This window comes from Acidovorax radicis N35 (assembly GCF_000204195.1).
GTDB classification, from domain to species: domain Bacteria; phylum Pseudomonadota; class Gammaproteobacteria; order Burkholderiales; family Burkholderiaceae_C; genus Acidovorax; species Acidovorax radicis.
Map to the genome: position 1 here is coordinate 338,948 of NZ_AFBG01000021.1, position 111,837 is coordinate 450,784.

Sequence of the window (111,837 nt, forward strand, 5' to 3'; positions counted from 1 at the left end):
GCCCGCCAACGCGGTGCTGGAGTCCTTCGACACGATGTACTGGAACTTTCGGTACGTGCAGGGGCGAGAAGCCTGGATGACCGACGGGCCACTGATCGAGCGCTACGCGCCCCCCCTGGGGCCGGGTGTGGCCGAGCGTTTTGCCTGGTCCCGCGACGTGACTGATGGGCAGGTGGCCAGCGCACGCGCCTTTCGGGATCGCTATCGCGCCCATCTTGCGGCGCTGCTGGGCCGGGATGGCGTCCTGCTTCTGCCCACGATGCCCGACATCGCACCGCTGCGCACGGCCCCCGAAAGCAGCCTGGAGGACTACCGCAACCGGGCCATCCAGATGTTGTGTATCGCCGGGCTGTCCGGGTTTCCACAACTGTCCATGCCGCTGGCGCGGCGCGACGGTGCGCCCTTGGGGCTGTCGCTTCTGGGCCCAGCAGGCAGCGACCGCTCATTGACTGCGCTGGCCGAGCGCATTGCGACGAAGGAGTGAGCGGGCTCCCCCGCAGCGCGCTATCGCCGCTCCAGCCGCAAGGGCAGGTCCAGCCGGTGGAGTTCGCAGTCCACCACAGCGGCTGCGCGCTCGATCACCAGAAAATCGCCCGCATCGACTGCCAGCAAGGCGTGGTGCCAGGTGCCCGGGGCCAGCACAACGCCCTGCCGGCCGTCGGTGACAAAGGCCCGGATCTCTCCGCCACTGGGCATTTCGCCTGCCGGGGCCACCACCACCACAAAGCGCACCACGCCCCAGGGCACAAAGGTCTGGCTGCCCCACCGATGGCATTCCATCTCGTGCACTTGCAGCGGAAATTGGCGTGCCTGCGCGCGAAAAAGCGCCAGTTGCGCCCGACCACCCTCTGCCCCCAATTGCAGGTCGTCTACCAGATCAAATCGTTCTGAGCTGCCCGCATTGATGGGGCGGCCCGGGCCCGCAGGCGCCTGCAGCACCGCCCCAAAAGGGAGAAACGCCGTGGGGGTCAGGGGGACCGGCACCAGTGTTGCAAAGTCGGCAGGGCACGCAGGAGCATTCATGCCTTCCACCCCAGCAAGAACTGAACCCGGCCATCGGCGATGTAGGGATCGCCAGGGATCATTGGCTGCATCGGGATCACAATTGACCCACCCATATAAGCAGATTCGCTTACTAGGGTTTTTACCGTCTCCGCCCTACAATCGCAGACCCTTACAAAGCTGACAACCGCTGCGGAGCCCCTGCGGCATGTTTTTTTGCACCCATCCTGACTGAGTTGGAGACACTGAATGCCCGAGAACACCACGGCCCAGAACAACAACAACGATTCCGACAAGCGCGCCCAATTGCGCCGTGCCGCCCTCGAGTACCACGAGTTTCCCAAGCCCGGCAAGATCGCGATTGCCGCCACCAAGCAGATGGTGAACCAGCATGACCTGGCGCTGGCCTACTCGCCTGGCGTGGCAGCACCTTGCGAAGAAATCGTGAAGGACCCGGCCAATGCCTTCCGCTACACCTCGCGGGGCAACCTGGTCGCCGTCATCACCAACGGCACCGCCGTGCTGGGCCTGGGTGACATTGGCGCCCTGGCCTCCAAGCCCGTGATGGAGGGCAAAGCCGTACTGTTCAAGAAGTTTGCCGGCGTGGACGTGTTCGACATCGAGATCGACGAGAAGGACCCACAAAAGCTGGTGGAAGTGATTGCCGCGCTGGAGCCGACGTTCGGCGCCATCAACCTCGAAGACATCAAGGCACCCGACTGCTTCTATGTGGAGCGCGAGCTGCGCAAGCGCATGAAGATCCCGGTTTTCCACGACGACCAGCATGGCACGGCCATCACGGTGGCCGCAGCGATCGTGAACGCGCTGAAGGTGGCGGGCAAGAAGATCGAAGACGTGAAGCTCGTGACCAGCGGCGCAGGCGCAGCAGCGCTGGCTTGCCTGAACCTGCTGCTCAAGGTGGGCGTGCAGCGCAAGAACGTGTTCGTCACCGACCTGGCCGGCGTGGTCTACGAAGGCCGCGAAGAGCTGATGGACGACGACAAGCGCCAGTTCATGCAGAAGACCGATGCCCGCAAGCTGGCCGAGGTGATGGTGGGCGCGGATGTGTTCCTGGGCCTGTCGGCAGGCAATGTACTCAAGCCCGAAATGGTCGCCTCGATGGCCGAGCGCCCGGTGATCTTCGCGCTGGCCAACCCCAACCCCGAGATCCTGCCCGAACTGGCCCACAGCGTGCGCAGCGACATCATCATGGCCACGGGCCGCTCGGACTACCCGAACCAGGTCAACAACGTCCTGTGCTTCCCCTACATCTTCCGCGGCGCACTGGACTGCGGCGCCACCACCATCACCGATGAGATGGAGATTGCCGCTGTTCACGCCATCGCAGAATTGGCCCAGGCCGAGCAGAGCGAAGTGGTGGCCGCAGCCTACGTGGGCGAAAAACTGTCGTTCGGCCCCGAATACCTGATCCCCAAGCCGTTCGACCCGCGCCTGATGATGAAGATCGCGCCGGCCGTGGCCCAGGCCGCTGCCGACAGCGGTGTGGCGCAGCGCCCCATCGCCGATATGGACGCCTACCGCGACCGGCTGCAGACCTTTGTCTACGCCTCGGGCACGACGATGAAGCCCATCTTCGACGCCGCGCGCACCGCCGCCAAGAAGCGCGTGGCCTACGCCGAGGGTGAAGAAGAACGCGTGCTGCGCGCCGCGCAGATCGTGGTGGACGAGAAGGTCGCCCGCCCCACACTGATTGGCCGCCCGGCCATCATCGCCCAGCGCATCGAGCAATTCGGCCTGCGCCTGAAGGAAGGCGTGGACTACGACGTGGTCAACACCGATTTTGACCACCGCTACCGCGACTTCTGGCAAACCTACCACCGCATGACCGAGCGCAAAGGCATCACCCAGCAGGTCGCCAAGATCGAGATGCGCCGGCGCCTGACCCTCATCGGCTGCATGATGCTGCACAAGGGCGAGGTGGACGGCCTGATCTGCGGTACCTGGGGCACCACCGCCAATCACCTGCTCTACATCGACCAGGTGATCGGCAAACACGCAGGCGGCGCCGACAGCACGGCGCAGGATGTACCGGTGTATGCCTGCATGAACGGCCTAATGTTGCCGGGGCGCCAGGTGTTCCTGGTGGACACGCACGTCAACTACGACCCCACGCCGACCGAACTGGCGGAAATCACCGCCCTCGCTGCCGAAGAAATGATGCGCTTCGGCATCAAGCCTAAGGCCGCGCTGCTGTCGCACTCCAATTTCGGCACCAGCAACCACCCCAGCGCCGTGAAGATGCGCCAAACGCTGGAACTGCTGCGCCAACAGGCCCCCTGGCTGGAGGTGGACGGCGAAATGCACGGTGATGTGGCGCTGGATGGCAAGGCCCGAGCAGCCCTCATGCCCAGCAGCGAGCTGACGGGTGACGCCAACCTGCTGGTGTTCCCCAACATCGACGCGGCCAACATCGCCTACAACCTGCTCAAGACCGCCGCAGGCGGCGGCATCGCCATCGGCCCGGTGCTGCTGGGCGCTGCCAAGCCGGTTCACATCCTGACGCCCAGCGCCACCGTGCGCCGCATCGTGAACATGACAGCCTTGACTGTGGCCGATGCCAACGTGTCAAGATAAGCCAAAAATTGATAGCAAGCGCTAACTTAAAGCGCTTGCTTCTCCCTTCAGCGTCTGCCCAATCTTTGTGCAGACGCTTGCTTTTTGGGGGCCGTTGAGCGACACTAGCGGCTCGAAATTTCGGGTTAACCCGTAGTTTCTGAAAGGTTCGTTGATGCTGAAGGCTGTAGCCACCCGGGCGCGCAAAGCAGGGTTTTTGTGTGTTTTGGGTGTTGCGTTCGTGTTGTCCCCGGTTGCGGGGCATGCCCGGAACTCCCCGTCCACCGACGGCTCCATATCCCCTATCGCATTGGCCGAGTTGCCGCCCCAAGGGCGGGCGACGTATGCGCTGATCCGTGAAGGAGGGCCCTTTCCGTATGACAAGGACGGAACGGTTTTTGGTAATCGCGAGCGGCTGTTGCCCGCCCACCAGCGGGGTTACTACCGTGAGTACACCGTCAGAACACCAGGATCGCGTAACCGGGGAGCCCGGCGCATCGTGTGTGGCGGCAAGCCCCGGGTTCCGGACGCCTGCTACTACACCAGCGATCACTACGCCAGTTTTCGCGAGATCGTTGAGTGACCCCCGTTGCGCTGCACGCAGGCCAGAGATACGCTGGCGGCGGTCAGTGCGCCCCCTTGAATCCCCCACCCGCAGGCTGCATCCCGCAGCCTTGCGAAATGCCAGAAGTTTGTGGACTTTAAAAAGAAAGAGTAGCGGAGATGCAGACGCCACTTCGTAAGGACCTGGAAACGCCACTGCGTGGCGTGCGCACCAACATCGTGCAGTCCATTCGCGCTTTCCGCGTGCAGGACTTGCAGGATGCAGCCACTTCCATGGGTCACCATTTCTTGTACGCCAACCTGGCCCACGCGCAGTCCAAGCAGGATGTGCTGGACCTGATTGCCGGGCAATTCACCTTCCCGTCGCACTTCGGCAAGAATTTTGATGCGTTGTACGACTGCATGACGGACCCCTTGCACAAATCGGGCCCACAGCCCGGCTTTATCGTGGTGCTGGAGCAGATCCCCGCCACGGGCAAGTTCGACAAGGAAGCGCGTGAACAGCTGCTCGATATCTTCCGCGACGCCGCCGACTACTGGGGCGACCGCAAGATACCGTTCCGGTGTTTCTATTCTTTTCTGTAGCCCGTTCTGCATCCACCAGCCAAGCAGAACGGGCGAACGAGGCTACCGGCACCCCAGGTGTCGAGGGCATTGAGATCGGCACGGACTCCGGCGAAAAAATGCCGACCGACAAGCTGGTCGATGTCTCACCCATGGCGCTGCGCATGAGCAGCCCCTTCAACGCGGGCTACTGGCTCAGCGCCGCCTGAATTCGGCAAATCCCCCTGAGCGGCTGCGCCGCTTCCCCCCTTCTCTCGGCTTCACCGGGAAGGGGGACACCACCAGCGCAGCGGGGCGGGGTGGTCTTGTGCGGCGGTTGCTGGTCGGGGCCGCGTCAGTTGCTGCGCGTTTTTAGTCAAATCAGGCGCTAGCGCTTATCCATAAAGCGCTAACAGCTATTATTTTAAGAGCACTCCTGTGCCAGAGCCACAAACTCGCTCACCGGCACCTCCTCGGCACGGCGCTGGGTGTCGAAGTGGCCGGCAAACTGGCGTGACTCCAACCAGCGGCCCAGCGTGTGGCGCAGCAGCTTGCGGCGCTGGCTGAAGGCGACCTGCACGAGTTCTTCCAGCAAGGGCACAGACAAAGGCGCCGGCTCCGCGCGCGGCACCATGCGCACCACGGCGCTGTCCACGCGCGGGGGCGGGTCAAAGCTCTCGGGCGGTACGAACAACACGTTTTCCATCGCGTAGCGCCATTGCAGCATGACTGACAGGCGCCCATAGTCACTGGTGGCAGGCTTGGCCACCATGCGGTCGATCACTTCCTTTTGCAGCATGAAGTGCTGGTCTTCGATGACCTGCACATGGTCCAGCAAATGGAACAGGATGGGCGTGGAGATGTTGTAGGGCAGGTTGCCCACCACGCGCAGCCGCAGGTCAGGCTGTTCTGCTTTTTCGCGCATCGCGAGCGCCAGCGCAGTGAAATCCACCTTGAGCACATCGGACTCGATCACCTCCAGCTGGCCGTGCAGCCGCAGGCGCAAGGCCAGGTCGCGGTCCAGCTCGATGACCGTGAGGCGCCCCAGGCGCTCCACCAAGGGCTGCGTCAGCGCTGCAAGCCCCGGCCCGATCTCGACCATGGGCTGGCCCGGCTGGGGCGCAATGGCCTGCACGATGTCTTCGATGATGCCCTTGTCGGACAGAAAATGCTGCCCGAAGCGCTTGCGGGGAATGTGTTTCAACGCGTGCTTACCTGTCTGTTCATCGGTCGGTCATTGCGGCGGGTCGCGGTATTCCACGTACGCGCGCCCGCGCAGCTCCTGCGCCCAGGTGGCGTAGGCCTCGTCCAGCTTCTTCTCGCGCACGGTATCGCGCGCCATGTCGCGCTGCTCGCGCTGGGTGAGCTTGGCCTCGCGGCGCTCCAGCAGCTGAATCAGGTGCACACCAAAACGCGACACCACGGGTTCGCTGATGTCGCCGGGCTTGAGGGCGTTCAGGGCCTGCTCGAACTCGGGCACATAACGGCCCGGGGTGGCCCAGCCCAGATCGCCACCTTCCTTGGAGCTGCCATCCTGCGAATGCTCGCGGGCCAGCGCGGCAAAATCGGCCTGCCCCATCTGCACGCGGCGGCGGTAATCGGCCAGGCGCGTGGCGGCTGCGCTTTCGGAAAGCTGTGGCCCCGTGCGCAGCAGGATGTGGCGGGCGTGGCTTTGCACCACCGTGGTGGGCACGCCCGCCGTGACACGCTCAATCACCTTGAGCACGTGGAAACCCGCTGGCGAGCGCACGGGCCCGACGATGCCGCCCACGGGCAGGCCCAGCGTGGAGTTCACAAACAGCTCGGGATAACGGTCGGCCGGGCGCAGGCCCAGCTGGCCGTTGGCGCGCTGCCCCTCGGGCGCGTCGGAAAACTCCCGGGCCACGGCCGCAAAGTCTTCCCCCGCGCGCACCTTGTCGGCCGCGCGCTGGGCGCGTGCCTGGCGCTCGGCCACCTGCACGGGGCTCGCGTTCTCGGGCACCAGGACCAGCACGTGGCCCAGGTTGATCTCCATCGCGGCGACATCGTTGCCCTTTTGCTGTTCGCGCAGGTACTGGTCGATGTCCAGGTCCGAGACTTTCACACGCGCTTCCACCTCCCGCTCTCGCAGGCGCTGCAGCAGCAGCTGGTTGCGCAGCTCCTCGCGGAAGCGCTCCTTGCCCATGCCGTCCCGGGCCAGGCGGCGGTAGAGGTCATCGACCGACATGTTGTTCTGGCGGGCCACGCCTTGTTCGGCCTGCGACACGGCGAAGTCATCCACCTTGATGCCGGATTCGCGCGCCTGCTGCAGCTGCGCACGCTCCAGAATGATCCGCTCGAGCACCTCGCGGGCCAACAGATCGCGGGCCGGCATGGCCCCCCCCTGCTGGGCCAGCTGGACCTCGGCACGTGCAAGCCGCGAACGCACTTCGTTGTTGGTCACGGGCTCGGAATTGACCACGGCGACGATGAAGTCCGCCTGCCGGGGCGCAGAGCTGCTGCTGCCGCTCGTCTCGGGAGGCAGCGTGATCGACGGTGCGGCCGCCGGTCGCGCCGTCAGCCCCTTGCCCGACGGCGTGCCGGAAGGGCGCAGGCCCTGGGCCAGGGCACCCTGAGACATCAGGGAAGCCAGGGTGGCAATGGCCAGTGCGATGACACGGTGATTCATGGCGTTAAGCGTTAGTCATAGTTGCTGAAGCGGCTGGGCGTCGTGACCTGCTCGCGCAGGTTCTGGTAACGCGGCACATTTTGCTTGAAGGTGTCCAGCGGACTGGAGCCCAGGCTCAGGCGCGAGAAGCCGACGAACTCGATCTGGAACAACAGGCGGGTGTTGGACGTAGTCACGCTGCTTTGCAGGCGCTCCAGCACCACGCGGCCGATCCAGCAGCAGCTGTCGTATTCAAGGCCCACCACGGTATCCACCAGCTTGCGATCCTGCAGGCTGTAGTTCAGGCGGCCCACGCTGTACCAGCGCCCGCCGCCCTGGCCCCGGCCCGCACCCAGGTCCTTGCCCTTGTCGCCCCACAGGTCGTTCAAGGGCCATTGCCAGCCGATATCGATCTGCTCGCTCGTGCCGCGCTGCAGGCGGTAGGCCGCGCTCACGGTGCGGTAGTTGCCGGGGCTGTAGCGCGCGCCAATGGTCGAGCGAATGGAGCGGCCCGTCTTGGGGTTGTACTGCACGGTGGAGTCAAAGCCCCACTGCGGCGTCCAGGTGACGCCCGCACCCAGCAGCAAGTCCGACAGGCGCTCGCTCACGGGGGTGCCGCCCGGCAGGGTGACCTTCTGGTCCGAGAACCGCAGCCGCTGGGCAATGCCGAAGCGCGCGGCCTCGGCGCCCGTGTTCGGGTCCAGCAGCCGCGTCGTCACGCCCAGGGTGAGCAGGTTGTTGTCGGCCAGCCGGTCGTTGCCTCCGAAGGCGTTCTCGGTATAGATCGTGGCGAAGTTGAAATCGTTGGCCGCCGTGTCGTACACCGGCAGCATGCTCTGGTCGCGGTAGGGCGTGTAGGTGTAGAACGCGCGCGGCTCCAGCGTCTGCAAAAAGGCGCGCCCAAAGTAGGCGGCATCGCGTTCGAACACCAGGCCGCTGTCCAGGCTGAAGGTGGGCAGGGTGCGATTGGCCGAGCGCTGCCCGTTGGACAGCGCCGAGTCAAACTGGTACTGCGTGGCATGCAGCTGCAGGCGCGGGGTGATGAAGCCCCCGGGCGACAGGAACGGCCGGCTGATCTGCGCCATCGCATAGCTGCGGTTGGCATTGGGCTGGCCTGTCAGGTCGCGGGCCGCCTGGAACCGCGTGGTGTCCAGTTCCACACTGGCATCCAGCCCACCGCCCAGCTGCGACGGTGTATAGCGCCATTGCAGCTGAGGCAGACGGTCGTAAGGCGGCACGATGGGCGAGGTCACATCCTGCAGCGTCTGCCACTTGAGGGTGCGCACCCGGGCCGACATGTCCGTGCCCGCCCACGACAGCATGGCGTCGCCGGGCAGCAGGCGCTGGCGCAGCAGGTCCGAGGCCCGGCCAAAGTCGCGCCAGTAGTTGTCGTCGCTGACGCGGTTGACATTGAGGTTGAGCCCCAGCCCGCCCATCGGCGTATCAAAAGCGCCCTGGTGCTGGCCTGAAAAGCTCCAGCGCATGCGGTCGCGCAGGCGGTCGGAGGGCATGACATCGGCGCTGATCTGGCCAACGTAGCTGGGCTCCAGGTAGCGGAACTCGCCCCCCAGGTTGGCGCCGCGCTTGGTCATGAGGGCGGCACGCAGCGTGGCATCCCGGTTGGGAGCAATGTTCCAGTAGTAGGGCTGCATGTACGCCACCCCGTCGCGGCTGTCCAGCCCGATGGTGGGCGGCAGCAGGCCGGACTTGCGCTTGTCCGACAGCGGGAAGGTGATGTACGGAATGGGCAGCAGGGACACGCCCTTGAACTCCAGCACCGCATCTTCGGCCGTGCCGACCTCTTCCTCGTTGTCAATGCGGATGGTGGCGGCGCGCAGCACCCAGTCGGGCCGCCAGCTTTCTTCATTGCCGCGCTCGCAGGTGGTGTACGTGGCGTTGTGCACCACGGCCCGGTCGCGGTCGATGAAATCCACGCGCGTGGCATCGCCATGGGCCTGGGTGGCCAGAAACTTGTAGCGCGCGTCGCTGAAGAAGCCCTCGAAGGCATCCACCCGCAGCTCCAGCGCCGTGCCTTCGTACACGTTGCCCGCGCGGTTGATGCGCACCTTGCCATTGGCCTTGGCGAGGTCTTCGGGCACGTTGTAGTCCAGCCGGTCGGCACGGATCACGGTATCGCCACGGCGCAATTCGGCATTGCCTTCGATGACGGCGTTCAGGTCGGTCTGGCCGCTGATGTGGTCACCGGTCACGAACACCGGCAGCTGGGGGCGCACAGCATCCGGGATCTTTTCCTGCAGCAGCGGGGAGCTGCGCAACGCAGTGGGGGCATCCCAGGCGCTGGCAGGCGGGGCGTCAGGCGCCTGCGCCCACACGGAGAGCGGCAGACCGCACCAGGCCAGCGCCACGCCATAGGCCAGGGCCCGGGGCACGGGGGCGCGCAACCGCTCGGGCTTCGCCTTGACGGACCGGGAACGGGGGGAGGAGGTCTGCACGGTGGGGGGCTTGCAGCGTGGCACGTGGGGCGGTGGGCAGGGGCAGATAAAAAGGAGGAACCCGCCCACCTCAGAGTCTGGGGGAGCGGGTTTGTAAAATCGGATTATCCATGAGCCACCCATCTTCCCCTTCTCCCGCCTGCCCGCCCCCGGGCACAGCCGTGGCAACCCCCGCAACTTCCACCGTGGCCTGGCCCGACGCGGCCCGCCAGGCGGCCTTCGAGGCCTGGCTTGCGCCGCTCGTGGGGTCCCACCAGTTGTTGCCCGCCACACTGCGTCCGGCCTCGGCCGACGCAAGCTTTCGGCGCTACCTGCGCATCGACAGCGCCACGGGCAGCAGCCGCATCGTGATGGACGCACCGCCGGACAAGGAAAACTGCCGCCCCTTCGTGCAGGTGCAGGGCCTCATGGCCGCTGCGGGCCTGAACGTGCCGCAGATCCTGGCCTGGGATGAAGCTGGCGGCTTCATGCTGTTGTCCGACCTGGGCCACCAGACGCTGATCGAGCTGCTGAACCCCGAGAAGCCCCAGGCCGCCTACGCCTGGTACCAGCAAGCCACGGACGTGCTGCTGGACTGGCAAAAGGCCTCCCAGCCCGGCGTGCTGCCGGCCTATGACGAAGCGCTGCTGCGCCGCGAACTGGCCCTGTATCCCGACTGGTACCTGGGCCAGCACCGGGGCGTCACGCTGGACGACCAGCAGCAGGCCACCCTGGGCAGCGCCTTCGACGCCATCGTGGCGCACAACCTGGCCGCGCCCAGCGTGTACGTCCACCGCGACTTCATGACACGCAATCTGATGGCGCCCATCGAAGACGGCGCGCCGCTCGGGGTCCTGGACTTCCAGGACGCAGTCTATGGCCCCATCACCTATGACATTGCCAGCCTGCTGCGCGACGCGTTCATCAGCTGGGAAGAGGAATTTGTCATCGACATTACCGTGCGTTACTGGGAGAAGGCCCGCAAGGCAGGGCTGCTGGGTGCCACCAGTGCCAGCGGCTGGGGCAACGACTTTGGCGAGTTCTACCGCAGCGTCGAGTGGATGGGCCTGCAGCGCCACCTCAAGGTCGCCGGCATCTTTGCACGCCTGACCTTGCGCGACGGCAAGCCCAAGTACCTGGCCGACGCGCCCCGCTTCATGGCCTACATCCGCGCCACGGCCAACCGCTACCGGCAGCTGGGGCCCCTGCTCAAGATGCTCGACCAGATCGAAGGCACCGAGCCGGTCACGGGCTTTGCCTACGGCCGGATGTAGTGGCGCGACTGGGCGTACGCAGTAAAAATCGAATCAAATCAGGCTCTAGCGCTTATCCATCAAGCGCAAACAGCTATAAATTAAGTAGCAAATGCCCCGTTTCCATTGCCCGGCCCTTCTGGCCACCGGCGCCGAGCTGGATTTGCCCCCCGGCGCTGCGCGCCACGTGCAGGTGCTGCGCCTGCAGCCGGGCGACACCATCACGCTGTTCCATGGCGGCCAGGGCGAGGGCGACCCGGGCGGGGAGTTTGACGCCACCGTGCTGCGCATGGGCCGCAGCGACGTGCGCGTGGTGGTGGGTGCCCACCATGCCACCGAACGCGAAGCCCCGCGCGCCGTGCACCTGCTGGCCGGCATCACCGCCAACGAACGCATGGACTGGCTTGTCGAAAAAGCCACCGAGCTGGGCGTCGCCAGCATCACACCCCTGGTGGCCGAGCGCAGCGTCCTCAAGCTCAAGGGCGAGCGCGCCGAGAAAAAAATCGCCCACTGGCAGGCCGTGGCCGTGGCCGCCTGCGAACAATGCGGCCGCAACCGCGTGCCCGTGGTCCACGGCGCCGTGGACCTGGCAGCCTGGGTGCGCGCCCAGACTGCGGCTTCACAACGCCTGCTGCTGTCGCTGCGCGCGGGCACGGCACCGCTGCGCACGGCGGCGGCCCCATCCGGACCCGTGGTGTTCCTCTCTGGCCCCGAGGGCGGCCTCTCCAGTGCCGAGGAAGACCTGGCGCTGCAACACGGCTTCACCCCGATCACGCTGGGGCCCCGCGTGCTGCGCGCCGAGACGGCGCCACTCGCGGCCCTGGCGGCACTCACCCTCGTTTAGATCGCCGTCTACGCTCTGCGGGGCCGCGCATGGGCCTTGTCAACCCCAGACCCAGCCTGGGCAGGGCTGTACGCAGGACGGCCACCCCCCTAGAATGAAACGGCGCACGGGGTACCCCCGACCGCACGCCGTCGTCCCCCTCCGTTCCACTCGACCCCACCGTCCTGGCAGGAGCCCCCACCTTGCGCACACTTTCCCGCTGGCAACGCATCCGGGATGTGATCCTCTCCACCGACCGACGGCGACGCACGCTTGTGGGCATGGCCTTGCTCGCCCTGTTGCTCATGGCCAGCAGCGCGGGCGTCATGCTGATGGTGGCGACGGCGAGCAGCGCGGTGAACGCCGTCGCCGTGCAGTGGTGGGCAGCCATCTCGGTCGGCGGGCTGGTGGTGATGACCGCGTTCATCCGCTCGGGCGAAACCGCCCGGCTCAGCGACCCCTCGCTCACCGTGCCCCAGATGGTCTGGACCATCACCAGCGGCGCCGTGGCCTATGTGCTGGCGGGCGATGCGCGGGGCGTGGTGCCCAGCGTACTGGCCATGATCCTGTTCTTCGGCACTTTTGGCCTCACCGTGGCCGAGGTGATCGGCATCGGTGTGTATGCGCTGCTGGCCTTTGCCTGCGCCGTGGTGGCCACCACACGCTTCAATGCCAGCCCGCTGGGCTACCTGGATACCGCCTACGCGCTCATGGTGCTCATCGTGCTGGGCGGCAGCATCGCGCTCAACCTGCGCATTCAGCGCATCCGTGCACGGCTGCAGGAACAGCGTGAGGCACTGGCCCAGGCACTCGCGGTCAACCGCGATCTGGCCACCCGGGACGAGCTCACGGGCCTGCCCAACCGCCGCGCCATGCAGGATCTGATGGACCTGGAGCGCCGCCGCAGCCTGCGCAGTGGCCGCCTCATGCTGCTGGCGGAACTGGACATCGACCACTTCAAGCGCGTGAACGACACCCACGGCCACGCCACGGGGGACCGCGCTCTGCAGGCCTTTGCAGGCGTCGTGCGGGCCAGCGTGCGCGACACCGATGTGCTGGCACGCTGGGGCGGCGAGGAGTTTGTGCTGCTGCTGTCCGACACCCAGGTGGACGATGCCCGTGAACTGCTGGAGCGCGTGCGCCAGGCCGTGGCGGCGATGGAGATTCCGCATGCCTCGGGTGTGCTGCGCATGACCGTCTCGGCCGGCCTGGCACTGCACCTGCCCGGCGATACGGTGGAGCTGACGCTGGAGCGCGCCGACCAAGCGCTGTACACCGCCAAGTCGCTGGGGCGCAACCGCGTGGTGGTGGCGCCCTCCGGCCCGCGCGCCGCCCGGACCTCGGCCTGATCTCCTCTCGCACCCAGGCCGGTTCAGGCGCTCAAGCACTCAGGCGTGGCGGCGCGCACATCTGCTCCGGGGTGGTGAAGTAGGCCGCCAAGTCACCGAGCTGCTCGCGCGCCTGGCGCAGCTCCTGGCGCGCCACGGTGCGCAGGTGCACCTCGTCCGGGCCGTCCATCAGCCGCAGCGCGCGGCCCCAGGTCCAGAACGCCGCCAGCGGCGTGTCGGGCGAAAGGCCCATGGCGCCAAAGATCTGCATGGCCCGGTCCACCACCCTCTGCTGCAAGCGCGCGGCCACCACCTTGATGGCGGCGACCTGGGCACGCACAGTGCGCGCATCCGCAGCGTCGCCCCGGTCCAGCAACCAGGCCGCGTGCAGCACCAGCAACCGTGCCTGGTCGAGCTCGATGCGCGATTCCGCCAGCCATTCCTGCACATTGGCCTGCTCTGCCAGCGGCTTGCCAAACGCCGTGCGCTCCAGCGCACGCTCAGCGGCCAGGCGCAAGGCCAGCTCGCACTGGCCGATGGTGCGCATGCAGTGGTGCACCCGCCCCGGCCCCAGGCGCGCCTGCGCCATGGCAAAACCCGCCCCCCAGTCGCCCAGCAGGTGCTCGACCGGCACGCGCACGCCCTGCAGCAGGATCTCGCAATGCCCCTCGGGCGCATGGTGGTGCAACACACTGATGTTGCGCACGATCTGCACGCCCGGCGCGTCGGCAGGCACCAGCACCATGCTGTGGCGGGCGTGGCTGCTGATCGCCGCATCACCATCGGCATTGCGGCACAGCACGATGAGCAGCCTGCAGTGCGGGTGTGCCGCGCCGGTGATAAACCACTTGCGGCCGCTGAGCACCAGATCATCGCCTTCGCGCCGCACCGTGGTCTGCAGGTTGGTGGGGTCGGACGACGCCACATCGGGCTCGCTCATCGCGAAGGCCGAGCGCATGCGCCCCAGTAGCAGCGGTTGCAGCCACTGTGTGCGCTGCGCGGGTGTGGCAAAGCGGTGCAGCAGCTCGATGTTGCCGGTGTCCGGCGCGTGGCAGTTGAACACCTCGGCCGCCCAGGGCAGGCGGCCCATGGCCTCGGCCAGCGGCGCGTAGTCGAGGTTGGACAGGCGCGTGCCCGGCTCGTCGCTCCGCAGCGTGGGCAGGAACAGGTTCCACAGGCCTTCCTCGCGGGCCAGGGCCTTGAGGTCTTCCAGAAACGGGGGCGGGTAGTCGCCCGCCCACACCGCCGCATGCCAGGCGGCGTTGTACGGCAGCAGATAGCGGTCGATGAACGCGGTGAGGCGTTCGTGCATTTCACGGGCCAGGGGCGAGGGTGCGAAGTCCATGGGGGCATTGTGAAAACACCGCCAAGGCGCGTCACAACGCAGGCGACAACCGGCTTGATGCATGTCAGGGTCGCACTGGGCGGGCAATGCATGGACCTGTAGTTGCTTCTATTTTTATAGCTGATAGCGCTTATAAAACAAGCGCCAGAGCCATATTTCATCCCAAAAACTCGGGCACCAAGCGCTACCATCGCCCCATGAGCACCCACTACGAAACCCTGCCCCACGCTGAGACCTACCGCGAGGCGTTTGCGGTCGAACCCCCCGAGGCCCTGGGTGAACGCCACCTGTGGCCCCGAAAGCCGGGCTTTTTCATCGTGCACGCAACCACGGCTGCGGCCATCTCCCAGCCGGCAGTGGCCAAGGCGACAACCGATGTCGAGACCCATGCCCTGGCAGATGCCACCACAGAAGCGCCCGAATCCAACACCGAGCGCGTGCTCATACCCGCGCAGTGGGGCCTGGTGCCGCACTGGGTCAAGTCGGCGTCGGACGCCAAGCTCCGTGCGCCCAAACTCGTCAACGCCAAGTCCGATACCGCCTCCACCGGCACGGCGTTCCGCGACGCGTGGCTGGGCGGCCAGCGCTGCATCGTGCCCATGGCGGCGTTCTATGAAGACGACCTGCGCAGCGGCAAGGCCGTGCCCACCCGCATCGCCCGCGTGGACGGCAAACCCATGGGCGTGGCGGGCCTGTGGGCACGCTGGCAAGGCAGCGACGGCGAGGTAATCGTCAGCTACTGCCTGCTCACGGTGAACGCCAACAACCACGCGCTGCTGCACCGCTACGGCCAGCCAGGCAGCGAGAAAAGCATGCCCGCCATCCTGAACGAAGGCGCCTACGACGCGTGGCTGACAGCCCGCCCCGAAAAGGCCAAGGAGTTCATGCGCCAGTACGCGGCCAACTGGCTGCTGGCCAACCCCGTCGAAAAGAAGTCGGACAAGGTGCCCAAAGGATTGTTGGGCTGAGCTGAACAAAGTTGCGCAGGCCGCCGCCGCAAGGACGCGAGGCGCCCACTGGGCCATTGGCTTGTGAGGCCGAGCCCTCTGATATTTCGTTGTACTGAGGGATACAAATCAATACACTCGTTTCTGCGCGGGTTTGCCAACCCCCGCGCAGGAACGTGGTGCCAGTCAATCAGCACGATCTATCAGCGGTTGGTTCATGTTCAGACTAAACGAAAGAGATCAACATGAAAAAGTCTTTCTCAAAATGGGGAGCATTGCTGTCGGTCGCGCTCTTGATGGGACTGAGTTCCTCGGTGTACGCGCAAGCAACACGAACCTGGGTGTCAGGCGTCGGCGACGACGCCAACCCCTGCAGCCGAACCGCACCCTGCAAAACATTTGCTGGGGCCATCAGTAAAACAGCGGCGGGCGGCGAAATCGACGTGTTGGATGATGGCGGGTTTGGGGGAGTCACCATCACAAAATCCATCACCATCAATGGCGGAGGCCATATTGCGGGTATCTTGGTAGCTGGCACGAATGGTGTTGTAATTAATGCTGCCACCACCGATGTGGTTATATTACGGGGGCTTACGTTCACGGGCACATCAGGTGCTCTTAACGCAGTCAGATACATGGCTGCCCGGTATGTCGTTGTAGAAGACAGCTCGATTTCAGGCTTCACCAACGGTATCAACATGCTCACTACGGTTGTGAATGGCCGAATGGATATCCGTAATGTGCAAATGACCAACGGAACCACCCTCGTTGGCACCACCGGTATCCACGTTGGGGCAGCCAACTCCATTGCCACCATCAGCGATGTATCCGTTCGAGGCTACACAGACGGTATCACCACCCGCGGTGGCGTAACCTACTTGCGCGGCTCCACGATAGTTGCCAACAACACTGGCTATAACAATATGGGTGGTAGTCTTTTATCTTTTGGTGACAATATGGTAAGTGGCAATGTGGTGAACGGCACGCCCACAGGAAGCATCCCGCATTTCTAAAAAAATTGCATTTGTCTAGGGCATTTCCCATCTTCACTCCGGATGGGGAATCCCTGCTCAATCTTTTTGCCAAAAAATGGCTATAACCGCGCCCTCTTCTCGATCAACGCGGTGCGCAGTTTGCGGGCAAGGCACATTGGTCGCATAAAGCTGGGTAGGTGAGATATCTATCCAGAATCACCGCGCCGTGCGCATTGAGACCGTGGGGCGCCCCGCTGCACTGTGAATGCTCGCAGCAACTGTGGTCAAGCTTGTGGAGCATGTTGATCCTTCCATTCTCGCGCTGCACAAGAGTTTCTCGACTTGGCAAGGTCCCCACTGGTTGTCCCGTGGTCTGATCCGATCCAAACCTCTCGAGGTCACTTCATCTAAATTCCCCATGCTTGGATCGCTGCGTTTTTTGCTTGCTCTGTTTGTTGTCATAGCCCATTTAACCGGTGGCATGCCATTTTTCTCGCATTGGGGTGGCTTCGCGGTCTTTGGCTTTTACATGATATCGGGTTATCTCATTACTTTGATTTTAAATGAGACATACCATTTCCGCCTCTCAGCCTTCGCACTCAACAGATTTTTACGCCTCTTCCCCATCTACTATATTGTGGCGATAGTCACTGCGTTCATCATTGCTTTCTCGAATAACGCAAGCGAATTTCACCCCGCATGGAAGCTTCAAACAAGATGGGTAGATATTCTCGGAAATAGTCTGATAATCCCGTTTGAATTCTATAACTCATCTTTCCGCCTGGTACCTCCCACTTGGTCCGTTGCGGTCGAATTAATTAATTATTTTATACTCTGGGCGATTGGGGCCAGAAGCAGAGCGCTGGCAATATTATTATTTTTGGTCGCTTTCACGTACCATCTTGCAAGCTTTCTGAGTGGGGCAGGCTGGGGACAACGCTACTCACCCTTTTATGCTGCTCTTTTGCCATTTTCCGTGGGGGCAATCATCTATTTTTCCCAGAATTCTATAATTATCCTACGCCGACAGCAAATAATCTATTTGAGAAGATTTTCATGCACTATCTGGCTAGGCAATCTGGTACTCTGTGGTTTCATGGGAGGCTTGAACAGTCGATTTTTTGAGTTATTTTCCTATATCAACCTCTGCTCGCTCGCCATTTTTCTCTGCACCAATATTCGCCTACCATCAAGCGACGCTCCAATCAGCCTATGGGATAAACGGCTCGGCGATCTCGCGTATCCGGTATTTCTTACACATTGGGTCGTTGGCTTCGTAGTGGGCCAAGTGTTCCTGGATGGACAGCACCGAGGATTACTCTTGTTCACAGTTTCCCTACTTCCAATCATTGCAATTTCTTATGCATTGTCCGAAATTGCAGACCGAATGATTGAGCCGTTGCGAACCAAGGTAAGAAGCGGACTCAAGTCCTGAAAGAGCCTTCCCGGCAGCAGGCGTTTCATCACAGTCACTGACGTAAAGGTCGAGCGTTAACGACCAGGGATTGCTTCTCTCCTCGGAAAGCAAACATTGGTCATTGGCTAGAGACGCCTCCAGCCAATGACCGCACGGTGCGAACTGGCTGCTACGGCCTTGGGATCTTCTGCACGAACGGAGAAGTCCGTGCGCGCCGCGGATCGGGAAAGGCGGCAGGGCGCAAAGCAGGGCAACAGCTGTGACTATTGCAATCTCGATGCCCTTGGAGCTGGTGACAAGGACAAACCTCTATGCCCTCCGAGAATGGACGACGAGGTTCCGAGGGCTTGCGGGGCCGGCCCAGCAAGCACCTTGGCATCCGACCGCCAGGACTTCATTGCAGACAGTGCCCTGCGCAATGAGTCCGCCTAGCCGCCCACCTGCAACTGCGGCTCCCCCAGCGACAGCATCAGACGGTTCGCCCAGTTGAAGAACGCCGCGCCGTGCAGCGCGTCGGAGATCGCAAAGTCATCAAGCCCTGCGGCGCGCAGGTTGTCGATGTGCGTGCCGTCCAGCGCCGCGGGCGTGGCGGTGAGCGCCACCGACGCCCCGACGATGGCGTTCCAGCGCGGGTCCAGATCCGCCCCGACACCCTCGTCCAGCAGGCGCTGCACATCGGCCTGGCGGTGCGAGAAGTGCGAGGCAAAACGCGCATGGACCGACGCGCAGTAGACGCAGCCGTTGGCGCGCGACGTGGCCGTGGCCGACAGCTCGCGCTCCGCCCGGGGCAGGCCGGCATCCGGGTTGTAGAAGATGTCCTTGTCGGTGCGGGTGCGTGCGCCCAGCGTGTCCGGGTCGCGCGCCAGCAGGCGAAAGTACGGCGACTTGGCACGTGCCGCGTCCACCAGGCCGGCATAGTGGCGCTCGGTCAACTCGTCCTCGGGCAGCGGTGGAAGCCAGGGCAGCCATTCGAGCTGCGCCTGTGTGAAGGCCGTGGGCTCATGGTTGTCGGGGTGGGTGATGACGGCGGTATCGCTCATGGCTGGGCCTCTGCGGTGTGGGGGGTGGACGACGACGCGGCAGGTGCCGGATGCGCTGCAAGCAGGCGCAGGCCCACCACCACGCGGATCTGGAACGACAGGAACGCCACGAGCTGCGACAGGACCACGATGTCGGTGGCCGACCAGCCTGCGTGCAGCAGCGCCTGCAAAGCCTCGGGGCTGGCGTCGCGCGGGTGGAAGGTGAGCAGGTGCGCATGCGCCAGGCCCGCCGACAGACGCGTGCCCAGCACGGCGCGCTGCGCCTCGCCCACGGCGTAGGCGGGACCGTCGGTGTTCTCGCGGCTCAGCGGGCCGGCGGGGTAGTGGCCGTACGGGCCCTGCGCTGCGCCCCGGCTGACCTCGGCTGCGATGGCGGAGGCCAGCCCCGCACCTGCGTCCTGCGCGACCAGTGCGGCGGCATAGAACGCCGCTGCGTCCGGCTGCTGGTGCAGGCCTGCGACGAAGGCCGCGACCGCCAGGCGCTCCGCCAGCGTGACGGTGCCCGGCGCCGGCGCGGTGGGCGCGAACAACGCACGGTAGCTCGCTTGCGCATGGGTACGCGCCTCCAGGCGGTGGCGGCGGATGGTGTCCAGGGGGTCGCCGGGCTCAATGCCGGCGAGCAGGTCGATCACATCGGGCAATGTGTGGCTCGGCGGGGGGGATGGGTTGGCTTGGCTCATGCAAAGGCCTCGGTACGGGTTGCGGAAGAAGGAAGGGCCACGGATGCGGCAGTGGCGTTGCCGGGCTGTTTGCGCACCCAGCCCAGCGCCGGTGCGACGTGGGTGGCCGTGAGTTCGATGGAGCGCAGGATGTGCGCATGTGGCGGGTCCACCGAATGCACCTGGAACACGATGTCGGTGGTGCGCGCCAGCGCCGTGTCGGCCTGCAGCGAGGCGATCACGTCGTCGGGCGTGCCCACGTGCACGTCGTAGGCGGCGATCAGGGTCTCCAGCGGCGCATCGGGCCCCGGGCGATTGGCCTGCCCAGGCTGCGTAGCTGCCGCAAAACGTGCCACCGAGCGACGCAGGCCCACGTCGGCCAGCCTCAAGGCCTCCTTGCGGTCGTCGGCCACGAACAGGCTGCGCGAGCCGACGATGCGCGGCGTGGCGCCCCCAGGCAGCGCGGCCAGGTAGGCGTCGATGATGGGGTGCTGCAGGTCGTGCAGCGCGGCGCTCGGTGCCTCGGCCGTGCGCGGCTGGGTGCGCGACAGCATCAGCCCGTCGCCCGCCTGCCCCGCGCGCTCGCCGCCCGCCACCGAGAACGTGGCCTGCCAGATGCGGCCCAGCAGCTGCTCCGCCGCCGGGTACAGCCGGTCGCCGCCCGGCAGGGGCCGACCAGCCCAGGCCTCGCGCACCAGGGCCAGGTGGCGCGCATAGACCGCACTGCGGTCGTTGCTGGTGATGCCGAAGGCCGCGAACGACTCGGGCGTGCCGCCCGTGCCCACGCCTAGCTCCAGCCGCCCGCCCGAGAGCAGGTCGAGCACGATGGCGTCCTCGGCCACGCGCACCGCGTTCTCCATGGGCAGGGTCACGATGCCGGTGCCCAGGCGGATGCGCTGCGTGCGCGCCGCCACGTGGGCCAGAAAAACGAAGGGCGAGGGCAGGCCGCCTTCGTGCTCGTGAAAGTGGTGCTGCGCCACCCAGGCAGAGTCGAAGCCGAAGGCCTCGGCATGGGCGATCTGCTCGGTCACCAGCCGGTAGCGTTCGCCCGCAGGCGCGTCGTCAAGCAGCCTGCTGAAGAAGCCCAGGCGCTTGGGTGGTGTGGGTTGCGTAGGTGTCGAGAGGGTCATGGTGAGGGTGGTGGTTCTTCTTGCCGGGGATGGCGTCGATGAGTTCGCGCGTGTAGTCGCTGCCGGGGCGCAGGAACACGTCTTCCACGCGCCCCGCATCCACCTGGCGGCCGCCCTGCAGCACCGAGACGGTGTCCGCGATCTGGCGCACCACGGCCAGGTCGTGCGAGATGAAGAGGTAGGTCAGGCCCAGGTCGCGCTGCAGCGTCTCCAGCAGCGCCAGGATCTGCGCCTGCACGGTCACGTCCAGGGCCGACACCGCCTCGTCGAGCACCAGCACGCGCGGCTGCAGCACCAAGGCGCGCGCAATGGCCACGCGCTGGCGCTGCCCGCCCGACAGGGCGCGCGGGCGGCGCTCCAGCACGGCCGGCGGCAGGCCCACGCGGGCCAGGATGTCGTGCACGCGGCGCGCGCGCTCGGCGGCGGGCAGCGGCTCGAAATTGAGCAGGGGCTCTTCGATGATCTGAAAGATGGTCTGCCGCGGGTCCAGCGAGCTGAACGGGTTCTGGTAGACCAGTTGCACCGTGCGGCGGAACTGCCGCAAGGCCTCGCCACGCAGGGTGGTGAGGTCCGTGCCCTCGATGACGATGCGGCCCGCCGTGGGCTGGCGAAAGCCCACCACGTCGCGGATGGTGGTGGTCTTGCCCGAGCCCGACTCGCCCACGATGGCGTGCGTGGTGCCACGCCGCACGCGGAACGACACGCCGTCCACCGCGCGGAACGGTTTCTTGCGTCCCGCCACCGCAAAGTCGTGCACCAGGCCGTCCACCACGATGGCGAAGTCTTCGGGCCGCTCGGGCGCGTCGTTGGCCGCGGCGCCACGGGCCGGGCGAAACGCCCCCTGCGCAAGCGACGGCGCATCGGCCAGCAGCTTGCGCGTGTAGGCGCTGTGCGGGTTGCGCAGCACGCTGGCCGTGTCGCCCTGCTCCTGGATGCGCCCGCCCTGCAGCACCACCAGCCGGTTGGCCCGGTCGGCCGCCACGCCCAGGTCGTGCGTGACCAGCAGCACGGCGGTGCCGAACTCGCTGCGCAGCTCGTCGATGAGGTCAAGGATGCGCCGCTGCACCGTCACGTCGAGCGCGCTGGTGGGCTCGTCGGCAATGATGAGCGCGGGCTGCAGCGCAATGGCAATGGCAATCAGCACGCGCTGCTTCATGCCGCCCGACAGCTCGTGCGGGTACTGCCGCGCACGCAGCTCGGGCTGCGACAGGCCCACCTTGGCCAGCAGCTCGACCACACGCCGCGCGATGGCCTGGCGGTCGCCGTAGCGGTGGATCTTCAAGATCTCGCCCACCTGCTCGCCCACCGTGCGCACGGGGTTGAGCGAGCTGGTCGGGTCCTGCGGGATGAGGCTCACCACGCGGCCGCGCACCGTGTCGAAGCGGTCGGGCGACCAGCCGGCGATGTCCGTGCCGTTGAGCCGGATCGCCCCGTGCTCCACCCGGCCGTTGTCGGCCAGCAGGCCGATGATGGACTGCGCCGTGGTGGTCTTGCCGGAGCCCGACTCGCCCACCAGCGCCACGACCTCGCCAGGCGCGATCGCGAACGACACGCCGTGCACGACGCGCTGCTCGTGGTCCTTGTCGCGGTAGGTGATGGAGAGGTTCTCCACCTCCAGCACAGGCGGCGGCGCAACGGCCTGGGCGATGGCGGTCATGCGCGCCCCTTCGTCAACGCCACGCTGATGCGGTTGGCCGCCAGCACCACGGCCACTACCACCAGCCCGGGTACGGTGGTGAGCCACCAGGCCGTCGAGATGTAGTTGCGCCCTTCGGCGATGAGCAGGCCCCACTCGGGTGTGGGCGGCGGTGCGCCGTAGCCCAAAAACCCCAGCGTCGAGATCGACAGGATGGCCGAGCCGAACTGCAGCGCCGCCATGGCGATCACCGAGGTGAGCGAGTTGGGCAGCACGTGGCGCCACAGCACGGCACCAAAGCGCCCGCCGCTGCCAAAGGCCGCCTCCACATAGTCGGAACAGCGCACGCGCACCACCTCGGACCGTGTAAGCCGCGCAAAGCTGGCCACCGACGCCACGCCCACGGCCACCGCGGCATTCAGCGTGCCAAAGCCCAGGATGATGATGATGGACAGCGACAGCAGCAGCGAGGGCACCGACAGCAGCACGTCGACGGTGCGCATGATCACGTCCTCCACCCACCCGCCAATGGAGCCGGCCAGCACGCCGAGCAGCGTGCCCAGCACCAGCCCCACGGCCACCGCCAGGAACGCGCCCGACAGCGAATGCACCGCACCGAACACCAGCCGCGCATAGCCGTCGCGCCCCAGCGCATCCGTGCCCAGCCAGTGCGCAGCCGACGGCGCCTGTAGTTGCTGGCCGGCCACGCCCACCGTGGCGCTGTAGCTGGTGAAGACACCGGGCGCGACGGCCCACAGCGCCACCAACGCAAGAACGCCCCAGGCCAGCCACAGGCTGATGGGTGCGCTGCGCGCGCGCTGCACCAAGCGGCGGCCCCATGTGCCGCTGTGCGCGCGCGGCGGCGGGGCGGCAGGGATGGGCACCGTGGGCACCACTACAGCAGCAGGCGCCGCCACAGCGCGCTCGAAGCGATGCGGGGCAGGCTGTGCGGCGCCCGTGAAAGCGCCCAGGTGGGCGGTCGAAGACGTGGTGGTCATACGGTATCTCCTCAGGTGCCCAGGCGCGAACGCAGGCGGGGGTCGAACACGGGGTAGAGCAGGTCCACCACCAGGTTGATGAACACGAAGGCCGTGGCCGAGACCACCACCACCGCCTGCAGCACGGCGGTGTCCTGGTTTCCCACCGCCTGCTGCGTGAGGCTGCCCAGGCCGTTGAGGCCGAATACCGCTTCGGTCACCACGGCCCCCGCCAGTAGCTCGCCAAACAGCACGCCCGCAATCGTCAGCGTGGGCAGCACCGCGTTGCGCGCCACGTGTTTCCACAGCACCCACTGGCGCGTGGCACCCTTGGCGCGCGCCACGGCCACGAAGGGCTGCGTGAGCACCTCGTCGATGTTGCGGGTCAGGATCTGCGCCAGCGGCGCGGCGATGGGGATGGCGAGCGTGAGCGTGGGCAGCACCAGGCCCTGCCACTTGCCGGGGTTGATCACCGGAATCCACCCCAGGCGGAACGACACCACCTGGATCAGCATGATCCCCAGCCAGAACACCGGCACCGAGATGAACAGCGAGGGCAGCGACTGCAACGCCGAGCGCAGCCAGCCCCAGCGCGTGAGCTGCGAGGCAAACGCCAGCACCACCGCCAGCAGCAGCGCCGCCGCAAAACCCAGCCCCGCCAGGCGCAGCGTGGGAGGCAGGTTGGTGGCCAAGCCCTGGCTCACCGGCACACCCGCCTGCACCGAGTACCCGAAGTTGCCGCTGAGGAAGCCCAGCAGCGTGTGCAGATACTGCTGCCACACCGACGTGTCCGCGCCGTAGGCCGCACGGATGTCCGCGATCTCCTGCGGGCCCAGGCCAAACTCAGGGTTCAGGAACTTGATCAGGATCGCATCGCCCGGCAGCAGCTGCAGCAGCACGAACGATGCCGTGAAGGCGGCCCACAGCACCAGCAGGGCCTGGCCCGTGCGGTTGGCAAGGTACTTGAACATGTCGAACTTTCCTTCCACGGCCGAGGGCATCAGGCCTGACAGGCGGGTGCCCTCCAAAGATCAGTGCTTTGCCGCAATCCACGTGCCGTAGAAGCTGGGGCGGCCCACGGCCTCAAACTCCACACCCTTCACCGAAGGCGCACCCGCAAAGGCCTGCGGCTCTTCGAACACCGGGATCACATAGGCCTGTTCGATCAGGTAGTTCTGCACATCGGCCGTGAGCGCCAGGCGCTTGGCCGGATCGGTCTCGGCGGCAATGGCTTCGAGCAAACCGTTGAGCTTCGTGTCTTCGAACGACTTGACCTTGCTGCTCACCCCACCCTTTTGCAGCAGCACGTTGCGGTTGGTGGGGTAGTAGTTGCTCTTGATCACGTCGGGGTCGGCGCGGCCCACCATGCCGGGGGCGACAGGGGTCTTTTCGGGATCGAGGCTGTCCACGGTGCGGCTGCCAGAGTCGCCCGCCAGCACATTGAGCTTGACGCCCACCTTGGCCCACTGCTGGGCCACGAGCTGCAGGGTTTCCTTGTTCTGTGGCTGCGGCAGCGACTCGTACGCGGCCAGCACCAGCTCCTTGCCGTCCTTCTCGCGCAGGCCGTTGGCATTGAGTTTCCAGCCGGCGTCATCCAGCAATTGTTTGGCCTTGGCCTCGTCGTAACCCAGCTTGGCCGACAGGTTCACATAGCCCAGGGCCGTGGACGCGATGACCGATGTGGCCTGCGGGTAGTTGGCCGAGAACAGGGTCTGCACGATCTCCTTGGTGTTGGTGGCATGCAGCAGCGCCTGGCGCACCTTCACATCGGCCACCAGCGCGTTGTCGGGGCGAAAGACCACGCTGTTGTTCACGCCGCGCGTGGAGGGCGCGTAGATGGCGAACTTCTGGTCGAGCACGCGCTTTTCGTCATAGGCCTGCACCTGGCGGATGAAGCCCGCCTGGCCCGACAGCAGCGCACCGATGCGCACGCTGTCCTCGGGCGTGACGATGAGCTTGATCTCGTCGAGGCGCGCACGGCCCTGGTGGGCGTGCTTGGCGGGGCCCCATGTGTAGTCCTTGCGGGCGGTGAGCGTGAGCTCCTTGCCCAGCGTCTCGGCCGTCACCACGAAGGGCCCGGAGCCGATGATCTTGGTCGCATCGCCCAGCTCTTCAAACGGCCGTGCCAGGGTAGCCAGCGACACCAGGCCCGAGCCGATGACGGACGTGCCCTGCAGGAAGCCGGGCGATGGCTTCTTGAAGTAGAACTTGACGGTGAGCGGGTCCACCACCTCACTGCGTTCGTAGTTGTTGATGACTTCGGACACGGGCAGCTTGAGTTCCTTGTTGCCCAGACCGTAGGTGTCGTAGTTCCTGGCCACGGCGGCGGCATCGAGCGGGGTGCCGTCCGAGAAGGTCACGCCTTTCTTCAGCTTGAAGGTGTACTCGGTGGCGGTAGGGTTCACCTCCCACGACTCGGCGATCCAGGGCTGGATCTCCAGGGTCTTGGGGTCTTGGTAGGTGAGCTTGTCGGTGATCTGGTTGAGGATGCCGCCGTTCGGATAGAAGCCCCCTGCAGGCGGGTACAGGTTGGTGTGGGCCTGCTGCTCCAGATACACCAGCGTGCCGCCCTGCACGGGTTGGTCGGTGGCGGCACCGGTGGAGGCGGCTGGCTCGCTGGCCTGCTTGGAGCAGCCCGCCACCAGCACGCCCAGCGCCAGCGCAGACGCACCCCACACCCTCCATCCCATTGATTTCTTCAGAGAAAACACGTTCGTACCTCGTCGCCGGACCGGCATTGACAGACCATGAAACACCGGCCCCACAGTGGGCCGATTCATGTGTATGCATGCTATCGACGCACCATCCAAACGTGCACCTATTACGTAGCATGCATATTCGGAAAACGACGAAGCAGGCCGCAGCACACAGCCCCGCCCGGCATATCTGAAACCCGCATATGCGAGCGCAGTTTTGTTTGTTTCCAGCGCGGGTGTGGCCCCGAACAATGCATGTGCGACGCCGCTTTACCCACGCCCGATGTCCGAGCGCGGAAGGCGTTGGAAAGAACATCCATGCCCCATTCGAATAGCCACCTCAACGACTACCTGGCTGAAAAGCGTGCCGCCGTGCTCGCGCGCAATGCCGCCATCGACGCAGGCACTGCACAACCGGCCGCCCTGCAGGCGCGCGTGAGCGCCGAGGGCCGCAGCGGCGTGCGCCGCATCCGCATCCGCGACCACCAGGTCATCAGCGACAGCCCGCCCGACTTCGCGGGCTACAACCTGGGCCCGAGTTCGCCCGAGTTGCAGCTGGGTGTTCTGGGCAGCTGCGTGACACACATCTTCCTGATCCAGGCGGCCTTGCGCCAGGTGCCTTTGACGAGCCTGGAGGTGGAGGTCAGCGGTGTGATCGACCCGCGCGGCGGCAAGCCTGGGCACGAGGCCACGCCCATCTGGCCGCACCACATTGCCTACACGGTGCACATCGACTCACCCGCCAGCCGGGCCGACATCGACGCGCTTTTTCAGGCGGTCGAGCAGACCTGCCCCATCCTCAACCTGCTGCGCAACCCGCAGCACATCCACGCCGAAGTGAAGCTGGTGAACTCCGTTGCCTCCGCACCCCTACGCGCCACCACAGAGGCCGTGGCGGCCTGAACTCGACGAAAGCAACAAGGAACCCCATGGCATTGACACTCGACCACATCGTGATCGCGGTGAAGGATCTGGAGCAGACCATCACCGACTACCGCGCCCTTGGCTTTAACGTGCTGCAGGGTGGCGAGCACCCGGGCCGGCCCACCTATAACGCGCTGGTCGTGTTGGCCGATGGCGCCTACTTTGAACTCATCGCCTGGCGTTCCCCTTCGCCCGGCGACCGCTGGTGGGAACTGCTGAACCAGCATGGGGACGGCATCGTGGACTTTGCGCTGCTGCCGCCTGGGACTGCGGCCACCGTGAGCAACGCACAGGACCGGGGCCTGGCCTACAGCGGGCCGCACGACGGAGGCCGCCTGCGGCCCGATGGCGAGCGCCTGCAATGGCAAACAGCCCGCCCGCCGTCGGCCGATCTGCCGTTTCTGTGCGGAGACCTCACGCCCCGCGCGCTGCGTGTGCCAGAGGGCGACGCCCGCGTGCACCCCAACGGCGCACGCGGCGTGCTCAGCCTGTCGATTGCGGTGGACGACCTCGATGCCAGCCTGGCCCGCTACCGCGCCTTGCTGGGTGAGACACAGGCGGCACACATTGGCACACCGTTTGTGCTGCCTGGCGCCGGCGCGCGGGTAGCCACCATAGCCCTGGGCACCACCACGCTGGTACTGACGCAGCCAACCCAAAGTGCTGCGCCGCACGCAGCCGGAGCGCAGCAGCTTGCCACGCGTGGCCCCGGGCCGTTTGCCGTGGTACTGGGCACCAGCTCGCCTGCAGCACAGACTTCCCCGGCATGGGGACTGGATCAGACCCACGGAGCAGCCATTGAGTTGGCGGTGGCCTGATAGCGGCTAATCCACACACTGCCGCACCATGAAAAAGGGGAAGTGGGCACAACACCCACTTCCCCCTCTTTTTTGATCGCCACCCGGCTGGCACTGCAGCCGGTGTGGGCTCAGGCTATCGCCGTTGCGCCGCCAGCCTGCGTACCACGGTCGTAAGGCAATCGATTTCGTCAAACGTGTTGTAGAACGCCAGCGACGGCCGCACCGTGGTCTCCACGCCAAAGCGGCGCAGGATGGGCTGCGCGCAGTGATGGCCCGTGCGCACCGCAATGCCCTCCTGGTTGAGCGCCTTGCCGACTTCTTCCGTGGTGTAGCCCGCGAGAACGAAGGACATCACGCTGGCCTTGTGCGCCGCCGTGCCGATCAGGCGCACGCCCGGAATGGCGCCCAGCTGCTGCATGCCATACACCAGCAGGTCATGTTCGTACTGCGCAATGTTCTCGATGCCCACGCGGTTCACATAGTCGATGGCAGCGCCCAGGCCCACGGCGTCGGCGATGTTGCCGGTGCCGGCCTCGAACTTGTTCGGGATGGGCTGGAACACCGTCTTCTCGAAGGTCACGTCGGCGATCATGTTGCCGCCGCCCTGCCAGGGTGGCATGTCTTCCAGCACCTCGCGCTTGCCCCAGACCACGCCGATGCCGGTGGGCCCGAATACCTTGTGGCCCGAGAACACAAAGAAGTCGGCACCGATGTCCTGCACGTCCACCCGCATGTGCGAGATGGACTGCGCGCCATCGACCAGCGCCTTGGCCCCTGCGCGGTGCGCCAGGGCCACGATCTCCTTCACAGGCACCACCGTACCGAGCGCGTTCGACACCTGCGTGACGGACACGATCTTGGTGCGGTCGCTCAGGAGCTTCTGGTATTCATCCAGCAGCACCTGGCCCGAGTCGTCCACCGGGATCACACGCAGCCTGGCGCCCTTGGCCGCCGCAAGCTGCTGCCAGGGCACGATGTTGGCGTGGTGCTCCAGGTGGCTGACGATGATCTCGTCGCCCTCGCCAATGTGTTGCGCTCCCCAGCTTTTGGCCACGAGGTTGATGGCCTCGGTGGTGCCGCGCACAAAAATCACCTCGTTCACATCCGGCGCGTTGATGAAGTTCTTCACGCGCTGGCGGGCGCCTTCGTAGGCGTCCGTGGCACGTGCAGCCAGCTCATGGGCGGCGCGGTGGATGTTCGAGTTTTCGTGCTCGTAAAAGTAGCTGATGCGGTCTATGACCGCCCGGGGCTTGTGCGTGGTGGCCGCGTTGTCGAACCACACCAGCTGCCGGCCATTCACGCGCTCGGAGAGCACGGGAAAGTCGCGGCGGATAGCATGCACGTCAAACGGCGGATGCTGCCCCTGCCCCGCCAGCGGCACCGTGGCGTGCGGCGCGGGCTTGGCCGGGGTGACATAGCCGCTGGGCAGCACCACCGCATCGGCAAAGTAGAACTGCGGGGCAGTGCCAGGAGACGCCTGCGCCAAAGGTGCGGACGAGGGCGCTGGTGTGCCGCGCAGGTCTACCCCTTGCAGGTTGGCAAACGGCTGGCGGGCCAGTTCGTCGCTGACGCGGGTGGGGCCCAACGCATTGCCTGGCGTGCCGCTGTGGCCACCGGGCGACGGCTGCCCGTGCTGGGGCGATAGGAAGTAGAACGGTGACGCGCTGGCCGCAGGGTGGCTGCCAGCAGATGCACCGCTGGCACCCGCCGCCTCGGGCACCCCCAGCACGCCACTGCCGAAGCGGGGCTCGTAGCCCGGCACGGCAGTGACCACGGTGTCGGGCACGCCATTGGCGGCGGTGGCGTGGGGCAGCAGGGCAGGCACCCTGTGCGCCAGCGACAACACGGGCGTGGGCGAGCCCGGCACCACGTTGGCGCCCGGCACCTGCCCTTGGGGGAACGGCGTGCCCGGCACGCTGGGCCCCAAGCCCGCCGGGCTGGCCAGCGGCGAGCCCGCAGGCGCGATGTTGACCGGCGCCTGCACACCGGCCGGGCCGGGCCATGCCTGGGCAAAGCTCGGGACTGTGGCCGGTGGTGTGGAGGGGGTGCTGGAGGGCAGCTGCGGCGTCTCGCCCGGCCGGGCCGAGAAAAACGCCGTGGCCATCTGTGCCAGCAGTGCCGGGCTGATCGGTGCCTCGGGCGCGTCGGGCACGCCCGCTGAGGTGGAAGGGATGTTGCTCACCGCAGATTACTTGTAGGTGTCAGGGTAGTCGTGGTACTTGTTGACCTCGACGTCATCCAGCACCGCCAGTGCGTCGCTGGTCAGCACCGCCAGCGAGCAGTACAACGAGATCAGGTACGACGCGATCGCGTGGTTGTTGATGCCCATGAAACGCACCGACAGGCCCGGGCCCTGCTCGCCCGGCAGGCCCGGCTGGAACAGGCCCACCACGCCTTGCCGCTTGTCGCCCACGCGCAGCAGCAGGATCTTGCTCTTGCCGTCGGCCACGGGCACCTTGTCCGAAGGGATCAGCGGAATGCCGCGCCAGGTGATGAACTGCGAGCCGAACAGGCTCACGGTGGGCGGTGGCGTGCCACGGCGGGTGGCTTCGCGCCCGAACGCTGCAATGGCCAGCGGGTGCGCCAGGAAGAACGCTGGCTCCTTCCAGACCTTGGTCAGCAGTTCGTCCAGGTCGTCCGGCGTGGGGGCACCGGTGAGCGGGAAGATGCGCTGCTCTTCCGTCACCTGCGCCAGCAGGCCGTAGTCGGGGTTGTTGATGAGCTCGCTTTCCTGGTTTTCCTTGATCGTCTCGATCGTGAGGCGCAGCTGCTCCTTGATCTGGTCGTGCGGGCTGCTGTACAGGTCCGACACGCGGGTGTGCACGTCGAGCACGGTGCTCACGGCGTTGAGGAAATACTCGCGCGGGTTCTCTTCGTAGTCCACGAAGGTGCGCGGGAGCTGGTTCTCCGACTCCTTGGCGGTGCAGGCCACCTTGATGGCTTCGGGGTTCTTGACCTTGTTGAGGCGGTAGATGCCCGCTTCCACCGGCGTCCACTGCAGCAGGTGGGTCAGCCAGCGGGGGCTGATGGTCTCCAGCTGGGGGACGGTCTTGGTTGCATTGGCTAGTTGCCGTGCGGCGCTATCGCCGAGTGCGGTCGTGCCGCCCACTGTTGCCGACATAGTGAAACTCCCTGGGGTAAAAAAACAGTGATGAAGAATGGAACGCGCGGAGTGTCCCGTGGCGAGGCTGTGGGCTCAACAGGCTATAGCCGCCAATTGGATGCCGCGCACCCGATTGGCCTGCTGAACGGTCTCGCCCCGCACCACCAGGCCCGAAGCCGCAACACCCAGCGCACCGGCCAGCTTCTCGACGGTGGCCAGCGAGGCAATCACGCTGCCGCGCTCGATCTCGCCCACATAGGAGCGGTTGAGGTCAGAGTGTTCGGCCAGGCGCTCCTGCGACCAGCCCCGGGCCTCGCGCGACTGGCGTACAGCAATGCCGAAACCTTGGACCAACGTGCTCATAGCGCAGCCCCCGCCAGCACGGAGGCAAAACGACCCGACTCCAGCGAGCTGGCCTGGGTGACATTGCCGCCAGCCGGCACGTCGTGCGTGAGCCAGACGTTGCCGCCAATCACGGCACCCCGGCCCAGCGTGACGCGGCCCAGGATGGTGGCGCCCGCATAGATGACCACATCATCCTGCACCACCGGATGGCGCGGCAGACCCTTTTGCAGGTGACCTTCGGCATCGGTGGGGAAACGCTTGGCGCCCAGCGTGACCGCCTGGTAGACCCGCACGCGCTGGCCGATGACGGCGGTCTCGCCAATCACCACGCCCGTGCCGTGGTCGATGAAAAAGCCCGCGCCAATCTGCGCACCGGGGTGGATGTCAATGCCGGTTTCGCTGTGCGCCAGCTCGGCCACGATGCGCGCCAGCAACGGCAAGCCCAGCTGGTACAGCCGGTGCGCCAGGCGGTGGTGGATCATGGCCAGGATGCCGGGGTAGCACAGCAGCACCTCGTCCACGCTGCGCGCCGCCGGGTCACCCTGGTAGGCGGCCAGCACATCGCTGTCGAGCAGGCGGCGGATGGCGGGCAGCGACTGCGCAAACGCCTGGGCCGACCGGCGCGCCTGCGCTTCCACATCCGATCCGTCCAGCGCCTGGCGGCGGGCGCTGTAGCGCAGCTCCAGCCCGATCTGCACATGCAGCGCATGCAAGGCGCTGTCCAGCGTGTGGGCCACGTAGAAGTCCTCGCTCTCCTGGCGCAGGTCGTAAGGGCCCAGCCGCATGGGGAAGAGTGCGCCCTTGAGCTGGTGCACCACCTGGGCCAGCGCGTCGCGCGAGGGGAACTCGCGTTCGCCCGCATCCTGCAGGCGGTTGTGCGCATCGCGCCACTCGCGCCGGGCCGCGCTCAAGGATTGCGCGATCTGTTCAATGTCAAAAAGGGCCATGGGGTTTCATGCCGGTTGTGCCGGTCTTTCCAATCTGCAAAGTTCAGGGGGCCAGCGCGCTGTTCAGTCCTGCACCCAGGGCAACTGGTGAAAGCGCCAGCCATCGCCGCCCCCCCGGTGCTGCTGGGCATCGATCTCGCCCTCAAAGCCTTCAAGCACGTTGAACACATGGTGAAACCCTGCCGCCGCTGCCGCCTCTGCCGCCAGCACCGAGCGCTTGCCGCTGCGGCACAGCAGCAGCACCACGGCGTCCTTGCCACCGTCCTTGGCCAGTCGAGCCTCCAGCTCGCGCACAAAACGCGGGTTGCGTGTGAGCGCCGTGCCCGTGGCCCAGGCCACATGCTGGCTGCCAGGCACATGGCCCACAAACTTGCGCTCTTCGGCCGAACGCACGTCCACGAGCACCGCCTGACCTGACCGCACCAGTTCCCACGCCACGGGCGGGCGCACGCCACCGGCGTAGTTCAGCCCCTGGGCAGCGGCATCTGCGCGGGCAGCCTCCAGGGCTTCGGGCAAGGTGATCTCAAGGGCTTCGGCGGACATGGACAGGGTCTCCTGGAACGTGGGGGAAAGCGGTTTTGGGTGGGGATAGCCACCAATCTATGCCGTGGTCAGCCAAAACCAAACGAATAAAAATCGTTTTCTTTACAACCAAATCATCTGACGGCAGGTGCAAAGACCGAAAGAAGGAGACCTGGCGTGCCGCGCGCTCTGCGGAGCAAGGGCTCGCCTGCATGGGGCTTGCGCCTCCCGCACGGAGCCAGGGGAGCCAACGCGCCGAGGCGGCGCACGCCCCACCAGGGCGTGCAGGGCAAGGGGTGTTGGAGGTGTGGGGTACCCGTCAATGAGGGCTGCGGACTGGGGGCCTGGGCTGGCGCGTGGATGCGATCACGCACAGAAAGAACCCGCGCGCGTGGGTCGTGTGCACGCCCCGCTCACAAGCGAGAAAGAGCGGGGCCGATGCCGGCCACGCCAGTCAAAGAATCACCGGCTTGCGCCAGCAGTTAAAGGTGGCTTATCCCGATGCACGGCCGTTTGCGCTGCGGACCGATGCCGCGCCGATGGCAAGGCTCCGCAACGAGCGTGCCCTTGAGGAAAGCGTTTGCGCCTGCAGCAGCTACGCACAGTGCGTGGCGTGCAGGCGCAGAGATGGCAGGGCGCTCAGGACGGCCGCTTCATCTGGCAGGACGTCGGCTGGGCGCTGATGTAGTTGTCCCACGCCACTTCGGAGCGGAAGCCGTAGCCGGTTTTCTCCGCGTCGTACTTCACGCCCTTGCTGCCCTGCTTGGCCCAGATGCCCAGGTACAGCGGCGCTTCGAGCTGGTGGTCGGTCTTGCGCATGCGCACCTCGCCCATGGGGCTCTTGTAGGTCATGCCTTCCAGGGCCAGGGCCACCTTCTTCGCGTCGGTGGACTGGGCCTTGCGCATGGCTTCACGCAGCATGTGCATGCTGTTCCAGTGCGCGGCAAACACAAAGTCGTCGCCGGTCTTCTTCTTGTAGTCCACGTAGATCTTTTCCAGCTCGGGCGTGGGGGCGTTGTGCACCCAGTTCCAGATCACCCCGACCTTGCCCTCGCCCCAGGGCCCGATCTGCGCGGGCGTGCCGGGGTTGTTGGCATTGAGCGTGAAGTAGTTGATGTTGAGCCCATAGTCGCGGGACGACTTGAACAGCAGCGTCAGGTCGCTGCCCCAGTTGGAAGTGATGACCGTATCGGCCTTGGCGGCGGCCATCTTGGCGACGTAGGGGGCAAAGTCGCGCGTCTGCGCGATGGGGATGAAGTCGTCGCCCACGATTTCGATGTCGGGCCGCTTGCGCGCCAGGTATTCCTTGGCGGCCTTGGAGACCTGGCGGCCGTGGGTGTAGTCCTGGTTGAGCAGGTACACGCGCTTCACATCCTTGCGGCCTTGCAGGTAGGTGGTCAGCGCCTCCATTTTCATCTCGCTCGATGGATAGAAACGGAAATGCCAAAAGCTGCAGCGCTCGTTGGTGAGCTGCGGGTCCATGGCGGCGTAGTTCAGGTACACCGTCGCGCGCTCTGGGTCGCGCTCGGCGAGCTTGTTGAGCCCGTCCACCAGCGCCAGGGCCACCCCCGATCCGCCCCCCTGGGTGATGTAGCGCACGCCCCGGTCGGTGGCGGCCTTGAGCGCGTTCAGGCTCTCTTGCGGCGTGCCCTTGTTGTCGAAGTCCATCACCTCGAACTTGGGCTCGTTGGGCCCGGCCTTGGCATTGACCTGCGCCACCACCTCGCGCAGCTGATTGAGCGAGCTTTGGCCGGTGAGCGCGAACGGGCCGGACAGCAGGTCGATGAAGCCGATCTTCACCGTCTCGGCCGCGCCGGCGTGCGCGGCCATCACCAGCGCTGTGGCGCATGCGCCGACCTGAAGCCATTTCCTGGGAACCAAATTCATGTCTGTCTCCGTGGGGTGGGTGAGTGGGAAAGAAAGGAAAGCCGAAAGCCGTCAACGCGTGGTTGCGTCACTCGCCGGCGAACACCGCGCCATGGCGCTGCCGCAGCTCGTTTTTCTGGACCTTGCCGGTGCCGCCCAGCGGCAGGCTGTCCACAAACAGCACGTCGTCGGGCAGCCACCACTTGGCCACGCGCTCTGCGAGGAAGTCCAGGATCTGCGTCTTGTCGAGCGACTGGCCGGGCTTGCGCACGATGAAGAGCAGCGGGCGTTCGTCCCACTTGGGGTGCTTGACGCCAATGACAGCGGCCATGGCCACCGCCGGATGCGCCACAGCCGCGTTCTCCAGGTCGATGGAGCTGATCCACTCGCCACCCGACTTGATCACGTCCTTGGTGCGGTCCCGGATCTGCACCACGCCCTGCGGGTTGATGGTGGCGATGTCGCCGGTGGGGAACCAGCCATCGACCAGCGCCGAACGCTCGGCCTTGTGGTACCGGTCCACGATCCACTGGCCGCGCACCATCAGCTCGCCCTGCGCCACGCCGTCGCGCGGCAGGTTCGCCCCCTGCTCATCCACCAGCTTGAGTTCGATGCCGAACACCGACTTGCCCTGCTTGGCGACCAGCACGTGGCGGTCCTCGGGCGGCAGTTCGGCATCGGCAGCGCCCAGCACGCTCATGGTGGCAATGGCCGTGGTCTCGGTCATGCCCCAGCCGTGGCGCACCTCCACGTCGTACTCGTCGCTGAACTTGGCGATCAGCGCCTTGGGCATGGCCGAGCCGCCCACGCCCGTGCGCCGCATGGTGGTAAACCGCAGCTGGTGCTGCTCCACGTACTGGATCAGACCCATCCAGATGGTTGGCACGCCCGCACTGACGGTGACGCGCTCGGTCTCCATCAGCTCGTACAGGCTGGCGGCGTCCAGGCGCGGGCCGGGCAGCACCAGCTTGGCGCCGCCAATCAGCGCCGCATAGGGCAGGCACCAGGCGTTGATGTGGAACATGGGCACCACGGGCAGGATGGTCTCCCGCGCGCTGATGCTGAGCACGCCTGGCATGCAGGCCGACAGAGCACTGAGTGCCAGCGCCCGGTGCGAATACAGCACGCCCTTGGGGTTGCCGGTGGTGCCCGAGGTGTAGCACAGCGCAGCGCCGGTCTTTTCATCGCACACGGGCCAGATGAAGCTGTCGTCCTGACGGGTCACCAGCGTCTCGTACGCCTCGACCCCGGGCACCCCTTGCAGGTCGATCGTGCCCAGCATTTCGGCATCACACAGCGCCACCCAGTGCCGCACGCGGGGGCACGACGCAGCGATGGCGCGCACCAGCGGCGCAAAGGTGGTGTCAAACAGCACCACCTCGTCGTCGGCGTGGTTGACGATGTAGGCCAGCTGCTCGGGGTGCAGGCGTGGGTTGCAGGTGTGCATGACCATGCCGCTGCCGGACACGGCGTAGTACGCCTCCAGGTGGCGGTGGTTGTTCCAGGCCAGCGAGCCCACCACGCAGCCAGGGCGCAGGCCCAGCGTCTGCAATGCGTTGGCCAGCTGCCGGGCGCGCTGGGCCATGTCCGAAAAGCGGTAGCGGTGCAGGCTGCCATTGGTATCGCGCGAGACGATCTGCTGGTCGCCGTACTGGTTCTCGCCGTGTTCGAGGATGGCCGAAACCAGTAATGGCCGGTCCATCATGCTGCCGGGCTGGTGCTGCTGCATTGCCGTTGTCTCCTTGGGATGTGCACCTTGCTGCATCGCGGCATCCGCGGGTGCCGGTGCAGAGCCCTCTTTGTCGGGGCTGGCACATCGTCGCAAACAACGCGGGGCGTGCTTGTCTTCTACGTGACTGGAGCGCACAGCACCGCCGTGGTGCACGGACGGGTCACAGGCCCAGCGCTGCGAAAAGCCCGTCCACGCGCACCTGCACGGCGGCGTCCATGGCCATGGGGCGGCCCCATTCGCGCTGGGTCTCCCCCGGCCACTTGTTCGTGGCATCCATCCCCATCTTGCTGCCCAAGCCGCTGACAGGTGAGGCAAAGTCCAGGTAGTCGATGGGGGTGTGCTCCACCAGCAGCGTGTCGCGCACTGGGTCCATGCGGGTGGTGATGGCCCAGATCACTTCCTTCCAATCGCGCACGTCCACATCCGCATCCACCACCACGATGAACTTGGTGTACATGAACTGGCGCAGGTGGCTCCACACGCCCATCATCACGCGCCGTGCGTGGCCGGCGTAGGCCTTGCGGATGCTGACCACCGCTAGCCGATAGCTGCAGCCTTCGGGCGGCAGGTAGAAGTCCACGATCTCGGGGAACTGCTTTTGCAAGAGCGGGATGAACAGCTCGTTCATCGCCAGGCCCAGCACGGCGGGCTCGTCGGGTGGCTTGCCGGTGTAGGTGCTGTGGTAGATCGCGTCCTTGCGCAGGGTGATGCGGTCCACGGTGAGGACGGGGAACTCGGCGCATTCGTTGTAGTAGCCGGTGTGGTCGCCGTAAGGGCCTTCCAGCGCGTGCTGCCAGCCGCTCGGGTGGCTCGCGTCGGGCTGGATATGGCCTTCGAGCACGATCTCGGCGGTGGCGGGCACCTGCAGCGGCACGCCCAGCGCGGGCGTGACTTCGGTGCGCGCGCCGCGCAGCAGGCCGGCGAACTGGTATTCGCTCAACGAATCGGGCACGGGCGTGACGGCGCCCAGCAACGTGGCCGGGTCGGCCCCCAGCGCCACGGCCACGGGGTAGGGCTGGCCGGGGTGGGCGGCGCAGTGGTCGGCAAAGTCCAGCGCGCCGCCCCGGTGCGCCAGCCAGCGCACGACGACCTGGTTGCGCGAGAGCACCTGCTGGCGGTAGATGCCCAGGTTCTGCCGGGCCTTGCGCGGACCGCGCGTGATGGTCAGGCCCCAGGTGATGAGCGGGGCCACGTCGCCGGGCCAGCAGTGCTGCACGGGCAGGCGGGCCAGGTCGACATCGGGCCCTTCCCACACCTCTTGCTGGCAGGGCGCGCCGCGCGCCATGGTGTGGGGTGCCATGTTCCACAGGGTCTTGAGCAGTTGGCCCATGCCCAGCATGTCCTTGAAGCCTTTGGGGGCCTCGGGCTCCTTGAGGGTGGCCAGCAATTCGCCCAGCGCGCGCACACCGCGCAGGTCGGCCACACCCATGGCGCGGGCCACGCGGGCCGTCGTGCCAAACAGGTTGGTGAGCACGGGCATGCGGTGGCCCGTGGGCTGGGTGAAGAGCAGCGCCGGGCCACCTGCGCGCAGCACGCGGTCGCTGAGCGCGGTCATCTCCAGGTGGGGCGAGACGCTGCCCTCCACGCGGCGCAGGTCGCCCGTGGCTTCGAGCTGGGCCATGAAGTCGCGCAGGTCGCGGTAGGCCATATCAGTACCAATATTCGAAAAAAATAGGCCGGCAGCGCTTATTCATCATGCGCTGACAGCTATCAATTAGAGAGCATTCAATTCCAAGCCCACCCAGCGCGGCGCCAGGTCGTGCGGCACATCGATGAGGTCGAGCACGCGGGCCACGCTGTAATCCACCACCTCGCCCACGGTCTGCGGGCGCAGGTAGAACGCGGGCAGCGGCGGACAGATGATGCCGCCCATCTCGGTCACGGCCACCATGTTGCGCAGGTGCGTGAGGTGCAGGGGCGACTCGCGCACCATCAGTACCAGGCGGCGGCGCTCCTTGAGGGCCACATCGGCCGCGCGCGTGAGCAGGTTGTCGGCCAGCCCGTGCGCAATGGCGGCGAGTGTGCGCATGGAACACGGCGCGACCACCATGGCATGGCACTGGAACGAGCCGCTCGCAATGGCCGCGCCCACGTTGGCCACGTCGTGCACGCGGTGCGCCAGCGCTTCCACCGCAGGGCGGTCCATGTCCAGCTCGTGCTGCAAGTTGCGCCAGCCTGCATGGGAGACGACCAGGTGGGTCTCGATGCCGGGCAGGCCCTGCAGCACCTGCAGCAGGCGCGCGCCATACACGGCGCCGCTGGCGCCCGAAATGGCGACGATGATGCGGCGGGTGTGGGCAGAATCAGCCATGCGAGGGCTCCACCACAGAAGGGCGCCGCAGGGGCTGCGCCTGCTGGTCGGCCTCCACCTGCTCCAACACCAGCGCGGCCTGCACGGGGTCGAAGTCTTCGTGCGCGCGCTTCTTCACGCCGTACTGTTGCAGCTGGTAGTGCCGGTCGGCCGCAATGCCGTGGCGCGCCAGCGTGCTTTTCACGCAGACCAGCGGGCAGCCGTCGAGCGCGATGATGGGCCGACCCGAGCGCACGATCTTCATCAGGTGCGGCACATCGCCCCCCACGCCCGCAATGCACGACATCTCGGCCACGCCGTGCCGGTCGAGCTGCAGCGCCACGTGGTTGGCCAGCTGCGCGGCGCTGGAGCAGCCGGAGCAGGAATAGACCAAGGGGTGGTTCTGGGGATGGGTGTCGGTGGTCATGCTCACCCTCCGTTGCGTGGTGTCGGGTCCAGGCGGCGGCGCAGGTGGCCCAGCACCTGGCGCGGCGCCAACTTCTGCGCCCACTGGCGCGGGTCCAGCACCGGCAGCTCAATCGCGTCGAGTGCGTTCTTCACCACCAGGCCCAGCTCGGTGTCGCCCTCCATCGACAGGCGGCGACTGAAGAACAGCGTGTCCGGGTCCTGCTGGCGCTGGGCCAGCAGCAGGAAGTCGTGGGCCGTGGCGCTCAAAGTCACGTCGGCCACCGCAGGGGCCACCAGCGGGGCGTGGGGTGCAAAACGCTGGCCCGTCCAGGCAAAGTCGAAGGCCACGCGCGCATCGCGCACCTGCACCCGCATCTTCTTGTGGAGCAGCAAGCGGCCCACGTCATCGGGCAGGTGCCGCGCGAGCGCCAGGTTGAGCGCCGTCACCAGCAGCATCGAGCCGGGGTAGGCAGGCAGGCGCGACAGCAAAGCCCCCACGGGAGGCGGCACCAGCCGTGGGTTCGCGGCAGGCGTGGGCGAAGAAGGGAAAGCAGCCATAGGTAGAAGACGGGCCCTCAGGCCACGTAGAAAAACACGGTGAAAAAATGGCAGACACTGCCGCCCAGCACAAACAGGTGCCACAGCCCGTGGCCATGGCGCACGCGGTGGTCCAGCGCATAGAAGATGATGCCCAGCGTGTAGCAGGCCCCACCTGCGAGCAGCCCGCCAAAACCCACGGGCGTGAGCGCGTGCCACAGCGGCACCACAGCCACCAGCGCCAGCCAGCCCATGAGCACGTAGATGACCAGCGACAACACGCGTGCGCCCCGTGCCCACCAGATCTCCTGCGCGATGCCCAGCAGGGCCAGGCCCCACACCACACCCAGCAACGACCAGCCCCAGGGCCCGCGCAGCGACACCAGCGCAAACGGCGTGTAGCTGCCGGCGATCAGCAGGTAGATACTGCAGTGGTCCAGCTTTTGCAGCACGGCCTTGATGGCGCGCCGGCGCACGCTGTGGTACGCGGTGGAGGCCGTGTACAGCGCCACCAGCATGGCGCCATAGATGCTGAACGCGACCACCTTCCACGGGTCACCCAGGCGCGCCGCCAGCGTGATGAGCACGGCCGCGCCCGCCGTGGCCAGCAGGGCGCCGACCAGGTGGCTGATGCTGTTGAAGCGTTCTCCGGGGTACATGCGGTGATTCGCTTCGCGTCATGGATTCATCGCAGGCCGCGCGGCACCACCACCCACGGCCCCTTGCAGCCCCTGCTCCAGGCCTGGGCGCCCGAACCAGTAGCCGTTGCAGGGCAGATCGGGCATGAAGGGCTGCATGCGCTCCACAAAGTCGGGGGTCTTTTCAGCAGTCTCTTTCGCAACCACTGCGCGGCGGGCTTCGTCAAACGCGGTGATCACCTGCGGCATGTGGTGCGCCTGCGGGCTCAGCCGCACCACGTCCACACCCTGGGCGCGCATCGCGGCCAATTCGTTGGCCAGGTTGTAGACGCGGGCCGATTGCGTTTGTGTGCCATTGAGCACCAGAAAACCCTCGCTCTCGCGCGTGCGCAGCGGCAGTCCGTCAGCATGGTCGAGGCAGCTGAACTGGCAGTCGTCCTTGGGCAGGTTGCGGTGGCGCGCGGTGAAGCAGCGTGCCGAATAGGCCAGTGGCATGCGCCCGTAGGCAAACACCTCGGTCTCGATGTCTGCGGGCCGCTGCGCCAGCACGGCGGAGAGGGCGTCCTGCGACATTTCAAGCGGCATCACCCAGCGGGTGGCACCCAGCTGCGCCATCCATTGCAGCGAGTGCGCGTTGTACAGGTTCAGGTGCGGTCCGGCCACAAAGGCCTGCGGCCCGGCGGGTGCACGCGCAAGGCAGCTCACCGCCCCCATGTCATTGGCCTCGACCAGAAATTCGCCGTTGCCTGTGATCTTGTGCATCACGCCCACGTCGGCGCTGGACTCGATGAGCACCTGGCTGGACAAGACCGCCTCCTTGCCCGCTTCCCGCAGCATGCGCGCCAGCGCCAGCCAGTCGGCCAGGCGCAGCTCATGGCGGCGTGAGCACACCGTCTCGCCCAGGTACACCACATCCACGGGCGTGGCGGCCATGGCCTCGTAGAACGCGAACACAGTGTCGCGGGGCCAGTAGTACAGCAGCGGGCCGAGAGAGAGTTTCATGGGGCGATCTCAAAGGTTTTCATCGTGGTAACCAGGCGCCAAAGCGGCTCACTGAGTTCGAATCTGGCGCGGCCCAGGCCAGCGACCGCCGCGCAAGGGCCGCCCCGCCGCGCTGGCGGTGTCCCCCTTCCCGCATCGCGCAAGCGAGGCGAGAGAAGGGGGAAGGCGCGCAGCGCCTCAGGGGGTTGTTCGTCATTTCCAGGGGCGGTGGTAGGCGCCTAGCGTGTGCTGCTGGCCTTCTGCCACCTGGTCCAGGCTGGCCATCCAGCGCGTCTTGGGCGCGTAGCGGTGGGGAAAAGCCAGGCACTGGTCCATGGCCTCGCGCCAGACCTGGGTGACCTGCGCCACATACGCGGGGCTGCGCTGGCGGCCTTCGATCTTGATGGCGCGCACGCCCATCTTGAGCAGCTGGGGCAGCAGCTCCAGCGTGTTGAGGCTGGTGGGCTCTTCGATGGCGTAGTAGTTCTCGTCATCCCCCACGTCGAAGCGGCCCTTGCACAACGTGGGGTAGCCCGCGTTTTCGCCGGGTGCATAGCGGTCGATGAGCACGCCGTTCAGGCGCGACTCGCGGCCCTGCGGCGTCTCCACCCAGCGCACGGCCTTCGGGGGTGAACACACGCCGTGCGTGTTGGGAGATTCACCGGTCACATACGACGACAGCGCGCAGCGCCCCTCGACCATCACGCACAGACTGCCAAAACCGAACACCTCGATCTCGACTGGCGTGCGGTCGATGACCTGGCGCACCTGCTCCATCGACAGCACGCGCGGCAGCACGGCGCGCACGATGCCGAACTGCTCGCGGTAGAAATTGATGGCCTCGTAGTTGGTGGCCGAGCCCTGCACCGACAGGTGCAGCCGCAGCCGGGGGTGGCGCTGCACCGCGTATTGCATGAGGCCCGGGTCGGCCAGGATGACCGCGTCCACGCCCAGGTCGACCGCCTTGTCCAGCGCGCTGCGCCAGGGCCCCGGATTGGCCGCCTGCGGGTAGGTGTTGAGCGCCATGAAGACCTTACAGCCACGCGCGTGGGCATAGCCAATGCCCTGGGCGATGGCCGCTTCGTCAAAGTTGAGGCCCGCAAAGTTGCGCGCGTTGGTGGCGTCGCGCAGGCCCAGGTAGACGCAGTTGGCGCCGTGGTCCACGGCCGCTTTCAGGGCGGGCAGGCTGCCCGCGGGGCAAACCAGTTCCAGGGCGGGCGAGGCGGGCTCCGGGGCCTCAGGCAGCGCAGCCTCCATCGATTTCAGGGGTTCCATCACAAGCATTCAAACGCTGGCCCCGGTGGGGAGCCACAGCACTGGGCGCCACCATACGGGGGCCGCCCAACGCATCCGCTGATCTTCATCAACGGCGGTGCACAATGCTGGAGCAAAGCAGTCGGGTTTTGATATGCCCCACCTTCCCGGCGCATCCCACTGCCGTCCGGCCTTGACTTGCATCTATGCTGCCGTCCCTTAACGCCCTTCTGCCCGCTCCAAGCGCTGCCCTGCCGTGAACAAGAACCTGTGGTTGCTGGCCCTGTGCCAAGGCCTTTTCCTGACCAACAACGTCGTCTTCATCGCCATCAACGGGCTGGTGGGCCTGCAGCTGGCGCCCTTTGGCTGGATGGCCACGCTGCCGGTGATGGGCTACGTGGTGGGCGGCGCGCTGTCCACGCCCCTGGTGGCCAGGACGCAGATGCGCTGGGGCCGCAAGGTGTCGTTCCAGATCGGGCTGGCCGTGGCCGTGGCATCGGCCGCCCTGTGTGCCTGGGCGGCGTTCAGCGCCAGCTTCTGGCTGCTGTGCACCGCTACGCTGGTGGCGGGCTACTACAGCGCCAACGGCGGCCTGTACCGCTTTGCCGCCGCCGAACTGGCCAAGCCGGACTACCGCGAAAAGGCCGTCTCGCTGGTGCTTGCGGGCGGCCTGCTGGGCGCCGTGGCAGGTCCCAACCTGGCCAGCGCCACGCGCACGCTGTTCCCGGTGCCGTTTGCGGGCGCCTATATCGCGCTCATCGGTGTGGCACTGTTGTCCATGCTGTGCATGACAGCCATCCGGTTCGAGGCGCAGCCCGTGGTGCTCAACGCTGCGGGGCAACGCGAGCAAGGGCGCCCCCTTTCTGTGCTGATGCGCCAACCCGCCTTCATCGTGGCCATTGTGGGCGCCGCGCTGGGCTATGGCGTGATGAACCTGCTGATGGCGGCCACGCCGCTGGCCATGCAGGTGTGTGGCTTTGACTTTGATGCCTCGGCGCTGGTGCTGGAGTGGCATGTGATCGGCATGTTCGCTCCCGGCTTTGTCACTGGCCACCTCATCAAGCGGTTTGGTGTGCTGCCCATCATGGGCACGGGGGTGTTGCTCAACCTGGCGTGTGTGGCGGTGGCGCTGATGGGCGTGGAGCTGCACCACTTTGGGATTGCGCTGTTCTTCCTGGGCGTGGGCTGGAACTTCCTGTTCACCGGCTCCACCACGCTGGCCATGACGGCCTACCGCCCCGAGGAGAAGGACCGCGCCCAGGCGGCCATCAACTTCTGCGTGTACGCCACGCTGGCGCTGAGTGCGTTCTCGTCGGGCGTGCTGGTCACCACGCAGGGCTGGACGCTGCTCAACGCCGGCTCGCTGGTGCCGATTGTGGTGACGGGGCTGGCACTGGCCTGGCTGGGTGTGCAGCGCAAGCGCGTTTCAACCGGCGCCTGAGGACGCGGCAGCCGTGGTGCCTTCCGCCGCCACGGTGGTGCGCAGCCACTGTGCAAAGGCCGCCACCGCAGGGTCTTCCAGACGCCCCGGCGCCACGAAGAGGCTGTAGCCGCGCACGCCGCTGTCGTGGTGCGGATGGGCCAGCACCAGCTCGCCCGACTGCAGTTCGCGCTCGACAAAGTACCGGGGCACCACGCCTAGCCCCAAGTCGGCGCGCACCGCCTCCACCAGCATCGAGAACAGGTCGAATCGGTGGCCTCCCAAAGTGTGGCCGGGGATGCGCGTGATGCCGGCACGGCCAAACCATTCGTCCCACGCGCCCAGGCGCGAGCTGAGCTGCAGCAACGGCACGGCGCGGAAGTCGCCGCGCTCCATCGCGCGGCGGTGGCGCGATTGCGGTGCACACACGGCCACGCAGACCTCGGGCATCAGGGACGCGGGCACCACCCCGGGCCAGGCCGCGTCGTCGTACTGCACGGCCACATCAAACGGAACCTCCGCCATGTAGATCTGCGTGGGGTACACCTGCAGGTGCAGGCTGCATCCCTTCTGCTGCGCGAGGAAGGTGGGCAAACGGGGCAACAGCCAGCGCTCGGCAAACACTGGCACGCAGCCCACCAGCAGGCGCGCGCCATCGGGCCGCTGGGCCATGGCTTCGAGCGTGTGGTTCTGCAGCCGCAGCAGGTCGCCCACGACCTGCGCGTGGTAGCGGCGGCCCACGTCGGTGAGCGTGGAGCCGCGTGCGCCGCGCTGCACCAGTTGCAGGCCCAGCTGGCCTTCGAGCAGGCGCAGCTGCTGGCTCACGGCGCTGTGGGTGAGGCAGAGTTCTTCGGCGGCCTTGCTCACACCGTGGTGGCGCGCCACGGCATCAAAAACGAGCAGGGCGCGGGTGCTGGGGATGTGTCGGCGCATGTAAGAAAAACTGTCGGCTGGACAGATTAAAGCAGAGCCCGCGGGCTGGGTTCGGTCCAACAATTGCATGGCCCTGCGTGCCGGCCCACGGCTCCATCCACAACGCCGGATGGGCCGGCCACCCCTTCCGTTTGTGTTTCGCTGGATCACCATGACTCACCCTCTCCGTACCTTCCGTGCCACAGCCCTCGCCGGTGCCGTGGCCCTTGCCACCGCCACCCTGCTGCCCTCTGCAGCGTATGCACAGTTCGGCGCCGTGGCGCCCACGCCCACCGCGCTGCGTCCCGCCGTGGACAAGGCCTATGGCCAGCTCATGGCCGCGCCGCAGATCCTGCAGCTGCTGGACGCCGTGAAGGCTGACCACGACCGCGCCACCGAAGACCTGCGCATGCTCACCGAGATCGAGGCCCCGCCGTTCAAGGAGCAAAAACGCGCCGAGGCGTTCCTCGCGCGCCTGAAGACCCTGGGCTTGGCCAGCGCCGCCATCGACGCCGAAGGCAACGTGGTGGGCGTGCGCAAGGGCACGGGCAACGGCCCCAAGCTCGTGATCTCGGCCCACCTGGACACGGTGTTCCCGGCCGGCACCGACGTGAAGGTGAAGGAGCGCGAAGGCAAGCTGCACGCGCCCGGCATCTCGGACAACACGCGCGGCCTGGCCGTGCTGCTGTCGTGGCTCAAGGTGCTGAACGACCAGAAGATCGCCACCGTGGGCGACCTGGTGTTTGTGGGCAATGTGGGCGAGGAAGAGCTGGGCAACCTGCGCGGCATGAAGCACCTGTTCAAGGAACACCTCGACATCGACGGTTTGGTGGCACTGGAGCCCGCGCCGGACGGCACGGTGCTGGTGCTGGGCACGGGCAGCCACCGCCATGAGGTCACGTTCAAGGGCCCGGGCGGCCACAGCTACGCCGCGTTCGGCGAGGTGCCCAGCGCCATCCACGGCATGGGCCGCGCCATTGCCAAGATCGCCGAGATCCGCACCCCCAAGAGTCCCAAAACCACCTTCACCGTGGGCACGGTGGGCGGCGGCACATCCGTCAACACCATCGCGCCCGATGCGCGCATGGCGGTGGACATCCGCTCCGACGAAACAGCCCCGATGCTGGCCACGGAAAAGCAGGTACTGGCCGCCGTGGACAGCGCGGTGACCGAAGAAAACGCGCGCTGGGGTGTGAACACCCTGAGCGCATCGACCAAACTTATCGGCGACCGGCCCGGTGGCCGTACGGCGGCGGATTCGGTCATTGTCGAAGCGGCCGTGCGCGCCAACACGGCGTTTGGCCGCAAGACTGTGCTGGGCGGCGCGAGCACCGATGCCAACGTGCCCATGTCGCTGGGCATCCCCGCCATCGTGATCGGGGGCGGTGGCAAGACGGGCGGGTTCCACGCGCTGTCCGAATGGATCGACCTGACGGACGCCTGGAAGGGCGCGCAGACCTCGCTGGTCACGGTGCTGGGGCTGGTGGGGGTGCAAGGCGTGAGCGCGCCGCTGCTGGACAAGCGCCCACCCCGCGCGCCCTAACGCAGTCGCCCTGCCACGCACCTGAACCAGGTGTCTCGTGGCATTCGGCACCCGCTTGCCTATCGCCAAGGGGCCTGCGGTAGAAGAATTCACGATTGTTGACACAGCCGCCGGCCCCTGCCTGCGTACCATCGGCAGTTAGCAGACCGTGGTCACGGTCCGGCCGCTCTGCGGTTGTCTTTTATTCCTTCTGCAGGAGAACACCATGGGTTTGCTCGATTCCGTTCTGGGTGCCGTCATCAACAATGCATCGCAAGGCGGCAGCGGCGCCGCTGCGTCCGGTGGGGCCGGAGGTGGCTTGGGGGGACTGATCAGCATGGCCGCGCAAAACCCGCAGCTGGTGCAGGCCGTGATGTCCCTGATCAGCAACGACGGCCCGGTGGGTGGCCTGCCGGGCCTGATGGCCAAGTTTCAGCAGGCGGGGCTGGGCAATGTGATTGCGTCCTGGCTCAGCGCGGGGCCCAACCAGGCGATCTCGGGCGAGCAGCTGTCCGATGTGCTGGGCAGCGGCCCGCTGTCGCAGATCGCGTCGCAACTGGGCGTGGGCCCCGGAGCCGCCGCAGGCCAGCTGGCCCAGGTGCTGCCGGGACTGATCGACCAGCTCAGCCCACGCGGTGAGGCACCGCAGGGCGGGTTTGGCACATCGAACGACCTGTTCGGAATGCTGGGCGGTTTGCTACAAAAATGATATCTGCTAGCGCTTGATGGGTAAGCGCTGGCGACCATTTTTATTTGAAATTCTGGGTGGCAGCGCTTAGAACGTGTTCACGATCTCGCAGGGGTCGCGTTGGAGCGCAATCGGGATGAGTGGATGCTTCGGATGCGCCGCATGGGCTCATGCCCATGCAAGCAGCCGGGGCGGCCAATCGCCCGATTTCGCTCCAACCCTTCGGGCAGTGGTCTTGGCCGGCGGTCTGCGGCGTTGCGGCGCTTGCCAATAGCCGAGCTATTGGCTGCGCGACTCCTGGGAGATCGTGAACACGTTCTTAGGAGGCCACCGGGCAGCGCTGTACCAGCCATTGCTGCAGCAGGTCGAACACCGGATCGGCCAGCTCCGGGCTTTCGTTGAACAGCTCGTGGAACAGGGGCTCGAAACAATGCGCGTGCACCAGCGCCTTGGGTGCGGCCGCTGCAAAGGCGCGGCTGCCCGCCGGGTTGACCAGCTTGTCGCCGCCCGCCCACATCAACAGCGTGGGCACGCTCCAGTGCGCGGCGCGGGCCACGGTGGCGGGGCCGCCGTTGGCGATGAAACGCGCCAGGCGTGCGCTGATGCGGTCGTGGCACAGCGGATCGGCCAGGTAGGCGGCCACTACAGCGGGGTCGTGCGAAAGGTACTGTGCATCCAGCCCGTTGCCCACGCGCAGGTTGGGCGCGATGCGCGGCAGCGTGGCCAGCAGCAGTTTTTGCACGGCGCCCAGGCCCGCATCGAGTGCGGGGGATGACAGCACCAGCGCGTCCACAGGCCGCAGGTTCATCGCCACAAAACGCGATGCCACCAGCCCGCCCATGCTGTGGCCCAGCAACACCAGCGGCTGGCCGGCGGGCAAACGGGCGCGCGTGGCATCGACCATGTCGGCCAGATCGTCCAGCAGGCGCAGGTCCGAGGTGAGCCCGCCGCGCGGCCCGCTCGATTCGCCGTGGCCGTATTGGTCGTAGCCGCGCGCTGCGAACCCCCAGGCGTTCAGCCGCCGCGCCACCGCGTCGTAGCGGCCCACATGTTCGCCCAGGCCATGCACCAGCAGCACGGTGCCGCGCTGGGGCTCGCCTTCCGGCAGGGGCCAGTCCTGCACGGCCAGGTTCTCTCCATCGCTGGCGGTGAAGGTGGTGAGTGTGGAGGGAAGGGTTTCTTCAGAGGTCATGGCAGAAGGAGAGATCCGTCAGGAACAGCACACCCCGTGCAGCCCGGGGCACAGGCCCCGGGGCTGCCAGAGGGGGCCGCGAAGGGCCGGGCAAAGGGTAGGAAGAGACAGCTTTAGCCCGCAACAGCCGCCGGTGCCACCACCTGCTGCGCCATCGAGGCAATCACCTGCGCCACCGAGGCCGTGAGGCGCTTGGCATAGGGCACATGCAAAAACTCGTTGGGACCGTGTGCGTTGCTCTTGGGGCCCAGCACGCCGCAGACCATCATCTGCGCGGCAGGAAAACCTTCGCTGAGCATGTTCATGAGCGGGATGGTGCCGCCCTGGCCGATGTAGCCACAGGGCGCGCCGAAGTGCGCCTGCGAGGCCTCGTTGAGCGCCTGCTCGAACCAGGACGTGGTGGCGGGGGCATTCCAGCCCGTGGCGCCACTGGTGCCCTGGAAGGTGACCTTGGCCTGGTAGGGCGCGTTGTCTTCGAGCAGTGCCTTGAGCTCCTGCACGGCCTGGCCAGCATCGACCAGGGGTGGCAGGCGCAGGCTGAGCTTGAAGGCGGTGTAGGGGCGCAGCACATTGCCCGCGTCCTGCAGTGCCGGGAAGCCTTCGGCCCCGGTCACGCTGAGCGTGGGCTCCCAGGTGCGCTTGAGCAAGGCCTGCAGCGGGTCGGTGGTGGTGGGCAGCGCAAAGGTGGTGGAACCGCCGCAGTCGTAATGCGCCCAGGGGAAACGCTTGTACACCTCTTCGCCCAGAATGGCCGCCGTGGCGCGGGCCTGGGCCACGCGGTCGGCAGGCACTTCGCAATGGAAACTCTGGGGCAGCAGGCGGCCGGTGGCGCTGTCTTCCAGGCGATCAAGCACCTGCCGCATGATGCGGAACGACGAGGGCACGAGGCCCGAAGCGTCGCCGGAGTGGATGCCTTCGGTCAGGATCTCGACCTTGAGCGTGCCGGTGGCCATGCCGCGCAGGCTGGTGGTGAGCCACAGCTGGTCGTAGTTGCCCGCACCCGAATCGAGGCACACCACCAGTGCCACGTTGCCCATGCGGGGCTTCAAGGCATCGATGTAGGGCAGCAGGTCGCGCGAGCCGCTTTCCTCGCAGGTCTCGATCAGGCCCACGATGCGCGGGTGCGGCACGTTCTGGCGCTTCAATTCCTGCACCGCGGCGATGCTGGCGTACACCGCGTAGCCGTCGTCCGCGCCGCCGCGGCCGTAGAGCTTGCCGTCTTCGTACTTGGGGGTCCAGGGGCCCAGGTCGTTGCGCCAGCCGCTGAACTCGGGTTGTTTGTCGAGGTGGCCATACATCAGAACCGTGTCGGTGGCGCCGGGCTGCGTGGATTCGATTTCAAAAAACAGCACGGGGGTGCGGCCGGGGAGGCGCACGATCTCGAGCGTGAGGCCTGCGACCTTTTGTGATTCGACCCACGCGGCAGCATTGCGCACCACCGTGTCGAGCAGGCCCTGCTCGGCCCAGTCGGGCGAGAACATGGGCGACTTGGCAGGGATGGCGATGTAGTCGGTGAGCTGACGAACGATGTCGTTGTCCCACGCCTGGCTGACCCTTTCAAGGGCCAGGGCGGGTTGAAGGGCGTGGGCGGGGACTCGGGCGTTCATGGGCGGCTCTCCTGAATACGGGTGATCTTGTGGACCGAAACCAGCATTCCAACACAACGCCTGTACGCGCGCCATCGCAGATCTCCAAACACCCTGACAGCGCTCCCGCCGCGCTGCAGCATGGGGTTCCGCCCTTCTTCAGGGGCGTGCCCAGCGTGCCCGTCCCGCGTCCCTCTTGGGGGTCAATACCGGGAAACAGGATGCGTGTCGGGATTGGCCTGTGCCGCCGCCAGGGAGGCGGGGCGCCGCAGTCCGGTGGCCACCTCCACGCGGTTGCGGCCATTGTTCTTGGCCTGGTAGAGCGCACGGTCGGCAGCGGCGATGAGCATGTCCCAGCTGTCGCCGGGCTCCAGTCGGCCGCCGAAGACGCCGATGCTCACCGTGACGGCAATCCCCAGGGCAGCGTCGGTGCCGGCGTCTGGCGCGGCCCCGCCGGCTGCGCGGATGCGGCAGCGTGATTCTTCCACCGCCTTGCACAGTTCCCGCGCCAGCTGCTCGGCCCCCAGCAGTGTGGTGTCGGGCAGCACCACCATGAATTCCTCGCCCCCGTAGCGGCCCACAAGGTCCTGTGCCCGCACGCGCTCGCTCAGCACGTTGACCACGCTGCACAGCACCTGGTCTCCTGCGGGGTGACCATAGCGGTCATTGACCCGCTTGAAGTGGTCGATGTCCACCATCATGAGCGCAATGGACTCGCGCGAGCGCACGGCGCGAGAGACGTCGCGGTCCAGCGCCGCGATCAGCGAGCGGCGGTTGGCCACACCGGTGAGCGGGTCCAGCGCCGCCATGATGCGGTTGTTTTCGTCGGCACGGTCGCGCGACATGAACACAAAACCCATGGAGCTGATGAGCACCACCGAAAACGTGCCCATGAACGTGAGCGTCTGCAGCAGGCTGCTCTGCAGGATGCTGGTCGCCGCTTGGCTGCCGCCGAAGGCCAGCAGCGCCCGGCCACCCAGCACGACCGCCTCCAGCCCCAGCCCCGCCACCAGCAGCCACTGCGCGCGCCCCACCGTGGCGTGGCGGCGCTCCAGGGCCGCCGCCAGGGCCCACACGGCCTGCAGCCCGATGACCAGGCCCACAAAACTCGCGCGCGCCGGAAAGTTGTCTATGAAAACCACCACAAAAGCCGTGACCAGCGCAGGCGGCGTGAACAGCAGCAGCCACCGTGGGGCACGCCCCTGGAACTGATAGATCGCCGCGATCATCCCCACGAACACGCACGACAGCAGCAGGTTGCCCAGCACGATGGACAGCACATCGGGCACCTGGCCCCGCAGCATGATCAGCAGGTGCCCAATGGCATTGACCAGCAGGGCGGCGGCCCACCGCCCCAGGCCATCGCGCCGTCGGCCCCACCCCACCACGGCCATGGACGCGGCCATCATGAGCGAGCTCACAATGATCATGACCAGCATGGTGGGAACGTGGGCGGCCATGGCAGGCTAGGTGGCGTGGTCGGGACAAAGGAAGTTCAGGCCAGCATAAACCAAGGGCCCCGCAGAACAAACCAGAGGATGACCACCGCGCCCTGGAGCGCGCTGCGCGCGCGCCCCCTTTCCCGTCATTGCAACTGCGCTGGCGCCCACGCGCCGCTGCCCGGGGCCTGCAGGGCCGGGCCCGCCGAAGGCGCGGCCACCGCAGGGTACCCACCGCTGCCGTCGCCGGGCGAGAGCTTGAACACCTGCACCGCCCCGGCCAGGCGCATGGCCTGCTCGCGCAGGCTTTGAGCCGCTGCGGCGGATTCCTCCACCAGCGCCGCGTTCTGCTGCGTCATCTGGTCGAGCTGGTTGACGGCGGTGTTGACCTGGCCGATGCCGTCCGACTGCTCGCTCGACGCCGCCGTGATCTCGCCAATGATGTCGCCCACGCGCTGGACCGAGCCCACGATCTCATCCATGGTGGTGCCCGCGTTCTGCACCAGGCGCGCGCCGGATTCCACGCGCTCCACCGAGGCGCCGATGAGCGCCTTGATCTCGCGCGCGGCGGAGGCAGAGCGCCCGGCCAGGCTGCGCACCTCGCTGGCCACGACGGCAAAGCCCCGGCCCTGCTCACCGGCGCGGGCCGCCTCCACCGCCGCGTTCAGGGCCAGGATGTTGGTCTGGAACGCAATCGAGTCGATCACGCCCACGATGTCGGCAATCTTGCGCGAACTCTGGTTGATGTCGCCCATGGTGGTCACTACCTGACCCACCACCTTGCCGCCACGCGCGGCCACTTCGGCGGCGGTGCTGGCCAGCTGGTTGGCCTGGCGCGCCGCATCGGCCGACTGGCGCACGGTGGAGGTGAGGTGCTCCATGCTCTGCGCCGTCTGGGCCAGGCTGCTGGCCGTGGCCTCGGTGCGGGCCGACAGATCCTGGTTGCCGCTGGCAATCTCGGCGCTGGCGGTGGTGATGCTGTCGACCGCCGTGCGTACCTGCTGCAGCATCTGCGTATAGCGCTGGCGCATTCCTTCCACCTCTTGCACCAGCGCGCCGATCTCGTCGCGCCGCGTGGTGCGGAAGGCCTCTGTCAGATCGCCCTGCGCCACCAGCGTGATGGCCTGGGTCAGGTCCTGCAGCGGGCGGCTCACGCCCCGGCGCAGCATGAGGAAAAGGCCCACGGCCAGCAGCACCACAGCCACGGCCATCAGGCCCCACACGGCCAGCGTCACGCGGCGCTGGCTGGCCATGGCCTCGCCGTCGGGCACCTCGGCCACCACCCACCAGCCGCCGCCGGTCTTGCGCACCAGGGCCCAGGGGTCTCCGGCGCCCGCGCCCAGCACCGGGGCGGCTTCGCGCACAAAGCCGTCCTGCGACGCGGCCAGCGCCTCAAAAAACGGACGGGCCTGCGGGTAGGCCTCCAGCACACGCTTGCCCCGCGCCGTGGGGTGGTACACAAACACGGCCTGGTCGAGCGAGGTGCCGGGGTTGATCACATAGGTGCCGCCGTGCTCGAAGAACTTCGTCTGCGCCACCTGCTTTTGCAGCATGGTGTGGAACACGCTGATGTCATTGCCGATGAACAGCAGCGCAATCACCTTGCCCGACGCATCCTTGGCCGGCAGGTAGTGGCCCATGTAGGGCTTGCCGCCCACCACGGTGACGCCTGTATAAGGCTCGCCCTTGGTGACGGTGGCATAGGCCGGGTCGTCTTTGCCCAGCGGCGTGCCCTGCTGGCGCTCACCCTTGTCGTTCTTGACCGAAGTGGTCACCCGCATGAAGTTGTCGCCTTTTTTGGCGAACACCGTGGCAATGCCACCCGTCTCGCTGGCGAACTTGTCGACCGAGCCGTAATCCTCGTTGACCAGCGCGCCATAGCTGCGCAGCTCGCCCGTGGCTTCGTCGAGCTGCATCGTGGCCTCGAAGTAGCGTTGAAAACCGCGCATGGTGAGTTGGACCAGTTCGCGGTTGGTGTTGTCGGCCGCGTCCAGCGACTGGGCCACGCTTTGCGCGGTGTCGCCCACGCTGGCCACCACCTGCGCCCGCGTGCTGCGCTCGGTCAGCACGGCAATGGCCAACCCCACCAGCACCAGCACCAGGGCCACCAGCGCGATGGCGGTCAGCGTGACCTGGCGCGCGACGGAACGGTTGTTGGCAAGGGAAGCGGCCATGCAGTGTGTCTCCTCTAGATTGAAAGCCCCAAGCCAGCTGAGCCGGTCTCAGAAAGGGTTCTCAAACGCCTGAGAACACGCTTCTTCACTCTAAGTCCGGAGACTTGTTACATTTATTCACGCATTCCCTTACGCAAAGCTGCGTACCCCATCGCGGCCGGCACATGGGCCGTAGCCTGCGAAACCGGCGCTGCCCGCGCCGAGGAAGCCGAGCAAGGACCGCCCCGCAGCGAAGGCGCGCCCTCTAGGGGGAAGGCGCGAAGCGACTCAGGGGGTCTTCCTGTTCATCCAGCCCAGGCCTTGCGAAGTGCCCGCCGCCGGCCGGTACTCGCAGCCGACCCAGCCGCCGTAGCCCAGCGCGTCGATGGTGTCGAAGAGGAAGGGGTAGTTCAACTCGCCCTGGTCCGGTTCGTGGCGCCCAGGCACTCCGGCAATCTGGATATGCGCCACCCGGCCCGTGGGCAGGTACTGGCGCAGCTTGGTGGCCACGTCACCTTCCACGATCTGGCAGTGGTACAGGTCCATCTGCACCTTGAGATTGTTGGCCTGCGCGGCGTCGAGCAGCTCGTGGGCGTGGTCCTGCCGGTTCAGAAAGTAGCGCGGCACGTCGCGCAGGTTGAGGGGCTCGATAAGGATGTCGCGCCCCGCGCGCGCAGCCTCGGCCGCCGCCCAGCGCAGGTTGCTGACACACAGGTCCTTGAGCGATTCGCGCTCCACACCGGGCGGCACGATGCCCGAGAGCACGTGGATGCGCGGGCAGCCCAGCACCTCGGCATAGCGCAGGGCTTCTTGCACGCCCGCGCGGAACTCGGCCTCACGCCCGGGCAGCGCTGCGGTGCCGCGCGCGTTCTGGTCCCAGGCCGCCGCCATCTGGATGCGGTCGGTACCGCCGGGCGGGGCGTTGAACAGCACCAGCTGCAGACCGTTGTCCGTGAGCCGCGCAGCGACCTCGGCGGGCTCGAAGGCGTAGGGAAACAAGAACTCCACCGCCGTGAACCGGTCGCGCGCCGCAGCGGCAAAGCGGTCCAGAAACGGCAGCTCGGTGTACATCAGGCTCAGGTTGGCGGCAAACTGGGGCATGGCGGGTGCGGGCGGGAGATGGAAGAGGGAATCAGAGCGCCGCAGCTTATCGTGTGGCATCGGGATCTGCGGGACCTCCGACACTTCACCCAACCAAAATATGAGTCAAATTGGCCGCTAGCGCTTTACCCATAAGCGCTAAAAGCTATTATTTTGATAGTTTTCACTCCACACCAGGACCTCCCATGCGCATCGGAGAACTCGCCCGCCGCACCGGCACCACGCCCAAGGCCATCCGGTTGTACGAGTCCCGTGGCCTGCTGGGCACAGTGGCACGTGCGGGCAGCTACCGCCACTATGGCGAGGCCGATGTGGCGCGCGTGTTGCTGATCCGCCAGGCCCAGGCGCTGGGCTTTCGGCTGTCTGAACTCGATGGCCTGCCCCACATCGACACGGCTGCGGGCTGGGAACGCATGGCCCAGCTCGTCGCCGGGCGGCGGGCCGCCGTGGCGCAGGAGCTGGCGCGCCTGGCCGCGTTGGACACACAGCTGGCCGTGTTGGAGGCCGAACTGCACACCTGCGACACGCTGGCCGTGCCCGTCACGCCCCAGGCGTGCGCAGCACCGCCCGCATTGCCAGTGATGCCGCCAGAACACAAATCCGCACCATTCAGCGCAGCCACCACGGCGGGCGCCGCAAGATTCGCCTCCCCTTGACCTGACCGCTTGACTCTGTCCCGTGGGGCAAGGTGACCATGGCGCCATCAACAACACCGTGATGGAGCGTCTGTGGCAGAACCACACAATATTCTGGTCATCCTGGGCCACCCCGCCGCCAGCAGCCTGTGCGCAGGCATGGCACGCGCCTATGCCGAGGGCGCCGGGCACGCCGGGGCGCAGGTGCGGTTTCTGGACGTGGGGCAGCTCGCATTCAACCCGCTGTTTCAGGGCTACAGCGCCGTCCAGCCGCTGGAACCCGACTTGCTGGCGGCGCAGGCCGACATCACCTGGGCCCACCACCTGGTGTGGGTCTACCCCATCTGGTGGGGCGCCATGCCGGCGCTGCTCAAGGGTTTTATCGACCGCGTGCTGCTGCCGGGTTACGCCTTCAAGTACCGCAAGGGCTCATCGTTGTGGGACAGGCTGCTGGCAGGCCGCTCGGCCGAGCTGCTGGTGACCATGGACTCGCCGCCCTGGTACTTCCGCTGGGTCACGCGCATGCCGGGCCACCACCAGATGAAGAAGGCCATCCTGGAGTTCTGTGGCATCCGGCCCGTGCAGGTGCACAGCTTTGGCCCCGTGCGCAGCGCCAGCGCCGAGCGGCTGGCGTTGTGGGTGGAAAAGGCGCGGCAACTGGGGCAGCGCCAGGGCACGCGCGCTACACCGGGCAAGCCGCGCCCGGCGCCCGTCACTTCGTCGCCGTCATCCCCTTCGCCGTGAAGGCCTGGACGGCAGCGCGGCCCACGACGGGGTCGTCGGTGAAGAAACCGTCGATGCCTGCGCGCAGATACGCCGTGATCTCGCCCACGCTGTCGCCGCGCGCGGTGCCATCGGTGTTGGGCGCCTTCTTCAGGCCAGCGGGCAGAAAGGCGTTTTCAGGCCGCAGCGTCCAGATGTGCACGGCCAGCCCGGCGGCATGGGCCTGTGCGACCAGCGGCGTGGGTTCGCCGGGAACACCTTCTTTGACCGGCACCACCAGCGTCTTGAAGGGGCCGATGGCGTTGGCGTAGGCGGCCACCTGCTTGAGGCCTTCGGGAGTGATCAGGTCGGCATAACTGCGCGCATTGGCCGCGCCTTGCGCCACAAAGTCATACGGCCGGCCCGAGGGCGCCACCAGTTGCACCAGGCGCACGCTGCTCTGCTTGCGGATGGCCTGCAGGTTGCTGACCTCGAACGACTGCACGAACACGGGGGCGTCCTTGTGGTTCCAGCCGTTTTTCTCCAGCACGGCCAGCAGCGGTGCCTCCAGCGGCTGGCCAATGGACTCGAAGTAGGTGGGGTGCTTGGTCTCTGGGTAGATGCCGATCACGCGGCCCGTTTTGGCGCTGGCCGTCTTGGCCAGGTCGATCACCTCCTGCAAGGTGGGCACCTCGAACTGGCCGTTGTAGGCCACGTTGGCCGGGCGCTGCGCCGGGATGCGCTCGCGGGCGCGCAGGGTTTTCAGCTCGGCCAGGGTGAAGTCTTCGGTGAACCAGCCGGTGAGGGCCTGGCCGTCGATGGTCTTGGTGGCCTTGCGGGTCGCAAACTCGGGGCGGTCCACCACGTCGGTGGTGGCCTCCTTCACCGAGCCGTCGGCGTTGAGGATGGCGATAGCGTTCTCGTGCCGGGCCACCAGCACGCCGTCCTTGGTGATCACCAGATCGGGCTCGATGATGTCGGCGCCGTCGTCGATGGCCTTCTGGTACGCCGCCAGCGTGTGCTCGGGCCGCAGGGCCGAGGCGCCCCGGTGGGCGATCACGGTGGGGGTGGGCGGCCAGGTCTGCTGGGCGGCGGCGCCCAGCGCCCAGGTGGTGAGCAGCGCGGCAGCGGTCACGGCGCGCAGTGCAATGCGTTTCATGCGGGTCTCCTACAAACAGAGCCCGCACCTTAGCCGATGCGCTTGACAGTGTCGTGTCGCAGCTTCGGAGCGCGCCAGCGAGCGCTATGCGTGCTCGAAGTGGAAGACCGCCGTGCCCGCCCGCGCGTTGGGCAGCCAGCGCACTTCCTGCCCATCCTGCAAACCGAACGCATCCAGGATGCGCAGGCTGTTCTTGGTGGCAAGCACCTCAAAGTCCTTGTAGGTGCCCACACGGATGTTGGGCGTGTCGTACCACTGGTAGGGCAGGCGGCGCGTGACGGGCATGCGACCGCGCAGGATGGACAGGCGGTTGGGCCAGTGTGCGAAGTTGGGGAAGGCCACCACACCCGTGCGGCCCACACGGGCGGTCTCGCGCAGCATGGTTTCAGCATTGCGCAGATGCTGCAGTGTGTCGAGCTGCAGCACCACGTCGAACGAGTTGTCGCCGAACATGGCCAGGCCCTCGTCCAGATTGAGCTGGATCACATCGACGCCGCGCTGCACGCAGGCCAGCACGTTGGCGTCGTCAATTTCCACGCCGTAGCCGCTGCAGCCGCGTTCGCGCTGCAGGTAGTCGAGCATGGCGCCGTTGCCGCAACCGAGGTCGAGCACGCGCGAGCCGGGGGGCACCAGGCGCGCCAGGGCTTGCATTGCCGCTTTTTCGGTCATGGCTGCAGCTCCTTGGAAATGCTATCGAAATAAGAGCGCATCACGCCCATATAGCGGGCGTCATCGAGCAAAAAGGCATCGTGCCCATGGGGTGCATCGATCTCGGCGTAGCTCACGCTGCGGCGGTTGTCGAGCAGGGCCTTGACGATCTCGCGGCTGCGCTTGGGGGAAAAGCGCCAGTCGGTGGTGAAACTCACCAGCATGAATTTGGCCTGCGCCCGGGCGAGTGCGCGTGTGAGGTTGCCGGCATGGGTGCGCGCGGGGTCGAAGTAGTCGAGCGCGCGGGTGATCAGCAGGTAGGTGTTGGCGTCGAAGTAGTCGCTGAACTTGTCGCCCTGGTAGCGCAGGTAGCTCTCGATCTGGAACTCGATGTCCTGGGTGCTGTATTTGAGCTCCAGGCCCTCCCTGAGCTGACGCCCGAACTTCTCGTTCATCACGTCGTCGCTGAGGTACGTGATGTGGCCGATCATGCGGGCGATGCGCAGGCCACGCTTGGGGATCGCACCATGGCGATAGAAATGGCCGCCGTGGAAGTCCGGGTCGGTCACGATGGCGCGGCGGGCCACTTCGTTGAAGGCGATGTTCTCGGCCGTGAGGTTGGGCGCGCTGGCCACCACCACGGCGTGCCGCACGCGGTCGGGGTACTGAAGCGTCCAGCTCAGCGCCTGCATGCCGCCCAGGCTGCCGCCCAGCACAGCGGCCAGCTGCTGGATGCCCAGGCGGTCGAGCAGGCGGGCCTGGGCGTTGACCCAGTCTTCCACCGTGACCACCGGGAAATCCGCGCCATAAACCTCGCCAGTATCTGGGTGGTTGTGCATGGGCCCGGTGGAGCCGAAGCACGAGCCCAGGTTGTTCACGCCGATCACGAAGAAGCGGTCGGTGTCCACCGGCTTGCCCGGGCCGATCATGTTGTCCCACCAGCCCTCGCTCTTGTCCTGCCCCGCGTAAACGCCCGCCACGTGGTGCGAGGCGTTGAGGGCGTGGCACACGAGCACGGCGTTGGAGCGGTCGGCGTTCAGCGTACCGTAGGTCTCGTAGGCCAGGTCGAAGGCGCGGATGGTCGCGCCGCTTTGCAGCGGCAGCACCTCCGGGAAGTGCATGGTCTGGGGTGTGGCGATGAACGACATAGTTGGAACTGGTGGGCCCTCACGTTCCACCGCTTGCGCGCGCCGCTGCTCCACAAGGAAGCCGCTTTTGCCTGGAGACCGGACCCAGCGCAAAAAAATACCCGGCGTCGCTAAAAACGAGGCCGGGCAGATGTGTCGGACGGGTCTTTAGCAGGATTTATAAAGCGCCCGCAAGCTGTGGCAAATCGGCGCGTTTGGCAAATATACCAAAGCAGAGCCCCAACGCACAGCCCGTCGCACCGACCAGATCAACCTGCAGACGAAAAAATCGCCAGCAGCCCCAGCACCAGAAAGATGGCGGCAGACACCAGGTGCACCGCGCGGATGGGCACCTTGCGCGTGATGCGCTCGCCCAACCAGACCACCGGCGCATTGGCCAGCATCATGCCCAGCGTGGTGCCCGCCACCACCCACAGGTAGGCGTTGTATTTGGCAGCCAGCATGACGGTGGCGATCTGGGTCTTGTCGCCCATCTCGGCCAGGAAGAATGCGACCACGGTGGTGCCAAACACACCCCAGCGTGGCGATCCGTCGGCTTCACCCTCATCGAGCTTGTCGGGGATCAGCATCCAGACCGCCATGGCAATGAACGATGCACCCAGGATCCAGCGCAGTACCTGGGGGCCCAGGAAGGTGGTCACCCAGGCACCGACAGCACCGGCCAGGCCGTGGTTGACCAGCGTGGCGACCAGGATACCGAACACGATGGGCCAGGGTTTGCGAAAGCGTGCCGCCAGCACCAGCGCGAGCAGCTGCGTCTTGTCGCCCATCTCGGCAAGCGCGACGATGGCGGTAGAAATGAAGAAGGCTTCCATGGGGGAGGGGGTCCTATCCGGCCGGATGGGTGAAAAACGCATTGACTGCACCCCGACTCCGGCCATGTGGATCGGTTTGCAGTCAATGGTCTCGCCCAGTTCAAAAAACCGCATACGCCATAGGTTTCGAAGAACCCAAGTGTGTTGACGCATGCCCCCGGCGCATTGCGCGGCCGGGCGGGCTACTCCCCAAAGACCCGCGTATTTTACCCTGCTGGCGGACAGGGGCCTCGGGCTGGGCCGTCGGTGGCTAGCGCCTGAATACGGCGGCATGGCACCACAAACTGTGCGGGTTTCCCCTGAATACCCCTTGCGCGCAGCCCGGAATCTCTACAAATTTGTGCCCGATGAGTGGCTTCCCCCAGAAATAAACCCCACACACCTCATAAAGTGATTAATAATGGGTTCGCTTTTCTGCTTGCAGGAAAGCAGTTGGCTTAGCGGTGAATGGTCAGTTTCGCGTCTTTGAAGTCGTCACAGGTTTGTTGATTGCGTCGGACTCCATCGCGTTTTTGTGTTTTTTCAGGAGTCCTTCATGGGCAACAAACTTTACGTGGGCAACCTGCCTTATTCTTTCCGCGACGAAGATCTGCAACAGACCTTCAGCCAGTACGGCTCGGTCGGCAGCGCCAAGGTCATGATGGAACGTGACACCGGCCGCTCCAAGGGTTTCGGCTTTGTCGAAATGGGCAGCGATGCTGAAGCCCAAGCCGCCATCCAAGGCGTGCATGGCACCAACTTCGGCGGCCGTGACCTCGTGGTCAACGAAGCCCGTCCTATGGAGCCACGCGCTCCCCGTAGCGGCGGCTTCGGCGGCGGCAACGGTGGTGGCGGCGGTTACGGCGGTGGTGGCGGCGGCGGCGGTTACGGCGGTGGCCGTAGTGGCGGTGGCGGTGGTGGTGGTTACGGCGGTGGCCGTAGCAGCTACTAAAAAGACCTTGCTGGCAGACCTTTTCGTCTGCCAAAGGCAAAACAAAGGAGCCCCAGGGCTCCTTTTTTCATGCCTGCGCGGTATCGCCACCACAGTCGGCATTGCCGCTTGCTTTTTCACCAAAAGTGTGGCGCATAATGGGTTCGCGGGCTTTGCCCGTTTTCCAAGTTTGCGGTGATCCGTCAGTTTCGCGCTGAGAGCGTCATTGAGATTAGCTGGCTGCGTTTTCGGGACTCCATCGCTTTATCCATGTGTTTTTGAGGAGTCCCTCGATGGGCAACAAACTGTACGTCGGCAACCTGCCGTACTCGGTGCGCGACAGCGATCTGGAACAGGCCTTTGGCCAATTCGGCGCGGTGACCAGCGCCAAGGTCATGATGGAGCGCGACACGGGCCGCTCCAAGGGCTTTGGCTTCGTGGAAATGGGTAACGATGCTGAAGCCCAGGCCGCCATCAACGGTATGAATGGCCAGCCACTGGGTGGCCGCAGCATCGTTGTGAACGAAGCACGCCCCATGGAACCCCGTCCGCCCCGCAGTGGTGGATTTGGCGGTGGTGGTGGCGGCGGTTACGGCGGCGGCGGCGGGGGCCGCAGTGGTGGCGGCGGTTACGGCGGTGGCCGTGAAGGCGGCGGTGGAGGCTATGGTGGTGGCCGTGAAGGCGGAGGTGGCGGTTACGGTGGCGGCGGCCGCAGTGAAGGCGGATTCCGCAGCCCCTACGGTTCCGGTTCCCGCAATGGCGGCGGCGGCGGCGGTGGCCGCAACGGTGGTGGCGGTGGCTACGGTGGCGGCGGCAACAGCTACTGAAAACTGTCTTTGAAATTTCTCTAAAAGCCCCCTCGGGGGCTTTTTTCATGCGCTACCAACAAGCAAGGGATTCCGGCGGTTGTCGGCGGTACCTTCGTCCCGCACAGCTACGAAGAGCCTGCACAAAAGACCCCAAAGAGGGGGCCGAGGCCTGGCTGGCGGCTACTGCTCGCTCTGGCGCCGCTTGCGTGGACGCCCGGCCAGCAGCTTGTCGAACAGCACGTTCGGCACCATGCGCAGCAACTTGGCAACCACCCCCATTTGCCAGGGGATGACCCGGTAGCTGACGCCGGCCGTGATGGCCCGGAACGCACGGTCCGCAAAATCATCGGCCTGCATCAGAAACGGCATGCCGTAGCGGTTCTGGCGGGTGAGCGGAGTATCGATGTAGCCCGGAGAAATGGTGACCACACGCACTCCGTGCGGGCGCATCTCCCCGCGCAGGCTCTCGCAGTAGCTGATAACGGCCGCCTTGCTGGCGCAGTACGCACCGTGCCCGGGCAGGCCCCGGATGCCTGCCACGCTGCCGATGCCCACCAGCGTGCCGCTGCCCCGCTGCGCCATCGCGTCGGCAAACGGATGGAAGGTGGCCGCCACGCCGATGTTGTTGGTGGCAAAGGTGCGCGCCATCACGTCGATGTCATCACGCACCGCCGTGTCCATGCCCACGCTGATGCCCGCATTGGCAATGACCACATCGGGCACCCCCTGGCGCGCGATGCAATCGCGGCCCGCAACGACGATGCTGTCGGTCACGGCCACGTCAGCACTATAAATTTCATAGCTATCAGCGCTTATTCCTTGAGTGCCAGCCCATGTTTTCACCTCAGAAGTTCGCCGTGCCACGAGGGCCAGGCGGTAGCCCGAGCGGTGAAAGCGCAAGGCCAGGGCCTGGCCAATGCCGCTGGATGCGCCGGTGATGAAAACAAGGGGAGTGGTCATGCGGGTTCCGAATGGGGCAAGGTACTAGGGCTTGGCCACGCCGGGCTGGAGCACGCCACGCACACGTCCGCGCAGCTGCAGCACCTGGTCGAGGTTGTCGTAGTCCATGCCATCGGCGGTAAAACGGTCGTTGCCGCGGGTGAGTGTGACGGGCTTGTCAGACCGCACGCGTTCGGTGTTGGTGTAAGCGTGCAGAAATTCGCTGCGGAACTCCAGCCGGGGCTGGGCGGGCGATCCTGGCTTGGCAGGCAGGGGCTCTCGCGTGACGATGGCGTTGCCAAACAGCTGCACTTCCGAGCCATCGGCATTGGTCAGGGCCCGGTCTGCCGTGGCCACGGTGAGGCGGCCGAGCGGTGTTACCGAGCGCATGCGCGCGTTGTCGATCTCCAGCGTATCGGTGTCGGGGTAGTGCCGCGCCTCTTCGCCTTGCACTTCACTTTGCAGGCGCCCCGTGGCGTCAAAGCTTTTTACCGAAAACGACTTCATGAAATAGTCGGGCTGGTGCCCCTGCTGGCGCTCGGCAGTAGGTAGCAGCGGCATGGGCGCGTTGCGCACCAGCCACCAGGTGCCCAGCGCCAGCAGCCCCATGAGCACGACGGGCAGATACAGCGAGAACTGTTCCCAGCCCTGGCGAACCATGTTGCGCGTCACGGCGTTGCCTCCGGGCCGGGCACGGCAACCTGGCAGAGGGGCAAAGAGCGCAGGAAATGCAGGCTCATGCGGTGTACTCCGCCAGCAGCGCGGCGTAACGCCCGGTGGCCACCAGCAGCAGATCGCACAGCTCGCGCGCAGCGCCATCGCCCCCATGGGCCTGCGTCACAAAATGGGCGGCATGGCGCACTTCGGCCTGCGCGTTGGCCGGGGCACACGCAAAAGCACTGCGGCGCATCACCGGCAGGTCGGGCCAGTCGTCGCCCATCGCGGCAGCCTGGGACCAGTCCAGCCCCAGCGTGGCCAGCATCTGCTCGGCAGCGGGGCGTTTGTCTTCGGTGCCGAACACGGCATGTTCCACGCCCAGCGCCTTCAGGCGCACGCGCAGCGGCGCGGAGTCACGGCCCGTGATGACCGCAGGGGTGATGCCCGCCTTTTGCAGCAGCTTGAGCCCATGTCCGTCCAGGGTGTTGAAGCGCTTGAGCGTTTCACCCGATTCGCTGAAATACAGGCCGCCATCGGTCAGCACGCCATCGACATCGAAGAAGGCAATGCGCACGCCTTGGGCGCGCAGCAGCAGCTCGGGGGGAAATTGCAGCACAGGAAAGGTCACGTCAGAAGCCATCACGCAGCGTTTGAACAAGCACGGCAAAAGCCAGCGCACCCGTGGAACCGGCTTCGCCGGGCCAGGGGGTGCGTCCCCCCTTCAAGGGGGGAAGGCGCGAAGCGACTCAGGGGGGTCCTCTCCACGGGGGTCATATGACTTTCGCTCGCATCAGGTCGCCGATGTGCACGACCCCCATCAGCACACCTGCCGCATCGGCCACCAGCACGCTGGTGATGCCGTGGGCTTCCATCATTTCCGCGGCATCCACCGCGAGGGCATCCGGGGCAATGCGGCGCGGTTTGGGGTGCATCACCTCGGCCGCCGTGGCCGTGCGCAGGTCGGCCCCGGCCTCGATGCGGCGGCGCAGGTCGCCGTCGGTGAAGATGCCCAGCACCTGGCCGGCTGCATCCACGATGGCCGAGGCGCCCAGTCCCTTGGCGCTCATCTCGCGCATGAGGTCGCTGAAAGAGGCGTCGGGCGCCACGCGCGGAACCTCGCTGCCGGTGCGCATGACATCGCTCACATGGGTGAGCAGCTTGCGCCCCAGCGCACCGCCGGGGTGCGAGCGGGCGAAATCTTCGGGGCGAAAGCCCCGTGCGTCGAGCAGGGCCACGGCCAGGGCGTCGCCCATGGCCAGCTGGGCCGTGGTGCTGGCAGTGGGGGCCAGGTTCAGGGGACAGGCCTCGCGCTCCACGCTGCAGTCGAGCACCAGATCGGCATGGCGGGCGAGCGTGGACTGCAGCCCGCCGGTCATCGCGATCAGCGGGGCGCCCAGGCGCTTGAGCACGGGCAGGATGGCGGTGAGCTCGCCACTTTCGCCGCTGTTGGAAATGCCCAGCACCAGGTCGTCGCCAGTGACCATGCCAAGATCGCCGTGGCTGGCCTCCGCCGGGTGCACAAAAAACGCAGGCGTGCCGGTGGAAGCCAGCGTGGCGGCAATCTTGCGGCCCACATGGCCGCTTTTGCCCATGCCCATCACCACCACACGGCCCCGGGCCTGCAGCACCATCTGCACCGCCTGGGCAAAGATGCCATCGACGCGGGCCGCCAGCCCGGTCAACGCCGCCGCCTCGATGTCAAAGGTCTCACGGGCCAGGCGCAGGGCCTGCTCGGCATCAAAAGGGGGCAGCGTGGCGGGGGCAGGGGTCATCCCGAGGATTCTATCGACCGGGGCATGCCCGCACGGGGCGAAGATTTTTTTGCCATCGCTCTGGCACGGAGCATGCTTCGAGCAGAAAACACCTGGGCCGCCTGCGAGCCTCGGATAGCATCGAACCATGTCCTCCCTCGCCCTCACCTTGCTTTACCTGTTGGCCGCAGTGCTGGGTGTCGTGGTCTGCCGCAGCCTGAAGCTGCCACCCATGCTGGGCTACCTGGCCGCTGGAGTGCTCATCGGCCCCCATGCGCTGGCGCTGGCACAAAACTCGGAAGGCGTGCGGCACCTGGGCGAGTTTGGCGTGGTGTTCCTGATGTTCGCCATTGGCCTGGAGTTCAGCCTGCCCAAGCTGCGCGCCATGCGGCGCCAGGTGTTCGGCCTCGGGCTGATGCAGGTGGTGCTGACGATGGTGGTGGTGACTGGCACCGCACTGCTGCTGGCCCGCTGGGCGGGCGGTGTGTGGGACATGGGCTGGCAGACCGCGCTGGCGCTCTCGGGCGTGATGGCCATGAGCAGCACGGCCATTGTGGTCAAGCTGATGGCCGAACGGGCCGAGCTGGAGAGTGAACATGGCCGCCGTGTGATGGGCATCCTGCTGTTCCAGGACCTGGCCGTGGTGCCGCTGCTGGTGCTGATTCCGGCCCTGGGCTCGTCCCCCGACGAGTTGCTGACGTCACTGGGCTGGGCGCTGATCAAGGCGACCGTGCTGGTGGGCATTCTGCTCACGGGTGGTCAGCGGTTCATGCGCTGGTGGCTCACGCTGGTGGCGCGGCGCAAGAGCGAAGAGTTGTTCATGCTCAACCTGCTGCTGATCACGCTGGGCCTGGCCTGGCTGACGGAGCTGGCCGGGCTGAGCCTGGCCCTTGGAGCCTTCATTGCCGGCGTGCTGGTGTCGGAGACCGAATACCGCCACCAGGTGGGCACGGACATCCGCCCGTTCCACGACGTGCTGCTGGGGCTGTTCTTCATCACCATCGGCATGATGCTGGACTGGCACATCCTGGTGGACCGCTGGGCGCTGGTGCTAGCGCTGCTCACGGTGCCCTTGCTCCTCAAGCTGGTGATCATCCTGGTGCTGGCCCGCAGCATGGGGGCCACCACCGGCGTGGCCCTGCGCACCGGGCTGTACCTCGCCCAGGCGGGTGAATTCGGTTTTGTGCTGTTGTCGCTCACGCAGGCCAACGGGCTGGTGCAGCCCGCGCTGATGAACCCCATCCTGGCGGCCATGGTGCTGTCGATGCTGGCCACGCCCTTCCTCATCATGTACAGCAACCGCATCGTGATGAAGCTGGTGGCCAGCGACTGGTTGCAGCAGTCGCTGCAGATGACGTCCATTGCGCGCAAGTCCATCAACACCAACAAACACGTGATCATCTGCGGCTATGGCCGCTGCGGGCAGAACCTGGCGCGCATGCTCGAGCATGAGGGCATCCCCTACATGGCGCTCGACCTGGACCCCGACCGAGTGCGCCAGGCCGCCGCCGCCGGAGATTCGGTGGTGTACGGCGACGCCACCCGCCTGCAGGCGCTGATGGCGGCCGGTTTGGTGCGGGCCAGTGCCGTGGCCGTGACCTACATTGACGTGCCTGCGGCCCTCAAGGTGCTGGCCAACACGCGGTCCCATGCACCCCACGTGCCGGTGGTGGTGCGCACGCAGGACGACGCCAACCTGGACAAGCTGCAGGCCGCCGGCGCCACCGAGGTGGTGCCCGAGGCCATCGAGGGCTCGCTGATGCTGGCCAGCCACGCGCTGGCGCTGGTGGGCGTGCCCATGCGCCGCGTGCTGCGCCTGGTGCAGGACCAGCGCGATGCCCGCTACAACCTGCTGCGCGGCTACTTCCACGGCGCCGACGACGACACGGCCAACGAGCGCGACCAGGAGCGCCTGTCCACCCTCAACCTGCCGCCCGGTGCTACGGCCCTGGGCCGCAGCCTGGGCCAGCTGGCACTGCCCGCCATGGGCGTGCGCGTGGTGAACCTGCGGCGCGGCAACGGCCACATGAGCGACGCCGTGGACGACGCGCAGCTGGCCGAAGGCGATACGCTGGTGCTCTCGGGCCACCCGGCGGCGCTGGCGCTGGCGGAGGACAAGTTGCTGCGCGGGTAGCAGGGTACATCCCCCTGAGGCACTGCGTGCCTTCCCCCTTCTCTCTACGCGCTCCGGGAAGGGGGACGATGCCCTCGCTGCGGGGCGGCCCTTGCTTGGCATCTCTCGCCTGATGCGTGCCAGTTGCTGAGGCTGACGCCAAAATTTGAATTAAATATGGCTCTAGCGCTTATCTATCAAGCGTCAATAGCTATATATTTAATAGCAATCTACAAAAGCTCGGCGGGCCCGGGCCGCCCGAACAGGTAGCCCTGGAACTGCTGGCAACCGTTGCGCAGCAGGAACGCGCGCTGCCCTTCGGTTTCCACCCCTTCGGCCACCACGTCCAGGCCCAGGCTGTGGGCCAGGGTGATGATGGTGCAGGCGATGGTGGCATCGTTGGGGTCGGTGAGCACGTCGCGCACAAAGCTCTGGTCGATCTTGAGCTGGTCCAGCGGCAGGCGCTTGAGGTAGCTCAGCGATGAATAGCCCGTGCCAAAGTCGTCCAGCGAGAAGCCCACGCCCAGCGTGCGCAGCGCCTGCATCTTGAGGATGCTGTCCTCCACGTCATGCAGCAGCAGGCTTTCGGTGAGTTCGAGCTTGAGGTGTGCCGGGTCCGCCCCGCAATCGCGCAGCACGCTGATCACTTCCTCGGCAAAGTCGGGTTGCCGGAACTCCTGCGCGCTCACGTTCACGGCCACGCTCCAGCCTGCGGTCTGCGGCGCTGCGGCCCAGAGCGCCAGCTGGCGGCAGGCCATGGTCAGCACCTGGCGGCCCAGCGCCAGGATCAGGCCGGTCTGCTCTGCCAGAGGGATGAAGTCCCCGGGCGACACCATGCCACGCAGCGGGTGGTTCCACCGCACCAGTGCCTCGGCCCCCAGCACCTTGCCGGCCTCGTCCACCACCGGCTGGTAGTGCAGCAGGAACTCGTTGCGCAGGATGCCCTGCCGCATGTCGCCTTCCAGCGCCGACCTTGCAGACGCCGCCGCCTGCATGGCGGGGTCAAAGAAGCACAGCGTGTTGCGGCCCTGCGCCTTGGCCTGGTACATGGCCAGATCGGCGCGCTTGAGCAGCTCCTGCACAGGCAGCTGCACACCGCGAAAAAGGGCAATGCCAATGCTGGGCGTGCTGTGCACTTCGCTGTTTTGCACCAGATAGGGCTCGTTCAGCGCCGCCAGCACCTTCTGCGCCACGGCCTCGGCTTCTGCGGCCGCAGCGTCCACTTCGGCATGGAGGCCCTGCAGCACCACCACGAACTCGTCTCCGCCCAAACGTGCCACCGTGTCGGTGGCACGCACGCAAGCGGCGATGCGCCCGCCCACCTGCACGAGCAGCCGATCGCCCCACTCGTGGCCCATGGTGTCGTTGATGCCCTTGAAGTTGTCGAGGTCCAGGAACAGCAAGGCCCCGTGGCAACCCTCCCGCGCGCACGCGTTGGCCGTGCGGTCCAGGCGGTCCATGAGCAGCCGCCGGTTGGGCAGGCCGGTGAGTTCGTCATAGAAGGCCAGGCGCTGGATCTCGGCCTCGGCCAGCTTGCGTTCGGTGATGTCGCGCGCCACGCCCCGGTAGCCCGTGAACTGGCCGGCCCCATCAAAGATGGGCTCCCCGCTGATGGAGACCCATACGGGTTTTCCATCCTCGGTCAGACGCTGCATTTCGAAATCGTGGAACACCTCGTGTGCCTCCAGCTGACTGCGGTGCGCGCGCCACTGGCCCTCGCTCACGAAGCTGTTGGGCAGCTCCCAGCGCGTGCGCCCGTAGTGCATTTCGTCGGGCACACCGGCTTCCTTGTAGGGGTTGCCGTCCAGGCGCACAAAGCGAAACTGCGCGTCCTGCTCCCAGTACCAGTCGGAGGACAGGTGGGTGAGGCTGCGCCACCGCGATTCGCTCAGGCGCAAGGCCTCCAGGGTGCTCAGGTAGTCGGTGACATCCGTGAAGGTGCGCACGCGCCCCCCGGGCTCCAGGGCACGGGTGCGCACTTCGATGTAGCGGCCGTTGTGGGTACGCCGCACATAAGCGTCCGGCATGGTGAGCTTGCCGCCGTGGGCCGAATATTCCGATGCCACATAGTTGCGCGCCATGGGCTCAATGAGCTCAAACCCGGTGCCGAAATCGCCCCGCTCGGTCTGAAAACGCACCACATCCTCGACCTTGGGCTGGGTGGCCAGCAGGGATTCGGGCAGATCCAGCAGTTCCAGATAGCGCCGGTTGTAGACCCGGATCCGCCCTTCGGCGTCCACGTTGGTGATGCCTTGCGACACGCTGGCCAGCGTGCCTTCGAGGGCTCGCGTCTTCTCCGCCAGCAAGGCGCTGGTGCGCTCCAGTTCTGCCTCGACCGCCCTGCGGGCCAGCTCGGCGCGACGGGCCATTTCCAGCTGGCCCACGGTGTTCAGCAAGGGTTGGAGGAACTGCACATCCGCCGCTGAATACCCCTCGGGCCGGTTGGCCAGGCCCACCATGGCCACCAGCTCCCCCGCCGCATGGATGGGCAGCCCCAGGTAGGTGCGCAGCGCGGGATGGCCCGGGGGCGTGCCCGCGCTGCGCGGGTCGTGGTTCGCATCGTTGGTGAGCACCGGCTCGCCCGACACCAGCGCGGCGCCCACCAGGGAGTGCAGGTTGTCGAACACCATGCCTTCTTCCGCGTGCTGGGCATAGAGGGCATGGGAGGCCTCGTCCCAGCTGATGTCCGTCATCGCATGCACCCGCAGGAAGGGATGCCCGTCGGCGGCGCGTTGCACCTGCCCGACCAAGCCAAAGGCGCTCTGCGTGAGCGACATCAGCTCCTTGAGCAAGGCTTCGAACGCGGCGCGGGGCCCGGAGCTGGCGATGAACATGGCCTGCGCGAGCGATATCGCCTGCAGCAACCGGTGCTGCCGCGTCAGCATGGCCTCTGCCACCAGCCGGGCACGGGCGCTGGAACTGCGCTCCAGCACCGAATCAATCTGCGCGGGCAGAGTCAACAGGTAGTCCAGTGCGGGGTCCTGCACGGCATAGTCATCAAAGCCGTGGCGCATGGCCTGGGCCGCATGGGTCTCGGCGCCCCGGCGCACGATGATCATGGCCGGGACGCCATCGAGCAGCCGCAGCAGGTCGAAGGCCGAGCCATCGACCGTGCGCTGCGCCGCCAGCACGATGTCTGGCCTGCGGCGCCCCAGGTAGTCCCGGGCCTGTGCCAGCGAGTCCGCCACATCCACCCGCCAACCCGACCACGGGTCTGCAAGCGCATCCACCACCGCCTGCGCGTGGTGGGGATCGCTTTCGATCAGCAGAATGGAGATGGGCATGGCCGATCGGCGTGGTGGAGTGGTCCAGCGTGCTGCTACCAGGGGTGTAACAGCACAGAAACATTATGGGGGCTCGCAGCGCTCCGGGCACGCCTCCGAAGCACCCCGCCCCGGCTGGATACACTTTGCCCCGCAACGGCCTCTGGCCTCCGCGCATTTGCCCGTGCAGCCCTTCTCTATCCCCTGGACCCCATGCAGCCACTCAGCGTCAACGAATACCTCCGCCAGCACATCCGCACCGTGCCCGACTGGCCCGCGCCCGGCGTGCAGTTCCGGGACATCACCCCGCTGCTGCAGGACCCCAAGGTGTTCCGGGTGCTGATCGACGCCTTTGTGCACCGCTATATGGACAAGGCATTGCGCCCCGATGTGGTCGCCGGGCTGGACGCGCGCGGCTTCATCCTGGGCGCCGTGGTGGCCTATGAGCTGAATGTGGGGTTCGTGCCCATCCGCAAGAAGGGCAAGCTCCCCTTCACCACGGTCGAGGAAACCTACGAACTCGAGTACGGCAGCGCCACCGTGGAACTGCACACCGATGCCGTCAAGGCAGGCGACCGGGTACTGCTGATCGACGATCTGATTGCCACGGGTGGAACCATGATGGCCGGCAAGAAGCTGCTCGAAAAGCTGGGCGCCACGGTCACCGAGGGTGCCGCCATCGTGGATTTGCCGGAACTGGGCGGCTCGCAGCGCCTGCGTGAATCGGGCCTGCCGCTGTACACCCTGGTGGATTTTGCAGGGCATTGAGGCCGCGCATCCACCACATTTGACGCCCGCAGAAGAAAAAAGCCCGCCGCAGGGAAGGCTTGGCCTCTGTGGGCGTCGAGCCGATCAGTTCAATTCGCCGTACTGGGTGCTACTCAGGTCCGGCGCCGGGCCATCGGCCCCGGGCATTTCGGTGTCCTCAAAGCCCGTGGGCTGAGAAGGTGGCAACAAGGGCCCTGAACGCACGGGCACACCGGGCTTGGCCGCAGCCAGAGGCGCTGCAGCGGTGGTGCCTGCCGCCGAAGCCAGGGCGCGCTTGAACGCAGCCACTTCGTCCGCCTCGATCGGTTCGTACCGTGGCGCCGGGCGCGGTGCGGCGGCTGGTGCTGCGGGCACCGCCGCAGGCGCAACCGCCGGAGCGGCCAGGGGAGGACGCAGGGGTGCAGGGGCCGTGGCGGCGGCTGCCGGCACGGGCGCCACCGGGCGGGCCGGTGCAGCCACCGGCGCAGGTGCCGCGGCCACCGGGAGCGGACGCCGGGCCAAGGGTGGCGCTGCCTGCAGGGAAGCCCCCTGGGGCGCAACGCCCTTCTGCGGAATGCCCACCGCCACATGGTCATTGATGCGCCAGTACACGGCGGTCACCAGGATGTCGTAGCGGGTTTTGGCCGTCTGGGCGATCAGCGCCTCGATTTCACTCAGGCGCACGGTCTCGCCGCCGTATTCGCGCGCCAGATCCATCATCACCAGGAACTGGCGGCCGCGCTGGTCCAGCGACAGCACCTTGAACTTGTAGCTGGCCGACAGCACACCAGCCCGCACCATCGCGTCGCGGACCACGGTGTAGAGCAGCTCGCGGCGCTCCATGCGCTCGTTCTTGCGGTTGGCGGCATGTTCTGGCGGCAGGGGCTCCACCAGAGGTTTGCCTTGGCGGCCTGGCGAGAGAGGTACCGTGGCATCGGCATTCAACAGGCCCGACGGTTCGGCCATGGGCCGGGGCTTGGGGGAAGCAGGTTTGCGGCTAAACCAACTGAACAGAGACATGGCTTGCTTTCTACGGGACGGCGCCAGAAAAATCCAAATTGAGTGTAACTTGCTGTACACACATTTTTGCCCCGCACAAGCCCGCAGGCCGCAACTGCATCGGTGGTCTGTCAGGTGGCCGCAACGCGGCGGCGGCGATTGCCCAGCCGCTTGGCCAATACGGCGCCAGCGGCCATCACCAGGCCCAGCGCAATGGCGGGCTGGCGGATGGAAAGTTCGGTAAAGCGGATCGCCGGCAGGCTCCACAGCTTGCACGGCGCACTGGCCTGCACGGTGGCGCTGCGGGCGCGGTGCGAGAAAAACGCGCCCTCGCCCACCACGGAGCCCGCCCCCACGATGGCCAGGCGCAGGCGCTCCTTTTCGTCCTGGTAGTGAACGCTCAGGTTGCCGCTTTCCACCAGATACAGGGTACGGTCCGTGGCGCCCTGGGTGAACAGCACCTGCCCAGCAGGCATCACCACGGGCAACAGGTAAGACGACAGGACATCCCACTGCGCAGGGGTCAGCGGATTGATCATGCTGTCGTCGGCGCTGGCCTGGGCAATGGCATCGATCAGACCCGACAGGTCTATCTTGGAAACAACAGGCGTGACAGGCGTGGAAGCATTCATGGTTCGCCGAAAGTACCCTTGTTACAGATTGCGCACAAGCGCTGTTTACGTCCGTTTACAACATAAGCGACAGGCGGCGGCCTCTGCTTCCTGGCCGGAGCCCAGCACGTCCATCCATCGAGGGCAGCGGCGGTGTGGCCGCCCCCCGCACGCTTTTTGCGGGCCTATTTGCCGATACAAAAGCTGGAGAAAATGACGCCCAGCAGGTCGTCCGAACTGAACTCGCCAGTGATCGCACTGAGGGCGTTCTGTGCCAGGCGCAGCTCTTCGGCCAGCAGATCCAGCGCCGGCCCCTGCGCCTGCAACTGGTCGGCCGCCTCTTGCAGGTGGGCCCCCACGGCCTGCAACGCCTCGACATGCCGGGCCCGGGCGATGTAGAGGCCTTCCGGCGCGGACTGCCAGCCCGCCACCTGCAGCAGCAGGCGCCGCAGGCCATCCAGCCCCTCGCCCGTGCGGGCAGAAAGGCGCACACCTGGCCGGGTTTCCACGGCCGCTGGGGCCGGTGCTCCCGCCGGGGCGCGGTCGAGTTTGTTCCAGACATCGATCACTGGAATACTTTTTGGCATTTTTTGCGCCATGGCGCTTGCTATACTTGCGTCACCAGCTATGTATTCAGGAGCATCCACACGCTCCAGGTCATGCAGGAACAGCACGGCATCGGCCCCCGCAATCTCGTCCCAGGCGCGTGCAATGCCGATGCGCTCCACCTCGTCGCTGCTGTCGCGCAGACCGGCGGTGTCGATGATGTGCAGGGGCACACCCTCGATCTGGATGGTCTGCTGCACCTTGTCGCGCGTGGTGCCGGCAATGGGCGTGACGATGGCCAGCTCGGCACCTGCCAGCGCGTTGAGCAGCGAGCTCTTGCCCGCGTTGGGTTGGCCCGCGATGACCACCTTGATGCCCTCGCGCAGCAGCGCCCCCTGGCGCGCGCGCTGCATCACGGATGCCAGCGTTTGCTGCAATTTTGATAGCTGCCCGTGCGCATCGGCCTTGCGCAGGAAGTCAATTTCTTCTTCAGGGAAGTCGAGCGTGGCCTCCACCAGCATGCGCAGGTGGATCAGCGCGTCACGCAGGCTGTGGATTTCCGCAGAGAAAGCGCCGGTCAACGACCGGCTGGCGCTGCGGGCCGCCGCCTCGGTGCTGGCGTCGATCAGATCGGCGATGGCCTCGGCTTGGGCCAGGTCGATCTTGTCGTTCAGGAAGGCACGTTCAGTGAACTCACCCGGCTGCGCCAGGCGCAGGCCGGGCAGGCAAGGCTGGCCAGTGGCGGGGTCGGCGGTCGCCCCCGCCTCCAGGCAGCGCGCCAGCAGCAATTGAAGCACCACGGGGCCGCCATGGGCCTGCAACTCCAGCACGTCTTCGCCGGTGTAGCTGTGCGGGCCGGGGAAGTACAGCGCCAGCCCCTGGTCGATGGCCTGACCCTGCGCATCCCGAAACGGCAGGTAGGTGGCCTCGCGGGGCTTGAGCGCCCGGCCGCACAGCGCCTGCACCAGCCCACCGATGGCGCGGCCGGACACCCGCACGATGCCGACGGCACCCCGGCCTGGAGCGGTGGCGATGGCGACGATGGGGTCTTGGTGGCGGGCAAGCATGGGGGCGACTGTACAAGGTTGATGGGCAAGAAAAAGGCCGCTTGCGCGGCCTTTCGGGGGGTCAGTTCATGGATGTCAGCGTTGCCGCTGCGGCATCACTTGAAACTGGGAAGGTTGAACTGCGGCGGCACGCCCATGCGGGTGTTGATGAGCCACTGCTGCGCGATCGACAAGATGTTGTTCGTCAACCAGTACAGCACCAGGCCGGCTGGGAAGAAAAAGAACATCACGCTGAAGATCAACGGCATGAACCACATCATCTTGGCCTGCATCGGGTCGGGTGGCGCGGGGTTCAGGGCCGTTTGCAGCAGCGACGACAGCGTCATCAGCAGCGGCAAAATGAAGAACGGGTCGGGCGCCGACAGGTCGTGGATCCAGCCGATCCAGGGCGCGTTGCGCATTTCCACGCTGGACAGCAGCACCCAGTACAGGGCGATGAACACGGGGATCTGGATCATGATGGGGAAGCAGCCGCCCATCGGGTTGACCTTCTCCTCGCGGTAGATGCGCATCATCTCCTGCTGCATCTGCTGCGGCTTGTCCTTCAGGCGCTCGCGCATCTCCATGATCTTGGGATTGATGGCCTTCATCTTGGCCATGCTGGCGTAGGCCTTGGCGTTGAGCCAGTAGAACGCGATCTTGAGCAGCAGCACCAGCGCCACGATGGACCAGCCCCAGTTGTTCAACAGCTTGTGCAGCTGGTCCAGCAGCCAGTAAAGCGGCTTGGACAGGATGGTGAGCCAGCCGTAGTCCTTGACCAGTTCCAGGCCGGGGTACAACTTCTCCATCATCGTCTCGACCTGTGGGCCGGCAAACAGGCGCGCGTCCAGGGTCTTGGTCGCACCTGGCTCGATCGCGCCCAGGGAGGTGAGCATGCCCACCGAGTACAGATTTGCGTCGACCTTGCGGGTGAAAGGCTCACGCTGCACGCCATCGGCCAGCAACCAGGCCGTGGCAAAGTAATGCTGCACCATGGCCACATAGCCATTGGGCGCATCCTTGGGGATATCGACCTTGCCGTTTTCGATGTCCTTGAACTCGATCTTCTGGTACTTCTTGGCGTCGGTGTAGACCGCCGGGCCCGTGAAGGTGGAATAGAACGACGACTCACCCGGCGGCTTGTTGCCATCACGCACCAGTTGCAGGTACAGCTGGGGCGACACGGCGGCGCTGCCGGCGTTGACAACCTCGTGCTTGACGGCAATGTCGTAAGCGCCGCGCTTGATGGTCCAGGTCTTGAGCAGCTTCACACCACCTTGCACGGGCGATTCAAAGCGGATGCTGATTTCGTCTTCGCCGTCCTTGAGCTCGCGGGGGCCGGGCACCACGGTCATCGCGGTCTTGTGGGTGGGGAAGGTCCCGCCGATCAGCCCCGTCTGCGCCACGTAGACGCGCTGCGCGCTCTCGTCCAGCAGCAGGAAGTTGCGGGCCTTGTCGGTCATGTCGGCGTGCTTGAGCAGTTCGGCATGCGTGAGCGAGCCGCCCTCGCTGTCAAACACCAGGCGGTACAGGTCGGTCTTGACCTCCACGCGCTCGCGGGTGGCGGGCGCTGCCGCCGCAGCGGGCTGGCCGGGCACGGCCGAGGCACCCGACGCCGCAGCGGCCACGGGCGCACTCGTGGCGGGCACGCTGGCGGCCCCGGTCGCGCTGGACGCAGCACCGGCAGCGGCGGGCGCCGTCACGGCAGGCGTGGAGGGGAAAAAGGTGGCCTTGTTGCCGTTGTGCAGCTGCCACTTGTCCCACAGCAGAACCATGGAAAAGCCAAAAATCACCCACAGGATGGTGCGGCGAATGTCGTTCATGAAGACTTCTTTGGTGAGGATGGTTGGTTGGTGGAATGGGAAAACCGCGAGAAAAGCCGCATGCTGCGCGGCAATTGTTGCGGGACCGGGTCATGGCCCCCGTCACACCAGGGGTGGCAGCGTACCAGCCTGCGCACCGTGAGATAGCTGCCTGCCGCAGCGCCATGCTGTTCCAGCGCCTGCAGCGAATAGACCGAACAGGTGGGCTCGAACCGGCAGGCCGAACCCAGCCAGGGGCTGAGAAACAGCCGATAGCCCTTGACCACACCGATCAACAAGCGCTGCATCATGGTGCAACCGCCTCTGCCGCCAACGGTGAAACGGGGGCAGAGACTGCACCACCCGAACGCCGGGCGGCATAACCAAACAGCTGCAGAAGCTCTGCACGCACCGCCTGCTTGAGCTGGTCGGACGTGGCGCTCACGAACTGCTTGCGGTCAAACGCCGTGCGCAGGCGCACCACATGGGCCGCCTGGGGAAGCCGCGCTTCAAACGTGGCGCCCACCGTGTAGATCTGCCGCTTGATGGTATTGCGCGTCACGGCGCGGCGCGCCCAGCGCTTGGGCACCATGGCACCCAGCCAAACGCCCTGCACGGCAAACAGGGCCTGCGGCCCTTGCGTTGATGGCAAGGAACCGGGCCCTGTAGGTGCATTGGCTTGTCCGGCAGGCGTGCTGCCGCCAGTGTCCAGAACCAGACGGTGCAACGCAAAATGCGCTGTGCGGGAGACAGTGCCCCCTGCCATGGCTGCCTGGAACTGCGGACGGGTTTTCAGCCGTTGCATGCAAGCACCCCGTTTCGACCCTGACGGTTCAAACCGGGGAGCAGGCTGTAGACCGTAACGGCCTTAGACGGCCAGGCGCTTGCGGCCCTTGGCGCGGCGTGCGTTGATAACGGCACGGCCGCCGCGGGTCTTCATGCGGACGAGGAAACCGTGGGTGCGCGCGCGGCGCGTCTTGGAGGGCTGGTAAGTACGTTTCATGGTGCTATTCCTTGAGGTTCAGTTCCGGACTGCTGCTCTTGAACCCCCTGCAATCTGCACAGCCACGCCATATAAAACAGCGCCTTGGCGGCAGACCCACGGGGCAGAAATAACGGCGCGCCGGGTCAAATCACCCTGAACACATTCAGGGAAACCCAAAATTATCGCAGGCTTGGCAGCTGCTGGCAATGCCTTTCGGCTGGCGGGCCTTTGTGAACGGCTCCGTCACGGCCTTCCAGCACGGCCGAAGCCCCCATGGCGCAACCCTGCAACCGCCCGGCTCGCACACCGATGGCCCCATGATCCAACCCCGGAAAACACGCGACGGAGCACACCGCGCAAATTGTGGATAACTCCTTGACAAGCTACAATCCGCCGCCCAGCCCCGTTCCTCCTATCCACAACAAGAATTCCCCTGAAATGACCGAGGAACCCTCCCACAGCCCCCAACATTCACCCGGCGCAGATGCCGGCCAGGGCCTGTGGCAAGCCTGCGTAGAGCAACTGGCGCAAGACCTGCCCGAACAGCAGTTCAACACCTGGATCAAGCCCCTGATCGCCCAGGTGGCGGAAGATTTCTCCAAGGTTACCCTGCTCGTAGGCAACCGCTTCAAGCTGGACTGGATCCGGGCGCAGTATGCGGGCCGCATTGCCTCGCTGTTGGAGGGCCTGTATGGCCAACCCGTTACCCTGGAGTTAGCGCTCGCTCAGCGTGAATCCGTTGCCCGTACTTACGTTCGCCCTGCAGCACCGGAGCCCACCAACACCTCTGCGCCGTCCGAATCGCAGTCCCCCAGCAGCGACGATGCGTCCGCTGGCGCGTTCCGCAACCGGCTCAACGCCGCCCTCACGTTCGAGACCCTGGTGGAAGGCACGGCCAACCGCATGGCGCGCTCGGCGGCCATGCACGTGGCCGGCATGCCGGGCCACCTGTACAACCCGCTGTTCATCTACGGGGGCGTGGGCCTGGGCAAGACCCACCTGGTGCACGCTGTGGGTAACCGCCTGCTGCAGGACAAGCCCGACGCCAAAGTTCTCTACATCCATGCCGAGCAGTTCGTGTCGGATGTGGTTAAGGCGTACCAGCGGCGCACGTTCGATGAATTCAAGGAGCGCTACCACTCGCTCGATCTGCTGCTGATCGATGACGTGCAGTTCTTCGCCAACAAGGACCGCACGCAGGAGGAATTCTTCAACGCGTTCGAGGCCCTGCTGGCCAAGAAATCGCACATCGTGATGACCTCGGACACCTACCCCAAGGGTCTGGCCAACATCCACGAGCGGCTGGTGTCGCGCTTCGACTCGGGCCTCACGGTCGCCATCGAGCCGCCCGAGCTCGAAATGCGCGTGGCCATTCTGATCAACAAGGCCCGCGTCGAAGGCACCGAGATGCCCGAGGAAGTCGCCTTCTTCGTCGCCAAGAATGTGCGCTCCAACGTGCGCGAGCTTGAAGGCGCACTGCGCAAGATCCTGGCGTACTCGCGCTTCAACCAGAAGGAGATCTCCATCCAGCTGGCCCGCGAGGCGCTGCGCGACCTGCTATCGATCCAGAACCGGCAGATCAGTGTGGAAAACATCCAGAAGACGGTGGCCGACTATTACAAGATCAAGGTCGCCGACATGTACAGCAAGAAGCGCCCGGCCAGCATTGCCCGGCCCCGCCAGATTGCGATGTACCTGGCCAAGGAGCTGACGCAAAAGAGTCTTCCGGAGATCGGAGAATTGTTTGGCGGGCGCGACCACACCACGGTTTTGCACGCTGTGCGCAAGATTTCGGGCGAGCGTCAGCAGTTGACCGAACTGAACCAGCAATTGCACGTGCTGGAGCAGACGCTGAAAGGCTAAAAAGGCGTGATCGAGGCCCCCCAGAGAAAAGGCTCCGTTAAGGGGCAAAATGACGGGTTGTGCAGCAGGGGGAGGCATGATCTGTGCCGCTGTCCACGCACCGTTCCAAAAAACCACAAGAGGTTGATGACATGATCGTCCTGAAGGCAACACAAGACAAGGTTCTCGCGGTTCTGCAGTCCGTGGCTGGCATCGTGGAGCGCCGCCACACGCTGCCCATCCTGGCCAATGTGCTGATCCGCAAGACAGGCAATGCCCTGCAGCTGACGACCAGCGACCTCGAAATCCAGATCCGCACCACCGCAGAGCTGGGTGGCGACACGGGCGACTTCACCACTACCGTGGGTGCCCGCAAGCTCATCGACATTCTGCGCACCATGCCCGGCGACCAGACGGTCAGCCTCGAATCGGCCCAATCCAAGCTCATCCTCAAGGGCGGCAAGAGCCGCTTCACGCTGCAAAGCCTGCCGGCCGAGGACTTCCCGCTGGTGCAGGAATCCGCCGCCTTTGGCCCCGTGTTCGCCGTGCCACAAAAGACCCTCAAGGACCTGCTGGGCCAGGTGTCGTTTGCGATGGCGGTGCAGGACATCCGCTACTACCTCAACGGCATCCTGTTTGTGGCCGAAGGCAAGACACTGAGCCTCGTTGCCACCGACGGCCACCGCCTGGCGTTTGCCAGCGCCACGCTCGACGTGGAAGTGCCCAAGCAGGAAGTCATCCTGCCACGCAAGACCGTGATCGAGTTGCAGCGCCTGCTGAGTGACGCGGGTGGCGAGAACCAGCCCCACATCGAGATGCAGTTCGCCAACAACCAGGCCAAGTTCACCTTTGGCGGCATGGAGTTCGTGACCAAGCTGGTCGAGGGCAAGTTCCCCGACTACAACCGCGTCATCCCCAAGAACCACAAGAACAGCATCACCCTGGGCCGTGCCCCGCTGCTGGCCAGCCTGCAGCGCACGGCCATCATGACCAGCGACAAGTTCAAGGGTGTGCGCCTGAACCTGGAACCCGGCACCCTGCGCGTCGCGTCCAACAACGCCGAGCAGGAAGAGGCCGTGGACGAGCTCGACATCGACTACGGTGGCGACACCATCGAGATCGGCTTCAACGTGACCTACCTCATCGACGCCCTGGCCAACATGGGCCAGGACATGGTGAAGGTGGAGCTCTCGGACGGCAACAGCTCCGCGCTGCTCACCATCCCCGAGAACGAAAGCTTCAAGTACGTCGTCATGCCAATGCGCATTTGAGACGCCTCGCCGTCCCATGGCACTGCCTGACCACGGCTACTACTGTATTGATAGCTACTGGCGCTTATTGAATAAGCGCTAGAGCCCAATTTGCCCCCTATTGACACATTGGAAACCCCGGTTTCCACGGATCCCAAGGCCCACCATGACCGTTGACAACATCCCCTCCGAGCCCGAAGACACCGGCGTCTCCGGCCATGTTGAGCCCACCCTCGCCAAGATCGACACCAACCAGGCAGGGGCCAGCGAAAGCTACGGCGAAGGCGCCATCACCATCCTCGAAGGCCTGGAGGCCGTGCGCAAGCGCCCCGGCATGTACATCGGCGATACCAGCGACGGCACCGGCCTTCACCACCTGGTGTTCGAAGTGGTGGACAACTCCATCGACGAAGCCCTGGCCGGCCACTGCGACGACATCGTCGTCACCATCCACAGCGACAACTCCATCAGCGTGACGGACAACGGCCGGGGCATTCCGACCGGCGTGAAGATGGACGACAAGCACGAGCCCAAGCGCTCGGCGGCCGAAATCGCGCTGACCGAACTGCACGCAGGTGGCAAGTTCAACCAGAACAGCTACAAGGTGTCGGGCGGCCTGCACGGCGTGGGCGTGAGCTGCGTGAACGCGCTCAGCAAGATGCTGCGCCTGACCGTGCGCCGCGAAGGCAAGGTGCACGCGCTGGAGTTCAGCAAGGGCTTCGTGCAGAACCGCATCGTGCAGACGGTGGACGGCGTGGAAGTGTCGCCCATGCAGGTGCTGGACGACACCGACAAGCGCGGCACCGAAGTGCACTTCTTGCCCGACACCGAGATCTTCAAAGAGAACAACGAGTTCCACTACGAGATCCTGGCCAAGCGCCTGCGCGAACTCTCGTTCCTGAACAACGGCGTGCGCATTCGCCTGAAGGACGAGCGCAGCGGCAAGGAAGACGACTTCTCGGGCGCTGGCGGCGTGCGTGGCTTTGTGGAGTTCATCAACAAGGGCAAGACGGTGTTGCACCCCACCTCGTTCTACGCGGCCGGCGAGCGCCCGGCCGAGACGTATGGCGGCATCCCTGGCACCCACATCGGCGTGGAAGTGGCCATGCAGTGGAACAGCGCGTACAGCGAGCAAGTCCTCTGCTTCACCAACAACATTCCCCAGCGTGACGGCGGCACCCACCTGACCGGCCTGCGCGCCGCGATGACGCGCGTCATCAACAAGTACATCGAAGAAAACGAGTTCGCCAAGAAGGCCAAGGTCGAAGTCACCGGCGACGACATGCGCGAAGGCCTGTGCTGCGTGCTAAGCGTGAAGGTGCCCGAGCCCAAGTTCAGCAGCCAGACCAAGGACAAGCTGGTGTCCAGCGAAGTGCGCGCCCCCGTGGAAGACATCGTGGGCAAGCTGCTCACCGACTACCTGCAGGAGCGCCCGGCCGACGCCAAGATCATCTGCGGCAAGATCGTGGAAGCTGCCCGCGCCCGCGAAGCCGCCCGCAAGGCCCGCGAAATGACCCGCCGCAAGGGCGTGCTCGACGGCATGGGCCTGCCCGGCAAACTGGCCGACTGCCAGGAAAAAGACCCGGCGCTGTGCGAGATCTACATCGTCGAGGGCGACTCCGCCGGTGGTTCTGCCAAGCAAGGCCGCGACCGCAAATTCCAGGCCATCCTGCCCCTGCGCGGCAAGATCCTGAACGTGGAAAAGGCCCGCTACGAAAAGCTGCTGACCAGCAACGAAATCCTCACGCTGATCACGGCCCTGGGCACCGGCATCGGCAAGGCCGGTGGCACGACGGGTGGCGATGACTTCGACGTGGCCAAGCTGCGCTACCACCGCATCATCATCATGACCGACGCCGACGTCGACGGCGCCCACATCCGCACCCTGCTGCTGACCTTCTTCTACCGCCAGATGCCCGAGCTGGTCGAGCGCGGCCACATCTACATTGCCCAGCCGCCGCTGTACAAGGTGAAGGCCGGCAAGGAAGAGCTGTACCTGAAGGACGCCCCCGCGCTCGATGGTTTCCTGCTGCGCATTGCGCTAAACCATGCCAGCGTGACCACCGGCGGCGCCAATCCGCAAACGCTGACCGGCGACACCCTGGCCGAACTGGCGCGCAAGCACCAGATCGCTGAAAGCGTCATCGCCCGCCTGGGCAACTTCATGGACGCCGAAGCGCTGCGCGCCATTGCCGACGGCGTGAGCCTCAAGCTCGACACCGTGGCCGACGCCGAAGCCAGCGCCGTGGCCCTGCAGGCCAAGCTGCGCGAACTGAACACCACCGGCGCCCCCGCAGAAGTGGCCGGCGAATTCGACGTGCGCACCGACAAGCCCCTGCTGCGCATCAGCCGCCGCCACCACGGCAACATCAAGAGCAGCGTCATCACGCAAGACTTCGTGCACGGCGCCGACTACGCCGCCCTGGCCGAAGCCGCCGAGACTTTCCGTGGCCTGCTGGCCGAAGGCGCCAAGGCCCTGCGCGGCGAGGGCGAGAAGCAGAAGGAAGAAAAAGTGGGCGACTTCCGCCAGGCCATGAAGTGGCTCATCACCGAAGCCGAACGCACCACCAGCCGCCAGCGCTACAAGGGCCTGGGCGAGATGAATCCCGAGCAGCTGTGGGAAACCACCATGGACCCCAACGTGCGCCGCCTGCTGCGCGTGCAGATCGACGATGCGATCGAGGCTGACCGTGTGTTCACCATGCTGATGGGCGATGAGGTGGAGCCGCGCCGGGACTTCATTGAAACGAATGCCCTGCGGGCGGGCAATATTGACGTGTAATTTGAATTGAGTCGAATCGAGGCGGGTTGGCGGCTCGCACCCCAACCACCCGCCCGTTGCAGACTGGCGCCCGCCGCACCAGTTTATGCATACACCTTCGGAGCTGAGCCGCCATGTCGCTGCTGAAATGGAATGTGACCACCACCACCGCTGTTGCCGCAGCAACGCTTACGGCGCTGGCAGCCCCCGCATCGTCGGCCTGGGCCCAAACGTACAAATGCACACAGCCTGACGGCAAAACCGCCTTCCAGGACCAGCCCTGCCACATGAGCGGCGGCACCGGGGGCAGCGTAAACATCAAGGTCACGCCGCCATCCAGCGACGCCCCGCCGCCCCGCGCGCCCGGCGCGCAGCAGCCACTGCGCCAACGGTCACCCTACACGGGCACGACAGGCACCGGAACACAAACCGCCGATGCCCAGCAGGCACGTCAGCAGGCCGATGCCTACAGTCGATCCGTGCAATGCAACTCTGCACGCAGCAACCTGGGTGCTCTCAAGGCCCAGCGCCCAGTGTTCCAGTACGACAACAAGGGCGAACGGCAGTACCTGGATGACAACAAGCGGCAAGCGGAGATGGCGGCGGCGCAGCGTGGGGTGGCGGAGAACTGCCGCTAACGCGGAGATAGGCGACTCAGCGTGTCTTAAGACACTGCACCACGCCAGTAACTGGCACCCCGCCTTCAAAAATTTGCACAACAGCGCGACCGGAATCCATTCCATTCGACCAACAGCTTTGTAGCAGCGCTGGTCGTGAACAAGGTTGGTCATCGAACGCAAGGTATCTGTTCACCGATGTGCTGAACCTCCTGCAGGCGCGCGAGGGCCGGTATATGCTGCCACTGCGGCCGAAAGTGAAGTAGCAGCTGGAGAGAAACACTAGCACGGACTTCGACATCCGCATTGTCGAAGCGATCGGCTCTACAGCCTTTTCACAGTACCCTGCGCGGCGCGGCTGTGGCTGCGTCTCCGCTGTTCGGCGTGCCCGTCGATTCGATCAGCAGAATATGCGCCTCTGCACTCGCGCGCGGACGGTGCTCCACACCTTTGGGCACCACGAATAGCTGGCCAGCGTGCAAGGTGACCATGGCACCACCGGGGAGATCAATCTCTACGGTGCCTTTCAGCACCAGAAAAAAGTCATCCGTATCGGGGTGCCTGTGCCACTGGTACTCACCCTGAATCTTGGCGACCATGATGTCGTGGCCGTTGAATTCGGCCACGGTGCGCGGGGCCCAGTGGTCCGTGAACTGGGTGAGCTTGTGGGCCAAGTCCACAGGGTGGACTGCGGTTGTAGGAGGGGCGTTGGCGGTATCGGGCATGGCGGGTTGGGTCTGGGTTGGCTTGCATGGCCACGCCGGTGGGCGGGTTGTCTGCAGTGTCGCCGCCCGGCACGGGGCGGTCTTGTACATTTGTTGCATGCACGCCGGGAACGACAATTCCGCCGCACCCTCCTCCTCTTCTTCATCGCCCGCGCCGCCAGGCAGTGGCGGCAGCACCCAGCGCGACTGGGCAGAGATGCGGCCGCTGGCCTCGGGGGGCGTCACGCTGCTCAATGCGCATTTCACGCAGCACCGGTTCGAGCGGCACAGCCACGAGACCTATTCCATAGGCATCACGCGCTCGGGCGTGCAGACCTTTGCATGCCGTGGTGCGCGCCACGCCAGCCTCGCAGGCGATGTGATCCTGTTCAACCCCGATGAGCCGCACGATGGCAGCCGGGGCACGGATGCGGGGTTTGGCTATTCGATCCTGTATGTGGACGCCGCGCTGGTGCACGCCCTGGTGTCGGACCGGGCGGCTTTTGGTGCGGGCGGTACCAGCCATGCGGCGCGGTACTTCAAAGCGCCCGTGGTGCACGATCCGCAAGGTGCCCTATTGCTGCAGCGGGCGGTGGCTGCGGTGGCCGAAAGGCAGGAGTCGTTACACGGAGAGGAGCTCACCAGCGCAGCCCTGGTGGCGCTGCTGGGCCGCCATGGCGAGACCAGAGCGCACTGGACAAGCGACTGCCTGGACGCAGGCCGACAGCGCATGGCCCTGGTGCGCGAGTACCTGCACGCGCACTTTGCCGATGACGTGACGGTGCAGGCCCTGGCCACACAGGCCGACCTGTCGCGCGCTCACCTGACCCGTGCATTCACGGCCACCTACGGCATGGCGCCACATGCCTACCTGAACATGGTGCGCATTCGCCAGGCCCAGGCGGCACTGCGGCAGGGCCATGCGGCGGCCGACGTGGCGGCGGCCTGCGGCTTCGCCGACCAGAGCCACATGACGCGGCGCTTCAAGGGGCAGGTGGGCATGGCACCGGCACGTTGGCTAGCCAATATGCGCGGCTGCTGACAAGCGTTTTCAACGCTAGCTGCTGCCAGCGACGATCTCCCTGGTTCGGCACCTCAGAAAAAACGGGGCTGCCCCCTCATCAGCGCCTTCTGAGCGTCTGCTGCTTCCTGCACCGGCTCTCCAGCGTACCCCCTTCACTCCCATCCTCCAGCCCCGCATACACGCCGCACGGCCAGACAAGGCCGCCGTACTGTTCCATGTACCAATACGGTGGCTCCGACGCGCAAATGTCCATGTGCTTCACCCGCCAGACGGCGCCGGATTTGTGCAAGACCACCCAGAGCATCTTGTCCAGATCAGGGTGGCAACCATCGGACAGGCTCCAGTCCATGCCCTTGCCTGAGGCAGCCACGATGCTGCCCACCAACACCGCCCAGTTGCGGTCCACATTGAGTCGGTCTACTTTGATCCGCACGGGCTGGCCGGCCAGGGTTGCCGCCTTCGGCCGCACCGCGTCGAGCAGGTCTTTGCGGGCGAGCTGGCTCAGTTCCGTAGCCCCCGCGCTGAAGCAAGTGGCAATGAGCGCCAGAAATAGTACGAGTCGCTTGGGCATGACGTAGGAAAACCTGAACTTTGGTGGACCGGACCACCAGGGGCTGCCGCCAGTAGACTCGGGCGAGCCACTGGGCGTCATCGGTGACAAATGGGTGCCCGACACACTGCCCTTTTAGCAGACGAGACTACTGCGCACGGCGACGGGTTGGAGATTGCTACCATCCAACTCCCATGAAATCCCCTATCTCCATCGTTGACGTCGACCGCCTCGACACCTGGACCCGCTACCGCGCAGGCCTGTGCGACAACTGCGCGGCCAACTGCTGCACGATGCCTCTGGAGGCGCAGCTTTCGGACCTGGTGCGGCTGGAGCTGGTGGACCCGTTCGAGGCCGAGCATGAAGAGCCCCGGCACATTGCCAAGCGGCTGCAGAAAGCGCGGCTGATCGACCACTTCAACCACAAGAACGCGATCTTCACGATGGCGCGGCGGGCCAGTGGGGACTGCAATTTTCTCGACCCGAAAACGCGGCTGTGCACGGTGTACGACAAGCGGCCCGAGACTTGCCGGCTGCACCCACAGAAGAAGAGCCCCAAGCCTGGGTACTGCGCCTATGGGGCTCGGGATTTGCAGCGCAGGGGCTGAGCGCGGCAGAGGCGCCCCGACCAGCGCCTCCACTTCAAGACTAGACCGTCTCCCGCTGAACAAAGCCTGCCAAAAGCTCCGCAGGCTCTGCCAAACTGCCCACCTCCACCCCATCCACCCGCGCATGCGGCGGCCCCTGGTGGGCCCAGTCGATGAGGGATTGCACAGCTTCGGCGGGGCCGGTGGCCAGGGCCTCCACGCTGCCGTCGCGGCGGTTGCGCACCCAGCCTTGCAGGCCGCGCTGCTGGGCCGCCTGCACCATGGACCAGCGGTAGCTCACACCCTGCACGTGGCCACGGATGAGAAGGTGCCGGGTGGTGGTGGAAGTGGTGTTGCTGCTGCTTGGGGACATGGACGCACTGTATCGCCAGCGACCCGCCTTGGGTGCAGATTGCAGCCCGCCCACCACGGCAGCGCTCGACCAACGGTGCTGCGCGCGCTAAGCTGCAATGCTCTCGTGGTCGCCTGGCTCCTAGTTCCACTCCGCTGCTGCGCCCTTCAACCCTGCCCATGAACGCCCCCCGCAAAGCGTTGCCCGCCATCGACACCAACCGCTGCACAGGCTGCGGCTGGTGTGTGGCAGTGTGTGCACCGCATGTGTTGTCGCTGCAGGTGCAAGGCCCAGAAGCCTGGGGGCCCAAACGGTCTCAGCTGCACGACGCGGCGGCCTGCACGGGGTGCGCCTTGTGCGCGGTGCGGTGTCCGTTTGGTGCGATCCGCATGGTGCGGACCCAGCCCATCGTTGAAGACGTGTAACGCTACTGCGCATGCCTTTGCGCTGCCACAAAAATTGACAGGATGGACATCGCAACGCGATGGTGTCCCACATGCCCGAGCGGCGGGGCGTGGTGACATCGGAGGTTCACCCCATTCACCACCACAAGGAGCACACCATGCCTGAAAAGAAAGCCAGCGTTCACTGGGAAGGTGCCGGCAAGGCCGGCCAGGGCCAGATCAGCACCGAGACCGGCGCGCTGGACAAGTACCCCTACGGCTTTGCCAGCCGCTTTGGCGATGACCGCAAGGGCACCAATCCCGAAGAGATCGTGGGCGCGGCACACGCCGCCTGTTTCACCATGGCATTTTCCTTTGCCGCTGAGAAGGCTGGCATCGCCACCGAGACCATCGACACCACGGCCAGCGTGCGGCTCAGCAAGGAAGGTGACGGTTTTGTGATTGACCGCATCGCCCTCACGCTCACGGCCAAGGTGCCTGGCATGGACGATGCCGCGTTCCAGAAACTGGCGGCAGATGCCAAGGCCAATTGCCCGCTGTCGAAGGCACTGGCCTCGGTGCCAGAGATCAAGCTGACCGCCACGCTGGTGAAGTAACTAACGGGGCATGCACTGGCACCGGGCACACCTCGATGCCATCTTTCTTCGCCGCTCAGCGCGCCCGCACCGCTGCGGCCAACGCGGAAAACGCCTGCCGGTCCACCGCATGCGTGAAGGCCGTGTTGGGCACCGGGTGTGTGGACAGCTTCACCACCACCAGCTCTGCCGCCGGGTTGATGTGGATGTGCTGACCCATCAGGCCCTTGGCCTCGTAGGTGCCGTCAGCATCGTGGGGCACCCACCACTGGTTGTGGTACGAATAGCCCGCGCGCATGGCGGTACCGGGAGCCTTGCTGAACTGGGTTGGATCCGCCCCCTTGCGCAGCTCGGCGATGGTGGCGGGCGAAATGATCTGCTGCCCGTTAAACCGGCCGTTGGCACGCAGCATTTCGCCGAGGCGGCCCAGGTCGCGCAGCGTGGCGTTCACGCCCACGCTGGTGGACTGGCCGCCGTTGGCGTCGGCAAACACATACGCATCCTCCTGCGCTCCCAGCCGCGACCAGATACGTTCGGACAGCAGCGTGGCGTAGCTCTTTCCCGTCACGCGCTGCAACAGCCAGCCCAGCACTTCCGTGTCCACCGACTTGTACGCGAACGCGGTGCCGTGCTCGCCGTCTTTCTTCAGCGTGGGCAAGAACTCGGCCATGCTTTTGGCGGCGTTGCTGCCGGGCGGCGCGGGCTGCAGGCCTGCGGCGGCCAGGTACTGGAAGACGCCGGACGCGGGGTCGGCAAAATTCTCGGCGTACTGCACGGCGGTGGTCATGTCCAGCGTCTGCTGCACGGTGGCATCGGCCCAGGCGCTGGTGGCGAGCTCGGGCAGGTAGCGGGGGATCAACGCTTTCGGGTCGATCACGCCTTCCTGGATGAGTTCGGTGGCCAGCAGGCCGGTGAGCGATTTGCTCATGGACCACAACACATGCGGCTGGTGCGGCTGCATGCCGATGTGGTGGCGCTCGTACACGACACGGCCCCGGTGCAGCACCAGCAGGCCGTCGGTGTAGGTGGCCTTCTGCCAGTCAGCCAGCGTGGTGGTGCCGCCCTTGCCATCGGGCACGGGCAGCGCGTCGCCCAGCGTGCGGGCTGCGGCCGTCAACGCGCTGGGCGCGCCTGCGCCGCGCCACACGGCGGCCGTAGGGCCCAGCTCGCGCAGGTGGTGCGCGGCCCAGCGCACATTGGGGTATTTGAGGATGTTGGCCAGGCGCACGACCTTGTCGGGCGGTGGCGGAAAGCCCTGCATCAGCTGCAGCGTGGCGGGGTGGGTGGCGTCGGGTGGTGGCAGTTGCAGCGCCTGGGCATGGCTGGAGGCGGCCATGCAGAGGGCGGCAGCGGCCGCGGCGAGCGTGACCAGGGCAAATTGAAGGCGGGGGTACGGCATGGTGCAAAAGTCCTGCAAGGGTGAGTAGGGAAAGGGCGGGAAAACGATGGAAAAATGGGGGAAACGATTGATTCAGTGGGTCTATCCCCGCGCCGCCAGCAACGCGCGGATCACGGCTTCGGTGCGCTCGTATTCGCCCTCCCCGAAATGCTTGTAGCGAATGCGGCCCTGCGCATCGATGAGGTACGCGGCAGGCCAGTACTGGTTGCTGTAGGCCTTCCAGGTGCCGTAGCGGTTGTCCTGCGCCACGGGGTGCTTCACGCCGTGGCGGCGCATGGCCACCTCGACATTGCTGGTGGTGCGCTCGAACGGAAACTCCGGCGTGTGCACGCCCACCACCGTGAGTCCCTGGGGCGTGTACAGCTCGGCCCATCGGTTCACGTGGGGCAGGGTGCGGATGCAGTTGATGCAGGCGTACGTCCAGAAATCCACCAGCACCACGCGGCCGCGCAGCTGGGCCAGGGTCAGCGGCTCGGAGTTGAGCCAGCGCTCGATGCCGGTGAACTCGGGCGCGGGGCCAAAGTCGGGCAGCGTCGCCGCCTGGATGGCGGGCCCTGCAGCGTGGGTGAGGGTGGGCGCTGCCACGGCAGCGGCCACGGAGGCTGCAGACGCCAAGAATGTGCGGCGCTGAAATGAGATGGGTGAAGAAGGGTGCGATGTCATGGTGAAAACTCCTTGCTGCGGGCCGCTCACAGCCCGCCTGAACCCGATGGATAGAACTGCGACAGCCACGCGGTGACCTGCCCATCCACCTCCAGCAGCATGGCCAGCGCCACGGCAATGACCACCACGCCAAAGGCCTGCTGCACACGGTGCGCATGGCGCGAGATGCGGCGCACATGGCTGGCCGCAGCCTGGCCCCCGTAGGCGATGGCCAGCATGGGCAGCGCGGCGCCGGTGGAATACGCCAGCAACAGCACGACGGTGCCCACGCCGGGCGGCTCGGTGGCGATGAGGGTGAGGATGGAGGCCAGCACCGGCCCGGCGCAGGGCGTCCACACCGCGCCCAGGCTCAGGCCCAGCAGCAGCCCGCCCCAGTTGCCGCCCGATGAACCCAGCCCCAGGCTGGCCACGCGGCGGAGCACGCCACCCGCGTGTTGGCTCAGCCACTGGAAGGGCCGGGGCCACACGGTGAGCACGCCAAACACCAGCAACATCACGGCAGCGAACCGGCGCAAGCCCTCGGGCGAGACCCCCAGCACCTGCGTGAAGCTGCTGAACAGCAGCGCCACTGCGACGAACGAGAGCGCAAAGCCCAGTGCGATGAACAGCGGGCGCGTGCGCTGCGCCGTGCCACCCGCTACCGATGCGCCCAGCACCACCGGTAGCATGGGCAACACGCAGGGCGCGCCCACGGTGAGCATGCCGGCGGCCACGGCCAGCCAGGGCGAGGTTGTGGTCATTGTGGCGCCCCCTGGTCGATGGCAGGGCGGCGCCACACCTGCGTCTTGCCGAACAGCGGAATGCCCACGTAGGCGCGCACCAGCAGCTGATCCGGCTCGGCGGGGGTGAGGGTGGCGCGGTAGGTCTTGGCGTTCTCGCGGTTGTAGATCTCGCCCTGGTATTCGGTGCTGCCGTCGCCGCTGGGGCGCAGGCCCGACAGCAGGGTCATGCCCAGCGCAGGCCGCGCGTCGGCCGCTGCCATGTCAGCGCCCGGGGCGCTCATGGAGCGGTTGGCCAGCACACGCACCACCTTGCCACACAGGGTCTCGCCGGCGCAGGGCGCAATGTCCACCTCCAGGTTGCCGCTTTCGGTGATCCAGCGGCCCAGCGGGGCCTTGGCAGGCGTGGCGGCCAGGGATTGCTGGGCGCCTGCGGATTGGGCCAGGCACAGCGCCAGCAGCCCGGTCGTGGCTATCCAGGGATTCATCTTCATGGCAAGGTCCTCGTGAAGTTCAGGAAGACTGCATTGAAGCGAGCGGACGTATCGGTGATATTTCCTGGCAAGGCCTTTTGGTATGCGTGCGTATCCGCAGCGCCGCCCGACAAGTTCAGATACATACGGCCCGCCGCGCCGCTGCCACACCCAGGGCAAACCCCGGAGAATCACCACCCATGAGCACTCCCACCGAAGACCACATCCTGATCGTCGATGACGACGCGGGCATCCGCGAGCTGGCGGCCGAGTACCTGCAGCGCCAGGGCCTGCAGGTGAGCGTGGCGGCCGACGGCCGGCAGATGCGCGAGGTGCTGGCCACGCAGCGCATCGACCTCTTGGTGCTGGACCTGATGCTGCCCGGCACCGACGGCATCACGCTGTGCCGCGAGCTGCGCAGCCCCGGCGCGCCGCCACTGCCCATCATCATGCTCACCGCGCGCAGCGACGAGGCGGACCGCATCCTGGGCCTGGAGCTGGGCGCGGACGACTACCTGACCAAACCCTTTGCCGCGCGCGAGCTGCTGGCGCGCATCCACGCGGTGCTGCGGCGCACGCGCATGCTCCCGCCCAACCTGGCGGTGGCCGAGCCCGCGCGCCATCTCGCATTCGGCGACTGGCGGCTGGACACCACGGCGCGCCACTTGCTCGATGCCACCGGCGCGGTGGTGGCGCTGTCGGGCGCCGAATACCGGCTGCTGCGCGTGCTGCTGGACCACCCGCAGCGCATTCTCACGCGCGACCAGCTGTTGCAGCTCACGCAGGGGCGCGACGCCGACGTGTTCGACCGCTCCATCGACCTGCTGGTCAGCCGCGTGCGCCAGCGGCTGGGCGATGGCGCACGCGGCTCGCGCTACATCAAGACGGTGCGCAACGAGGGCTATGTGTTCTGTGCCGACGTGTTGCCCACTGCGGTGCAGACGCCCACGCCAGCGCGGGGAGGGGCCGCCGCATGATGCTGCGCTGGTGGCCCCGCTCGCTGTTCGGGCGCATCCTGCTGGTGCTGGCGCTCGGTCTGGCGCTGGCGCACGCGCTGACGTTTGTGCTGGCGATCACCGAGCGCGGCATGACGATGCGGCGCTCGATGGTGTCGTACCTGGCGAGCGATGTAGCCAGCTCCGTGGCCATGCTGGACCGCCTGCCCGCCGCAGAGCGCGCGCAGTGGGTAGACCGGCTGGCGCGTCGCAACTACCGGTTTGTGCTGACCGCGCCGCTGGACACACCCGAGGACCGGTCTGACATGGCCCGCCTGGTTGCGGGCGCGGTGGGCGCCACGCTGCCGCCGGGCCGCACGGTGCGCGTGATCGACCCCCACGTGCCCGGTACCGAGTTGCGCCTGCAGCTGCAGCTGGCCGACGGCACGCCGCTGGCCGTGGACATGGACGAGCCCCGGCTGCAGGTCTCGCCCTGGGTGCTGGGCGCGCTGGCGCTGCAACTGGCGCTGCTGGTGGGCCTGTGCGCCTGGGCCGTGCGCGCGGCCACGCGGCCCCTGCGCACGCTGGCCGACGCAGCCGATGCGCTGGGCGCCGACCGCCCCGCCGTGCCCCTGGCCGAAGACGGCCCGCGCGAGGTGCAGCGCGCCGCCCAGGCTTTCAACCACATGCAGCAGCGCATCCAGGCGCACCTGGAGGAGCGCATGCGCATCCTCGCCGCCGTCTCGCACGACCTGCAAACGCCCATCACCCGCCTGCGCCTGCGCGCCGACCTGCTGGACGACACCGCGCTGCAGGGCAAGCTGCACGCGGACCTGGCCGAGATGCAGTCGCTGGTGGAAGAGGGCATTGCCTACGCGCGCTCGTCCCAGGCCGTGCAAGAGCCGCTGCAGCGCGTGGACCTGCGCGCGCTGCTGCAGAGCATTGCGTTCGACTACGCCGATGCGGGCCTGCCCGTGACGCTGCTGCACGCAGACCCGGGCACCTGCGATACGCGCCCACAGGCGCTGCGCCGGCTGGTGTGCAACCTGGTGGACAACGCGATCAAGTTTGCAGGCGCGGCCGAGCTGAGCCTGGAGGCACAGGCGCAAGGCCCGTGGCTGCTGCGCGTGCTGGACCGGGGCCCCGGCATTGCGCAGGCCGACCTGGCCGCCGTGCTGCAGCCCTACGTGCGGCTGGAAGACTCGCGCAACCGCGGCACCGGCGGTACGGGGCTGGGCCTGGCGATTGCGAACGAGCTCGCCAAGGCGCTGGGCGGCCGCCTGGTGCTCGGGCCGCGCGCCGAGGGGCCGGGGCTGGAAGCGCGGGTCGAGCTGCCTGGGCAGCAGCCGTAGCGCGCGGCAGGTTCCTAAAAGTTCGAAGCGCGTGTGCAGGTGCGCCGCCCCACCGCGCGCACCCGCCCCACGCTCACGCCAAGACCCAGGCCGCTGCTACAGTGCCTGTTCCGTGGACTCACCAGGGGGAACGCCGTGGACAGCACCAGCACCAGCAGCACTACCACCAACGCAGGCAGTGCCAACAGCAACAGCAGCAGCGGCCCGCAGATCCGCATCGGCATCGGCGGCTGGACCTTCGAGCCCTGGCGCGACAACTTCTACCCCGCGGGCCTGGTGCACAGCAAAGAGCTGCAGTACGCCAGCCGCCAGCTCACCGCCATCGAGGTCAACGGCACCTACTACAGCACCTTCAAGCCGCCGACGTTCGCCAAGTGGCATGGCGAGACGCCCGAGGGCTTCATGTTCTCGCTCAAGGCCAACCGCTTTGCAACCAACCGCCGCGTGCTGGCGGAGGCGGGCGATTCGATCACGCGGTTTGTGGAGAGCGGCATCTCCGAACTGAAAGACAAGCTCGGGCCCATCGTCTGGCAGTTCATGCCCACCAAGGCGTTCGAGCCGGGGGACTTCGAGGCCTTCCTCGCGCTGCTGCCCCAGCAGGTCGATGGCCGCAGCCTGCGCCACGTGCTCGACGTGCGGCACGAGAGCTTTGCCACCCCGGCCTTCATCGCGCTGGCCCGCCGGTATGGCTGCGTGCCGGTGCACACCGATTCCGAAAAATTCCCGGCCATCGCCGATGCCGAGGCCGACTTCGCCTACCTGCGGCTGATGCGCAGCCAGGCCGATGTGCCGACCGGCTACACGCCCGAGGCGATTGCGCAGTGGGCGGATGGCGTGCGCGCGTGGACGGGCGGCGGGCGGCCGCGCGACGTGTTCGTGTACTTCATCAACGGCGCAAAAGAGCGGGCCCCGGCAGGGGCGATGGAGCTGATGGCGCAGCTGGGTGTGCAGGCATTTCAAGAAAAATAGGCTGCTACCGCTTTCCCATCAAGCGTCAATAGCTACTTAATTGATAGCACCATCACGTGCGATTCGATGTACGTGCAGACCACTTGCCGACAAGCCGCACGGCGTCTGCGCGCAACCACCACACGGCTCGGGCTTGACGCGCGCCCCGCACCGTCAGGTACACTGCGCCTCTTCATGCCGTACACCACCCCCGCCCTCGCCGCACGCGCCACTGCCTTCCAAGGCATGGGCATGATGCAGCGCGCGTTCACGCGGGCTGTGGTTGCACGAATGATTACCACCATTACCCCCGCGGCCACCTGAGCACGCGCAGGTGGCCGTTTCGGCAGCCACCTGGTGATCGCTCTCTTCTCCCCCAAGACGAATGCACGAAACCCAGCTCTGGCAGCTGGGTTTTTTTTGTTTGTTCGTTAGCCGGAGAAGTCCATGTACCGCGATCCCGTCCCATCCCTAGAGCCTCAACCGTTGCACGCTGCCACCGTGGCGATGCGCCCTCTGCGCGTGGGCATGATCGGCATTGGCACCGTGGGCGCAGGCACCTTCCGCGTGCTGGCGCGCAACCAGACACTCATCGCAGGCCGCGCGGGGCGGGGCATCAAGATGGTGGTGGTCTGCGCCCGCAGCCTGGCCCGTGCCATGAGCGTGGTGGGCAAGGACGTGGCGCTGACCAACGACCCCATGCAGGTCGCCACGCACCCCGATGTGGACGTGCTGGTGGAGGCCGCGGGCGGCACCGGCCCGGCGCGTGAATGGGTGCTGGCCGCCATCCGCGCGGGCAAGCATGTGGTCACGGCCAACAAGGCGCTGCTGGCGGTGCATGGCAACGAGATCTTCGCCGCCGCGCGCCAGCACGGCGTGGTCGTGGCGTACGAAGGCGCGGTGGCCGTGAGCATCCCCATCGTCAAGGCGCTGCGCGAGGGCCTCACGGCCAACCGCATCGAATGGGTGGCCGGCATCATCAACGGCACCACCAATTTCATCCTGAGCAAGATGCGCGACGAAGGCGTGGGTTTTGCCGAGGCGCTGGCGCAGGCCCAGGCGCTGGGCTACGCCGAGGCCGACCCGACCTTCGACATCGAAGGCATCGACGCCGCGCACAAGATCTCGCTGCTGGCCGCCAATGCGTTTGGCATGCCGGTGCGTTTTGCCGATGCGCAGGTGGAAGGCATCACCGCGCTGCAGGGGCTGGACGTGGCGTGTGCGGAGCAGCTGGGCTTTCGCATCAAGCTGCTGGGCGTGGCCAAGCGCCGCACAGGCAGTGGCGCGGACGGCGTCGAGCTGCGCGTGCAGCCCGCGCTGGTGCCCGCCACGCACCTGATGGCACATGTGGACGGGTCAATGAACGCCGTGATGGTGAAGGGCGATGCCTCGGGCGTGACGATGTACTACGGCGCGGGCGCGGGGTCCGAGCAAACTGCATCGGCCGTGATCGCCGACCTGGTGGATGTGGCGCGGCTCGATGGCACGCGTGCCGCGCAGCGGGTGCCGCACCTGGGGTTTCACGCAGATGCGGTCAACGAAGGCCTGGCCGTGTTGCCCCGCGCGGCCGTGCACACACGCCACTATCTGCGCGTGCCGGTGCACAGCGCGCAGCAGATCGAGGCCGTGGGCGCCTGGCTGGCCGCGCAGCACGTGCCGGTGCTGCAGGTGGCCTTGGCCGCCGAGAAATCACTGCCATCGGGCAGCCACACCCAGGTGCTGGTGCTGACGGACGCCGTGGCGCAGGCCACCGTGGACCTGGCCGTGTTTGCGCTGGCCGCACACCCTGCGGTGGCAGGCCCGGTGGTGACGCTGCGGGTGGAACTGCTGGAGGGCTGAGAACCCCGTGGGACACGCGATTTTGTGTCAAAAAAGGCGCTAGCGCTTATCCATCAAGCGCTAGCAGCTATCAATTTTGACAAACCCCGTTGCTCATGGCATCAAGCCCCCCAACACCAGCGCGGCCATGTCCTCTGCTGCGGATGTGCCCTCGGCCATCAGGCCCTGCACCACGCCCGCGCGGTCCGTGTCGGTACGGTTCTGGCTGACTTTCCAGATGCCTTCCCAGCGGTCCACCGGCAGTTCGATGCCCACGATGGCGTGCAGCAGTTTGTCGATGTAGTCGGGCGGGGCATCGTCAATGCGCCAAGGGTCCGGGCGGTGGGCCTCGTGCCGCTCACTCAGGGTGTGCAGGATGGCGCGCAACTGAACCGGGTCGTCCACTGCGTGGAGCGTGCCGTGGGCGTGCACGGTGGCGTAGTTCCAGGTGGGCACCTGTTTGCCGTCGATGGCCTTGGACGGGTACCAGGAGGGCGAGACGTAGGCCTGCGGGCCGTGGAACACCGCCACGGCGGCCTGCGGCAGCAGTGGCAGGACACCGTTGGCACGCCCCACGTGGCCCACCAGCGTGCCGTGGGGGCCACGCGTGGGGTCCAGGTACAGCGGCACATGGTTCACATGCAGCACGCCTTCGTGCGATACGACCAGGGTGGCCAGGGGCTGGGCCCGCACCTGGGCCTGCAGGATGGCCGGGGCCGTCACCTGGAACTGGCGGTTGGCAATCGTCATGTCAGGCCCCTTCCACTTCCAGCACGGGCGCGCAGTCGATCCGCGTCTTGACCGAGTTGGCCAGGAAACACGACGCGTGGGCGCGGTGGTGCAGGTAGTCGAGTTGTGCGGCGCTGGGCGCATGGGCCGCGTCAAAGCGTGTGACGGGGCTCAACTGCACCTGAGTAACGACGAGCTGGCCCTGCTCGTTCTTGGCCATGGTGCCCACGGCCGCGTCGGTGTAGCTGTTGAGCCGAAAGCCCGCACGGCTGGCCAAATCCATGAACCACAGCATGTGGCAGCTGGAGAGGGCCGCCACATAGGCTTCTTCAGGGTCCACGGCCGCGGCGTCGGAATACGGCAGCGGCACCACATGGGGCGACGACGATGCGGCCACGGTGGCGCCGCCATCGAAGTGCCAGGTGTGGGCGCGGTGGTAGCGCTTGTCCAGAAAGTCGTCGTTGCCGCGCTGCCAGGTGACGGTGGCGATGTGTGGGGCCATGGGGTTCTCTCAACAAAGGCGGATCGCACGGTGGCGGCCCGGGTTTCTACAATGGTTCTTCAGTTTATGGCGGCATCACAACATTGAAAGGGCCAATTCGTGCCTAGCCCTGGAGCCAATCGAGCCCATCGATCTACCGCCACCACCCTGCGCCAGCAGGTGTATGAGCAATTGCGCCGCGCCATCGAGCAGGGCAGCCTGCGCGCGGGCACGCGGCTGCCGCCGTCGCGCGAGCACGCAAGCAGCCTGGGCGTGTCGCGCAACACCGTGCTGTGGGCCGTGCAGCGGCTGCAGGCCGAAGGGTATGTGGAAGCGCGGGTGGGCGACGGCACCTATGTGTCGCAGGCCGTGGCGGCCACCTCGGCCGCCCCGCAAGGCCTGGTGGCGCCGCCCCGGGGCCTGTCACACCGGGGGCAGTTGATTGCCGACACGGCGTCGCGCTGGCGCCCCCCGCTGGCGGCCGCCAAGGCGTTCCGCATTGGCGCGCCCGAGGTCGCCACCTTTCCGTTTGTGCTGTGGGACCGGCTCACCCGCCAGGCCAGCGCCCGCCAGCGCGTGGACCGTGCCCAGTACCTGGACCCGGCCGGGGACCCGGACCTGCGCCAGGCCGTGGCGCAGTGGCTGTGGGCCTCGCGCGGCATCCGCTGCGATGCGGCGCAGGTGGTGGTGTGCTCGGGCTCGCAGCAGGGCATCGACCTCATTGCACGGCTGCTGCTGGATGTGGGCGACGAGGTGCTGGTGGAAGACCCCGGCTACCCCGGCATCCGCGCCAGCCTGCTGGGGCATGGCGCGCTGGCGCGGCCGGTGGGCATGGATGCCGACGGCATGCGCATCGACGAGGCCGCCACCCGCTGGCCCGCTGCGCGCATGGCGGTGGTCACGCCCACCCACCAGTTCCCCACGGGGGTCGGCATGGGCCTGGTGCGGCGGCAGGCGCTGCTGCAATGGGCCCGCGCGCACGACGCCTGGGTGGTGGAAGACGACTACGACGGCGAGTTTCAATACGGCAGCAACACGCAGCGCGTGCCCGCGCTGTGCAGCCTGCCGGGGTCCGAGCGGGTGCTGTACGTGGGCACGTTCTCCAAGACCCTGCACCCCGGCCTGCGCCAGGGCTTTGTGGTGGTGCCACCCGCGCTGGTGGAGGCCTTTGCCATGGCCCGTGCCATCACCGACCGGCATGCACCCGGTGATGCGCAAGCGGTGCTGGCGCGCTTCATTGCCGAGGGGCACCTGCTGCGCCACTTGCGGCACATGCGGGAGCTGTATCTGCAGCGCCAACAGGTGCTGATCAGCGCCCTGGCCGACGCCAGCGATGGCGCGGTGCAGCTGTGGCCCAGCGACCGGGGCATGCACCTGCTGCACGAAGGCGGGCCCGGCACCGACGATGAGGCGATCAGCCGCAAGGCGCTGGCAGCGGGTGTGATGCTGGCGCCGTTGTCGCGCTATGCCATGCAGTCCCCGCGCAGGGGTTGGCTGCTGGGGTACGCAGGGTATGACACGCCCGAGATCCTGGAGGCAGCGCGGGTGGTGGGGGCACTGCTGCGCGGAGCCGCATGAGGATGCGCGAGGCCGCGTGGGTTCAGAGGCGTGGCAACGGCGCGGGTTGCGCTTCCGCCATCTTCGTGCGGGCAGTCTGCGGCTGCGCTGCATCACGCCACCAGTGTTTCGACAGGGCCGGTGTGCGGATGTCCAGGCGCTCGCCCATGACGGGCGCCACCAGCGGCACGGCAGCGTTGGCCGCCAGCGCGGTGATGCGTTCGAACGGCTCCGTCCAGGGGTGCATGGCCAGGTCAAACGTGCCGTTGTGGATGGGCATGAGGTGGCGGCCCTTCACGTCCAGGTGGGCCTGCAGGCTTTCGTGGGGCTGCATGTGCACATCGGGCCATTGCGCGTCGTAGGCACCGGTCTCGATCATGGTCAGATCGAACGGGCCAAAGCGCTCGCCGATGGCCTTGAAGCCATCGAAGTAGCCCGTGTCGCCGCTGAAGAAGATGCGCACCTGATCGGAACCTTGCCCGCTCATCAGCACCCACGACGCCCACAGCGTGCGGTTGCCGTCCGACAGGCTGCGCCCCGAAAAGTGCTGGGCGGGTGTGGCCACCAGGCGCAGGCCCTCGATGGTGGTGCCTTGCCACCAGTCGAATTGCTGCACCTTGGCGGCGGGCACCCCCCAGGCGATGAGCCGGTCACCGACGCCCAGTGGGGCCACAAAGTGGGCCACCTTGGGTGCCAGTTGCTGGATGGCGTCGTAGTCCAGGTGGTCGTAGTGGTCGTGCGACAGGATCACGCCCGTGATGGGCGGCAGGTCGTCCAGGGCGATGGGCGGCGCATGGAACCGCTTGGGGCCCAGAAACTGGAACGGCGATGCGCGCTCGGAGAACACCGGGTCGGTCAGCCAGAACTTGCCTTCGATCTTGAGCAGCATGGTGGAGTGGCCCAGGCGCCACAGGCTACGGTCGGGCGCGGCCAACAGGTCGGCCTGCGACAGCGCCTGCACCGGCAGGGCTTGGCGGGGCACGGTGTCGGCCGGCTTGCCTGTGGCAAAGCGCCACATGATGGCGGCGGTCTTGAACAAACCCGGCTGTTCGCGCGGGGCGGTGTTGCGGAACTTGCCGTCCACCTGCTGGGGCGAGTCGGCATACGACGTGGCGGGCAACGAGGCGCAGGAGAGGATGCTGTAGGCCATGGCAACAAGGGCAGTGAGGATGAGGAGGAATCGGGACATGCGGCGGGGCATGGGGCTCTTTCTTAAAAGTGCACTGTACAGTGTAGTTCACTTTTCAAAAAAGTAAACTCCCCGGTGTAAAATGACCCCATGACCCTTGTTCCCACCCCGTCCCGCCTGACCGACCGCAAGCGCGAGGCCATCGTGCAGGCCGCCATTGCCGAGTTTCGCGAGCACGGTTTCAACGGCACCAGCATGGACCGCGTGGCCGCGGCGGCCGAGGTTTCCAAGCGCACCGTGTACAACCATTTCCCCAGCAAGGACGAACTCTTCGAGGCCATCCTGGGGCACCTGTGGGACCGCAGCCAATCGCTGGCCGAGGTGGCCTACGACGCGGGCCACCCGCTGCGGGACCAGCTGCTGCAGGTGCTGGAGCACAAGATGCAGCTGCTCAACGACGCGAGCTTCATCGACCTCTCGCGCGTGGCCATGGCAGAAATCATGCACACGCCCGAACGCGCCGAGGCGATGGTGACCCGCCTGTCCGAAAAGGAAGAGGGCCTGCCCCGGTGGATCCGTGCGGCCCAGCAGGACGGGACCCTGCGTGCCAACGTGGACCCGCAATACGCAGCGCACCAGCTGCACGGCATGGTCAAGGCCTTTGCCTTCTGGCCCCAACTGGCCATGGGCCGCCCCCCGCTGGACGCGGCCCAGCAGCAGCAGGTGCTGGCCGATGCGGTGGACATGTTTTTAGGGTTCTACGCGGTGGCGCGCTGACTTACTGCCGGCCGACCGCAACGCCGCCTCAAAGCATCCGCGCATCCGCATTGCGGTTTGCACTACGCTTGGCCGTTTCCCCACACAGCTTCAGACACCGATGCCTCTTGCCCCCTACCTCGACACCGCCCCGGTTCTGGACACCGGCGTTTTCATCCATGATTCCGCCCAGGTCATCGGCGACGTCACCCTGGGTCGCGACAGCTCGGTGTGGTGCAACGCCGTGCTGCGCGGCGACGTGAACCGCATCGTGGTCGGCGCCTGCAGCAACGTGCAGGACCTGACCATGGGCCATGTATCGCACCGCAATGCAGCCAAGCCCGAGGGCTCGCCGCTTGTCATTGGCGACTACGTCACCATCGGCCATTCGGTCATCCTGCACGGCTGCCGCATCGGCAACGAATGCCTCATCGGCATGGGCTCCATCGTGATGGACGACGCCGTCATCGAAGACCGCGTGATGCTGGGCGCGGGCAGCCTGGTCTCGCCCGGCAAGGTGCTGGAGAGCGGCTACCTCTACATCGGCCGCCCGGCCGTGCGCCAGCGTGCGCTCACCGAGGCCGAGATGGCCTACCTCAAGTATTCGGCCGAGCACTATGTGCGCGTGAAGAACAACTACCAGGCCACGCCCACACCGGCACCAGCCGCCTGATCCTCCCCGGGTTACCGCCGTGGCCCCCCTGTGCGCCGCGGCCCATAATTTCTGGTGTATGAGCGAACTTCTTCAGCAACTGTCCGAATCCGTCTCCACCGCCCAGTCGGTGGAGGAACTGACGCGGCCGCTTCTGGAAATGCTGGAGGCGGTGACGGGGCTGGAGTCCACCTACCTCACCTCCATCGACGAGGTCCAGGGTGTGCAGCATGTGCTGTATGCACGCAACTCCAGCGCCATGCAGATTCCCGAAGGCCTTGTCGTGCCCTGGAACGACACGCTGTGCAAACGCGCGCTGGAAGAAGGCCGCACCTTCACCGACGACGTGCCGGCCTGCTGGGGCGATTCGCAGGCGGCGCGCGACCTCAACATCCGCACCTACGTGAGCAAGCCCGTCCGCATGGGCAACGGCGCGCTGTACGGCACGCTGTGCGCGGCCAGCACCCACACGCGCCCACGCACGCCCGAGGCCGAGCGCATCCTCACGCTGTTCGCCTACCTGATCGGCCAGCAGGTGGAGCGCGAGCAACTCATCCAGAAGCTGCTGTCGGCCAACGAACAGCTGGCGACCATGGCGGCCACCGATCAGCTCACAGGAATGCCCAACCGACGGGCCCTCGTGGAATCGCTGGAGCGGATGCTCGCGCAAGGCCGGCGCCGGCAGATGGGGGTCCAGATCGCGTTCATCGACCTGGATGGCTTCAAGGCCATCAACGATACCCATGGCCATGAGGTGGGCGACCAATTCCTCATCGCCATCGCGCAGCGGCTGCAAGGCCTGCTGCGCGCCGAGGACCTGGCCGCACGCCTGGGTGGCGACGAGTTTGTGGTGATCAGCCTGAGCGCGCACGGTGGCGACGCAGCGCACTCTGCACAGGACGCACTGAGCCAGCGCATCACGCAGGTCACCCAGGGCCGCTTTGACCTGCCGGGCGCCTCACTGGACTACGGCGGCGCCAGCGTGGGCGTCGTCACCATTGCCCCAGACCAGCCACACGGCACCGAAGAGGCACTGCGCGTGGCGGACCAGACCATGTACCAGGTCAAGCTCGCGCGCCGGCGGGCCGAAGACACCGTGGCCCAGGCGCGCAGCGGGCTGGCAGCCCACCGCTGAGCCGCACCGAAAAGGCAGGCCCCCGCCTGCGGCAGTAGCCACACCCGCACGGGAGAAACCGCAGGCCCGGATAATCGGGGCTTACCAACCCCCGCGTCCCATGGCCTCTTCTCCGTGCCGCGTGCTCTCTGTCATCCCCCCGATGACGCAGCTGAACACGCCCTATCCGTCCACCGCCTACCTCACGGGCTTTCTGCGCTCGCGCGGCGTCACCGCGTTCCAGGAAGACCTGGCGCTGGCGCTGGTGCTGCAACTGCTCTCGCCCGAGGGCCTGAAGGCCGTGGCTACCAAGGTGGACGCACTGCCCACCAAAAAACAAAGCCCCGCCGTGCAGAGCTTTGCCGCGCAGAAGGACCGGTACCTCGCCACCATTCGCCCGGCCATCGCCTTCCTGCAGGGCCGGGACAGCACGCTGGCGCACCGCATCGCCGGGCGGCACTACCTGCCCGAGGGGCCGCGCTTTGCCACGCTCGACGTGTATGTGGACGACGAGGGCGGCGACCCGCTGGGCTGGGCGTTTGGCGCCCTGGGCCTGCACGACAAGGCCAAGCACCTGGCCACGCTGTACCTGAACGACCTGGCCGATGTGCTGCGCGATGCGGTGGACGAGCGTTTTGAGTTTGTGCGCTACGCCGAATCGCTGGCGGGCAGCCAGCCCACGTTTGACCCGCTGGCCGATGCGCTGGCCGCGCCGCCTACGCTGGTGGACGACATGCTGCAGCAGCTCACGCACGAGGCCCTGGAGCGCCACACGCCCGATGTGGTGTTGCTCTCGGTGCCTTTCCCGGGCTCGGTGTATGCGGCGTTTCGCATTGCACAGGCCATCAAGGCGCGTCACCCGCAGGTGGTGACGGTGCTGGGCGGCGGTTTTGTGAACACCGAGCTGCGCGAGCTGGCCGACCCGCGCGTGTTCGACCATTTCGACTACGTGACGCTGGACGCCGGCGAGCGCCCGCTGCTGGCGCTGCTGGAACATGTGCGCGGCGAGCGCGGCCGCCAGCGCTTAGTGCGTACCTTTGTGCGTGGAGACGATGGCGCGGTGCAGTACATCAACATGATGGAAGCCGACGTGGCCTTCGCCGAGGTGGGCACACCCACCTGGGACGGCCTGCCGCTGGACCGCTACCTCTCGCTGCTGGACATGCTCAACCCCATGCACCGCCTGTGGAGCGACGGGCGCTGGAACAAGCTCACCGTGGCGCACGGCTGCTATTGGAAGAAGTGCAGCTTCTGCGACGTGAGCCTGGACTACATCAGTCGCTACGAGGGCGCGAGCGCCGAGGTGCTGGCCGACCGCATCGAGGCCATCGTGCGCGAGACGGGGCAGACGGGCTTTCACTTTGTCGACGAAGCCGCGCCGCCCAAGGCACTGAAAGCGCTGGCCACCGAGCTGATTGCACGCAACGCGGGCATCAGCTGGTGGGGCAATGTGCGGTTCGAGAAAACCTTCACCCCCGACTTGGCCGAGCTGATGGCCGACAGTGGCTGCATTGCGATTTCGGGTGGGCTCGAAGTGGCCTCCGACCGGCTGCTCACCCTCATGAAAAAAGGCGTGTCGGTGGACCAGGTGGCGCGCGTGACGCGGGCGTTCACCGACGCGGGCATCCTGGTGCATGCGTACCTGATGTACGGCTTTCCGACGCAGACGGTGCAGGACACGGTGGATGCGCTCGAATACGTGCGCCAGCTGTTCGCCAACGGCTGCATCCAGAGCGGCTTCTTCCACCGTTTTGCCTGCACCGTGCACTCACCGGTCGGCAAGAACCCCGAGGAATACGGCGTGACCCTGGCGCCGCTGCCCCCGGGTGACTTTGCCAAGAACGACGTGGCCTTCATCGACCCCACGGGCGTGGACCACGACGCGCTGGGCGGCGCGCTCAAGAAGGCCATCTACAACTACATGCACGGCATCGGGCTCGAAGAAGACGTACGCAGCTGGTTCCCCTTCAAGGTGCCCAAGACCACGGTGCAGCGCAACCGCATCGAGCGGGCGCTGCGCGAGCGGGGTTGACGAACGGCTGGTGGGTCGATGGTTTGGATAAAAAGTGCCGCCAGCGCTTATCCAACAAGCGTTAATTGCTATCAATAGCAGAGCATTGACATGCCCCAGCTCCCCCGCCGTCCCGGATTCACCGCCGCCATCTTCGACATGGACGGACTGCTGGTCGATTCCGAGCGTGTGACCCTGCGTGCCTGGATCGGCGCCGCGCGGGCGCGGGGCATTGCGCTGGCCGAGGCCGACTACCTGCAGGTGGTGGGGCGCGCGTCCACCGATTCCGACGCCATGCTCACTGCCCTACTGGGTGGCCCGCACGTGTTCGAGCAGGTGCTGGCCGATGTGACGGCGCGGCTGTCCGATGGCGGGCCAGAGCCGCTGTTTCCCCTCAAACCTGGCGCCGCATCGCTGCTGCAGGCGCTGCGGCACGCAGGTGTGCCGTGCGCAGTGGCGTCATCATCGCGGCGTGACGAAATCGAGCACCGGTTGGGCCGGGTGGGCGTGCTGCACCACTTTCAGGCGTGGGCCGGCGGCAACGAGGTGCCGCGTGGCAAACCCGACCCCGCCCTGTACCGGCTGGCGGCCGGCCGCCTGGGCGTGGACCCCGCGCAGTGCCTGGCCTTTGAAGACAGCGAAAACGGCGCACGCGCCGCACAGGCTGCGGGCGTGGCGGTGGTGATCGTGCCGGACCTCAAGCAACCCGCCGCCGATGTGGCCGGGCGCAGCCATGGCGTGCTCGAATCGCTGGTGTCGGCGCACGACCATTTGCCACGCTGGTTCGTGGCGGCGGGTACGCCAAAAAACAGATGAAATTGGCTCCTGACGCTTGTCTATAAAGCGTGAATAGCTATTAAATTCAGAGCATTTGCTATTTCTGCTTCTGGTAGGCCTTGTCGGCCGGAGGCCCCCGGTCTGTGTCCAGCAGGCCCCGCTTCACGTCGCGGTAGGCCTGCTCCATCTGGACGTCGGGCTTGCCGTGGGTCATGTCCACCGATTCGTCGCGTTCATGGGGCAGGAGAGGTTCGGGCCCGCTCAGGTCTTCAGGTCCGCTGCCTGGCTGCGGCTGGGGCTGGGTGGTATTCACGCGCCGCTCGGTGCGGGCGGGAACGGGAGCGGAGGGGGTGATCTCCTCTTCCGTGCGGGGGGCGGTGGGGGTCGTTTTCATGCTGGGCCTTGGTATGCAACGTAGAGTCCCTCCACCCTAACTCCGCTGGCCGCCCCGCGCTGTAGGCCCAGTCCCCGCGCCGCTGCGGGCGTGCGGAGCCTGCTGTCACCAGAACAACCACCGCTCCAGCCCATTGAGCACGATGACCACGATCACGCCGATCAAGAAGAGGATCGCCTTGCGGCGCGCCTGCGCGCTCACCACCAGCTTGTAGACCGTGTACGCAGCGAGCGTGCCCACAAAAGGCACCGCGATGGCGGTCCCGGACAGGACGATGGCCACAAGCTTGCCCCAGCCGTCGGTCCCGCCCATTGTCCAGATCGAACGCAAGTAGATCGCGCTCGGAATGGCCAGGCCCAACCACAGCACCCCGGACGCCACCGCAACGCTGACGTGGTGCGCGAGCAGGCCATAAAGCAACACGACGCCTGCAGCGCCACCACAGAACGCGAGCAGCCGGAGCCAGCGCGGCAAAGGCGCGTCAGCGCGGCGGGAAGCCTTGGCTGCATCAGCCGCCTTCTTGCCCGCTGTGGCGGTAGCCGCTGCCGCCGCCTGGGCACGTTGTTGTTGCTGTTGTTGCATCTCGGCGGATTCACGGGCGCCGCGCAGGAAGTCGTCCACCGCCGGGTTGTCCACCTGAACCAGGATACGGACCGTGCGCGACAGGGCCTGGTCGTGCTGGGGCAGTTCGGTCTGCAAGGTGGCCCCTTGACTGAACCATTCCCCCATCTGCGCCAGCCACCCCACACCGGAGGGCGGCAGCCCGAAGCCGCCCTCCGCCGTGCGGCACAGGTAATGCTGGGTGCTCTGCGGCGGGACGAACTGCCGCGCGCTGTACCGGGGCAAATAGCATTGCATCAGCGGTGCAGCCGCCGGCTGGCCGGGGCGGCCCAGGCGCAGCGCAAACTCGGGCAAGGGCACGGGCTCGCTCAGTCCATTGCGCACGCCCAGCCAAAGGTAAAGGCCCCGGACTCGCCCATCCTTGGCCCGATGCACCCAGAGGCCGGGGCCTTCTTGCGCAATGTCTGCGCCCAGGGCGTCGAGTTCGGACGGTAGCGGGGCACCGGGGCCGTCCATGTCCCATTGCGGCCGCAGGTGGGCTTTCAGGATGGAGGGCCACACCCTGCGCGCGCGGCGCTGCAGGTCGTCAGCATCGACCCCCCGCCCATGGGTGATGGCAGCTTCGATGGTGCGGCCGGCCTGCGCCGGCTGCCCTTCCAGGGCGAGCAACCATTCGTCGAGCAAAGCCAGCCGCAAATAGAGCGCATCAGCCTCTTGTCCCAGGGCCTCCGCCGCGCGCCCCCAGGCATACCGGGCAGGCTGCTGCGGTACCAGCTCCTGCGCCAGCAATCGCTGGCGCGCAGAGCTGTCAGCCTGGGCAGCCGAAGGCGGGGCTTTTTGTGCCCACGCGCCAGATGTGCCCATGCACAGCAGCACCACGAACCCCAGCGCCCGCAGCAAGATGACTAGCGCACTTTCCGCCCAGCCTGGGACAAGGCTTGCCCGTACCCCAGGCGTGCCGCGCAGCGGCGAACCGCAGTTCTGCGCACATCCCCCCGCATATCCCCCCCGCATCATTGCTCTCCTGTAGCTATGCGGGGATTTTCTTTCATGGCTACCGTGGGGGTCCAGTCTGTCCATCCGCCACAAGGCATCGCCAGGCCCCATCCCTTCATTGGCATGCGACACTACTGTATGTCTCAACAGGTGTGGGCCGCGCAGGCCCTTGAATCTTTCGATGCGGTGGTGTCGGCCACCGAGGGCTTTCGCAGCCGCGCCGGCCAGCGGCTGATGGCCGAGCAGGTGGCGCACACGTTCAGCAGCGCCACGCTGGGCAAGGTGGATGAGGAGGGCGGCGAGGCGGCGCCCACGCGCTCCATCGCCGTCATCCAGGCGGGCACGGGCGTGGGCAAGTCACTGGCGTATTGCGCGCCTGCCATTGCGCTGGCGCTGTCGCGCGGCACGCGGGTGCTGATCTCCACGGCCACCGTGGCGCTGCAAGAGCAGCTGGTCAACAAGGACTTGCCCGCGCTGGCCGCGCTGCTGCCCCAGCCCTTCAAGTTTGCGCTGGCCAAGGGGCGCGGGCGCTATGTGTGCAAGCTCAAGCTCGACCGGCTGGCGGGCACGGGAGAGGCCGAAGAAGAGGGCGATGACGACCTGTTTGCCGAGGAGGAAGCCGCCACCCGCGCCAAACGCCCCCGGCACGAGACCGAGGCGCGCATCCAGTTTTATTCAACGATGGCGCAGACCCTGTCGAAGGGCGGCTGGGATGGTGACCGCGACAGCCTGGACACGCCCCCCGAGCCCGAGGTGTGGAGCCCCGTGGCGGCCGAGGGCGCCTCGTGCACCGGCAAACATTGCCCGGCCTTCAGCCAGTGCACCTACTACGACAAGCGCAAGGAGCTGGTGGGTGCGCAGGTGATTGTGGCCAACCACGATCTGCTGCTGTCGTCGCTGGGCGCGCGCGTGTTGCCGGAGCTGGACAACTGCCTGCTGGTGCTGGACGAAGCCCACCACCTGCCCGCCACGGCGCTCGACCAGTTTGCCTGCAGCATGGATCTCTCGCGCATCACGTGGATCGAGCGGCTGTCGAGCCGGGGCCTGCGCATTGGGGCACTGCTGGAGGTCGAAGAGATTGCCGACATCCCCAAACATTCGGCACAGCTGCGGCAGACGCTGCAGGACCTGGCCCGCATCGTGATGGATGTGTACGGCCCCGCGCTCAAAAGCCAGAAGGACACCTGGGGCCCGGCGCGGGTGCGCGTGCCACGGGGTGAACTGCCCGAGCCACTCATCGCGCCGCTCGGCCTGCTGGCCGCGAGTGCCGATGGTTTCCTGGAAGCGCTGCGCGCCATCAGCAAGGCCCTGCGCGCCGAGATGCGCGACAAGCCTGAGGAGGCCAAGCGCCTGTCCACGCTGTATGCGCAGATCGGCATGCTGGCGCCGCGCCTGGAAGAGCTGCACGCCACCGCGCAACTGCTGCTGCAGGATGCGCCCCAAGGCGCCGACCGCAGCTTTGTGCCCGCCGCCAAGTGGTTCACGCTGGAGGTGGATGGCGACTTCATCGTGGTCAAGGCGCACGCCAGCCCCATCCTGCCCGGCACCACGCTGCGCAACCACCTGTGGAGCGCGGTGCGCGGCGCAGTGCTGACATCGGCCACACTGACCAGCTGCGGCAATTTCGATTTCTTTTTGCGCGAGGCCGGCCTGCATGGCGACGAATCCACCACCACGCTGGAGGTGGCCAGCCCCTTCAACTACGCCGCACAGGGCACGCTGATTGCCGCCGAGACACGCGCCGACCCCAAGAACGCCGCGCAGTTCACGGCCGAGATGGTCGATGCGCTGCTGCACGACATCGCGCGCGTGGAATACGGCGCGCTGGTGCTCTTCACCTCGCGCGAACAGATGCGACAGGCCGTGGACGCGCTGCCCACCGCCATGCGCAGCGTGGTGCTGGTGCAGAACGCGCTGCCGCGCACGCAGCTGCTCAAGCGCCACCGCGAGCGCGTGGAGAACGGCGAGCCCTCGGTCATCTTTGGCATGCAGTCGTTTGGCGAGGGGCTGGACCTGCCCGGGCGGCTGTGCGAGTCGGTGTTCATTACCAAGCTGCCCTTTGCCCCGCCCGACGACCCAGTGGGCGAGGCCCGCGCCGAGTGGCTGCGCGCCGTGGGGCGCGACCCGTTCAGCGAACTGGTGGTGCCCGCCACTGCCATCCGCCTGGCGCAATGGGTGGGCCGCGCCATCCGCACCGAAGAGGACCAGGCGCACGTGTATTGCTACGACAAGCGGCTGACGCGTACCAGCTACGGCCAGCGGCTGCTCAAGGGCCTGCCGCCGTTTGCGCTGGAGCAACGCGCGCCGCTCTGAAGCGGCGACACTTTGAGCACCGATTTCACAACCACTACAACAACGACAGAGAGGACCCCACCATGCCCCACACCATTCCCGCCTGTCCCCAATGCGGCCAGGAGAACACCTACTCCGATGGCAGCAACTATGTGTGCCCTGACTGCGCGTTTGAATGGCCACAAGTGGCCGATGCTGCCGAGTCCGATGCCGCAGAGGCAGGCGATGGCGTGGTGCGCGATGCCAACGGCAACCCCCTGGTCGACGGCGACGCCGTGATCCTGGTGAAGGACCTCAAGGTCAAGGGTTCGTCGTCCACGCTCAAGAAAGGCACCAAGATCAAAAGCATCCGCCTGGTCGACGGTGCCGACGGCCACAACGTGGACTGCAAGACCGACCTGGGCAGCATGCTGCTGAAGTCGGAGTTTTTGAAGAAGGCGTGACCAGCGCTGGCAGGGCGAACTGATTGCACAGGAGCAGTTCTTCTACGACCCGGCGCAATTGGCAGCTGTGGCCCCGGCCATGTGAGACAAATGCCCACGCCCCCGCGAGCGTGGGGCTGACAGGAGGAGCGCGGAGGGCTGCCTAAAGTGAATGGACTGACCTGAACTGTTTCATCCACCCGCCATTCGCCGCCCGGAGACCCCATGCAACACCATACCCCCGCCCACGAAACCTTGTGGAAACTCATCAAGGACATCCGGTTTGGCATGCTCACGCACCGCACCTCCACGGGCATGCTGCACGCGCACCCGCTCACCACGCAAAACCGGCAGTTCGACGAAAACAACGAGTTGTATTTCTTCATCACCAAGTCTGGCGAACTGTATGAACGCCTGCTGACCGATGGCGAGGTCAATGTGTCGTATGCCAACCCGGACGACGACAGCTATGTGTCGCTGTCGGGCCAGGCCCGCGTGGTGGACGACCACGCGCAAAAGGAAGCACTGTGGTCCCCCATGGCCAAGGCATGGTTCCCGGGCGGGGTGTCTGACCCCAACCTGGCATTGCTGGCGGTGCGCATTCGCCACGCCGAGTACTGGGATGTGGACCAAAGCAAGATGGTGCAGCTCTTCAAGATGGCCAAGGCTGCCATCACCGGCGAGCCGCCGCGCAGCCTGGGCGAGCACAAGGAAGTGACCTTGTATTGAGCGGTGGGTGGTGCGCCCGGAGCGGCTCTATCCCCAAGGTGGGGCAGCCGCCCTTCCACCGCTGCCAGCAACAACGTTGCCCGCGGAATTTGAAGAAAAATGGGCTCCAGCGCTTTGGTGTAAAGCGCTGGAAGCTACATATTTCATAGCAAATCCCGCCAAAACCGTGGAGCCCCAGGGCTCCTTTTCTTTGGGCCACGGCACTTGAAACCTTGCGCTGCGGCATCCAATTGCCATCCATACACCATCCATATGGATGTTTAATGGAGTTTCACTGATGAACAACATCGTTCCCATCGCCCCCCCGCGCAGCAAGGTGCCTGAGTCCGAGAAAGTCACCATCAACCTGGGTTTTGTGGACCTGGGGCACATCGATCTGCTGGTGTCGGAAGGTTTCTACGCCAACCGGACCGATTTCATCCGCACCGCCATCCGCAACCAGCTGACCGCCCAGAACGATGCCGTGCGCCAGGTGGTGGCCCGCAAGATGCTTGTGCTCGGGCTACAACGCTTTGGCCGGGCGGAGTTGGAGGCCGTCCAGGCGGCAGGCCAGGCGCTGGAGATCCGCGTGCTGGGCCTGGCCAGCATCGACGACGACGTGCCGCCCGCACTGGCGCAGGCCACGATTGCCTCGGTGACGGTATTGGGCGCGTTCCATGCCAGTGCAGCGGTCAAAGCCGCCCTGGCAGGGCGCATGCATTGAACACCACCGACCCGGACCGCAGCGCGCCGCTGGCGCGCCCACCCACACAAGGAGTCCCCATGGACTGGAACCTCAACCTCAAGCGCCTGATGGGCGAAGCCACCCAGCTGGTGCGCAGCGGCCACCTGGCCGATGCAACCCGCGCCATCCAGCAAACCCTGGGCGGGGCTGTGGCGCGCCACGGCAGCGCCCAGGCACCTGCCAGCGCAGGCGCCACACCCTTGCAAGCGCCTTCACCCACAGCCGGAGATGTCTCACCCTGGCGCAGAACCACCGCCACAGAGGATGTGGAAGACGCCGTGGTCATCGACCGCAGCGCCCCACCACCCCAGGCCGAAGCCCAGGCACCCACCACATCCCGCCCCGCGGCCAACCACCTCCCGCAGGCGGAGCCGCCCGGAAGCTTCACCCGCGTTGCGTTTGCTCACCCCGGCCTGCGGCACCACCCGCACCACTACCACCTGTACGTGCCCCCAGGCGCCACGGCCGACACCCCCATGCCCCTGGTGCTGATGCTGCACGGCTGCACGCAGAACCCCGTGGACTTTGCCACCGGCACGGGCATGAATGACGCGGCCGCCCCCGCCAACGCACTGGTGCTGTACCCCGAGCAGCCCCACAGCGCCAACCCCAACGGCTGCTGGAACTGGTTTCGCCCCGGCGACCAGCACCGGGACGGCGGTGAGCCCGCCTTGCTGGTGGCCATGGTGCGCGACGTGATGGCGCGCCACCCCGTCGATGCGCAACGCGTCTACGTGGCAGGCCTGTCGGCCGGCGGCGCCATGGCCGCACTGCTGGGCCGCGAATACCCCGACGTGTTTGCGGCCGTGGGCGTGCACTCCGGCCTGCAGGCAGGTGCGGCGCACAACGTGATGGGCGCGCTGTCGGCGATGAAAAATGGTGCCAAACCAGGGGCTTTCGACCATTCCGCTGCGGGTATTGCCAGCGCC

Annotated in this window: 105 protein-coding genes and 1 riboswitch (2 of these 106 only partly in view); of the genes, 45 read left to right on the forward strand and 60 right to left on the reverse strand. The window is 66.4% G+C overall.

Annotated features, from left to right (window positions below):
• On the forward strand, positions 1-484 hold the final stretch of the coding sequence (locus ARADN35_RS0118545; RefSeq protein ID WP_010464770.1) for an amidase. The gene continues 701 nt to the left of window position 1, outside the view; only the last 484 of its 1,185 coding nucleotides appear in the window; the start codon falls outside the window, past its left edge; it ends in the stop codon at positions 482-484.
• Positions 485-504: 20 nt separating this feature from the next.
• On the opposite strand, the gene ARADN35_RS0118550 is transcribed toward ARADN35_RS0118545, so the two are convergent.
• Entirely contained in the window at positions 505-1,023 is a 519-nt protein-coding gene (locus ARADN35_RS0118550; RefSeq protein WP_010464771.1) for an ureidoglycolate lyase, read from the reverse strand.
• A 228-nt stretch (positions 1,024-1,251) separates the two neighbouring features.
• Here ARADN35_RS0118550 and ARADN35_RS0118555 point away from each other — a divergent pair, with 228 nt between their 5' ends.
• The 3 genes from ARADN35_RS0118555 (at position 1,252) to ARADN35_RS0118560 (ending at position 4,725) form a co-directional block, all read left to right on the forward strand.
• Positions 1,252-3,597, forward strand: a complete 2,346-nt coding sequence (locus ARADN35_RS0118555; RefSeq protein ID WP_010464773.1) for an NADP-dependent malic enzyme — start codon at positions 1,252-1,254, stop codon at positions 3,595-3,597.
• A gap of 154 nt (positions 3,598-3,751) precedes the next feature.
• Positions 3,752-4,159 carry a guanyl-specific ribonuclease gene (locus ARADN35_RS27465; protein WP_010464775.1) on the forward strand — a complete coding sequence of 136 codons (408 nt, stop codon included), beginning with the start codon at positions 3,752-3,754 and terminating at the stop codon, positions 4,157-4,159.
• A 140-nt stretch (positions 4,160-4,299) separates the two neighbouring features.
• A complete protein-coding gene (locus tag ARADN35_RS0118560; protein ID WP_010464776.1) occupies positions 4,300-4,725 on the forward strand; it encodes a barstar family protein in 426 nt (141 codons plus the stop codon).
• Positions 4,726-5,107: 382 nt separating this feature from the next.
• Here ARADN35_RS0118560 and rsmA read toward each other — a convergent pair whose 3' ends face one another.
• The 3 genes from rsmA to ARADN35_RS0118580 are packed head-to-tail and all read right to left on the reverse strand — an operon-like array spanning position 5,108 to position 9,711.
• The gene (rsmA, locus tag ARADN35_RS0118570; RefSeq protein ID WP_010464778.1) at positions 5,108-5,887 is read right to left on the reverse strand and encodes a 16S rRNA (adenine(1518)-N(6)/adenine(1519)-N(6))-dimethyltransferase RsmA; all 780 of its coding nucleotides are present in this window, start codon (positions 5,885-5,887) and stop codon (positions 5,108-5,110) included.
• 30 nt (positions 5,888-5,917) lie between these two features.
• Positions 5,918-7,330, reverse strand: coding sequence for a peptidylprolyl isomerase (locus tag ARADN35_RS0118575; RefSeq protein ID WP_010464780.1), 1,413 nt, complete (start codon positions 7,328-7,330; stop codon positions 5,918-5,920).
• A gap of 11 nt (positions 7,331-7,341) precedes the next feature.
• The gene (locus tag ARADN35_RS0118580; protein ID WP_010464782.1) at positions 7,342-9,711 is read right to left on the reverse strand and encodes an LPS-assembly protein LptD; all 2,370 of its coding nucleotides are present in this window, start codon (positions 9,709-9,711) and stop codon (positions 7,342-7,344) included.
• A gap of 161 nt (positions 9,712-9,872) precedes the next feature.
• Here ARADN35_RS0118580 and ARADN35_RS0118585 point away from each other — a divergent pair, with 161 nt between their 5' ends.
• The 3 genes from ARADN35_RS0118585 to ARADN35_RS0118595 all read left to right on the forward strand — a co-directional run bounded on the left by ARADN35_RS0118585 (position 9,873) and on the right by ARADN35_RS0118595 (position 13,166).
• The gene (locus tag ARADN35_RS0118585; protein WP_029414175.1) at positions 9,873-11,015 is read left to right on the forward strand and encodes an aminoglycoside phosphotransferase family protein; all 1,143 of its coding nucleotides are present in this window, start codon (positions 9,873-9,875) and stop codon (positions 11,013-11,015) included.
• A 91-nt stretch (positions 11,016-11,106) separates the two neighbouring features.
• Complete coding sequence (locus tag ARADN35_RS0118590; RefSeq protein ID WP_010464787.1) at positions 11,107-11,838, forward strand: 16S rRNA (uracil(1498)-N(3))-methyltransferase; 732 nt, start codon at positions 11,107-11,109, stop codon at positions 11,836-11,838.
• Positions 11,839-12,020: 182 nt separating this feature from the next.
• Positions 12,021-13,166 (forward strand): GGDEF domain-containing protein, encoded by a 1,146-nt coding sequence (locus ARADN35_RS0118595; RefSeq protein ID WP_029414176.1) that lies wholly within the window; start codon positions 12,021-12,023, stop codon positions 13,164-13,166.
• A gap of 31 nt (positions 13,167-13,197) precedes the next feature.
• Here the strand turns inward: ARADN35_RS0118595 and ARADN35_RS0118600 are convergent, their stop codons facing one another.
• Positions 13,198-14,490 (reverse strand): acyl-CoA dehydrogenase family protein, encoded by a 1,293-nt coding sequence (locus ARADN35_RS0118600; protein WP_010464792.1) that lies wholly within the window; start codon positions 14,488-14,490, stop codon positions 13,198-13,200.
• A 197-nt stretch (positions 14,491-14,687) separates the two neighbouring features.
• On the opposite strand from ARADN35_RS0118600, the gene ARADN35_RS0118605 reads away from it, so the two are divergent.
• The 3 genes from ARADN35_RS0118605 to ARADN35_RS27475 all read left to right on the forward strand — a co-directional run bounded on the left by ARADN35_RS0118605 (position 14,688) and on the right by ARADN35_RS27475 (position 17,846).
• On the forward strand, positions 14,688-15,458 hold the full coding sequence (locus tag ARADN35_RS0118605) for an SOS response-associated peptidase (RefSeq protein WP_010464794.1): 771 nt from the start codon (positions 14,688-14,690) through the stop codon (positions 15,456-15,458).
• Positions 15,459-15,682: 224 nt separating this feature from the next.
• A complete protein-coding gene (locus ARADN35_RS27470; protein ID WP_081474671.1) occupies positions 15,683-16,450 on the forward strand; it encodes a right-handed parallel beta-helix repeat-containing protein in 768 nt (255 codons plus the stop codon).
• A 379-nt stretch (positions 16,451-16,829) separates the two neighbouring features.
• Positions 16,830-17,846: an acyltransferase family protein gene (locus ARADN35_RS27475; protein ID WP_181147549.1), complete on the forward strand. Its 1,017-nt coding sequence runs from the start codon at positions 16,830-16,832 to the stop codon at positions 17,844-17,846.
• A 410-nt stretch (positions 17,847-18,256) separates the two neighbouring features.
• Here ARADN35_RS27475 and ARADN35_RS0118615 read toward each other — a convergent pair whose 3' ends face one another.
• Genes ARADN35_RS0118615 through ARADN35_RS0118645 form a run of 7 tightly spaced genes read right to left on the reverse strand, consistent with a single transcriptional unit; the run spans position 18,257 to position 25,960 of the window.
• Positions 18,257-18,868: an alkylhydroperoxidase domain protein gene (locus ARADN35_RS0118615; protein ID WP_010464796.1), complete on the reverse strand. Its 612-nt coding sequence runs from the start codon at positions 18,866-18,868 to the stop codon at positions 18,257-18,259.
• Positions 18,865-19,548, reverse strand: a complete 684-nt coding sequence (locus ARADN35_RS0118620) for a CMD domain protein (protein ID WP_010464799.1) — start codon at positions 19,546-19,548, stop codon at positions 18,865-18,867. The genes ARADN35_RS0118615 and ARADN35_RS0118620 overlap by 4 nt, the downstream gene beginning before the upstream one ends.
• A complete protein-coding gene (locus tag ARADN35_RS0118625; RefSeq protein WP_010464801.1) occupies positions 19,545-20,657 on the reverse strand; it encodes a putative FMN-dependent luciferase-like monooxygenase in 1,113 nt (370 codons plus the stop codon). The genes ARADN35_RS0118620 and ARADN35_RS0118625 overlap by 4 nt, the downstream gene beginning before the upstream one ends.
• On the reverse strand, positions 20,590-22,314 hold the full coding sequence (locus ARADN35_RS0118630; RefSeq protein WP_010464803.1) for a dipeptide ABC transporter ATP-binding protein: 1,725 nt from the start codon (positions 22,312-22,314) through the stop codon (positions 20,590-20,592). The genes ARADN35_RS0118625 and ARADN35_RS0118630 overlap by 68 nt, the downstream gene beginning before the upstream one ends.
• Positions 22,311-23,291, reverse strand: a complete 981-nt coding sequence (locus ARADN35_RS0118635) for an ABC transporter permease (protein ID WP_010464806.1) — start codon at positions 23,289-23,291, stop codon at positions 22,311-22,313. The genes ARADN35_RS0118630 and ARADN35_RS0118635 overlap by 4 nt, the downstream gene beginning before the upstream one ends.
• 11 nt (positions 23,292-23,302) lie before the next feature.
• Entirely contained in the window at positions 23,303-24,241 is a 939-nt protein-coding gene (locus tag ARADN35_RS0118640) for an ABC transporter permease (protein ID WP_029414179.1), read from the reverse strand.
• A 60-nt stretch (positions 24,242-24,301) separates the two neighbouring features.
• Entirely contained in the window at positions 24,302-25,960 is a 1,659-nt protein-coding gene (locus ARADN35_RS0118645; protein WP_035197516.1) for a TIGR04028 family ABC transporter substrate-binding protein, read from the reverse strand.
• Positions 25,961-26,284: 324 nt separating this feature from the next.
• Between ARADN35_RS0118645 and ARADN35_RS0118650 the strand changes: the two genes are divergently transcribed.
• Together ARADN35_RS0118650 and ARADN35_RS0118655 are read left to right on the forward strand one after the other, a co-directional pair.
• The gene (locus ARADN35_RS0118650) at positions 26,285-26,869 is read left to right on the forward strand and encodes an OsmC family protein (protein WP_010464813.1); all 585 of its coding nucleotides are present in this window, start codon (positions 26,285-26,287) and stop codon (positions 26,867-26,869) included.
• Positions 26,870-26,895: 26 nt separating this feature from the next.
• The gene (locus ARADN35_RS0118655; protein ID WP_010464815.1) at positions 26,896-27,708 is read left to right on the forward strand and encodes a VOC family protein; all 813 of its coding nucleotides are present in this window, start codon (positions 26,896-26,898) and stop codon (positions 27,706-27,708) included.
• A 115-nt stretch (positions 27,709-27,823) separates the two neighbouring features.
• Here the strand turns inward: ARADN35_RS0118655 and ARADN35_RS0118660 are convergent, their stop codons facing one another.
• The 14 genes from ARADN35_RS0118660 to ubiU form a co-directional block, all read right to left on the reverse strand.
• Positions 27,824-29,872 (reverse strand): family 2A encapsulin nanocompartment cargo protein cysteine desulfurase, encoded by a 2,049-nt coding sequence (locus ARADN35_RS0118660; RefSeq protein WP_010464817.1) that lies wholly within the window; start codon positions 29,870-29,872, stop codon positions 27,824-27,826.
• A gap of 6 nt (positions 29,873-29,878) precedes the next feature.
• Positions 29,879-30,811 (reverse strand): family 2A encapsulin nanocompartment shell protein, encoded by a 933-nt coding sequence (locus tag ARADN35_RS0118665; protein WP_010464819.1) that lies wholly within the window; start codon positions 30,809-30,811, stop codon positions 29,879-29,881.
• A gap of 75 nt (positions 30,812-30,886) precedes the next feature.
• Entirely contained in the window at positions 30,887-31,156 is a 270-nt protein-coding gene (locus ARADN35_RS0118670; protein ID WP_010464821.1) for a helix-turn-helix domain-containing protein, read from the reverse strand.
• Entirely contained in the window at positions 31,153-32,085 is a 933-nt protein-coding gene (gene epsC, locus ARADN35_RS0118675; protein WP_010464823.1) for a serine O-acetyltransferase EpsC, read from the reverse strand. The genes ARADN35_RS0118670 and epsC overlap by 4 nt, the downstream gene beginning before the upstream one ends.
• Positions 32,086-32,148: 63 nt before the next feature.
• Complete coding sequence (locus tag ARADN35_RS0118680) at positions 32,149-32,628, reverse strand: rhodanese-like domain-containing protein (protein WP_010464824.1); 480 nt, start codon at positions 32,626-32,628, stop codon at positions 32,149-32,151.
• 618 nt (positions 32,629-33,246) lie between these two features.
• Positions 33,247-34,494, reverse strand: a complete 1,248-nt coding sequence (locus tag ARADN35_RS0118685) for a branched-chain amino acid ABC transporter substrate-binding protein (protein ID WP_010464826.1) — start codon at positions 34,492-34,494, stop codon at positions 33,247-33,249.
• A 67-nt stretch (positions 34,495-34,561) separates the two neighbouring features.
• Positions 34,562-36,202, reverse strand: a complete 1,641-nt coding sequence (locus ARADN35_RS0118690) for a long-chain-fatty-acid--CoA ligase (protein WP_010464829.1) — start codon at positions 36,200-36,202, stop codon at positions 34,562-34,564.
• Between the two features lie 163 nt (positions 36,203-36,365).
• A complete protein-coding gene (gene ubiD, locus ARADN35_RS0118695) occupies positions 36,366-37,853 on the reverse strand; it encodes a 4-hydroxy-3-polyprenylbenzoate decarboxylase (RefSeq protein ID WP_010464831.1) in 1,488 nt (495 codons plus the stop codon).
• A 66-nt stretch (positions 37,854-37,919) separates the two neighbouring features.
• Positions 37,920-38,516, reverse strand: coding sequence for a UbiX family flavin prenyltransferase (locus ARADN35_RS0118700; RefSeq protein WP_010464833.1), 597 nt, complete (start codon positions 38,514-38,516; stop codon positions 37,920-37,922).
• Positions 38,509-38,922: a putative zinc-binding protein gene (locus tag ARADN35_RS0118705; RefSeq protein WP_010464835.1), complete on the reverse strand. Its 414-nt coding sequence runs from the start codon at positions 38,920-38,922 to the stop codon at positions 38,509-38,511. Before ARADN35_RS0118705 ends, ARADN35_RS0118700 begins: the two co-directional genes overlap by 8 nt.
• 2 nt (positions 38,923-38,924) lie before the next feature.
• Positions 38,925-39,461 carry a ubiquinone anaerobic biosynthesis accessory factor UbiT gene (ubiT, locus tag ARADN35_RS0118710; RefSeq protein WP_010464837.1) on the reverse strand — a complete coding sequence of 179 codons (537 nt, stop codon included), beginning with the start codon at positions 39,459-39,461 and terminating at the stop codon, positions 38,925-38,927.
• 17 nt (positions 39,462-39,478) lie between these two features.
• Positions 39,479-40,099 carry a PAQR family membrane homeostasis protein TrhA gene (gene trhA / locus ARADN35_RS0118715; protein WP_010464839.1) on the reverse strand — a complete coding sequence of 207 codons (621 nt, stop codon included), beginning with the start codon at positions 40,097-40,099 and terminating at the stop codon, positions 39,479-39,481.
• A gap of 18 nt (positions 40,100-40,117) precedes the next feature.
• The gene (locus tag ARADN35_RS0118720; RefSeq protein WP_010464841.1) at positions 40,118-41,080 is read right to left on the reverse strand and encodes a U32 family peptidase; all 963 of its coding nucleotides are present in this window, start codon (positions 41,078-41,080) and stop codon (positions 40,118-40,120) included.
• Between the two features lie 192 nt (positions 41,081-41,272).
• Positions 41,273-42,334 (reverse strand): ubiquinone anaerobic biosynthesis protein UbiU, encoded by a 1,062-nt coding sequence (gene ubiU / locus ARADN35_RS0118725; protein ID WP_425265718.1) that lies wholly within the window; start codon positions 42,332-42,334, stop codon positions 41,273-41,275.
• A 235-nt stretch (positions 42,335-42,569) separates the two neighbouring features.
• Here ubiU and ARADN35_RS0118730 point away from each other — a divergent pair, with 235 nt between their 5' ends.
• Positions 42,570-43,754: an MFS transporter gene (locus tag ARADN35_RS0118730; protein ID WP_010464845.1), complete on the forward strand. Its 1,185-nt coding sequence runs from the start codon at positions 42,570-42,572 to the stop codon at positions 43,752-43,754.
• On the opposite strand, the gene ARADN35_RS0118735 is transcribed toward ARADN35_RS0118730, so the two are convergent.
• Complete coding sequence (locus tag ARADN35_RS0118735; protein WP_010464847.1) at positions 43,740-44,666, reverse strand: LysR family transcriptional regulator; 927 nt, start codon at positions 44,664-44,666, stop codon at positions 43,740-43,742. The two genes, ARADN35_RS0118730 and ARADN35_RS0118735, sit on opposite strands and share 15 nt — an antisense overlap.
• A gap of 151 nt (positions 44,667-44,817) precedes the next feature.
• Here ARADN35_RS0118735 and ARADN35_RS0118740 point away from each other — a divergent pair, with 151 nt between their 5' ends.
• Both ARADN35_RS0118740 and ARADN35_RS0118745 read left to right on the forward strand, forming a co-directional pair.
• Positions 44,818-46,188 carry a M20/M25/M40 family metallo-hydrolase gene (locus ARADN35_RS0118740; RefSeq protein ID WP_029414181.1) on the forward strand — a complete coding sequence of 457 codons (1,371 nt, stop codon included), beginning with the start codon at positions 44,818-44,820 and terminating at the stop codon, positions 46,186-46,188.
• 205 nt (positions 46,189-46,393) lie between these two features.
• The gene (locus ARADN35_RS0118745; RefSeq protein ID WP_010464850.1) at positions 46,394-46,876 is read left to right on the forward strand and encodes a YidB family protein; all 483 of its coding nucleotides are present in this window, start codon (positions 46,394-46,396) and stop codon (positions 46,874-46,876) included.
• A gap of 298 nt (positions 46,877-47,174) precedes the next feature.
• On the opposite strand, the gene ARADN35_RS0118750 is transcribed toward ARADN35_RS0118745, so the two are convergent.
• From ARADN35_RS0118750 to otnI, 5 genes are all read right to left on the reverse strand, one after another.
• Positions 47,175-48,047 carry an alpha/beta hydrolase gene (locus ARADN35_RS0118750; RefSeq protein WP_010464851.1) on the reverse strand — a complete coding sequence of 291 codons (873 nt, stop codon included), beginning with the start codon at positions 48,045-48,047 and terminating at the stop codon, positions 47,175-47,177.
• A gap of 113 nt (positions 48,048-48,160) precedes the next feature.
• Positions 48,161-49,654 carry a M20 family metallopeptidase gene (locus tag ARADN35_RS0118755; protein WP_010464853.1) on the reverse strand — a complete coding sequence of 498 codons (1,494 nt, stop codon included), beginning with the start codon at positions 49,652-49,654 and terminating at the stop codon, positions 48,161-48,163.
• 182 nt (positions 49,655-49,836) lie between these two features.
• Positions 49,837-51,093 carry a GGDEF domain-containing protein gene (locus tag ARADN35_RS0118760; protein WP_010464854.1) on the reverse strand — a complete coding sequence of 419 codons (1,257 nt, stop codon included), beginning with the start codon at positions 51,091-51,093 and terminating at the stop codon, positions 49,837-49,839.
• A 125-nt stretch (positions 51,094-51,218) separates the two neighbouring features.
• Positions 51,219-53,246 carry a methyl-accepting chemotaxis protein gene (locus ARADN35_RS0118765; protein WP_010464856.1) on the reverse strand — a complete coding sequence of 676 codons (2,028 nt, stop codon included), beginning with the start codon at positions 53,244-53,246 and terminating at the stop codon, positions 51,219-51,221.
• Between the two features lie 267 nt (positions 53,247-53,513).
• Positions 53,514-54,326, reverse strand: a complete 813-nt coding sequence (gene otnI, locus ARADN35_RS0118770; protein ID WP_010464858.1) for a 2-oxo-tetronate isomerase — start codon at positions 54,324-54,326, stop codon at positions 53,514-53,516.
• 185 nt (positions 54,327-54,511) lie between these two features.
• Between otnI and ARADN35_RS0118775 the strand changes: the two genes are divergently transcribed.
• Positions 54,512-54,982, forward strand: a complete 471-nt coding sequence (locus ARADN35_RS0118775; protein ID WP_010464860.1) for a MerR family transcriptional regulator — start codon at positions 54,512-54,514, stop codon at positions 54,980-54,982.
• 72 nt (positions 54,983-55,054) lie between these two features.
• Positions 55,055-55,705 (forward strand): NAD(P)H-dependent oxidoreductase, encoded by a 651-nt coding sequence (locus ARADN35_RS0118780; protein ID WP_010464861.1) that lies wholly within the window; start codon positions 55,055-55,057, stop codon positions 55,703-55,705.
• Here the strand turns inward: ARADN35_RS0118780 and ARADN35_RS0118785 are convergent.
• The 4 genes from ARADN35_RS0118785 to ARADN35_RS0118800 all read right to left on the reverse strand — a co-directional run bounded on the left by ARADN35_RS0118785 (position 55,674) and on the right by ARADN35_RS0118800 (position 59,433).
• Positions 55,674-56,822, reverse strand: coding sequence for a glycerophosphodiester phosphodiesterase (locus ARADN35_RS0118785; RefSeq protein ID WP_010464863.1), 1,149 nt, complete (start codon positions 56,820-56,822; stop codon positions 55,674-55,676). The two genes, ARADN35_RS0118780 and ARADN35_RS0118785, sit on opposite strands and share 32 nt — an antisense overlap.
• An 84-nt stretch (positions 56,823-56,906) precedes the next feature.
• The gene (metW, locus tag ARADN35_RS0118790) at positions 56,907-57,491 is read right to left on the reverse strand and encodes a methionine biosynthesis protein MetW (protein WP_010464865.1); all 585 of its coding nucleotides are present in this window, start codon (positions 57,489-57,491) and stop codon (positions 56,907-56,909) included.
• Entirely contained in the window at positions 57,488-58,618 is a 1,131-nt protein-coding gene (gene metX / locus ARADN35_RS0118795; protein WP_010464867.1) for a homoserine O-succinyltransferase MetX, read from the reverse strand. The genes metW and metX overlap by 4 nt, the downstream gene beginning before the upstream one ends.
• Before the next feature lie 248 nt (positions 58,619-58,866).
• Positions 58,867-59,433, reverse strand: a complete 567-nt coding sequence (locus ARADN35_RS0118800) for a TMEM165/GDT1 family protein (RefSeq protein ID WP_010464869.1) — start codon at positions 59,431-59,433, stop codon at positions 58,867-58,869.
• 8 nt (positions 59,434-59,441) lie between these two features.
• Positions 59,442-59,636: riboswitch (yybP-ykoY riboswitch) on the reverse strand.
• A gap of 332 nt (positions 59,637-59,968) precedes the next feature.
• On the opposite strand from ARADN35_RS0118800, the gene ARADN35_RS0118805 reads away from it, so the two are divergent.
• Complete coding sequence (locus tag ARADN35_RS0118805; RefSeq protein ID WP_010464871.1) at positions 59,969-60,364, forward strand: RNA recognition motif domain-containing protein; 396 nt, start codon at positions 59,969-59,971, stop codon at positions 60,362-60,364.
• A gap of 272 nt (positions 60,365-60,636) precedes the next feature.
• Entirely contained in the window at positions 60,637-61,170 is a 534-nt protein-coding gene (locus ARADN35_RS0118810) for an RNA recognition motif domain-containing protein (RefSeq protein ID WP_010464873.1), read from the forward strand.
• A gap of 162 nt (positions 61,171-61,332) precedes the next feature.
• Here ARADN35_RS0118810 and ARADN35_RS0118815 read toward each other — a convergent pair whose 3' ends face one another.
• The 4 genes from ARADN35_RS0118815 to ARADN35_RS0118830 all read right to left on the reverse strand — a co-directional run bounded on the left by ARADN35_RS0118815 (position 61,333) and on the right by ARADN35_RS0118830 (position 64,520).
• Positions 61,333-62,112 carry an SDR family oxidoreductase gene (locus ARADN35_RS0118815; protein WP_029414182.1) on the reverse strand — a complete coding sequence of 260 codons (780 nt, stop codon included), beginning with the start codon at positions 62,110-62,112 and terminating at the stop codon, positions 61,333-61,335.
• Between the two features lie 24 nt (positions 62,113-62,136).
• Positions 62,137-62,751 carry an LPS export ABC transporter periplasmic protein LptC gene (gene lptC / locus ARADN35_RS0118820; RefSeq protein ID WP_035197631.1) on the reverse strand — a complete coding sequence of 205 codons (615 nt, stop codon included), beginning with the start codon at positions 62,749-62,751 and terminating at the stop codon, positions 62,137-62,139.
• A gap of 76 nt (positions 62,752-62,827) precedes the next feature.
• On the reverse strand, positions 62,828-63,388 hold the full coding sequence (locus tag ARADN35_RS0118825; protein WP_029414183.1) for a KdsC family phosphatase: 561 nt from the start codon (positions 63,386-63,388) through the stop codon (positions 62,828-62,830).
• Between the two features lie 130 nt (positions 63,389-63,518).
• The gene (locus tag ARADN35_RS0118830) at positions 63,519-64,520 is read right to left on the reverse strand and encodes a KpsF/GutQ family sugar-phosphate isomerase (RefSeq protein WP_010464880.1); all 1,002 of its coding nucleotides are present in this window, start codon (positions 64,518-64,520) and stop codon (positions 63,519-63,521) included.
• A gap of 127 nt (positions 64,521-64,647) precedes the next feature.
• On the opposite strand from ARADN35_RS0118830, the gene ARADN35_RS0118835 reads away from it, so the two are divergent.
• The gene (locus ARADN35_RS0118835) at positions 64,648-66,633 is read left to right on the forward strand and encodes a monovalent cation:proton antiporter family protein (RefSeq protein ID WP_010464882.1); all 1,986 of its coding nucleotides are present in this window, start codon (positions 64,648-64,650) and stop codon (positions 66,631-66,633) included.
• Between the two features lie 209 nt (positions 66,634-66,842).
• On the opposite strand, the gene ARADN35_RS0118840 is transcribed toward ARADN35_RS0118835, so the two are convergent.
• Complete coding sequence (locus tag ARADN35_RS0118840; protein WP_010464884.1) at positions 66,843-69,896, reverse strand: EAL domain-containing protein; 3,054 nt, start codon at positions 69,894-69,896, stop codon at positions 66,843-66,845.
• Positions 69,897-70,088: 192 nt separating this feature from the next.
• On the opposite strand from ARADN35_RS0118840, the gene ARADN35_RS0118845 reads away from it, so the two are divergent.
• Complete coding sequence (locus tag ARADN35_RS0118845; RefSeq protein WP_010464886.1) at positions 70,089-70,643, forward strand: adenine phosphoribosyltransferase; 555 nt, start codon at positions 70,089-70,091, stop codon at positions 70,641-70,643.
• A gap of 84 nt (positions 70,644-70,727) precedes the next feature.
• Here ARADN35_RS0118845 and ARADN35_RS0118850 read toward each other — a convergent pair whose 3' ends face one another.
• The 7 genes from ARADN35_RS0118850 to rpmH all read right to left on the reverse strand — a co-directional run bounded on the left by ARADN35_RS0118850 (position 70,728) and on the right by rpmH (position 76,629).
• Positions 70,728-71,642 carry a hypothetical protein gene (locus ARADN35_RS0118850; protein ID WP_029414184.1) on the reverse strand — a complete coding sequence of 305 codons (915 nt, stop codon included), beginning with the start codon at positions 71,640-71,642 and terminating at the stop codon, positions 70,728-70,730.
• A 110-nt stretch (positions 71,643-71,752) separates the two neighbouring features.
• A complete protein-coding gene (locus ARADN35_RS0118855) occupies positions 71,753-72,253 on the reverse strand; it encodes a Crp/Fnr family transcriptional regulator (RefSeq protein ID WP_010464890.1) in 501 nt (166 codons plus the stop codon).
• 164 nt (positions 72,254-72,417) lie between these two features.
• Entirely contained in the window at positions 72,418-73,845 is a 1,428-nt protein-coding gene (gene mnmE / locus ARADN35_RS0118860; RefSeq protein WP_010464892.1) for a tRNA uridine-5-carboxymethylaminomethyl(34) synthesis GTPase MnmE, read from the reverse strand.
• A gap of 95 nt (positions 73,846-73,940) precedes the next feature.
• Entirely contained in the window at positions 73,941-75,647 is a 1,707-nt protein-coding gene (yidC, locus tag ARADN35_RS0118865; RefSeq protein WP_010464894.1) for a membrane protein insertase YidC, read from the reverse strand.
• Entirely contained in the window at positions 75,644-75,937 is a 294-nt protein-coding gene (yidD, locus tag ARADN35_RS0118870; RefSeq protein ID WP_010464896.1) for a membrane protein insertion efficiency factor YidD, read from the reverse strand. Before yidD ends, yidC begins: the two co-directional genes overlap by 4 nt.
• The gene (locus ARADN35_RS0118875) at positions 75,934-76,431 is read right to left on the reverse strand and encodes a ribonuclease P protein component (RefSeq protein WP_010464898.1); all 498 of its coding nucleotides are present in this window, start codon (positions 76,429-76,431) and stop codon (positions 75,934-75,936) included. Before ARADN35_RS0118875 ends, yidD begins: the two co-directional genes overlap by 4 nt.
• Positions 76,432-76,494: 63 nt before the next feature.
• Entirely contained in the window at positions 76,495-76,629 is a 135-nt protein-coding gene (gene rpmH / locus ARADN35_RS0118880; protein WP_005798102.1) for a 50S ribosomal protein L34, read from the reverse strand.
• A gap of 420 nt (positions 76,630-77,049) precedes the next feature.
• On the opposite strand from rpmH, the gene dnaA reads away from it, so the two are divergent.
• The 4 genes from dnaA (at position 77,050) to ARADN35_RS0118900 (ending at position 83,102) form a co-directional block, all read left to right on the forward strand.
• Positions 77,050-78,474: a chromosomal replication initiator protein DnaA gene (gene dnaA / locus ARADN35_RS0118885; protein WP_010464937.1), complete on the forward strand. Its 1,425-nt coding sequence runs from the start codon at positions 77,050-77,052 to the stop codon at positions 78,472-78,474.
• A 131-nt stretch (positions 78,475-78,605) separates the two neighbouring features.
• The gene (gene dnaN / locus ARADN35_RS0118890) at positions 78,606-79,724 is read left to right on the forward strand and encodes a DNA polymerase III subunit beta (RefSeq protein WP_010464939.1); all 1,119 of its coding nucleotides are present in this window, start codon (positions 78,606-78,608) and stop codon (positions 79,722-79,724) included.
• A 145-nt stretch (positions 79,725-79,869) separates the two neighbouring features.
• A complete protein-coding gene (gyrB, locus tag ARADN35_RS0118895) occupies positions 79,870-82,485 on the forward strand; it encodes a DNA topoisomerase (ATP-hydrolyzing) subunit B (RefSeq protein WP_010464940.1) in 2,616 nt (871 codons plus the stop codon).
• 113 nt (positions 82,486-82,598) lie between these two features.
• Positions 82,599-83,102 (forward strand): DUF4124 domain-containing protein, encoded by a 504-nt coding sequence (locus ARADN35_RS0118900; protein WP_010464942.1) that lies wholly within the window; start codon positions 82,599-82,601, stop codon positions 83,100-83,102.
• Between the two features lie 314 nt (positions 83,103-83,416).
• Here ARADN35_RS0118900 and ARADN35_RS0118905 read toward each other — a convergent pair whose 3' ends face one another.
• Positions 83,417-83,806: a cupin domain-containing protein gene (locus ARADN35_RS0118905; protein ID WP_050812551.1), complete on the reverse strand. Its 390-nt coding sequence runs from the start codon at positions 83,804-83,806 to the stop codon at positions 83,417-83,419.
• A gap of 97 nt (positions 83,807-83,903) precedes the next feature.
• On the opposite strand from ARADN35_RS0118905, the gene ARADN35_RS0118910 reads away from it, so the two are divergent.
• Positions 83,904-84,827: an AraC family transcriptional regulator gene (locus tag ARADN35_RS0118910; RefSeq protein WP_244265924.1), complete on the forward strand. Its 924-nt coding sequence runs from the start codon at positions 83,904-83,906 to the stop codon at positions 84,825-84,827.
• A gap of 79 nt (positions 84,828-84,906) precedes the next feature.
• Here ARADN35_RS0118910 and ARADN35_RS0118915 read toward each other — a convergent pair whose 3' ends face one another.
• Positions 84,907-85,380 (reverse strand): hypothetical protein, encoded by a 474-nt coding sequence (locus ARADN35_RS0118915; protein WP_010464948.1) that lies wholly within the window; start codon positions 85,378-85,380, stop codon positions 84,907-84,909.
• Between the two features lie 173 nt (positions 85,381-85,553).
• On the opposite strand from ARADN35_RS0118915, the gene ARADN35_RS0118920 reads away from it, so the two are divergent.
• Complete coding sequence (locus ARADN35_RS0118920; protein ID WP_010464949.1) at positions 85,554-85,967, forward strand: YkgJ family cysteine cluster protein; 414 nt, start codon at positions 85,554-85,556, stop codon at positions 85,965-85,967.
• Positions 85,968-86,007: 40 nt separating this feature from the next.
• Here the strand turns inward: ARADN35_RS0118920 and ARADN35_RS0118925 are convergent, their stop codons facing one another.
• Positions 86,008-86,319 carry an acylphosphatase gene (locus ARADN35_RS0118925; protein WP_010464950.1) on the reverse strand — a complete coding sequence of 104 codons (312 nt, stop codon included), beginning with the start codon at positions 86,317-86,319 and terminating at the stop codon, positions 86,008-86,010.
• Between the two features lie 158 nt (positions 86,320-86,477).
• On the opposite strand from ARADN35_RS0118925, the gene ARADN35_RS0118930 reads away from it, so the two are divergent.
• Both ARADN35_RS0118930 and ARADN35_RS0118935 read left to right on the forward strand, forming a co-directional pair.
• On the forward strand, positions 86,478-86,723 hold the full coding sequence (locus ARADN35_RS0118930; RefSeq protein ID WP_010464951.1) for an ATP-binding protein: 246 nt from the start codon (positions 86,478-86,480) through the stop codon (positions 86,721-86,723).
• Positions 86,724-86,860: 137 nt separating this feature from the next.
• Entirely contained in the window at positions 86,861-87,298 is a 438-nt protein-coding gene (locus ARADN35_RS0118935; RefSeq protein WP_010464952.1) for an OsmC family protein, read from the forward strand.
• A 55-nt stretch (positions 87,299-87,353) separates the two neighbouring features.
• On the opposite strand, the gene ARADN35_RS0118940 is transcribed toward ARADN35_RS0118935, so the two are convergent.
• The 4 genes from ARADN35_RS0118940 to ARADN35_RS0118955 all read right to left on the reverse strand — a co-directional run bounded on the left by ARADN35_RS0118940 (position 87,354) and on the right by ARADN35_RS0118955 (position 90,552).
• Complete coding sequence (locus ARADN35_RS0118940) at positions 87,354-88,676, reverse strand: serine hydrolase domain-containing protein (protein ID WP_010464953.1); 1,323 nt, start codon at positions 88,674-88,676, stop codon at positions 87,354-87,356.
• 81 nt (positions 88,677-88,757) lie between these two features.
• Entirely contained in the window at positions 88,758-89,339 is a 582-nt protein-coding gene (locus tag ARADN35_RS0118945) for a thioredoxin family protein (RefSeq protein WP_010464954.1), read from the reverse strand.
• Positions 89,340-89,365: 26 nt separating this feature from the next.
• Positions 89,366-90,079, reverse strand: a complete 714-nt coding sequence (locus ARADN35_RS0118950) for a cytochrome c biogenesis CcdA family protein (protein ID WP_010464955.1) — start codon at positions 90,077-90,079, stop codon at positions 89,366-89,368.
• Entirely contained in the window at positions 90,076-90,552 is a 477-nt protein-coding gene (locus ARADN35_RS0118955; RefSeq protein ID WP_010464956.1) for a DUF2147 domain-containing protein, read from the reverse strand. The genes ARADN35_RS0118950 and ARADN35_RS0118955 overlap by 4 nt, the downstream gene beginning before the upstream one ends.
• A gap of 179 nt (positions 90,553-90,731) precedes the next feature.
• On the opposite strand from ARADN35_RS0118955, the gene ARADN35_RS0118960 reads away from it, so the two are divergent.
• The 5 genes from ARADN35_RS0118960 to ARADN35_RS0118980 all read left to right on the forward strand — a co-directional run bounded on the left by ARADN35_RS0118960 (position 90,732) and on the right by ARADN35_RS0118980 (position 95,605).
• A complete protein-coding gene (locus ARADN35_RS0118960; protein ID WP_010464957.1) occupies positions 90,732-91,508 on the forward strand; it encodes a response regulator in 777 nt (258 codons plus the stop codon).
• Positions 91,505-92,818 (forward strand): ATP-binding protein, encoded by a 1,314-nt coding sequence (locus ARADN35_RS0118965; protein WP_010464958.1) that lies wholly within the window; start codon positions 91,505-91,507, stop codon positions 92,816-92,818. Before ARADN35_RS0118960 ends, ARADN35_RS0118965 begins: the two co-directional genes overlap by 4 nt.
• Positions 92,819-92,953: 135 nt before the next feature.
• Positions 92,954-93,787 (forward strand): DUF72 domain-containing protein, encoded by an 834-nt coding sequence (locus tag ARADN35_RS0118970; RefSeq protein WP_010464959.1) that lies wholly within the window; start codon positions 92,954-92,956, stop codon positions 93,785-93,787.
• 174 nt (positions 93,788-93,961) lie between these two features.
• Positions 93,962-94,090, forward strand: a complete 129-nt coding sequence (locus tag ARADN35_RS28700) for a hypothetical protein (protein ID WP_010464960.1) — start codon at positions 93,962-93,964, stop codon at positions 94,088-94,090.
• 123 nt (positions 94,091-94,213) lie between these two features.
• On the forward strand, positions 94,214-95,605 hold the full coding sequence (locus ARADN35_RS0118980) for a homoserine dehydrogenase (RefSeq protein ID WP_029414188.1): 1,392 nt from the start codon (positions 94,214-94,216) through the stop codon (positions 95,603-95,605).
• A gap of 93 nt (positions 95,606-95,698) precedes the next feature.
• Here ARADN35_RS0118980 and ARADN35_RS0118985 read toward each other — a convergent pair whose 3' ends face one another.
• Both ARADN35_RS0118985 and ARADN35_RS0118990 read right to left on the reverse strand, forming a co-directional pair.
• Positions 95,699-96,334: an FMN-binding negative transcriptional regulator gene (locus tag ARADN35_RS0118985; RefSeq protein WP_010464962.1), complete on the reverse strand. Its 636-nt coding sequence runs from the start codon at positions 96,332-96,334 to the stop codon at positions 95,699-95,701.
• A 1-nt stretch (position 96,335) separates the two neighbouring features.
• A complete protein-coding gene (locus ARADN35_RS0118990) occupies positions 96,336-96,815 on the reverse strand; it encodes an OsmC family protein (RefSeq protein WP_010464963.1) in 480 nt (159 codons plus the stop codon).
• A 99-nt stretch (positions 96,816-96,914) separates the two neighbouring features.
• Between ARADN35_RS0118990 and pdxR the strand changes: the two genes are divergently transcribed.
• Entirely contained in the window at positions 96,915-98,372 is a 1,458-nt protein-coding gene (gene pdxR / locus ARADN35_RS0118995; RefSeq protein WP_029414189.1) for a MocR-like pyridoxine biosynthesis transcription factor PdxR, read from the forward strand.
• Between the two features lie 22 nt (positions 98,373-98,394).
• Here pdxR and ARADN35_RS0119000 read toward each other — a convergent pair whose 3' ends face one another.
• The gene (locus tag ARADN35_RS0119000; protein WP_050812552.1) at positions 98,395-99,501 is read right to left on the reverse strand and encodes an MBL fold metallo-hydrolase; all 1,107 of its coding nucleotides are present in this window, start codon (positions 99,499-99,501) and stop codon (positions 98,395-98,397) included.
• Positions 99,502-99,630: 129 nt separating this feature from the next.
• Here ARADN35_RS0119000 and ARADN35_RS0119005 point away from each other — a divergent pair, with 129 nt between their 5' ends.
• The 5 genes from ARADN35_RS0119005 to ARADN35_RS0119025 all read left to right on the forward strand — a co-directional run bounded on the left by ARADN35_RS0119005 (position 99,631) and on the right by ARADN35_RS0119025 (position 104,829).
• Positions 99,631-100,257, forward strand: coding sequence for a TetR/AcrR family transcriptional regulator (locus ARADN35_RS0119005; protein WP_010464966.1), 627 nt, complete (start codon positions 99,631-99,633; stop codon positions 100,255-100,257).
• Between the two features lie 100 nt (positions 100,258-100,357).
• The gene (locus tag ARADN35_RS0119010; RefSeq protein ID WP_010464967.1) at positions 100,358-100,909 is read left to right on the forward strand and encodes a gamma carbonic anhydrase family protein; all 552 of its coding nucleotides are present in this window, start codon (positions 100,358-100,360) and stop codon (positions 100,907-100,909) included.
• A gap of 58 nt (positions 100,910-100,967) precedes the next feature.
• Positions 100,968-102,023, forward strand: coding sequence for a sensor domain-containing diguanylate cyclase (locus tag ARADN35_RS0119015; protein ID WP_010464968.1), 1,056 nt, complete (start codon positions 100,968-100,970; stop codon positions 102,021-102,023).
• A 100-nt stretch (positions 102,024-102,123) separates the two neighbouring features.
• The gene (locus tag ARADN35_RS0119020; protein ID WP_029414190.1) at positions 102,124-104,034 is read left to right on the forward strand and encodes a B12-binding domain-containing radical SAM protein; all 1,911 of its coding nucleotides are present in this window, start codon (positions 102,124-102,126) and stop codon (positions 104,032-104,034) included.
• 90 nt (positions 104,035-104,124) lie between these two features.
• Complete coding sequence (locus ARADN35_RS0119025) at positions 104,125-104,829, forward strand: HAD family hydrolase (protein ID WP_010464970.1); 705 nt, start codon at positions 104,125-104,127, stop codon at positions 104,827-104,829.
• Between the two features lie 58 nt (positions 104,830-104,887).
• Here the strand turns inward: ARADN35_RS0119025 and ARADN35_RS0119030 are convergent, their stop codons facing one another.
• Both ARADN35_RS0119030 and ARADN35_RS0119035 read right to left on the reverse strand, forming a co-directional pair.
• Positions 104,888-105,184 carry a hypothetical protein gene (locus ARADN35_RS0119030; protein WP_010464971.1) on the reverse strand — a complete coding sequence of 99 codons (297 nt, stop codon included), beginning with the start codon at positions 105,182-105,184 and terminating at the stop codon, positions 104,888-104,890.
• A 105-nt stretch (positions 105,185-105,289) separates the two neighbouring features.
• Positions 105,290-106,609, reverse strand: a complete 1,320-nt coding sequence (locus ARADN35_RS0119035; RefSeq protein ID WP_244265925.1) for a hypothetical protein — start codon at positions 106,607-106,609, stop codon at positions 105,290-105,292.
• Positions 106,610-106,879: 270 nt separating this feature from the next.
• On the opposite strand from ARADN35_RS0119035, the gene dinG reads away from it, so the two are divergent.
• The 5 genes from dinG to ARADN35_RS0119060 all read left to right on the forward strand — a co-directional run.
• Positions 106,880-109,054, forward strand: a complete 2,175-nt coding sequence (gene dinG / locus ARADN35_RS0119040; protein WP_010464973.1) for an ATP-dependent DNA helicase DinG — start codon at positions 106,880-106,882, stop codon at positions 109,052-109,054.
• A 62-nt stretch (positions 109,055-109,116) separates the two neighbouring features.
• Positions 109,117-109,476, forward strand: a complete 360-nt coding sequence (locus ARADN35_RS0119045) for a zinc ribbon domain-containing protein YjdM (protein WP_010464974.1) — start codon at positions 109,117-109,119, stop codon at positions 109,474-109,476.
• Positions 109,477-109,680: 204 nt separating this feature from the next.
• Positions 109,681-110,184: a pyridoxamine 5'-phosphate oxidase family protein gene (locus ARADN35_RS0119050; protein WP_010464975.1), complete on the forward strand. Its 504-nt coding sequence runs from the start codon at positions 109,681-109,683 to the stop codon at positions 110,182-110,184.
• A 277-nt stretch (positions 110,185-110,461) separates the two neighbouring features.
• Positions 110,462-110,887 (forward strand): CopG family transcriptional regulator, encoded by a 426-nt coding sequence (locus ARADN35_RS0119055; RefSeq protein ID WP_010464976.1) that lies wholly within the window; start codon positions 110,462-110,464, stop codon positions 110,885-110,887.
• Positions 110,888-110,946: 59 nt separating this feature from the next.
• Positions 110,947-111,837 carry the 5' portion of an extracellular catalytic domain type 1 short-chain-length polyhydroxyalkanoate depolymerase gene (locus tag ARADN35_RS0119060; RefSeq protein WP_010464978.1) on the forward strand. 381 nt of this gene lie beyond the right edge of the window, so the window shows 891 of its 1,272 coding nt (coding positions 1-891); it begins with the start codon at positions 110,947-110,949; the stop codon falls past the right edge of the window.

Coding starts and splice junctions, on each gene's coding strand:
- ARADN35_RS0118765 (WP_010464856.1), bottom strand. CDS start 53,246: ATGGCCGCTTCCCTTGCCAACAACCGTTCCGTCGCGCGCCAGGTCACG.
- yidD (WP_010464896.1), bottom strand. CDS start 75,937: ATGATGCAGCGCTTGTTGATCGGTGTGGTCAAGGGCTATCGGCTGTTT.
- ARADN35_RS0118940 (WP_010464953.1), bottom strand. CDS start 88,676: ATGCCGTACCCCCGCCTTCAATTTGCCCTGGTCACGCTCGCCGCGGCC.
- ubiD (WP_010464831.1), bottom strand. CDS start 37,853: ATGGCCTACCGCGACCTGCGCGACTTCATGGCCCAGCTCGAAGCCACG.
- ARADN35_RS0118845 (WP_010464886.1), top strand. CDS start 70,089: ATGCAGCCACTCAGCGTCAACGAATACCTCCGCCAGCACATCCGCACC.
- ARADN35_RS0119030 (WP_010464971.1), bottom strand. CDS start 105,184: ATGAAAACGACCCCCACCGCCCCCCGCACGGAAGAGGAGATCACCCCC.
- gyrB (WP_010464940.1), top strand. CDS start 79,870: ATGACCGTTGACAACATCCCCTCCGAGCCCGAAGACACCGGCGTCTCC.
- yidC (WP_010464894.1), bottom strand. CDS start 75,647: ATGAACGACATTCGCCGCACCATCCTGTGGGTGATTTTTGGCTTTTCC.
- ARADN35_RS0118815 (WP_029414182.1), bottom strand. CDS start 62,112: ATGACCACTCCCCTTGTTTTCATCACCGGCGCATCCAGCGGCATTGGC.
- ARADN35_RS0118590 (WP_010464787.1), top strand. CDS start 11,107: ATGCCCCGTTTCCATTGCCCGGCCCTTCTGGCCACCGGCGCCGAGCTG.
- ARADN35_RS0118810 (WP_010464873.1), top strand. CDS start 60,637: ATGGGCAACAAACTGTACGTCGGCAACCTGCCGTACTCGGTGCGCGAC.
- ARADN35_RS0119025 (WP_010464970.1), top strand. CDS start 104,125: ATGCCCCAGCTCCCCCGCCGTCCCGGATTCACCGCCGCCATCTTCGAC.
- ARADN35_RS0118985 (WP_010464962.1), bottom strand. CDS start 96,334: ATGACGATTGCCAACCGCCAGTTCCAGGTGACGGCCCCGGCCATCCTG.
- ARADN35_RS0118900 (WP_010464942.1), top strand. CDS start 82,599: ATGTCGCTGCTGAAATGGAATGTGACCACCACCACCGCTGTTGCCGCA.
- ARADN35_RS0118560 (WP_010464776.1), top strand. CDS start 4,300: ATGCAGACGCCACTTCGTAAGGACCTGGAAACGCCACTGCGTGGCGTG.
- ARADN35_RS0118705 (WP_010464835.1), bottom strand. CDS start 38,922: ATGACCACCGACACCCATCCCCAGAACCACCCCTTGGTCTATTCCTGC.
- ARADN35_RS0119015 (WP_010464968.1), top strand. CDS start 100,968: ATGAGCGAACTTCTTCAGCAACTGTCCGAATCCGTCTCCACCGCCCAG.
- metW (WP_010464865.1), bottom strand. CDS start 57,491: ATGACCGAAAAAGCGGCAATGCAAGCCCTGGCGCGCCTGGTGCCCCCC.
- ARADN35_RS0118735 (WP_010464847.1), bottom strand. CDS start 44,666: ATGCGCCGACACATCCCCAGCACCCGCGCCCTGCTCGTTTTTGATGCC.
- ARADN35_RS0118825 (WP_029414183.1), bottom strand. CDS start 63,388: ATGGCTTCTGACGTGACCTTTCCTGTGCTGCAATTTCCCCCCGAGCTG.
- ubiU (WP_425265718.1), bottom strand. CDS start 42,334: ATGGAACCCCTGAAATCGATGGAGGCTGCGCTGCCTGAGGCCCCGGAG.
- ARADN35_RS0118635 (WP_010464806.1), bottom strand. CDS start 23,291: ATGACCACCACGTCTTCGACCGCCCACCTGGGCGCTTTCACGGGCGCC.
- ARADN35_RS0118965 (WP_010464958.1), top strand. CDS start 91,505: ATGATGCTGCGCTGGTGGCCCCGCTCGCTGTTCGGGCGCATCCTGCTG.
- ARADN35_RS0118920 (WP_010464949.1), top strand. CDS start 85,554: ATGAAATCCCCTATCTCCATCGTTGACGTCGACCGCCTCGACACCTGG.
- dnaA (WP_010464937.1), top strand. CDS start 77,050: ATGACCGAGGAACCCTCCCACAGCCCCCAACATTCACCCGGCGCAGAT.
- ARADN35_RS0119010 (WP_010464967.1), top strand. CDS start 100,358: ATGCCTCTTGCCCCCTACCTCGACACCGCCCCGGTTCTGGACACCGGC.
- ARADN35_RS0119005 (WP_010464966.1), top strand. CDS start 99,631: ATGACCCTTGTTCCCACCCCGTCCCGCCTGACCGACCGCAAGCGCGAG.
- ARADN35_RS0118555 (WP_010464773.1), top strand. CDS start 1,252: ATGCCCGAGAACACCACGGCCCAGAACAACAACAACGATTCCGACAAG.
- ARADN35_RS0118910 (WP_244265924.1), top strand. CDS start 83,904: ATGCACGCCGGGAACGACAATTCCGCCGCACCCTCCTCCTCTTCTTCA.
- ARADN35_RS0118630 (WP_010464803.1), bottom strand. CDS start 22,314: ATGACCGCCATCGCCCAGGCCGTTGCGCCGCCGCCTGTGCTGGAGGTG.
- ARADN35_RS0118945 (WP_010464954.1), bottom strand. CDS start 89,339: ATGACATCGCACCCTTCTTCACCCATCTCATTTCAGCGCCGCACATTC.
- ARADN35_RS0118750 (WP_010464851.1), bottom strand. CDS start 48,047: ATGACCTCTGAAGAAACCCTTCCCTCCACACTCACCACCTTCACCGCC.
- ARADN35_RS0118550 (WP_010464771.1), bottom strand. CDS start 1,023: ATGAATGCTCCTGCGTGCCCTGCCGACTTTGCAACACTGGTGCCGGTC.
- metX (WP_010464867.1), bottom strand. CDS start 58,618: ATGTCGTTCATCGCCACACCCCAGACCATGCACTTCCCGGAGGTGCTG.
- ARADN35_RS0118700 (WP_010464833.1), bottom strand. CDS start 38,516: ATGGCTGATTCTGCCCACACCCGCCGCATCATCGTCGCCATTTCGGGC.
- ARADN35_RS0118615 (WP_010464796.1), bottom strand. CDS start 18,868: ATGAGCGATACCGCCGTCATCACCCACCCCGACAACCATGAGCCCACG.
- ubiT (WP_010464837.1), bottom strand. CDS start 39,461: ATGGCTGCTTTCCCTTCTTCGCCCACGCCTGCCGCGAACCCACGGCTG.
- ARADN35_RS0118585 (WP_029414175.1), top strand. CDS start 9,873: ATGAGCCACCCATCTTCCCCTTCTCCCGCCTGCCCGCCCCCGGGCACA.
- ARADN35_RS0119020 (WP_029414190.1), top strand. CDS start 102,124: ATGGCCTCTTCTCCGTGCCGCGTGCTCTCTGTCATCCCCCCGATGACG.
- ARADN35_RS0118625 (WP_010464801.1), bottom strand. CDS start 20,657: ATGACCCTCTCGACACCTACGCAACCCACACCACCCAAGCGCCTGGGC.
- ARADN35_RS0118605 (WP_010464794.1), top strand. CDS start 14,688: ATGAGCACCCACTACGAAACCCTGCCCCACGCTGAGACCTACCGCGAG.
- ARADN35_RS0118935 (WP_010464952.1), top strand. CDS start 86,861: ATGCCTGAAAAGAAAGCCAGCGTTCACTGGGAAGGTGCCGGCAAGGCC.
- ARADN35_RS0118745 (WP_010464850.1), top strand. CDS start 46,394: ATGGGTTTGCTCGATTCCGTTCTGGGTGCCGTCATCAACAATGCATCG.
- lptC (WP_035197631.1), bottom strand. CDS start 62,751: ATGGTTCGCCAGGGCTGGGAACAGTTCTCGCTGTATCTGCCCGTCGTG.
- ARADN35_RS0118600 (WP_010464792.1), bottom strand. CDS start 14,490: ATGGACTTCGCACCCTCGCCCCTGGCCCGTGAAATGCACGAACGCCTC.
- ARADN35_RS0118575 (WP_010464780.1), bottom strand. CDS start 7,330: ATGAATCACCGTGTCATCGCACTGGCCATTGCCACCCTGGCTTCCCTG.
- trhA (WP_010464839.1), bottom strand. CDS start 40,099: ATGTACCCCGGAGAACGCTTCAACAGCATCAGCCACCTGGTCGGCGCC.
- ARADN35_RS0118655 (WP_010464815.1), top strand. CDS start 26,896: ATGGCATTGACACTCGACCACATCGTGATCGCGGTGAAGGATCTGGAG.
- ARADN35_RS0119035 (WP_244265925.1), bottom strand. CDS start 106,609: ATGGGCACATCTGGCGCGTGGGCACAAAAAGCCCCGCCTTCGGCTGCC.
- ARADN35_RS0118875 (WP_010464898.1), bottom strand. CDS start 76,431: ATGCAACGGCTGAAAACCCGTCCGCAGTTCCAGGCAGCCATGGCAGGG.
- dnaN (WP_010464939.1), top strand. CDS start 78,606: ATGATCGTCCTGAAGGCAACACAAGACAAGGTTCTCGCGGTTCTGCAG.
- ARADN35_RS0118775 (WP_010464860.1), top strand. CDS start 54,512: ATGCGCATCGGAGAACTCGCCCGCCGCACCGGCACCACGCCCAAGGCC.
- ARADN35_RS27470 (WP_081474671.1), top strand. CDS start 15,683: ATGAAAAAGTCTTTCTCAAAATGGGGAGCATTGCTGTCGGTCGCGCTC.
- ARADN35_RS0118835 (WP_010464882.1), top strand. CDS start 64,648: ATGTCCTCCCTCGCCCTCACCTTGCTTTACCTGTTGGCCGCAGTGCTG.
- ARADN35_RS0118785 (WP_010464863.1), bottom strand. CDS start 56,822: ATGAAACGCATTGCACTGCGCGCCGTGACCGCTGCCGCGCTGCTCACC.
- ARADN35_RS0119045 (WP_010464974.1), top strand. CDS start 109,117: ATGCCCCACACCATTCCCGCCTGTCCCCAATGCGGCCAGGAGAACACC.
- ARADN35_RS0118755 (WP_010464853.1), bottom strand. CDS start 49,654: ATGAACGCCCGAGTCCCCGCCCACGCCCTTCAACCCGCCCTGGCCCTT.
- ARADN35_RS0118665 (WP_010464819.1), bottom strand. CDS start 30,811: ATGTCGGCAACAGTGGGCGGCACGACCGCACTCGGCGATAGCGCCGCA.
- ARADN35_RS0118720 (WP_010464841.1), bottom strand. CDS start 41,080: ATGAAACTCTCTCTCGGCCCGCTGCTGTACTACTGGCCCCGCGACACT.
- ARADN35_RS0118740 (WP_029414181.1), top strand. CDS start 44,818: ATGACTCACCCTCTCCGTACCTTCCGTGCCACAGCCCTCGCCGGTGCC.
- ARADN35_RS28700 (WP_010464960.1), top strand. CDS start 93,962: ATGCCGTACACCACCCCCGCCCTCGCCGCACGCGCCACTGCCTTCCAA.
- ARADN35_RS0118620 (WP_010464799.1), bottom strand. CDS start 19,548: ATGAGCCAAGCCAACCCATCCCCCCCGCCGAGCCACACATTGCCCGAT.
- ARADN35_RS0118955 (WP_010464956.1), bottom strand. CDS start 90,552: ATGAAGATGAATCCCTGGATAGCCACGACCGGGCTGCTGGCGCTGTGC.
- ARADN35_RS0118760 (WP_010464854.1), bottom strand. CDS start 51,093: ATGGCCGCCCACGTTCCCACCATGCTGGTCATGATCATTGTGAGCTCG.
- ARADN35_RS0119050 (WP_010464975.1), top strand. CDS start 109,681: ATGCAACACCATACCCCCGCCCACGAAACCTTGTGGAAACTCATCAAG.
- ARADN35_RS0118960 (WP_010464957.1), top strand. CDS start 90,732: ATGAGCACTCCCACCGAAGACCACATCCTGATCGTCGATGACGACGCG.
- rpmH (WP_005798102.1), bottom strand. CDS start 76,629: ATGAAACGTACTTACCAGCCCTCCAAGACGCGCCGCGCGCGCACCCAC.
- ARADN35_RS0119055 (WP_010464976.1), top strand. CDS start 110,462: ATGAACAACATCGTTCCCATCGCCCCCCCGCGCAGCAAGGTGCCTGAG.
- ARADN35_RS0118690 (WP_010464829.1), bottom strand. CDS start 36,202: ATGCAGCAGCACCAGCCCGGCAGCATGATGGACCGGCCATTACTGGTT.
- ARADN35_RS0118930 (WP_010464951.1), top strand. CDS start 86,478: ATGAACGCCCCCCGCAAAGCGTTGCCCGCCATCGACACCAACCGCTGC.
- ARADN35_RS0118650 (WP_010464813.1), top strand. CDS start 26,285: ATGCCCCATTCGAATAGCCACCTCAACGACTACCTGGCTGAAAAGCGT.
- ARADN35_RS27465 (WP_010464775.1), top strand. CDS start 3,752: ATGCTGAAGGCTGTAGCCACCCGGGCGCGCAAAGCAGGGTTTTTGTGT.
- ARADN35_RS0119000 (WP_050812552.1), bottom strand. CDS start 99,501: ATGGCCTACAGCATCCTCTCCTGCGCCTCGTTGCCCGCCACGTCGTAT.
- otnI (WP_010464858.1), bottom strand. CDS start 54,326: ATGCCCCAGTTTGCCGCCAACCTGAGCCTGATGTACACCGAGCTGCCG.
- ARADN35_RS0118990 (WP_010464963.1), bottom strand. CDS start 96,815: ATGGCCCCACACATCGCCACCGTCACCTGGCAGCGCGGCAACGACGAC.
- ARADN35_RS0118850 (WP_029414184.1), bottom strand. CDS start 71,642: ATGTCTCTGTTCAGTTGGTTTAGCCGCAAACCTGCTTCCCCCAAGCCC.
- ARADN35_RS0118980 (WP_029414188.1), top strand. CDS start 94,214: ATGTACCGCGATCCCGTCCCATCCCTAGAGCCTCAACCGTTGCACGCT.
- ARADN35_RS0118645 (WP_035197516.1), bottom strand. CDS start 25,960: ATGGGATGGAGGGTGTGGGGTGCGTCTGCGCTGGCGCTGGGCGTGCTG.
- ARADN35_RS0118925 (WP_010464950.1), bottom strand. CDS start 86,319: ATGTCCCCAAGCAGCAGCAACACCACTTCCACCACCACCCGGCACCTT.
- ARADN35_RS0118670 (WP_010464821.1), bottom strand. CDS start 31,156: ATGAGCACGTTGGTCCAAGGTTTCGGCATTGCTGTACGCCAGTCGCGC.
- ARADN35_RS0118680 (WP_010464824.1), bottom strand. CDS start 32,628: ATGTCCGCCGAAGCCCTTGAGATCACCTTGCCCGAAGCCCTGGAGGCT.
- ARADN35_RS0118915 (WP_010464948.1), bottom strand. CDS start 85,380: ATGCCCAAGCGACTCGTACTATTTCTGGCGCTCATTGCCACTTGCTTC.
- ARADN35_RS0118905 (WP_050812551.1), bottom strand. CDS start 83,806: ATGCCCGATACCGCCAACGCCCCTCCTACAACCGCAGTCCACCCTGTG.
- ARADN35_RS0118950 (WP_010464955.1), bottom strand. CDS start 90,079: ATGACCACAACCTCGCCCTGGCTGGCCGTGGCCGCCGGCATGCTCACC.
- ARADN35_RS27475 (WP_181147549.1), top strand. CDS start 16,830: ATGCTTGGATCGCTGCGTTTTTTGCTTGCTCTGTTTGTTGTCATAGCC.
- mnmE (WP_010464892.1), bottom strand. CDS start 73,845: ATGCTTGCCCGCCACCAAGACCCCATCGTCGCCATCGCCACCGCTCCA.
- ARADN35_RS0118800 (WP_010464869.1), bottom strand. CDS start 59,433: ATGGAAGCCTTCTTCATTTCTACCGCCATCGTCGCGCTTGCCGAGATG.
- epsC (WP_010464823.1), bottom strand. CDS start 32,085: ATGGCCCTTTTTGACATTGAACAGATCGCGCAATCCTTGAGCGCGGCC.
- ARADN35_RS0118805 (WP_010464871.1), top strand. CDS start 59,969: ATGGGCAACAAACTTTACGTGGGCAACCTGCCTTATTCTTTCCGCGAC.
- ARADN35_RS0118830 (WP_010464880.1), bottom strand. CDS start 64,520: ATGACCCCTGCCCCCGCCACGCTGCCCCCTTTTGATGCCGAGCAGGCC.
- ARADN35_RS0118685 (WP_010464826.1), bottom strand. CDS start 34,494: ATGAATTTGGTTCCCAGGAAATGGCTTCAGGTCGGCGCATGCGCCACA.
- ARADN35_RS0118855 (WP_010464890.1), bottom strand. CDS start 72,253: ATGAATGCTTCCACGCCTGTCACGCCTGTTGTTTCCAAGATAGACCTG.
- ARADN35_RS0118640 (WP_029414179.1), bottom strand. CDS start 24,241: ATGTTCAAGTACCTTGCCAACCGCACGGGCCAGGCCCTGCTGGTGCTG.
- dinG (WP_010464973.1), top strand. CDS start 106,880: ATGTCTCAACAGGTGTGGGCCGCGCAGGCCCTTGAATCTTTCGATGCG.
- ARADN35_RS0118840 (WP_010464884.1), bottom strand. CDS start 69,896: ATGCCCATCTCCATTCTGCTGATCGAAAGCGATCCCCACCACGCGCAG.